Source organism: Streptomyces sp. AK08-02 (genome assembly GCF_033795085.1).
GTDB lineage: Bacteria > Actinomycetota > Actinomycetes > Streptomycetales > Streptomycetaceae > Streptomyces > Streptomyces echiniscabiei.
The window spans coordinates 56,724-140,737 of the sequence record NZ_JARAZV010000027.1 but is presented as its reverse complement, the minus strand read 5'-3'; the positions used below and the strand labels follow the sequence as shown (position 1 = coordinate 140,737).

The 84,014-nt window shown below is 70.0% G+C and carries 68 protein-coding genes (1 of these 68 only partly in view); 43 read left to right on the top strand and 25 right to left on the bottom strand.

Annotation, left to right across the window (positions count from 1 at the left end):
• The 5 genes from sucB to PV734_RS41600 form a co-directional block, all read left to right on the top strand.
• The coding region (gene sucB / locus PV734_RS41620; protein WP_319294607.1) for a 2-oxoglutarate dehydrogenase, E2 component, dihydrolipoamide succinyltransferase at positions 1 to 1,109 on the top strand (1,109 nt) is incomplete at its 5' end.
• Between the two features lie 332 nt (positions 1,110 to 1,441).
• Positions 1,442 to 2,065: a GntR family transcriptional regulator gene (locus tag PV734_RS41615; RefSeq protein ID WP_319294605.1), complete on the top strand. Its 624-nt coding sequence runs from the start codon at positions 1,442 to 1,444 to the stop codon at positions 2,063 to 2,065.
• Between the two features lie 258 nt (positions 2,066 to 2,323).
• On the top strand, positions 2,324 to 5,026 hold the full coding sequence (aceE, locus tag PV734_RS41610) for a pyruvate dehydrogenase (acetyl-transferring), homodimeric type (protein WP_319294603.1): 2,703 nt from the start codon (positions 2,324 to 2,326) through the stop codon (positions 5,024 to 5,026).
• A gap of 118 nt (positions 5,027 to 5,144) precedes the next feature.
• Entirely contained in the window at positions 5,145 to 6,188 is a 1,044-nt protein-coding gene (locus PV734_RS41605) for a helix-turn-helix transcriptional regulator (RefSeq protein ID WP_319294601.1), read from the top strand.
• Positions 6,189 to 6,270: 82 nt separating this feature from the next.
• Complete coding sequence (locus PV734_RS41600; RefSeq protein WP_319096436.1) at positions 6,271 to 6,795, top strand: DUF4240 domain-containing protein; 525 nt, start codon at positions 6,271 to 6,273, stop codon at positions 6,793 to 6,795.
• 83 nt (positions 6,796 to 6,878) lie between these two features.
• Here the strand turns inward: PV734_RS41600 and PV734_RS41595 are convergent, their stop codons facing one another.
• Positions 6,879 to 7,064, bottom strand: coding sequence for a hypothetical protein (locus PV734_RS41595; protein ID WP_319096435.1), 186 nt, complete (start codon positions 7,062 to 7,064; stop codon positions 6,879 to 6,881).
• A 248-nt stretch (positions 7,065 to 7,312) separates the two neighbouring features.
• Positions 7,313 to 8,110 (bottom strand): peptidoglycan recognition protein, encoded by a 798-nt coding sequence (locus PV734_RS41590; RefSeq protein WP_319096434.1) that lies wholly within the window; start codon positions 8,108 to 8,110, stop codon positions 7,313 to 7,315.
• A 241-nt stretch (positions 8,111 to 8,351) separates the two neighbouring features.
• On the opposite strand from PV734_RS41590, the gene PV734_RS41585 reads away from it, so the two are divergent.
• The gene (locus tag PV734_RS41585) at positions 8,352 to 9,536 is read left to right on the top strand and encodes a MarP family serine protease (protein WP_319096415.1); all 1,185 of its coding nucleotides are present in this window, start codon (positions 8,352 to 8,354) and stop codon (positions 9,534 to 9,536) included.
• A gap of 55 nt (positions 9,537 to 9,591) precedes the next feature.
• On the opposite strand, the gene PV734_RS41580 is transcribed toward PV734_RS41585, so the two are convergent.
• A complete protein-coding gene (locus PV734_RS41580; RefSeq protein ID WP_319294599.1) occupies positions 9,592 to 10,176 on the bottom strand; it encodes a GNAT family N-acetyltransferase in 585 nt (194 codons plus the stop codon).
• Positions 10,177 to 10,239: 63 nt separating this feature from the next.
• Here PV734_RS41580 and PV734_RS41575 point away from each other — a divergent pair, with 63 nt between their 5' ends.
• Complete coding sequence (locus PV734_RS41575) at positions 10,240 to 11,139, top strand: TIGR01777 family oxidoreductase (protein WP_319096412.1); 900 nt, start codon at positions 10,240 to 10,242, stop codon at positions 11,137 to 11,139.
• A gap of 226 nt (positions 11,140 to 11,365) precedes the next feature.
• Positions 11,366 to 12,814: an NAD(P)/FAD-dependent oxidoreductase gene (locus PV734_RS41570; protein WP_319096411.1), complete on the top strand. Its 1,449-nt coding sequence runs from the start codon at positions 11,366 to 11,368 to the stop codon at positions 12,812 to 12,814.
• A 1-nt stretch (position 12,815) separates the two neighbouring features.
• Here the strand turns inward: PV734_RS41570 and PV734_RS41565 are convergent, their stop codons facing one another.
• Complete coding sequence (locus PV734_RS41565; RefSeq protein ID WP_319096409.1) at positions 12,816 to 14,255, bottom strand: regulator; 1,440 nt, start codon at positions 14,253 to 14,255, stop codon at positions 12,816 to 12,818.
• A gap of 285 nt (positions 14,256 to 14,540) precedes the next feature.
• On the opposite strand from PV734_RS41565, the gene lipB reads away from it, so the two are divergent.
• The 4 genes from lipB to PV734_RS41545 all read left to right on the top strand — a co-directional run bounded on the left by lipB (position 14,541) and on the right by PV734_RS41545 (position 17,793).
• Complete coding sequence (gene lipB / locus PV734_RS41560; RefSeq protein ID WP_319294611.1) at positions 14,541 to 15,329, top strand: lipoyl(octanoyl) transferase LipB; 789 nt, start codon at positions 14,541 to 14,543, stop codon at positions 15,327 to 15,329.
• Positions 15,330 to 15,547: 218 nt separating this feature from the next.
• A complete protein-coding gene (gene lipA, locus PV734_RS41555) occupies positions 15,548 to 16,513 on the top strand; it encodes a lipoyl synthase (RefSeq protein ID WP_319294597.1) in 966 nt (321 codons plus the stop codon).
• Positions 16,514 to 16,825: 312 nt separating this feature from the next.
• Complete coding sequence (locus PV734_RS41550) at positions 16,826 to 17,026, top strand: hypothetical protein (RefSeq protein ID WP_319096406.1); 201 nt, start codon at positions 16,826 to 16,828, stop codon at positions 17,024 to 17,026.
• 68 nt (positions 17,027 to 17,094) lie between these two features.
• Positions 17,095 to 17,793, top strand: coding sequence for a DUF4191 domain-containing protein (locus PV734_RS41545; RefSeq protein ID WP_319294595.1), 699 nt, complete (start codon positions 17,095 to 17,097; stop codon positions 17,791 to 17,793).
• Positions 17,794 to 17,932: 139 nt separating this feature from the next.
• Here the strand turns inward: PV734_RS41545 and PV734_RS41540 are convergent, their stop codons facing one another.
• Positions 17,933 to 18,400 carry an RDD family protein gene (locus tag PV734_RS41540; RefSeq protein WP_319096404.1) on the bottom strand — a complete coding sequence of 156 codons (468 nt, stop codon included), beginning with the start codon at positions 18,398 to 18,400 and terminating at the stop codon, positions 17,933 to 17,935.
• A gap of 197 nt (positions 18,401 to 18,597) precedes the next feature.
• Between PV734_RS41540 and glnA the strand changes: the two genes are divergently transcribed.
• The 5 genes from glnA to pspAB all read left to right on the top strand — a co-directional run bounded on the left by glnA (position 18,598) and on the right by pspAB (position 23,730).
• The gene (glnA, locus tag PV734_RS41535; RefSeq protein ID WP_319096403.1) at positions 18,598 to 20,007 is read left to right on the top strand and encodes a type I glutamate--ammonia ligase; all 1,410 of its coding nucleotides are present in this window, start codon (positions 18,598 to 18,600) and stop codon (positions 20,005 to 20,007) included.
• A gap of 241 nt (positions 20,008 to 20,248) precedes the next feature.
• A complete protein-coding gene (locus PV734_RS41530) occupies positions 20,249 to 20,515 on the top strand; it encodes a hypothetical protein (protein WP_319096402.1) in 267 nt (88 codons plus the stop codon).
• A 129-nt stretch (positions 20,516 to 20,644) separates the two neighbouring features.
• The gene (locus tag PV734_RS41525) at positions 20,645 to 22,072 is read left to right on the top strand and encodes a hypothetical protein (protein WP_319294592.1); all 1,428 of its coding nucleotides are present in this window, start codon (positions 20,645 to 20,647) and stop codon (positions 22,070 to 22,072) included.
• A 99-nt stretch (positions 22,073 to 22,171) separates the two neighbouring features.
• A complete protein-coding gene (gene htpX / locus PV734_RS41520; RefSeq protein ID WP_319096399.1) occupies positions 22,172 to 23,095 on the top strand; it encodes a zinc metalloprotease HtpX in 924 nt (307 codons plus the stop codon).
• A 14-nt stretch (positions 23,096 to 23,109) separates the two neighbouring features.
• Positions 23,110 to 23,730, top strand: coding sequence for a PspA-associated protein PspAB (gene pspAB, locus PV734_RS41515; RefSeq protein ID WP_319294590.1), 621 nt, complete (start codon positions 23,110 to 23,112; stop codon positions 23,728 to 23,730).
• A gap of 53 nt (positions 23,731 to 23,783) precedes the next feature.
• Here pspAB and PV734_RS41510 read toward each other — a convergent pair whose 3' ends face one another.
• Positions 23,784 to 24,062 carry a hypothetical protein gene (locus PV734_RS41510; protein WP_319096397.1) on the bottom strand — a complete coding sequence of 93 codons (279 nt, stop codon included), beginning with the start codon at positions 24,060 to 24,062 and terminating at the stop codon, positions 23,784 to 23,786.
• Positions 24,063 to 24,291: 229 nt separating this feature from the next.
• Positions 24,292 to 24,600: a hypothetical protein gene (locus PV734_RS41505; RefSeq protein WP_319096396.1), complete on the bottom strand. Its 309-nt coding sequence runs from the start codon at positions 24,598 to 24,600 to the stop codon at positions 24,292 to 24,294.
• A gap of 140 nt (positions 24,601 to 24,740) precedes the next feature.
• Between PV734_RS41505 and PV734_RS41500 the strand changes: the two genes are divergently transcribed.
• The 7 genes from PV734_RS41500 (at position 24,741) to PV734_RS41470 (ending at position 32,009) form a co-directional block, all read left to right on the top strand.
• The gene (locus PV734_RS41500; protein WP_319096394.1) at positions 24,741 to 25,115 is read left to right on the top strand and encodes an arsenate reductase family protein; all 375 of its coding nucleotides are present in this window, start codon (positions 24,741 to 24,743) and stop codon (positions 25,113 to 25,115) included.
• A gap of 97 nt (positions 25,116 to 25,212) precedes the next feature.
• Positions 25,213 to 25,890: a hypothetical protein gene (locus tag PV734_RS41495; RefSeq protein ID WP_319096393.1), complete on the top strand. Its 678-nt coding sequence runs from the start codon at positions 25,213 to 25,215 to the stop codon at positions 25,888 to 25,890.
• A gap of 259 nt (positions 25,891 to 26,149) precedes the next feature.
• Positions 26,150 to 27,178: a glutamine synthetase gene (glnII, locus tag PV734_RS41490; protein WP_319096392.1), complete on the top strand. Its 1,029-nt coding sequence runs from the start codon at positions 26,150 to 26,152 to the stop codon at positions 27,176 to 27,178.
• Positions 27,179 to 27,483: 305 nt separating this feature from the next.
• Positions 27,484 to 28,089, top strand: coding sequence for a winged helix-turn-helix domain-containing protein (locus tag PV734_RS41485; protein WP_319294588.1), 606 nt, complete (start codon positions 27,484 to 27,486; stop codon positions 28,087 to 28,089).
• 48 nt (positions 28,090 to 28,137) lie between these two features.
• A complete protein-coding gene (locus PV734_RS41480; protein ID WP_319294586.1) occupies positions 28,138 to 29,508 on the top strand; it encodes a sensor histidine kinase in 1,371 nt (456 codons plus the stop codon).
• On the top strand, positions 29,493 to 30,146 hold the full coding sequence (locus PV734_RS41475) for a response regulator transcription factor (RefSeq protein ID WP_319096390.1): 654 nt from the start codon (positions 29,493 to 29,495) through the stop codon (positions 30,144 to 30,146). The genes PV734_RS41480 and PV734_RS41475 overlap by 16 nt, the downstream gene beginning before the upstream one ends.
• A gap of 222 nt (positions 30,147 to 30,368) precedes the next feature.
• A complete protein-coding gene (locus PV734_RS41470) occupies positions 30,369 to 32,009 on the top strand; it encodes a DUF1996 domain-containing protein (protein ID WP_319294584.1) in 1,641 nt (546 codons plus the stop codon).
• 160 nt (positions 32,010 to 32,169) lie between these two features.
• On the opposite strand, the gene PV734_RS41465 is transcribed toward PV734_RS41470, so the two are convergent.
• A complete protein-coding gene (locus PV734_RS41465; protein WP_319096388.1) occupies positions 32,170 to 32,628 on the bottom strand; it encodes a hypothetical protein in 459 nt (152 codons plus the stop codon).
• Positions 32,629 to 32,769: 141 nt separating this feature from the next.
• On the opposite strand from PV734_RS41465, the gene PV734_RS41460 reads away from it, so the two are divergent.
• The 5 genes from PV734_RS41460 to PV734_RS41440 all read left to right on the top strand — a co-directional run bounded on the left by PV734_RS41460 (position 32,770) and on the right by PV734_RS41440 (position 38,156).
• Positions 32,770 to 33,279: a tetratricopeptide repeat protein gene (locus PV734_RS41460; protein ID WP_319096387.1), complete on the top strand. Its 510-nt coding sequence runs from the start codon at positions 32,770 to 32,772 to the stop codon at positions 33,277 to 33,279.
• A gap of 49 nt (positions 33,280 to 33,328) precedes the next feature.
• Positions 33,329 to 35,257, top strand: a complete 1,929-nt coding sequence (locus PV734_RS41455) for a hypothetical protein (RefSeq protein ID WP_319096386.1) — start codon at positions 33,329 to 33,331, stop codon at positions 35,255 to 35,257.
• 147 nt (positions 35,258 to 35,404) lie between these two features.
• Positions 35,405 to 36,301, top strand: coding sequence for a metal-dependent hydrolase (locus PV734_RS41450; protein WP_319096385.1), 897 nt, complete (start codon positions 35,405 to 35,407; stop codon positions 36,299 to 36,301).
• Positions 36,301 to 37,380, top strand: a complete 1,080-nt coding sequence (locus tag PV734_RS41445; protein ID WP_319294582.1) for a PDR/VanB family oxidoreductase — start codon at positions 36,301 to 36,303, stop codon at positions 37,378 to 37,380. Before PV734_RS41450 ends, PV734_RS41445 begins: the two co-directional genes overlap by 1 nt.
• Positions 37,381 to 37,436: 56 nt before the next feature.
• Positions 37,437 to 38,156 carry a TetR/AcrR family transcriptional regulator gene (locus PV734_RS41440; protein ID WP_319294580.1) on the top strand — a complete coding sequence of 240 codons (720 nt, stop codon included), beginning with the start codon at positions 37,437 to 37,439 and terminating at the stop codon, positions 38,154 to 38,156.
• A 23-nt stretch (positions 38,157 to 38,179) separates the two neighbouring features.
• Here the strand turns inward: PV734_RS41440 and PV734_RS41435 are convergent, their stop codons facing one another.
• The 4 genes from PV734_RS41435 to PV734_RS41420 all read right to left on the bottom strand — a co-directional run bounded on the left by PV734_RS41435 (position 38,180) and on the right by PV734_RS41420 (position 47,229).
• Positions 38,180 to 38,536, bottom strand: a complete 357-nt coding sequence (locus PV734_RS41435) for an isomerase (protein WP_319096381.1) — start codon at positions 38,534 to 38,536, stop codon at positions 38,180 to 38,182.
• A gap of 50 nt (positions 38,537 to 38,586) precedes the next feature.
• Complete coding sequence (locus PV734_RS41430; RefSeq protein WP_319096380.1) at positions 38,587 to 40,239, bottom strand: fused response regulator/phosphatase; 1,653 nt, start codon at positions 40,237 to 40,239, stop codon at positions 38,587 to 38,589.
• 68 nt (positions 40,240 to 40,307) lie between these two features.
• Positions 40,308 to 45,740 carry a pullulanase-type alpha-1,6-glucosidase gene (gene pulA, locus PV734_RS41425; protein ID WP_319294578.1) on the bottom strand — a complete coding sequence of 1,811 codons (5,433 nt, stop codon included), beginning with the start codon at positions 45,738 to 45,740 and terminating at the stop codon, positions 40,308 to 40,310.
• Between the two features lie 106 nt (positions 45,741 to 45,846).
• On the bottom strand, positions 45,847 to 47,229 hold the full coding sequence (locus PV734_RS41420) for an alpha-amylase family protein (RefSeq protein ID WP_319096377.1): 1,383 nt from the start codon (positions 47,227 to 47,229) through the stop codon (positions 45,847 to 45,849).
• 287 nt (positions 47,230 to 47,516) lie between these two features.
• Here PV734_RS41420 and PV734_RS41415 point away from each other — a divergent pair, with 287 nt between their 5' ends.
• The gene (locus PV734_RS41415) at positions 47,517 to 48,854 is read left to right on the top strand and encodes a ferric reductase-like transmembrane domain-containing protein (RefSeq protein WP_319294576.1); all 1,338 of its coding nucleotides are present in this window, start codon (positions 47,517 to 47,519) and stop codon (positions 48,852 to 48,854) included.
• A gap of 90 nt (positions 48,855 to 48,944) precedes the next feature.
• A complete protein-coding gene (locus tag PV734_RS41410) occupies positions 48,945 to 49,355 on the top strand; it encodes a hypothetical protein (protein WP_319294574.1) in 411 nt (136 codons plus the stop codon).
• A gap of 80 nt (positions 49,356 to 49,435) precedes the next feature.
• Here PV734_RS41410 and PV734_RS41405 read toward each other — a convergent pair whose 3' ends face one another.
• The 4 genes from PV734_RS41405 to PV734_RS41390 form a co-directional block, all read right to left on the bottom strand.
• Positions 49,436 to 51,124: a glycoside hydrolase family 13 protein gene (locus tag PV734_RS41405; RefSeq protein ID WP_319096372.1), complete on the bottom strand. Its 1,689-nt coding sequence runs from the start codon at positions 51,122 to 51,124 to the stop codon at positions 49,436 to 49,438.
• Positions 51,125 to 51,316: 192 nt separating this feature from the next.
• The gene (locus tag PV734_RS41400; RefSeq protein WP_319096370.1) at positions 51,317 to 52,222 is read right to left on the bottom strand and encodes a sugar ABC transporter permease; all 906 of its coding nucleotides are present in this window, start codon (positions 52,220 to 52,222) and stop codon (positions 51,317 to 51,319) included.
• Between the two features lie 19 nt (positions 52,223 to 52,241).
• Positions 52,242 to 53,246, bottom strand: coding sequence for a sugar ABC transporter permease (locus PV734_RS41395; RefSeq protein WP_319096369.1), 1,005 nt, complete (start codon positions 53,244 to 53,246; stop codon positions 52,242 to 52,244).
• A gap of 107 nt (positions 53,247 to 53,353) precedes the next feature.
• Positions 53,354 to 54,628, bottom strand: coding sequence for an extracellular solute-binding protein (locus PV734_RS41390; RefSeq protein WP_319096368.1), 1,275 nt, complete (start codon positions 54,626 to 54,628; stop codon positions 53,354 to 53,356).
• A 440-nt stretch (positions 54,629 to 55,068) separates the two neighbouring features.
• Between PV734_RS41390 and PV734_RS41385 the strand changes: the two genes are divergently transcribed.
• Positions 55,069 to 56,103, top strand: a complete 1,035-nt coding sequence (locus tag PV734_RS41385) for a LacI family DNA-binding transcriptional regulator (RefSeq protein WP_319096367.1) — start codon at positions 55,069 to 55,071, stop codon at positions 56,101 to 56,103.
• Positions 56,104 to 56,299: 196 nt separating this feature from the next.
• The gene (locus tag PV734_RS41380; protein WP_319294572.1) at positions 56,300 to 57,181 is read left to right on the top strand and encodes a phosphatase PAP2 family protein; all 882 of its coding nucleotides are present in this window, start codon (positions 56,300 to 56,302) and stop codon (positions 57,179 to 57,181) included.
• Positions 57,182 to 57,209: 28 nt separating this feature from the next.
• Here PV734_RS41380 and PV734_RS41375 read toward each other — a convergent pair whose 3' ends face one another.
• Positions 57,210 to 60,215, bottom strand: a complete 3,006-nt coding sequence (locus tag PV734_RS41375; RefSeq protein WP_319096365.1) for a bifunctional [glutamine synthetase] adenylyltransferase/[glutamine synthetase]-adenylyl-L-tyrosine phosphorylase — start codon at positions 60,213 to 60,215, stop codon at positions 57,210 to 57,212.
• Between the two features lie 210 nt (positions 60,216 to 60,425).
• Here PV734_RS41375 and PV734_RS41370 point away from each other — a divergent pair, with 210 nt between their 5' ends.
• Positions 60,426 to 60,869, top strand: coding sequence for a VOC family protein (locus tag PV734_RS41370; protein ID WP_319096364.1), 444 nt, complete (start codon positions 60,426 to 60,428; stop codon positions 60,867 to 60,869).
• A 90-nt stretch (positions 60,870 to 60,959) separates the two neighbouring features.
• On the opposite strand, the gene PV734_RS41365 is transcribed toward PV734_RS41370, so the two are convergent.
• A complete protein-coding gene (locus PV734_RS41365; protein ID WP_006382314.1) occupies positions 60,960 to 62,321 on the bottom strand; it encodes a glutamine synthetase family protein in 1,362 nt (453 codons plus the stop codon).
• Positions 62,322 to 62,649: 328 nt separating this feature from the next.
• Between PV734_RS41365 and PV734_RS41360 the strand changes: the two genes are divergently transcribed.
• The 3 genes from PV734_RS41360 to PV734_RS41350 all read left to right on the top strand — a co-directional run bounded on the left by PV734_RS41360 (position 62,650) and on the right by PV734_RS41350 (position 66,070).
• On the top strand, positions 62,650 to 63,327 hold the full coding sequence (locus PV734_RS41360) for a DUF3105 domain-containing protein (protein WP_319294570.1): 678 nt from the start codon (positions 62,650 to 62,652) through the stop codon (positions 63,325 to 63,327).
• Positions 63,324 to 63,944 carry a DUF305 domain-containing protein gene (locus PV734_RS41355; protein WP_319294568.1) on the top strand — a complete coding sequence of 207 codons (621 nt, stop codon included), beginning with the start codon at positions 63,324 to 63,326 and terminating at the stop codon, positions 63,942 to 63,944. Before PV734_RS41360 ends, PV734_RS41355 begins: the two co-directional genes overlap by 4 nt.
• 182 nt (positions 63,945 to 64,126) lie before the next feature.
• A complete protein-coding gene (locus PV734_RS41350; protein ID WP_319096361.1) occupies positions 64,127 to 66,070 on the top strand; it encodes a S53 family peptidase in 1,944 nt (647 codons plus the stop codon).
• Positions 66,071 to 66,113: 43 nt separating this feature from the next.
• On the opposite strand, the gene PV734_RS41345 is transcribed toward PV734_RS41350, so the two are convergent.
• Positions 66,114 to 66,530, bottom strand: coding sequence for a hypothetical protein (locus PV734_RS41345; RefSeq protein WP_319096359.1), 417 nt, complete (start codon positions 66,528 to 66,530; stop codon positions 66,114 to 66,116).
• A gap of 212 nt (positions 66,531 to 66,742) precedes the next feature.
• Between PV734_RS41345 and PV734_RS41340 the strand changes: the two genes are divergently transcribed.
• Together PV734_RS41340 and PV734_RS41335 are read left to right on the top strand one after the other, a co-directional pair.
• Positions 66,743 to 68,497, top strand: coding sequence for an NAD+ synthase (locus PV734_RS41340; RefSeq protein ID WP_319294566.1), 1,755 nt, complete (start codon positions 66,743 to 66,745; stop codon positions 68,495 to 68,497).
• 367 nt (positions 68,498 to 68,864) lie between these two features.
• Entirely contained in the window at positions 68,865 to 70,364 is a 1,500-nt protein-coding gene (locus PV734_RS41335; RefSeq protein WP_319294564.1) for an arabinofuranosidase catalytic domain-containing protein, read from the top strand.
• A 246-nt stretch (positions 70,365 to 70,610) separates the two neighbouring features.
• On the opposite strand, the gene PV734_RS41330 is transcribed toward PV734_RS41335, so the two are convergent.
• On the bottom strand, positions 70,611 to 71,183 hold the full coding sequence (locus tag PV734_RS41330; protein ID WP_319294562.1) for a dihydrofolate reductase family protein: 573 nt from the start codon (positions 71,181 to 71,183) through the stop codon (positions 70,611 to 70,613).
• A 292-nt stretch (positions 71,184 to 71,475) separates the two neighbouring features.
• Here PV734_RS41330 and PV734_RS41325 point away from each other — a divergent pair, with 292 nt between their 5' ends.
• Positions 71,476 to 72,024: a hypothetical protein gene (locus PV734_RS41325; protein WP_319294560.1), complete on the top strand. Its 549-nt coding sequence runs from the start codon at positions 71,476 to 71,478 to the stop codon at positions 72,022 to 72,024.
• A gap of 85 nt (positions 72,025 to 72,109) precedes the next feature.
• On the opposite strand, the gene PV734_RS41320 is transcribed toward PV734_RS41325, so the two are convergent.
• The 4 genes from PV734_RS41320 to PV734_RS41305 all read right to left on the bottom strand — a co-directional run bounded on the left by PV734_RS41320 (position 72,110) and on the right by PV734_RS41305 (position 77,112).
• Complete coding sequence (locus PV734_RS41320; RefSeq protein ID WP_319096354.1) at positions 72,110 to 73,348, bottom strand: MFS transporter; 1,239 nt, start codon at positions 73,346 to 73,348, stop codon at positions 72,110 to 72,112.
• A 108-nt stretch (positions 73,349 to 73,456) separates the two neighbouring features.
• Positions 73,457 to 74,437, bottom strand: a complete 981-nt coding sequence (locus PV734_RS41315) for an endonuclease/exonuclease/phosphatase family protein (protein WP_415924356.1) — start codon at positions 74,435 to 74,437, stop codon at positions 73,457 to 73,459.
• A 298-nt stretch (positions 74,438 to 74,735) separates the two neighbouring features.
• Positions 74,736 to 75,290, bottom strand: coding sequence for a TetR/AcrR family transcriptional regulator (locus PV734_RS41310; protein ID WP_415924355.1), 555 nt, complete (start codon positions 75,288 to 75,290; stop codon positions 74,736 to 74,738).
• Between the two features lie 223 nt (positions 75,291 to 75,513).
• A complete protein-coding gene (locus PV734_RS41305) occupies positions 75,514 to 77,112 on the bottom strand; it encodes an MFS transporter (RefSeq protein WP_319096349.1) in 1,599 nt (532 codons plus the stop codon).
• Positions 77,113 to 77,343: 231 nt separating this feature from the next.
• Here PV734_RS41305 and panB point away from each other — a divergent pair, with 231 nt between their 5' ends.
• Positions 77,344 to 78,240 (top strand): 3-methyl-2-oxobutanoate hydroxymethyltransferase, encoded by an 897-nt coding sequence (gene panB / locus PV734_RS41300; RefSeq protein ID WP_319096348.1) that lies wholly within the window; start codon positions 77,344 to 77,346, stop codon positions 78,238 to 78,240.
• Positions 78,241 to 78,411: 171 nt separating this feature from the next.
• On the opposite strand, the gene PV734_RS41295 is transcribed toward panB, so the two are convergent.
• Entirely contained in the window at positions 78,412 to 82,101 is a 3,690-nt protein-coding gene (locus tag PV734_RS41295; RefSeq protein WP_319294558.1) for a LamG-like jellyroll fold domain-containing protein, read from the bottom strand.
• A gap of 164 nt (positions 82,102 to 82,265) precedes the next feature.
• On the opposite strand from PV734_RS41295, the gene PV734_RS41290 reads away from it, so the two are divergent.
• Both PV734_RS41290 and PV734_RS41285 read left to right on the top strand, forming a co-directional pair.
• The gene (locus PV734_RS41290; protein ID WP_319096345.1) at positions 82,266 to 83,297 is read left to right on the top strand and encodes an ATP-binding cassette domain-containing protein; all 1,032 of its coding nucleotides are present in this window, start codon (positions 82,266 to 82,268) and stop codon (positions 83,295 to 83,297) included.
• Positions 83,294 to 84,014 carry the 5' portion of an ABC transporter permease gene (locus tag PV734_RS41285; RefSeq protein ID WP_319096343.1) on the top strand. Its footprint extends 107 nt past the window's final position, so only the first 721 of its 828 coding nucleotides appear in the window; the start codon lies at positions 83,294 to 83,296; the stop codon falls past the right edge of the window. Before PV734_RS41290 ends, PV734_RS41285 begins: the two co-directional genes overlap by 4 nt.

Genomic DNA, 84,014 nt, shown 5'->3' with positions numbered 1-84,014 from the left:
CCCGACCGGACAGTCGCCGCCTGGACCGGGCAGGCCGCCGCCCCGGGGCTCCGGCCCCCGCGCCGGCTCCGGTCCAGGCCGCGGCTCCGGTCGCTCCCCCGGCGCCCGCGCCGGCCGCGCCCGCCCCGGTGGCCCCGGCCGCTCCTGCGCCCGCCGCCGCATCCTCCGGTGACGAGGGTGCCTACGTCACCCCGCTGGTGCGCAAGCTCGCCGCCGAGAACGGCGTCGACCTGGGCTCCGTCAAGGGCACCGGCGTCGGCGGTCGTATCCGCAAGCAGGACGTTCTCGCCGCCGCCGAGGCCGCGAAGGCAGCGGCGGCCGCTCCGGCGCCCGCCGCGGCCGCCGCTGCCCCTGCGGCCAAGAAGGCGCCGAACCTGGAGGCTTCCCCCCTCCGTGGCCAGACCGTCAAGATGCCCCGCATCCGCAAGGTCATCGGCGACAACATGGTCAAGGCGCTGCACGAGCAGGCGCAGCTGTCCTCGGTCGTCGAGGTCGACATCACGCGCCTGATGAAGCTCCGCGCGCAGGCGAAGGACTCCTTCGCGGCCCGTGAGGGCGTCAAGCTCTCCCCGATGCCGTTCTTCGTGAAGGCGGCGGCCCAGGCGCTGAAGGCCCACCCGGCCGTCAACGCCCGGATCAACGTCGAAGAGGGCACGATCACCTACTTCGACACCGAGAGCGTCGGTATCGCGGTGGACTCCGAGAAGGGCCTGATGACCCCGGTCATCAAGCACGCGGGCGACCTCAACATCGCCGGTATCGCCAAGGCCACGGCCGAGCTCGCCGGCAAGGTCAGGGCCAACAAGATCACCCCGGACGAGCTGTCCGGCGCGACCTTCACCATCTCCAACACCGGCTCGCGCGGTGCGCTCTTCGACACGATCATCGTGCCGCCGAACCAGGTCGCGATCCTGGGCATCGGCGCGACGGTCAAGCGCCCGGCGGTCATCGAGACGGAGGAGGGCACGGTCATCGGCGTACGCGACATGACGTACCTGACCCTGTCCTACGACCACCGTCTGGTCGACGGCGCCGACGCGGCCCGTTACCTGACGGCCGTCAAGGCGATCCTGGAGGCGGGCGAGTTCGAGGTCGAGCTCGGCCTGTAACCAGCGCCTGGGACGTACGTGTACGACGGTGCCCCGTCCGGATTCCTCCGGGCGGGGCACCGTCGTATGTACGCGGTGCACGTCGAGCGTCTCCATGCCGGCCTCGGCCACACCCCGAAGCCCGCCCCGAGGCCCGCCCCGACCGGTGGGGTGCGGCTCCGCGACACCGCCGTCCACGGTCGCGGATGTTGTGGCGTGCGCCCTGTCCGGTCTGTAACCCTCGTCTCACGTAAGGCCGCACTCACGCCGGGAACGTCTCCGGACAGGGACGCGGCCTTATTGTCTACAGGTCACCGCCCCTGGGGCCGAAGCCCCTCCCTCAAGGAGCCCTCATGACCGCGCCCGTCGTCCACTCGCTGCGCGAGCAGATCCGCGAGCACATCGTGGAGGGGATCGTCAGCGGGCGCTGGAAGCCGGGCGAGCGGATCGTGGAGCGCAGGATCGCGACCGAGCTGGAGGTCAGCCAGACCCCCGTACGGGAGGCGCTGCGCGAGCTGGAGTCGCTGCGGCTGATCGAGTCTGCCCCCAACAAGGGCGTGCGCGTACGGAATCTGACCGCCGCCGACCTGGAGGAGAGCTACCCCGTCCGGGCCGGTCTGGAGGCCATCGCGGCGGAGCTCGCGGCGGAGAAGCTGGCGGACGACTGCTCGACCCTCGAACCGCATGTCGCCGCCCTGTACGAGGCCGACCGCGCCTCGGACGGAACCGGCCAGGTCCGGCACACCGTGGGTTTCCACCGCGACATGGTGCGCGCGGCCGGGAACTCGGTGCTGCTGCACACCTGGGAAGGGCTGGGCATCGAGGTGTTCACCGCCCTGTCGATCCGCTGGCTGGGGACGGTGCAGCAGTCGTACGCGGAGGAGCACGAGGAGTTGGTCGCCGCGTTCCGCCGCCGGGATCCACGGATCGCCGAGCTGGTGAAGGCCCATGTGCTGGGGTGCGCGCCACGGGCCTGACGCAGTCGAGCCGAGCGCCGCTCACCTGCGAAAACGGCGAAAAATGCGGCACCCCGTGCCCACCCGAAAGGCACCCCGTGCCTACTTTCTCGTGATCAAGAGGTTTTGCCCTCAACCCTTTGATCGATCATCGATCAGCGAGTTAGAGTCGCCGACGGGCCCCTACCAGGGCCCACAGCCCTGTCCTGCCAAAGACCAAGGGCACCCCCCGAACCCTTACCGACGAGGGAACCCCCTTCGACTGAGGAAGGCGGCGACATGACCGACCCCAAGGCCATCCAGCCGAGCGAGCTCGACCAGCTCCCCGACCGCGACCCCGAGGAGACCGCCGAATGGCAGGCCTCCCTGGACGCGGTCACCAAGGCGGCCGGGCCGCACCGTGCCGCGTATCTGATGCGCCGCACACTGGAGCGCGCCGAGGGCAACGGCATCGCGCTGCCCAAGCTCCTGGAGACGGACTACGTCAACACCATCCCGACCGCCGCCGAGCCCGCTGTGGACGGCGACGAGGCGATGGAGCACCGGATCGCCGCCTGGAACCGCTGGAACGCGGCGGCCATGGTGACCCGGGGCAGCAAGCACGGCGTGGGCGGCCACATCGCCACCTTCGCCTCGGCCGCCTGGCTGTACGAGACCGGCTTCAACCACTTCTTCAGAGGCAAGGAGGGCGACGGTTCCGGTGACCAGCTGTACATCCAGGGCCACGCCTCCCCCGGCATCTACGCCCGCGCCTTCCTCGACGGCCGGCTGAACGAGGGCCACCTCGACAACTTCCGCCGCGAGTCGGGCGGCAACGGCCTCCCGTCCTACCCGCACCCGCGCCGGCTGCCCTGGCTGTGGGAGTTCCCGACGGTGTCCATGGGTCTCGGCCCGCTGTCGGCGATCTACCAGGCACGCTTCAACCGGTACCTCACCAACCGCAGCATCAAGGACGTCTCCGCGTCCCACGTATGGGCGTTCCTCGGCGACGGCGAGATGGACGAGCCGGAGTCGACGGCCGCCCTGGCGCTGGCGTCGCGAGAAGGTCTCGACAACCTCACCTTCGTCATCAACTGCAACCTCCAGCGCCTCGACGGCCCGGTCCGCGCGAACTTCAAGATCGTGCAGGAGCTGGAGGCCCAGTTCCGGGGCGCGGGCTGGAACGTCGTCAAGACCCTCTGGGGCACGGCGTGGGACGAGCTGTTCCAGCTCGACACCACGGGCGCGCTCGTCCGCCGGCTGCGCGAGGTTCCGGACGCCCAGGTGCAGACGTACCAGACGCGTGACGCCGCCTACATCCGCGCCGACTTCTTCGGCAAGGACCCGGCGCTCGTCGAGATGGCGAAGCTGCTGAGCGACGACAAGATCCTCGACTGCTTCCACCGCTCGCGCGGGGGCCACGAGTCGCGCAAGGTGTACGCGGCCTACAAGGCGGCGCTCGCGCACAAGGGCGCGCCGACGGTCATCCTGGCCCAGACGGTCAAGGGCTTCACCCTCGGCGAGGGCTTCGCGTCGAAGAACGCCAACCACCAGATGAAGAAGCTGACGGTGGACGAGTTCAAGCAGATGCGTGACCTGCTCGAACTTCCCATCCCTGACAGCCAGTTCGTGGACGGGGTGGTGCCTTATGGCCACCCCGGAGCCGACTCCCCCGAGGTCCGCTACCTCCAGGAGCGCCGCGCTGCGCTCGGCGGCCCGGCCCCGGCCCGTCGTACCCAGACCCTCGCGCCCCTCCCCGCCCCCGCGGAGAAGACGTTCACGTCGTTCGACAAGGGCTCCGGCTCGCAGAACGTGGCGACGACGATGGCCTTCGTACGCCTGGTCAAGGACCTGGTCCGCGACAAGGAGACGGGCCGCCGCTGGGTGCCGATCGTCCCCGACGAGGCGCGCACCTTCGGCATGGAGTCGCTGTTCCCGTCCCTCGGGATCTACTCCCCCAAGGGCCAGACGTACGAGCCGGTCGACCGCGACCAGCTGATGTACTACAAGGAGGCCAAGGACGGCCAGATCCTCAACGAGGGGATCACCGAGGCCGGTTCCATGGCGGACTTCATCGCCGCGTCGACGTCGTACTCGACGCACGGCGAGCCGATGATCCCCTTCTACATCTTCTACTCCATGTTCGGCTGGCAGCGCACGGCCGACCAGATGTGGCAGCTCGGCGACCAGCTCGGCCGCGGCTTCCTCGTCGGGGCGACGGCCGGCCGTACGACGCTGACCGGCGAGGGGCTGCAGCACGCGGACGGTCACTCCCCGGTGATCGCCGCGACCAACCCGGCCGTGCTGTCGTACGACCCTGCCTTCGCGTACGAGGTGGCGGTGATCGTCCGTGACGGTCTGCGCCGTATGTACGGCGAGTCGGCGCCCGGCGAGGACCCGAACGTCTTCTACTACCTGACCGTCTACAACGAGCCGATCCCGCAGCCGGCGAAGCCGTCGACGCCGGAGCTCGACGACGCGATCGTCAAGGGGCTGTACCGCTTCAACACGGCCGAGTCGGCGGGGCTTTCACCCGTCGCCAACGCGCCGCGCATCCAGCTGCTCGGCTCCGGTACGGCCATCCACTGGACCCTGGAGGCGCAGCGGCTGCTCGCCGAGGAGTGGGGCGTGGCGGCCGACGTCTGGTCGGCGACCTCCTGGACCGAGCTGCGGCGCGATGCCCTGGACGCCGACGCGGCACTGCTTCGGGGCGAGGAGCGGGTGCCGTACGTCCGGCAGGCCCTGCAGGGGGCCGAGGGGCCGGTGCTGGCGGTGTCCGACTACATGCGTCAGGTGCCGGACCAGATCGCCCAGTGGGTCGAGCAGGACTACTCGTCGCTGGGCGCGGACGGATTCGGACTGTCGGACACGAGGGACGCGGCGCGGCGGTACTTCGGGGTCGACGCGGAGTCGATCGTCGTGGCGGCGTTGGCGCAGTTGGCCCGGCGGGGGGAAGTTCGGGCCGCGGCGGTCAAGGAGGCTCGGGAGCGGTACGGGCTGTAAGGGGGTTCGCCCACCCGCCCGTTTCCAGTCCGTTCGCCGGGTGCCCTCGAACCTCTCGACGGTGCCCGGCGATCGGCGGTGGCGGCCCGATCCCGCCCAGGGTGGCCATCATGAACCCATGCGTGCTGCCCGTCTCATCAAAATGGTGCTGCTGCTCCAGTCCAGGCCCTCCATGACCGCCGCCGAGCTGGCCCGGGAACTGGAGGTCTCCGAGCGCACCGTCACCCGCGACGCCCAGGCACTGTCCGAGGCCGGCGTCCCCGTGTACGCCGACCGGGGGCGGGCCGGCGGATACCGGCTGATCGGCGGGTACCGCACCCGGCTCACCGGACTGGCCCGCGGCGAGGCGGAGGCGCTGTTCCTGAGCGGAGTGCCGGGCGCCCTGCGCGAGATGGGACTGGAGGACACCGCCTCCGCCGCCCGCCTCAAGGTGTCCGCCGCTCTGCTGCCCTCCCTCCGCGACGCCCCCCGGACCGCCGCCCAGCGGTTCCACCTGGACGCGCCCGCCTGGTTCAGCGAGCCCACCGTCCCCGAGTCGCTGCCCGCCGTCGCGGACGCGGTGTGGGACGACCGTCCGATCCTGGCCCGCTACCGGCGCGGTGGCCCCGGCGGCGACGGGGACACCGACGTGGAGCGCACGCTGGAGCCGTACGGGCTCGTCCTGAAGGCGGGCGTCTGGTACCTGTGCGCCCGGGTGCCGGACCAGGTCGACCATGGTTCCGGGCCCTTTCGGGTGTACCGCGTCGACCGGTTCACCTCGGTCCAGGTTTCCGGCCAGGTTTCCGTCCAAGGGCATCGCCCCCGCTTCACTCGCGACGACGACTTCGATCTCCCGGCCTTCTGGGAGGAGCGGGCGGAGCAGTTCGCGCGGTCGATCCTGCGCGCCGAGGTCGTCGTACGGCTCTCGGCGGAGGGGGTACGCAGACTGGGGTACGTCGTCGACCCCGTGTCCGCCCGGGACGCGTTGTCGGCCGGCGGCGAGCCCGACGAGCGGGGCCGGGTCACCGTGACGCTCGCCGTGGAGTCGTCGGAGGTGGCGCATACGCAGCTGGCGACGCTCGGTCCGGAGGCGGAGGTACTGGCGCCGGCCGAACTGCGGGCACGGTTCGCGCGGGACGCGCGGCGGCTCGGGGCGCTGTACTCCGATCCCGGAGAGGCTTGAGACCCGTGGGCCTGTACACCCCGTCACATTCCGTGCGGCTCCACGTGCGTCCCTCCCCCTCAGGCCCGATGCTGGACCCGTGATGGACGAGACGGAGTTCTGGAAGCTGGTGGACACGACCCGCGAGGCCGCCGAGGGCGACCCCGAGGATCAGGCCGATCTGCTGGTGGAGCGGTTGCTCCAGCTCGACCCGGACTCGGTGCTCGACTTCGCCCGGCATTTCGAGGTCCGTTACAACCGCGCCTACCGTTGGGACCTGTGGGGCGCCGCCCGGGTGCTGCTCGACGGGGCCGACGACGAAGCCTTCGACTTCTTCCGGTGCTGGCTGATCGGCCAGGGCCGTGAGGTCTTCGAGGGTGCCCTGCACGGCGACCCGGACTCGCTCGCCGATCTCCTGGACGACTTCGACGCGGAGATCGACGGGGACGGAGAGGAGTTGGGCTACGCGGCCGACGAGGCGTACGAGCAGCTCACCGGCGCCGTCGCCCCGGATCTGGGCATTCCGCCCGCACCCGCCGAACCCGAGGGCACGCCCCTCCCCCTGGAGAACGAGGGGGCGCTCGCCGACCGGTATCCCAAGCTGTGGCAGCGGTTCAAGGGCGCCTGAGGGCCTGTGGACCGGTCGCGGCCGGCACTTGTCGTCAGCTCCCGCACCTTCGCGCCACCAACGCTTCCAACACCTCCCGCGCCTCAGGCCGCCGTGCCGCGGCGGCGGGTCAGGTCCGAGGGGATGTACGCCTGCTGCGTGGGGTCCGCCCGTACCGTGTGGTGGTGCAGGGGAGCCCGGTTGGCCTGGTCGAGGGCGGATGCCGTGACCGCCGCCGGGCCCAGGACGACCGTCGCCACCGCGCAGAGCACGGCCCACGGATTCCGCACGGCCCCGGTCCAGCCGCCGGAAGCCCTCTCGCCGCGGACCGATTCGGTCCGTCCGGCCCCCTCGGCCCGTCCGGTCCCCTCGATCGGCCCCAGCGGGTTCGTACGACTGCTGCTGCTCATGGTCCCCACCTCCGGTCAGTGCGTACGACGAAGGTAGGACGGGGAGTTGGGGCGCATCCCTGAGCGCGCTGTGTCGTACCTGTGAGCCCGTCGGAACCCGCGCCGGCCCGTGTGCGTACCTCCTCGGCTCAGCGGCGGCCCTGCAGACGTGCCGCCGCCTTCCTGATCGCCGGGAGGCGGGCCGTGAGGGCGGCGCCGGGACAGCTCGTCATGTAGCCGGCGTTGTGGCCGGCCAGGGCGGGCAGGGTGACAGTGGTACCGGAGGCGAAGCGGCTGAGGGAGTTGCTGGAGACCAGGCGGGCGGTGCCGCGCGGGTCGGTGTCCGAGAGGCCGAGTTTCCAGGCGGTGAGGGCGGCGATCGCGTCGGTCATGGCCTGCGGCACGGGCACTCCCGCCGTGAAGGTGCCGAGGGCGGCGACGCCGGCGGTGCGATGGTTGAAGCCCTGGGTGTGGGCGCCGGTGACGGGGCGGTCGACACCGCCCGCGCGGCCCTCGTAGATGGTTCCGCAGCGGTCGACGACGAAGTTGTAGCCGATGTCGTCCCAGTCGCGGGAGCCGGTCTGGCCCGCGTACACGTAGCGGATGAGGCGGGGCGCGTCGGCGCAGTCGTAGCCGTTGGGCGAGTCGGTGTGGTGGACGAAGACGGCCACGACCCGGTCGTCGTAGCGCGGCGGTGGCTGATCGCCCTCGGCGTCCCCGATCCAGGCGGTTCGGGGGACGATGCGCGGCTTGGCGGCCAGGTGGGTGAGGGCCGGGCGGACCGGGGCGGGGCGGGTCGCGGCGGGGCGCGCCCGGAGCGGGGCCGTGCGGTGGTCGCCGGCCGCGCACAGGACCAGTCCGACACCGGCGGCCATGCCGGGCAGCCAGACGAGCACCACGCGGACGGCGCGCGGCACGCGCACACGGCGGACACGCGAGCCACCCATGGACCGCAGGGACCCCATGGGCCCCACTGTGGCCGCGTTCCGTTCCGCCCGCGATGTGTGGTGTGCCACTTGGTGGAACCAACGTCCCGGTCCGGGACGTTTTTACAGGTCCAGGCTCCCGATGGGCGCATGTGACTGATCGGCGACTGATCACCGGGCCCGTCCCGCGCGTACTACCGCATGTGAACAGCGTGTACCGCGCGTACGGGGGACCGAAGGGTCCAGAAGGAAGGCGGCCGGAGTGGACCTGCTCGACATCCTGCTGTTGCTGGTGATCCTCGGCTATGCCGCGTCCGGGTACCGGCGCGGCCTGGTGGCGGGCTGTGTCTCCCTGGCAGGGTTCGTGGGCGGCGCCGTCATCGGCGTGTGGGTGCTGCCGTGGATCATGGAGCTGGTGACGGCGGGGACGCCCGCGGCGACGGTGACGGCCGTGCTGACGGTGCTGGTGCCGGCCGTGGTGGGCCATGAGCTGATGGGCAGGTTCGCGCTGAAACTGCGCCACGAGCTGGACCGGGGGCCGCTGCGGATCGCCGACGGGGTGGGCGGGGCCGTGGCCAACGCGGTCGCCGTGCTGCTGGTGTCCTGGGTGGCCGCCAGCGTCCTGGGCGCGTCCTCCTCACCGCTGGTCACGACGGCGATCCGGGACTCGGCGCTGCTGGGCACGGTGCAGGACGCGATGCCGGACACCACCCCGACCTGGTTCTCGCGGGCCACGTCCGCGCTCACCCAGGCGGGCTTCCCCCAGGTCTTCAACCCCTTCGAGAACGAACCGGCGACGAGTGTCGCCAAGCCCACCGGTGACAGTGTCACGGCGAGCGCGACGAACGCGGCCAAGCTGAGCACGGTCAAGATCGAGGGCGTCGCGGGCACCCAGGGCCGTGAGGGCAGCGGTTTCGTGTTCTCGTCCCGGCATGTGATGACCAACGCCCACGTGGTGGCGGGCATCGACGATCCGACCGTCCGGGTCGGCGGTGTCGGGACGGCGCACAAGGCGACGGTGGTGCTCTTCGACCCCGAGAAGGACGTGGCCGTGCTGTACGTCCCGGATCTGCGCGCGCCCGTCCTGCGCTTCGACGACAGCGCGAAGCGGGGCGACTCGGCGGTGGTCGCGGGCTACCCGCAGGACGGCGACCTGAATCTGCAGGCCGCCACGGTCGCCGACAAGGTCCGGGCGCGCGGCCAGAACATCTACAACAGCGAGACGGTGACCCGCGAGATCTACTCGATCCGCTCGACCGTCCGCCCCGGCAACTCCGGCGGCCCGCTCCTCACCACCGACGGCAAGGTGTTCGGCGTGGTCTTCGCCCGCTCCACGTCCGACGCCGAGACGGGCTACGTCCTGACGGTGGACGAGGTCCGCGGCGACGCCGAACGGGCGACCGCATCGACGAGGCCGGTGGACACGGGCGACCTGGTCACGTCCTAGAGCACTCCCAAACCGCCCCTGCACCACTCCGGACGCCTGGGTGTCCGCGGCGGAACTACAGCGACCGGCCCATGAGTACGTCGTCCACGAACTCCCCGTCCAGCAGGAACTCCCGGGGCTGTACGCCCTCGACGGCGAAGCCCTCCGACTCGTACAGCTTGCGCGCCGTGGCGTTGTGCCCGAGGACGCGCAGCGAGAGGCGCAGGGCGCCCCGGCGGCGGGCCTCGGTCACGGCGGCCCGGACCAGCAGCCGGCCGACGCCCGTGCCGCGCGCCTCGTCGGAGACGGCGAGGCCCTGGATCTGCAGGACGTGCGCGTTCGACGCGAGCGGAGTGGGCCGGGCGAGCCTGACATAGCCCAGGACCCGGCCGTCCCCGGTCACGGCGACCAGGTGGTCGCCCGGTTCGGCGCTCTCGCGGAAGAACGGCGTGTACGGCGGTGTGGGCCGGGGCGTGACCGCGTGCAGGGTGGACCAGGTGGCGCGGTCGAGCCTGCCCAGTGCCTCGTCGTCCTCGGTCCGGGCGGGGCGCACGAACGGCCCGGGGCCCGCGGGACGCTCCTGACCCTCCTGCCCGTGCTGTCCCTCGTGACCTTCGTACGGCTGATGCGGTTGCCGCGGTTGCTGTGACTCGGGTGGCATGCGGGTCACTCTAGGACGGGGGTACGACAACGGGCCCGGGGACGGTGGCGCAGGATGGGGGGTATGGAACGCTCGCGAATCGCGGTGGCCGGTGCGTCCGGTCTCATCGGTACGGCCCTGGTACGGTCCCTGACCGCCGACGGGCACGAAGTCACCCGCCTGGTACGGCACGCGCCCCGGACGAAGGACGAGGTCCGCTGGGACCCCGAACGGCGGACGATCGACGCGGCCGGGCTCGCGGGCTGCACCGCGGTGGTGAATCTGGCCGGGGCGGGGGTCGGCAGCCGGCGCTGGACGGACTCGTACAAGCGGACGATCCGCGACAGCCGTGTCCTGGGCACGGCGACACTCGCCGAGGCCGTCGCCTCGATGGACGAGCCGCCGCGGGTCTTCGTGAACGGCAGCGCGATGGGCTACTACGGGGAGACCGGCGACCGGACCGTGGACGAGGACTCCCCCGCGGGGGACGGTTTCCTGCCGTCGGTGTGCGTGGAGTGGGAGGAGGCCGCGGGCGCCGCCCGGGAAGCGGGCGTACGGACGGTCTTCGTGCGGACCGGGCTGGTGGTGGCGAGCGGCGGCGGCGCCTGGGGCAAGCTGTTCCCCCTGTTCAAGGCGGGCCTGGGCGGGCGGATGGGCGACGGTTCCCAGTACTGGTCGTTCATCGCGCTGCGGGACGAGGTGGCGGCGATCCGGCATCTCGTCGACACCGACGGACTGTCCGGACCGTTCAACCTGACGGCTCCGCAGCCGCTCACCAACCGGGAGATCACGGCGGCGATGGGGCGTGTGCTGCACCGGCCGACGCTCTTCACGGTGCCCGCGCCCGCTTTGAAACTGGCGCTGGGCGAGATGTCCGGGGACGTGCTCGGCAGCGCCCGGGTGCTGCCGAAGCGGCTGCTGGAGTCGGGGTTCACGTTCGCGTTCCCGGAGATCGACGACGCGATCCGGGCGGCGCAGGCCTGACCCCTTCTCCGCGCCCCTGACACACCTCCCGGATGACCGAGTGCGACCGTATGCGACCGCTGTGCGACCGTGCCCTGTTCATGCGCGACTTCCGCCTGCCCTGAGCCGCCCTACTCTCGATCCGAGCGATCCGAGAGGTCCGAAGTATCCGAACTCGCTTATCCCGTACGCCTGTTGGGGCAACGGTGCCCCGGCCGGCCGCGTCACCGCGATCAAGGGAGGGCACGTGCTTGAGCCCGCGTACCAGGCGGACGTCGTCATCGTGGGAGCCGGGGTCGCCGGACTCGCGGCGGCTCATCGGCTGACCAGCGCAGGAGTAACGACCGCGGTCCTGGAGGCCGCCCCTTACGTCGGCGGCCGGATGGCGACCGAGAAGGTCGACGGTTTCCGCCTCGACCGGATCGGGCAGCTGCTGTCCACGTCGTATCCCGAACTGCGGCTGACCGCCGGCCTCGACACTCTTGTCCTGCGCACCTTCGCACCCGGTGTCCTGGTGCACAGCGACGGACGACGGCATCGCGCGGGCGCTCCGCTGGGCGGAGGGGGCGCACGGGGCGCGCTCGGCACTGTGCGCGCCCTGGCGAGCGCCCCGAGGCCGGCGCGGACGGGCGGTTCCCCCCGGCTGACGGCATCGGCGGGGGCGCGCACCGGCGCACAGTTCGGCGGGGCGGTGGGTGGCGCGGTCGGCGGAGCGGTCGATCAGGCCCGGTTGGGTGCCGCGCTGAGCCGGCTCGCCGGGGTCCCCCTGCACCGGCTGCTGGCCCGCCCCGAGTTCCCGGCGGCCCAGGCCCTGGCCAACCGCGGCCTGCCCGCCCGTACGGTCGAGGGCTTTCTGCGTCCGCTGCTCGCCGCGCTGCTCTGCGACCCCGAGCTGTCCACGTCGAGCCGGTGCGCGGATCTGGCGCTGCGGGCGTTCGCGAGCGGCCGACTGTGTGTGCCGGAGGGCGGCGCGGAGACCCTGCCGGAGCTGCTGTCGCGGGCGCTGCCGCCCGGCACCGTGCACACCGGGGTGCGGGTCACGTCCATCGCCACGAACCTCGTGACCACCGCCGACCACGGCGAACTGCGCTGCCGGGCCGTCCTGGTGGCGACCGACGCGCGCACCGCCGCCGGTCTGCTGCCCGGTCTGCGCGTACCCGACTTCCACCCGGTGACCGTCGTCCACCACACGGCCGACGAGGCGCCCGCGACCGGCGCGTTCCTGCTGCTGGACGCGGACCGCGCGGGCCCGGTCGCGCACACGGCGGTGGTCAGCCGCGTGGACCCGTCCCGCTCCCCCGCCGGCCGCCCGTTGATCTCGTCGACGGTGCTGGGCGCTCCGCCGCAGGACGTGGACTCGGCGGTGCGCGCCCATCTGTCCCGCCTCTACGGCATGTCGACCACGCGCTGGGAGACGCTGGCCGTGCACCACACCGCCGAGGCGGTGCCCGCGATGCGCCCGCCGCACGACCTGCGCCGCCCGGTACGGCTGCTGGCGGGCCTGTACGTGTGCGGAGACCACCGGGACACGAGCACCGTCCAGGGCGCCCTGCACTCCGGGCACCGGGCCGCGGCCGCGGTCCTGACGGACCTGGGCGCGGGCCCGATGCACGTGGCGGAGCCACTGCGAACGTCAGCGGCAACCGCAGGGACAGCGGCAGCGGAGACCGCGGACGAAGAGGCGGCGGCCGCGTGAGTCAGCCGAGCGCGGCGACCTTGTCGCGGTACCCCCTGACCGGCGCCGCGTCCTTGTAGGGCTCCAGGCGCCGCTCGAAGTCCCGTACGTACTCGGTCGCCCGCACCGAGCGCATCTCCGCCGCCGCGCCGGCCGCCTCGGCACCCAGCAGGCAGGCCTGGTCGAGCTCGCCGAGGCCCAGCCGGGCCGAGGCGAGCACGACGCGGCAGAAGAGGCGGCTGCGGGCGAAGGCGGGAGCGCGCAGCTGGAGCGAGCGCTCCGCGTGCTGGACGGCGGCGCGGAACTGCTGGAGATCTCGGTGGCAGTGCCCGAACTCGTCGGCGAGCTGGGCCTCGTCGAAGAACCTCGCCCAGTGCGGGACCTCGTCGCCGGGCCGGGCCGCTTCGAGCGCCCGTTCGGCCCGGACCAGGGAGGCGGTGCAGGCCCTGACCTCGCCCAGCACCCCGTGGGCGCGCGCCTCGCACGCGTGCAGCAGCGACTGCACGACGGGCGGCGCGGTGGTACCGACACCCTGCTGGGCCACCCGCGCGAGCTGCACGGCCTCCCGCCCGTGCCCGAGGTAGACGGCCTGGCGGCTCATGGTGGCCAGTACGTACGAGCCGTACGCCCGGTCCCCGGCCGCCTGCGCGAGCCTGAGCGCCTGGACGAAGTAGCGCTGCGCGAGGCCGTGCGCGGCGATGTCGTACGACGTCCAGCCCGCGAGCCGGGTGAGGTCGGAGGCGGCGGCGAACAGGCGGCGGCCGGTCTGCTCGCCGTAGGTGCCGCGCAGCATGGGCTCGGTCTCGTGTTCCAGGTAGCGGACGAGTGCCTGGCGGGCGTGGCCTCCCCCGTAGGCGTCGTCGAGGGTGCGGAACAGCTCGCCGACCGAGCGGAGCGCGGAGATGTCGCCTCCGGTGACCTTCTGCCCGGGGCCGCGCTCGGCCTGCCCGCGCTGCCGGGGTACGCCGGACCGCCCCTGCACGGGCACCCGTACGACGGGCTGGTCGCCGCGCCCGACCCGGTCGTCGGGCCGCCCGATCAGCCAGTCCCGGCTGGGCACGACGAGCCCGGCCGGGGTGAAGGCGATCTTGCGCAGCTCGGCGTGGCTGCCGGAGTCCTTGCGCCACAGTCCGCTGACGATGTCGACGGCCTCCTCGGGGCTGGACGCGAACTCCAGCCCCGCGTAGACGGGCGCGCAGGCGTCGAGCCCGAGGTCCTGGGCGGTGAGGCGTCGCCCGAGGCGCCGGGTGAACACCTCGGCGATGAGGGCGGGGGTGGTGCCGCGGGGCTGCTGTCCGCGCAGCCAGCGGGTCACCGATGTCTTGTCGTATCTGAGATCAAGGCCGTGTTCGAGACCGAGCTGATCCACTCGGCGGGCCAGACCCGCGTTGGAGAATCCCGCTTCTGCGATGAGCGCGGCGAGCTGTCGATTGGGAGTGCGCTGCGCGGGTCGTTCCGTCATCTGCGGTGCGGTCTCCTGCCTTCGGGCCCTCTGATGTGCCCGGATTCCTGGTGAGCAGCCCTTTTTGGCCTCGTGAACGGCGCGAATGTAGCGGAGCGTAAGCGGCCGATAGCACATTCCGCCGTTCATTCATCCGATCGTGTGAGAATCGGGCGTCGGACTGACGGGGAACGGCCGGACGTACAGTGGTTCGGGCGCGTTACGCGCCTGACGCGCGGCTGCCGAGCAAGCCGCTGAAGGAGCCAGGGAGGCGCCACCGTGAGTGGTGAGTTGCGGTTCGTCCGGATGGGATTCGGCGCCGACGGCGTCGAGTACGTCGACTACCAGGCGGCCTGGGACGAGCAGCGCCGGGTGCACGCGGCCCGTTTCGCGGACGAGATCCCCGACACGTGCCTCCTCCTCGAACACCACCCGGTCTACACGGCCGGCCGGCGCACCGACCCGAGCGAGCGCCCCCTCGACGGCACACCGGTCATCGACGTGGACCGCGGCGGCAAGATCACCTGGCACGGCCCGGGCCAGCTGGTGGGCTACCCCATCCAGAAGCTGCCGCGTCCGGTGGATGTCGTGGCGCACGTACGGCGGCTGGAGGACGCGCTGATCCGCGCCTGTGCGGAGTTCGGGGTGGAGACGTCCCGGGTGGAGGGGCGCAGCGGGGTGTGGGTGCTGGGCGACCCGGTCGAGCAGCGGCCGGCGTCCGCGCTCGGCGGCCTCTCGCTGGATCTGGATCCCCGGCTGCACGACGACGAGTTCGACCCCCGGATGAACGGGCCCGAGTACGCGCCGTCCAACGCCGGGCAGCGGCGGGAGGACCGGAAGGTCGCGGCGATCGGGATCCGGGTGGCGAAGGGCGTCACCATGCACGGCTTCTCGCTGAACGTGAACCCGGACAACGTCTGGTTCGACCGGATCATCCCGTGCGGGATCCGGGACGCGGGGGTCACGTCGCTCGCGAACGAGCTGGGGCGGGATGTGACGGTGGGGGAGGTTCTGCCGGTGGTGGAGCGGCATCTCCGGGAGGTCATGGAGGGGGCGGAGCCGCGGGCTCGGGAGATCGAGCGGGCGTCGGCGTAGGGGTTTTCTTCGCCCCCGCCGCCCCTACCCGTCCCATCCGTTCCTGGGGGCTGCGCCCCCAGACCCCCCATCGGCCCTGAAGGGGCCTCGTCCTCAAACGCCGGACGGGCTGAATACGGGAATGGCATGCCGTTCCGCAGGGTTGGCCCCCATCAAGGGCCGCAACGTACGGGCGTACCCTTGTGTACGCCGAAGAATCGAAGCTAAAGGGAGCCATCGTGTCCGCAGTCGCACCCGACGGACGCAAGATGCTGCGCCTGGAGGTCCGGAACGCCCAGACCCCCATCGAGCGCAAGCCCGAGTGGATCAAGACCCGGGCGAAAATGGGTCCCGAGTACACGAAGATGCAGAACCTCGTGAAGAGCGAGGGCCTGCACACCGTCTGCCAGGAAGCCGGCTGTCCCAACATCTACGAGTGCTGGGAGGACCGCGAGGCCACCTTCCTCATCGGCGGTGACCAGTGCACCCGGCGCTGCGACTTCTGCCAGATCGACACCGGCAAGCCCGAGGCCCTCGACCGCGACGAGCCCCGTCGCGTCGGTGAGTCCGTGGTCACGATGGACCTCAACTACGCCACCATCACCGGCGTCGCCCGCGACGACCTGGAGGACGGCGGCGCCTGGCTGTACGCCGAGACCGTGCGCCAGATCCACCAGCAGACCGAGGCTCGGGCGGAGGGGCGTACCAAGGTCGAGCTGCTCGCGCCCGACTTCAACGCCGTACCGGAGCTGCTGGCCGAGGTCTTCTCCTCCCGGCCCGAGGTCTTCGCGCACAACGTCGAGACGGTCCCCCGCATCTTCAAGCGCATCCGCCCCGGCTTCCGCTACGACCGCTCGCTCAAGGTCATCACCGACGCCCGCGACTACGGTCTGGTCACGAAGTCGAACCTGATCCTCGGCATGGGCGAGACCCGCGAGGAGGTCAGTGAGGCGCTGCGCCAGCTGCACGAGGCCGGGTGCGAGCTGATCACCATCACGCAGTACCTGCGTCCGACCGTCCGGCACCACCCCGTCGAGCGCTGGGTCAAGCCGCACGAGTTCGTCGAGCTGAAGGAGGAGGCCGAGCAGATCGGCTTCTCCGGGGTCATGTCCGGCCCGCTGGTGCGTTCCTCGTACCGCGCCGGCCGCCTGTACCAGATGGCCGTCGAGAAGCGCGGCTCGTACATCGCCTCGCAGGCGGTCTGAGCCGCCCCGAGACCGGGTACGGCCGCTGACGTACCGTCACTCTCCCTGCCCAGCGGGGGTGTGACGGGGGTGCGGCAGACGTGTGAATTCGCGCACAAGCGACTACCCGCCAGTAACAGCTGATTCCGTGCGGTCCTGACCGTCCTCGCAGATGAGGGCACACGTCAGGGCCGCATCGGCGTTTTCACCTTCCGTATCAAGGCTTCACCGGTGTTTGACCGGCAAGTCACGCCCTGGTAACACCAATCAGTGACCCTGGTTTTACACGATGTGCACCCTTACCCAGAGCCGTCCCGAGGGGGGACCTCCATCATGCAGGCCGCGCCCGTTAGCGCCACGCCCATCCCGTCCTTCACCGACGCGCTGCGCGCCGTCGAGTCGTTGCTCATGGGCAACGGCCAGCGCATCGCCCGCCAGAACGCCTGGACCTCCGTCCTGGAGGACCGTCGCCGCGCCAAGGACCGGGTCGAGGCGCAGCGCGTCCTCGAACAGTCCGTGGCCGCCCACCTCTGACACCACTTCCCGGTTCCCCGGCGACACCGCCGTCGTCGGCGCTTCCGAGGCCACGTAGACTTCACGGCATGGCGAGGAAGGAACCCGCGGCGGACGCCGCGAACCCCGGGCGACTCAAGCAGATCGCTCTGACGTACAAAATGACCCGCAAGGCCGACAAGAAGATCGGTCTTGTACTCGCGGCTGTCGGAATCAGCACCCTCGGTGTCTTCCTCGCGATCGGCTTCCTGATCGGTCACCCGATCTATCTCGGCATTCTCGGCCTCCTGCTCGCCTTCCTCGCGACGGCGATCGTGTTCGGGCGCCGGGCCGAGCGGGCCGCCTTCGGGCAGATGGAGGGCCAGCCGGGTGCCGCTGCGGCCGTGCTGGACAACATCGGCCGAGGCTGGACGACGACTCCGGCGGTGGCGATGAACCGCAGCCAGGACGTGGTGCACCGCGCGGTCGGCAAGGCCGGCATCGTTCTGGTCGCCGAGGGCAACCCGAACCGGGTGAAGAGCCTGCTGGCCGCCGAGAAGCGGAAGATGTCCCGCATCGTCGCGGACGTGCCGGTGCACGACCTGCTGGTCGGCACGGGTGAGGGCCAGATCGAGCTGAAGAAGCTCCGCACGACCATGCTGAAGCTGCCGCGCGTGCTCGCCGGCCCCCAGGTGACCGCCACCAACGACCGGCTGCGGGCGATGGGCGACCTGATGAGCAACATGCCTCTGCCGAAGGGCCCGATGCCCAAGGGGATGCGCATGCCGCGCGGCGGCAAGACCCGCTGACGCGGACAGGCGAGCGACACCGCGCACCACGCCCGTACGACGGCTCGTACGACGATGGGGGCGCCCGGATCCACTCCGGGCGCCCCCATCGTCGTACGTCGTGACGGGCCGTACGAGGTGGTGCGAGGTGGCGCCGAGGTCAGATCCGTACTTCCACGGTGCGGGCCAGCCGGTCGTGCAGCCCTCGGCCGTCGCGGTCCCAGACCATGGCCGGAACGGCGACGCACAGCAGGGCCGTGCGGAGCAGCGCGCGCAGGGGGTTCACGCGGCCGGTGTCCAGGGCGACCACACGCAGGCCGAAGAGTCGCTTGCCCGGCGTGAAACCGACGGTTCCGACCGTCACGGCACCCATGACGAAGAAGATCAGCAGGGCCCAGTTGCCGGTCGCCTGGTTGTAGCCGTCGGTGAGCAGGCCGTATGCGATCAGGAGGCACATGCCCCAGTCGACGGCCAGGGCGCCGAGGCGGCGGCCCGGGCGGGCGATCGAGCCCGGCCCCTCCTCCGGCAGACCGAGTTGTTCGCCCCGGTAGCCGAAGTCGACACCGGCTTCCTCCGCGGCTGCGCGCGGTCCGGAGAGCCACGAGCCGATTGCGTCCCTGTTGTCCACCCGACCACCGTACTGCTCGCGTTTTTCGATACCTACAGGTGGGTCGCCCCGCCGGAGTCCGGTTAACTTGGTCGAAACAAATGGGTCATGCCTGAGAAATCACCTGTCCCTAAGGTCGGATCCAACGTGTGCCACCGCACTGGCCGCACGAACGAACTACCACCCCGGCACGGACGGCCGGGAGTAGGAGGAGCTGGATGTTCCAGAATGCCGACGACGCCAAGAAGTACATCGCGGACGAGGACGTCAAGTTCGTCGACGTCCGCTTCTGCGACCTGCCGGGTGTGATGCAGCACTTCACACTGCCGGCGTCGGCCTTCGACCCGGACGAGGAACTGGCCTTCGACGGCTCCTCGATCCGAGGCTTCCAGGCCATCCACGAGTCCGACATGGCGCTCCGCGCCGACCTGTCCACGGCACGGGTCGACCCGTTCCGCCGTGACAAGACGGTCAACATCAACTTCTTCATCCACGACCCGATCACGGGCGAGCAGTACTCCCGTGACCCGCGCAACGTGGCCAAGAAGGCCGAGGCCTACCTCGCGTCGACCGGTATCGCGGACACCGCGTACTTCGGTCCCGAGGCCGAGTTCTACGTCTTCGACAGCGTGCGCTTCGCCACCGGCGCGAACGAGTCCTTCTACCACATCGACTCCGAGGCCGGCGCCTGGAACACCGGTGCGGTCGAGAACAACCGTGGTTACAAGGTCCGCTACAAGGGCGGTTACTTCCCGACCCCGCCGGTCGACCACTTCGCCGACCTGCGTGCCGAGATCTCCCTGGAACTGGCCAACTCCGGCCTTCAGGTCGAGCGCCAGCACCACGAGGTGGGCACCGCCGGCCAGGCCGAGATCAACTACAAGTTCAACACGCTGCTCGCCGCGGCCGACGACCTCCAGCTCTTCAAGTACATCGTGAAGAACGTGGCCTGGCGCAACGGCAAGACCGCGACCTTCATGCCGAAGCCGATCTTCGGTGACAACGGCTCGGGCATGCACGTCCACCAGTCGCTGTGGACCGGCGGCCAGCCGCTCTTCTACGACGAGGCCGGTTACGCGGGCCTGTCGGACACCGCCCGCTACTACATCGGCGGCATCCTCAAGCACGCCCCGTCGCTGCTCGCCTTCACCAACCCGACGGTGAACTCGTACCACCGCCTGGTCCCGGGCTTCGAGGCGCCGATCAACATGGTGTACTCGCAGCGCAACCGCTCCGCGGCCATGCGTATCCCGATCACGGGCTCCAACCCGAAGGCCAAGCGCGTCGAGTTCCGTGCGCCCGACTCCTCCGGCAACCCGTACCTCGCCTTCTCCGCCCTGCTGCTGGCGGGCCTGGACGGCATCAAGAACAAGATCGAGCCGGCCGAGCCGATCGACAAGGACCTGTACGAGCTGGCTCCCGAGGAGCACGCGAGCGTGGCGCAGGTCCCGACCTCCCTCCCGGCGGTCCTCGACTCCCTCGAGCGCGACCACGAGTTCCTCCTCCAGGGCAACGTGTTCACGCCGGACCTGATCGAGACGTGGATCGACTTCAAGCGCACGAACGAGATCGCGCCGCTGCAGCTGCGTCCGCACCCGCACGAGTTCGAGCTGTATTTCGACGTGTGAGTCGGCCGGCGCCGCCAGGCGCCCGGTAGCCGTGCATGTACGTCAGCGCCCTCGCCCCGGTTTCTCCGGTGGCGGGGGCGCTGTCGTGTTCGGGCTCTGAGATTCGGGGTTCGGGGCGGGGTTCGGCCAGGGGGCCTGACAGGGCCGACGGGTGTTGTCAGAGGGGCCCGCTAGTCTGAAACAGACCTCGCAGGGGCATGCGGTCAGACCGGACACGAAGGGCGACGGGGGCATGACGGGTATGACGGGGAAGTCCGAACACGGCGACAGGGAGCGGGAGTTCGACCACCGCTGGGCAAGAGACGCCCCGCACAAGGAGCCTTCCGCCCGGGCCCGAATGCTCGCGGCCCGCTGGAAGGAGAACCCTCCGGAGCCGGTGCCGTTCCGGGCCGAACCCGTGGGGTCGGGGCCGCGCCGGTCGTCCTGGATATCGACGGCCGTGGTCCTCGGCTGCGTCGCCGCGGTCATCCTGCTGCTGGGGTACGCGCAGTTCCAGGCGCCGTACTAGTCACTGGTCGCTGGTCCTACTGGCTGTGCCGACGTGAGTTCCTGGCAGGCCGTAAATCGTGCGACCGATGGTCGGGCACCGGCCTACGATCACGCGATACGGCAGGCGGAACCAGGGGCGGGCGCGGGCATGGACGACGACAACAGAAGTGGCGGAGTGGCGGCGCAGCGGCTGGCCAGGGGGGCCGCACTGCCGGAGGTGCTCGACATCGGTGACCCGATGGCCTGGCTCTCGCTGGACGAGGGCACTCGGTACTGGTCCCACTGGCTCCGGCCGGGGCTGCTGCCTCCCCTCGGCGACGTCGACGGCCGTCGCGGTTGGCCCACCGCCCTCCCCGAGTCCCTGCTCGCGCTCGCGCTGTGCCACCGCGACGGGCGGGTGCGGGAGGCGGCTCTCGGTCAGGCGGCCGGGTGTCCGGCGGTGTGGCCGCTGGTCGTCGTCCGCACCGCCGACTGGGTGTCTGCCGTGCGGGAGCGCGCCCGGGAGGTGCTGCGGGCGGTTCTCCACGACGCGGACACGGCCGTCCGGCTCGCCCCGATGATCCTGCTCGGCGCCCGCCGAGGCCGAGGGGTCTTCGCCGTCGACCTGCTCGACGAGGTGCTGCGCCGGTCACCCCGCGAGCTCCTCGTACCGCTGTTCACCGATCCCGGCCGGAACGTACGCCGGTTCGCGTATCGCCTGGCCGTCGAGGAAAGGCGCCTGTCGCCGGCCGAACTCGCCCGCACCGCCGCCCGCGACCCCGATCCCGTCGTCCAGAACTTCTGCGCCGAGGCCGCCCTGGCCGTCGTACCGGAGGGCGAAGTCGACGGTGGTGTGCTCGACGCGCTGCTCGGTGCGCGCGGGCCGCAGGTGCGGTCCGCCGGGGTGACCGCGCTGCGGCGGGCGGGGCAGGCGGAGCGGGCCGAGGAGTTTCTCGCGGACCGGTCCGGGCTGGTGCGGGCCTGTGCGCGGTATGTCGTACGACAGTCGGGCGGCGATCCGACGGCCTGGTACCGGGACCGGTGTGCCCGCCCGGACGACCCGGCACTGCCTCCCGGGGCGGTCGCCGGGCTGGCGGAGTGCGGGGAACGGGCGGACGCGGAGCTGCTGTGGCCGCTGGTCGGTCATCCCGCCCCCGGGGTGCGGGCGCGGGCGGTGGCGGGGCTGCGGACGCTGGACGTGACGGACGTACGACGGCTGCGGGCGCTGCTCGACGACCCGGCGCCCGGTGTGACGCGGGAGGTGACATCGGCGTTGTTGCCGTTCGCCAGGTCGCTGGACACCGACGGGCTGGCGGAGCGCCTGGGAGACGGGTCGCCGCGGCACGTTCGGCTGGCCGCGTTCCGGCTGCTGGACGCGCATGGCGGGCTGGTGCGGCTGCGGGCGGCGGTCGCGCTGCTCGACGATCCTGACGTCCGGCTGCGGGGCCGGGCGGCGCACTCGGTGCGGGGCTGGTATCCGACGGCGGAGGTGCCGTGGGGATCGGCGGAGGTGCGTGAGCTGCTCGACCGGGGGCGGCACGAAATCGGCGAGTCCCACTGGCAGGGGCTGAGGTGGAAGGCCGGCATCACAGGCTGAGCTTTGCTGGGCCCAGGGCAGATCGCGACCGCTTCATGGGAAAGGCCGGGTGCACACTGGCAGTGGGGCGAGTGCCTGACTGGCGGGGTGGTGGTACGGATGCCGAACCGAATGCGGAGCGATCGACGACTGACCGTGCGGATGACGGTCACGCTGTTTCTGCTCGGACTGCTGTACGTGGCCTTTGTCGCCGCGTTGATCGTGTTGCTGAAGTCCTGGGTGCTGGTCGTGGTGGTCGCGGCGGGGTTCCTCGGCGCGCAGTACTGGTTCTCCGACCGGGTCGCCCTGTTCGCGATGCGCGGGCGGGTGGTGGAGCGGGAGGAGTATCCGCAGCTGCACGGGGTGATCGACCGGCTGTGCGCGGTGGCTGATCTGCCCAAGCCCGTGGTCGCCGTCTCCGACATGGATATGCCGAACGCGTTCGCGACCGGGCGGAACGCCGATCACGCCGTGGTGTGCGTGACCACCGGGTTGCTTCGGCGGCTGGAGCCCGAGGAACTGGAGGGCGTGCTCGCGCACGAGCTGTCCCATGTCGCGCACAAGGACGTCGCCGTGATCACCGTCGCGTCCTTTCTCGGCGTCATCGCCGGGCTCATCGTGCGGTTCGCGTTCTACTCGCAGCTGTTCGGCGGCGGCCGGCGGGACCAGAACACCGCCGTCGTCTTCGCTGCGGTGATGGGCGTCTCCGCGGCCGTGTACACGATCAGCTTCCTGCTGATCCGCGCCCTCTCCCGGTACCGGGAACTGGCCGCCGACCGCTCGGCGGCGCTGCTAACCGGGAAGCCCTCGGCACTTGCTTCCGCGCTCACCAAGGTCTCCGGCGACATCGCGCGGATCCCGTCGAAGGATCTGCGGACCGCGCAGGCCTTCAACGCCTTCTACTTCACGCCCGCCCTCGGCAAGGAGCCGGGCCTGGCACGGTTCTTCTCCACCCATCCCAGTCTGGAGCAGCGGCTCGACCAACTGGGGCGGATCTCCGGCGAGTTGGGCGAGGTGGCGACTCCCGGCGCGGGGAACTCGTGAGCTGAGGAGCACGTATGGGGTTGCTGGACATCCTGCTGGGGCGCACCAAGCCCGTCGCACCCGATCTCGACCGGCTCTTCGGGCTGCCGTCGGCCGCCGTCACCCTCCAGGCCGCGGTGGGCTTCACGCCCACGGGCCGGGGGTCGGTGTGCTTCGCCACGGTGGAGGGCGCCGCCTTCGACGACGTACGCAAGGAGGTGCAGGCCCTTCTCGACGCGGACGCCGAGCGGACCGGGCCGCCGGTCGAACTGGTCCGGGACGAGTACGGGTACTCGTGGCTGGTGTCGCGGCGCGGGCCGGAGGATCTCCCGGCGCTCGTCGGGGACCTGCACGCGGTCAACAGCGCGCTGGAGGCCAGTGGGTTCGGGCCGCAGTTGTTGTGTTCGGTGGTGGGGTTCGAGGATGTGGAGGGTGGAGGTGAAGGTCGGGGTCGAGGGGGCGGTGGTCGGCGGCTCGGGCTTGTCTATCTCTACAAGCGCGGCACCTTCTTTCCCTTCTCACCGCTGACCGGCGGGGACGGGCAACGGCGGGACAGCGCGCTGGAGTTGCAGGTGCGGGCCGCGCTCTCCGGTGATCTGCGGATCGAGCAGGACCTGAGTCGCTGGTTCCCGGTGTGGGGTGCCCCCGGTCTGTGAGACGGACCGACCGGAGACACGCCCCCTTCCCGACTGCTTACCGCCGGCCCCGGCTACCGGCCCTGGCGGCGGTTCCGCAGCGGGCGCTCGCGGCTGTAGCGGCGCTCCCACCTGGCCTGCTGGTCCCGGCGCTGACGGTAGGCGCGGTAGCTCGCGGGCGAGGAACCCGCGGCCGGGCCGCCGCCCCCGGACGAGGAGGCCGCCGTACCGCTCCCCGTGCGGCCGTAGCGGAAGTAGACGTAGACCAGGCCCGCGGCGGCGAGCCACAGGACGCTGTTCTTGAAGCCCATGATGATCAGGACGAAGATCGCGGAAATGATCAAGGTGCCCATGACGGGACTCCTTGTGAGTGGCGTGGGTGACTGAGCGGAGTTGTGCGTGCGTGACGGTGTGCACTGACCGGACGCTTGGGGTGGGCGTCCGTCCGCCGGTGCGTGCTTTGCGTGTCCAGCGTAGGGATGGCGGGGGAGCCCGCGCATCCGTATTTCGCCCGCCGGACGGGCTGAAAGTGCGCGCTGGTACGCCGGGTGCCCTGACACGAGTCGGGCACCCGGCGGTCGCTCAGCGGGAGTAGCGCATCAGCGCTCGCACCATGTGGCACGTCGTTTCCGACGGCGGGTGGACACCGATCAGATCCGCCGTGCTGCGGATCGTCTCGTTCCGGGCCTGGTTCGGCATGTGGACGCCGGAGTCGAGCAGGGCGATCGCGAGCCGCATCGCCTTGAGCCGGCGGTTGTGCGTGATGTACCACTCGCGGGGGCGGCCCGGCGGCAGCGGGCGCTTCTCCACGGGGGCGTACGGCAGGTCGAGCGGGACCCCCCTTTTGACGGTGGACCGGGTGGGCGACGGCTTGAGAGCGGCAGTGGGCACAGGCATCCTCCTGTCGCGGTCGGGGTGGCACCGGACCCCCCGGCGACACCCTCGAACACTGCTTCTATTCTACCGTGCGGCACTGACAAAAGGCCCTGGCCACAAGGCCTTTGGAAGGTCTCTGGCGTACCGTGAGCCCCATGGAAATCTGGATCAACCCGGCCTGCTCCAAGTGCCGCGGAGCGCTGTCGCTGCTCGATGCCGAGGGCGCCGAATACACCGTCCGCCGCTACCTGGAGGAGGTTCCCACCGAGGACGAGATCCGGGTCGTACTCGATCGGCTCGGCCTCGAACCCTGGGACATCACCCGGACCCAGGAAGCCGTCGCCAAGGAGTTGGGCGTGCGGGAGTGGGGCCGGGCGGAGGAGGACCGGGAGCGATGGGTCGCCGCTCTCGCCGCGCACCCGGGGCTCATCCAGCGGCCCATCATCACCGCCGACGACGGCAGCGCGGTCGTGGCCCGTACGGACGAGGCCGTAAGGGACGCGCTCTCCCGACGCCCGACATCGAAGTGACGTAGGTCACTTCAGCGGTTCCCGTGACCCCTGAGTGGCCTCGTTCGATATCTCGTACATAGCGACGTACGCTCCCCTATCCCTTCAGGAGGCGCGCATGTCGCGCAGGAGAACTGTCAGTACGAGGAAGAAGCTGGCGCTGTTCGTGAGTGCGGCCGCGGTGGCGGGTGGTGGTGCCTTCGCCATGGCGGCCACCTCCAACGCGGCGCAGACCGCCGCCGACTCGACCGTGTGCCAGGGGCTCGCCACCGCCCTCGGCAACAACCAGAAGTTCATCGCGGACCAACGGGCCAACCCCGACGCCCAGTCGACGGCCCGGATCGCGAACCGGGACGCGGTCGTCGCTCAGATCAAGGTGCAGCAGGAGGCGTCCGGGTGCGTGGTTGGGGAGTCGGCTCAGGACTCCCAGGCCGCGCAGCCCGTCACCCCGCCTGCCGACCAGCCCGCCCAGCCGGCCGACCAGCCCTCGTCGCCCGGCCAGAGCGCGTCGCCCGCGGCTCCGGACGTCCCCGGCACGCCCGCCGACGGGGAGCAGGTGTGTGCCGGGTCGACCGTCACCCTCTCCGGTGAGGGTGGCGAACCCGCCGCGTCCAGCAACCAGTTCCCCGCCGGGACCACGTTGCGTGTCACCAACCTGGACAACGACAGGTCCACGACGGTCAAGGTGACCTCGGTGTCGGGCAGTTGCGCTCTGCTCAACAACGCCGCCTTCGAGCAGGTCCGCGAGCCCGGCAAGTTCCTGATCCGCCGGGCGCTGATCGAGAAGGTGGGGTGACGTTCCAGCGCTGACACCTGCTCGGACAAGGGTCCTGTCGCTCCCGGCCAGGGGCGGCAGGACCCGCCGCGTTCCCTCCACGACGCCCTCCACACGTGAGACGCGACACAAGAACACCAGGTAACACGGGGTTCACATTCGAGCAATGATCGGGAAATCCCCTATTGACAGGCTCGCGGGCGACAAGAGCGGCGCCCCAGTGCCGCAGCGCCGCAGCACCCGCAAGTGCGCCTGTAGACCCACCCCGAAGGATGGTCCCGTGACCTTCAAGGCTGAGTACATCTGGATCGACGGCACCGAGCCGACGGCCAAGCTCCGCTCCAAGACCAAGATTCTGGCCGACGACGCCAAGGGCGCCGAGCTGCCGATCTGGGGCTTCGACGGGTCTTCCACGAACCAGGCCGAGGGGCACTCCTCGGACCGCGTGCTCAAGCCGGTCTCCTCCTACCCGGACCCGATCCGCGGCGGCGACGACATCCTCGTCATGTGCGAGGTCCTTGAGATCGACATGACGCCGCACGCGTCCAACACGCGTGCCCCGCTGGTCGAGGTCGCCACGAAGTTCGCCGCTCAGGAGCCGATCTTCGGCATCGAGCAGGAGTACACCTTCTTCGACGGTTCCCGTCCGCTCGGCTTCCCCGAGGGCGGCTACCCGGCCCCCCAGGGCGGCTACTACTGCGGTGTCGGCGCCGACGAGATCTTCGGTCGCGAGATCGTCGAGGCCCACCTGGAGAACTGTCTCAAGGCCGGTCTCGCCATCTCCGGCATCAACGCCGAGGTCATGCCGGGTCAGTGGGAGTTCCAGGTCGGCCCGGTCTCCCCGCTGGAGGTCTCCGACCAGCTGTGGATCGCCCGTTGGCTGCTCTACCGCACCGCCGAGGACTTCGGCATCTCCGCGACGCTGGACCCGAAGCCGGTGAAGGGCGACTGGAACGGCGCCGGTGCGCACACCAACTTCTCCACGAAGGCGATGCGCGAGGGCTACGACGCGATCATCACCGCGTGCGAGTCCCTCGGTGAGGGCTCCAAGCCGCTCGACCACGTCAAGCACTACGGCGCCGGCATCGACGACCGTCTCACCGGTCTGCACGAGACCGCCCCGTGGAACGAGTACTCGTACGGCGTCTCCAACCGTGGCGCCTCGGTCCGTATCCCGTGGCAGGTCGAGAAGGACGGCAAGGGTTACATCGAGGACCGCCGGCCGAACGCCAACGTCGACCCGTACCTCGTGACGCGGCTGATCGTCGACACCTGCTGCTCCGCCCTGGAGAAGGCCGGACAGGTCTGATCCCAGATAGTGAGAAGGGGTGTCCATCGTCAGGTGGACACCCCTTCTCTGCTCACCCCCTTCTCTGCTTCAATGGACCCATGGCCAGCTTCCAGAAGTGCATCGCGACAGGTCGCCACGACCTTGAGCCCTTCTGGCCTTCCCGCCAGCACCACGACTTCGACCGGGTGTGTTGTCGCGCGATGAACGCGTCGGCCCTCTAACACCAGCCGTACGGCCCCTCTGCAGCCGTACCTCTCGGTCTTCCGCCGACGCGCACGACGTACGTCCCCGACGAACTCCTCGCGCGAAAGAGCTGACCTCTCATGGCGACCACTCGTACTCTCTCCCCCCTGGCTCCCCTGTCCCCCCTCTCCCCCGGCGCCTCCGCACGGCACCGGCTGCGCGCCGTCGACCCGGACGAGGTGGTCGACGTCAGGGACTTCCTGCCGCCGGGTGCCACCTGGCTGCCCGCTCCCCCGCACACCCTTCCCACCCTGCCGGGCCAGCCGCCGATGATCGGCTACCTGGTGCTCGTACCTGCCGACCAGCAGCCGCCCGTACTGCCGTTCGCGCTCCCGGAACCGGAACTGCCGACCCCGGCCGGGTCCCCGGAGCGGGTCCAGGCCGACGGGGCCCGTCACCTCGTACGCGTGGACGACGTGCAGCGCACCGCCGAGGTCGACGGGCGCCCGCTGGATCTCACGTACCTGGAGTTCGAGCTGCTCGCCCATCTCGTCGCCCACCCGGGCCGGGTGCACACCCGTGACCAGCTGGTCACCACGGTGTGGGGCTACGGGCACGTGGGCGACGGCAGGACCGTCGACGTCCACATCGCCCGGCTGCGCCGCAAGCTCGGCGCGGAGCACCGGCAGGCGATCCAGACGGTACGGCGGGTCGGGTACAAGTACACGCCCCCGACCGCGCGCTGATCCGGATTTCCTCTTCGGGGGTGTCACTGGCACCACCCCCCGGTACGGGTGTTCGAGCCCGTGACCTGGTGGGGCGTCCTCGGCGAGACTGACCGTATGGACGACGTCATCAGCGCGCGGGTACGAGGTCGGGCACAGGTTCGGGCACAGGTTCGGGCACGTGTTCGTGTTCGGGTTCGTGCCGTCGTGGTCGCCGGGTTGCGGTCGCTGTGGCTCGCCGTCGCCTCGCTCGCGGGGTCGACGCTGCTGTTCGTGCTCTCCCTCGTCTCCCTCCTGCTCGTGCCCGCCCTGGGGATCGGCCTCCTCACCACTCCCCGGGTGGTCACCTGGGTGCGGGCGTGGGCCGACTGGCGGCGGCGCACGGCCGCGCACTGGGGCGGGGTGCGGATCCCGCCCCGGTACCGGGTGCCGCCGGTGGACGCGGGACGGTGGGCGCGGGCCCTCTGGGTGCTGCGGGACCCGGCGACCTGGCGGGAGTTCGCGTGGCTGCCCCTCGACGCGGTGCTCGGGTTCGTCACGGCGCTGGTGCCGGCCGCACTGCTCCTGTACCCCTTCGAGGGGTTCGCGCTGGCTTTCGGACTGTGGCGGGTGTTCACGGACGGGACGTACGTCGGCTGGTGGTACGGCTTCGTGCCGGTCGGCGGGCAGGGCAGCGCGCTCGCCGCCGGCGCCCTCGGGGCCGTACTCCTCGTCGCCTCCTACTTTCTGACGCCCGCCCTCCTGCGGCTCCACTTCCTGCTCACCGGGGCCCTGCTCGGCGTCGGGCGCCGCGAACTCGCCGAGCGGGTAAGGGTGTTGACCGAGACCCGACGGGACGCCGTCGACACCTCGGCCGCCGAGCTGCGGCGGATCGAGCGGGACCTGCACGACGGTGCGCAGGCGCGCCTGGTCGCCGTGGGGATGGATCTGGGGACCGCCGAGGCACTCATGGAGAAGAACCCGGAGAAGGCGCGGGAGCTGCTCGCGCGGGCCCGGCGGTCCTCCGCCGACGCGCTCGCCGAGCTGCGCGACCTGGTGCACGGCATCCATCCGCCGGTGCTGGCCGAGCGTGGACTGGGCGACGCGGTACGGGCGTTGGCGTTGCGGCTGCCCGTCGACACCGAGGTGACGGTCGACGTGGCCGGTGGCCGGGCGCAGGCGCCGGTGGAGTCGGCGGCGTACTTCGCGGTGAGCGAGGTGCTGACCAACGCCGTCAAGCACTCCGGCGCCGATCACGTGCGGGTCGAGGTGCGGTACGCGGACGGCTCGTTGCGGATCGCCGTCACCGACGACGGGCGGGGCGGGGCGCGGGCCGGGGGCGGGTCGGGGCTGGCCGGGGTGGAGCGGCGGCTCGGTACATTCGACGGCGTCCTGGCCGTCAGCAGTCCCGTTGGCGGTCCCACCGTGGTGACCATGGAGCTTCCTTGCGAGTTGTCCTAGCCGAAGACCTGTTCCTGCTGCGTGACGGGCTGGTCCGGCTGCTGGAGGCGTACGACTTCGAGATCGCCGCGGCGGTGGAGAGCGGCCCCGAGCTGGACCGCGCGCTCGCCGAGCTGGCACCGGACGTCGCCGTGGTCGACGTACGGCTGCCGCCGACGCACACCGACGAGGGGCTGCAGTGCGCGCTGCGGGCCCGCCGGGCGCGGCCGGGGCTGCCGGTGCTGGTGCTGTCGCAGCACGTGGAGCGGCTGTACGCGCGGGAGTTGCTGGCCGACGGGGACGGCGGGGTCGGCTATCTGCTCAAGGACCGGGTGTTCGACGCGGAGCAGTTCGTGGACGCCGTACGACGGGTCGCGGCGGGCGGTACCGCCATGGACCCGCAGGTGATCCAGCAGCTGCTGCTGGCGCGTGCCGGGGACGGCCGGCCGCTGGGGCGGCTGACGCCCCGGGAGCTGGAGGTGCTGGATCTCATGGCTCAGGGACGTTCGAACGCGGCGATCGCCGGGCATCTGGTTGTCACGGAGCGGGCGATCGCCAAACACACGTCCAACATCTTCGCCAAACTCGGACTCGAGGTGTCGGACGATGACAACCGCCGTGTTCTGGCGGTACTCACCTATCTCGACCAGGGGCGCTGAAAGTACGCCAAAGTCGACGATATCCGGTGCCCGGCCGAACACTTGCCGTAAGAGATCCGCAACTCCCGGTATACCCGGTGGAGTTGGGGTCGAATTGTCCTACGAATCTCTCATCAATTTCTGAGGCGGCTGAACACTCCTGAGGTCCTCCTCGTAATGGATGGCGCCGCTTCACTCCTGTCGGGCGCCTCGATAGCCCCGCAAGGAAGTCAGAGGAGTTCCATGGGACGCAATGCACGTAAACGACGCTCACCACTGGCCGTTCGCGCCGTGGCCGCATCCGCGGCCCTCGCGATCGGCGGTGGTGGACTTGTCTGGGCGAATTTCTACGCCTCCGCACATGAGGAGAACGGCGCCCAGAACCAGACCAAGGCCGCTGCCGTACAGATCGCCACGATCGACTGCCCCGACGTCGGTCAGAAGCTCGCCAACGTCCCGAGCGGCGCTCGCGCCGGCGTGGACAAGGAGCTCGCGAATCTGGACAACCAGATCACCGAGGCCTACGCACGCCTCGCCTCCACTCGGCAGGCGCAGGCCGGCGACGCCAGCTTCGTACAGAACGCGATCATCGGTCCGCTGAAGGACAAGCGGTTCGCGGCGATCGACCGGATCCGCATCAACATCAAGCGGGCCGGTGGTTCCGGAGCCGACAACCTGGGGCAGTTCGCCCAGTGCACCGGTGTCGCGGCCGCCCAGCAGACCAACGCCGGGCAGGCCAACAACGGCAACCAGGGCAACGGCCAGAACAACAACGGTCAGGGCCAGAACAACGGCCAGGGCAACGCCGGTCAGGGCCAGAACAACAATGGCCAGGGCCAGAACAACGGCCAGGGCCAGAACAACAACGGCCAGGGCAACGCCGGTCAGGGCCAGGGTCAGGGTCAGGGTCAGGGCAACGCCGGGAACGCGGCCGGCGGCGGCCAGGGCGGCAACGGTCCGGTGGCCGCGGACTTCGTGGACATCACCAAGGTGCAGGGCAACGCCCAGCTGGGTGTGGGCGCCAACGGGCTCCCCGCCAACGGCAACAGCGGCTCGCGCGGCTCCTTCACCACCAAGTGCGGCACCAACGGGAACGACAACCACAACACGGACAACGTGATCGTGGCCCCGGGCGTCAGCAACGGTGCGCACCACCTGCACGACTACGTCGGCAACCAGAGCAACGACGCGTTCGCGAGTGACCAGGAACTGGCGGCGGCACAGACCAGCTGCCAGAACCAGGGTGACAAGTCGTCGTACTTCTGGCCGGTGCTGCGCCTGCAGAACGGTACGCAGGACTTCGACCAGAACAACGACGGTGGTGGCAAGGAAGGCAACGTCGGCCAGATCCTGCAGGCCTCCCAGGCGCAGATCAAGTTCGTCGGCAACAAGAAGGGCAACGTCGTCGCGATGCCGACCGCCCTGCGCATCATCACCGGTGACGCCAAGGCCTTCGTCAACGGCAACGCGAACGCCAACGTCAACTGGAGCTGCACCGGCTTCGAGAACAAGGTGCAGCTGAAGGACAAGTACCCGATCTGCCCGCAGGGCAGCGCCGTGGTCCGTACGACCGACTTCCAGAGCTGCTGGGACGGCCAGAACATCGACAGTGCGAACCACCGCACTCACGTGTCCTTCGTCCAGGCCGACGGCACCTGCGCCAACGGCTTCAAGGCGATCCCCCAGCTCCAGGTCCGTCTGGTCTACAACGTCCCGGCGCCGAAGCTGCAGAACGGCACTGTGGTGAACCCTTACGCGGTGGACTCCTTCCCGGAGAACCTGCACAAGCCGATCACCGACCACAACGACTTCATCAACTTCTTCTCCGTGAACACGATGAACAAGATGGTCAACTGCATCAACACCGGCAAGAAGTGCCAGTAGATCCACCAGTGGTCCACCGACGGTGGACCACCTGAGAAGGCCGGTGGCGGGTTCTCCCGCCACCGGCCTTCTTGTCGTTCGGATCGTTCGGATCGTTCGGAGACATAAACGCGGCGGCCCGAGTGTTTCCACTCGGGCCGCCGCGTTCGTGCTTCCGGTCTCAGCCTTCGTGGCCGGCCGAGTGGGTCGCGTCGGCGCCGGTGTGCGCGGTGTGGTCGGCGCCCACCTCGGTGGTCCCGCCGAGCTTGCCCTGCAGCTTCGCGATCACCTTCTTGTCGCCGACCGCGGTCCACTTGCGGCCCAGGAGGTAGAAGCCGCCGTAGTCCTTGGCCCCGTTGATCCACTCGCGCTGGCCGCGGTCGGTGGCGTAGGTCAGGAGGAGGAACTTGCCATAGGTGGTGGTCTTGCAGGCGGCCTGGCGGAGCTCGTCCGCGTCGATCTGCATGATCGGCTTGCAGCCCGCCTCGCTCGCGATGTGCTCCAGGCTGCCGGTCGCGGCCACCGGAGTTGCGTCGATCGTGGCCGCCCGGTCGCCCGCGCCGCCCGAGCAGCCGGCCAGGGCCAGCGCCGCCACGGCTGTGACCGCGGCGGTCGCGAGCTTCGGTCGCGTCACCATCATCTGTTCTTCCTCCGGTCCGTTCGGCGCCGACAATACTCTCGGCCCATGCCGCGGGGAGGCCCCGTCGAAGAGCCCTCACCCTCGATACGGCTACGGGGCACCAACCACTCAATCAGGGAACGTGTGTGCGAGAGTGGGCAAGTGAACGCAGACTGGGAAGAGCGTGTGGTCGCCGCCTGGGCGACCTTCGACGACTACGACGAGGACCACGGGGCCGACTTCCGCGCGGTGATCGACGCCCTCGTGGCGGAACTGCCCGCCGGCAGCCCCCTGGGCCCGTTCGAACAGGCCAGCGCCTGGGACTCCACGGGCCACTCCGACCGGGCGGAGCCGCTCTACCTGGAGGCGCTCGCCCTCGGGCTCAGTGAACAGAGCGGATACAAGGGCCGGCGTGCCAAGATCCAGCTGTCGAGTTCGCTGCGCAACCTCGGCCGGGCCGAGGAGGGCGTCAAGCTCCTCACCCCCGAACTGGACGCCCCCTCGGACGAGTTGGACGACGCCGTACGAGCGTGTCTGGCGCTGTGCCTGTCCAGCCTCGGCCGTGACCGTGAGGGCCTCTCGCTGGCCCTCGGCGCCCTCGCTCCTCATCTGCCGCGCTATCAGCGGTCGATGGCGAACTACGCCCGCCTGCTGACCGAGCCCGCCGGGTAACTCCCGGAGGGCCAGGTGACCATCCCGCGATTCGCTCGTTCTGCTGAACGTGCAGTCACAGGATGTCGCCTTCAGCCCCGCCACCGGTAACAGCGCCAAGGGCCGCCCCGTCGTCGACGTGGAGCAGGCCGAGGCCGCGCTCGTCGAGCACTATCCCCGGCTCGTCCGGCTCGCCTACCTGGTGCTGCCGCCGAGCCTCGGGCGGAGTCGGCGTGTCCTGACGGCGCACGCTCTCACCCAGCGTGCGCTGCCCAGGGGACGCACGGCCACCGCCACCGTCCCGGCCCAGCCGAAGGGCCGCTCGGGCGACCCCGGTTACGCGCTCGTCCGCCTCCAGGTGCTGCGTACGGCGCTCGCGGCGGGGCAGCCGTGGCGCGGGCGTTCACTGCCGAAGCGGTCGCAGTTGCCGCCGCTGCTCCCCCAGGTCTGGGGCCTGCGGCTCTTCCCGCGTTCCGGCGGCGCCGACGAACTCGCCCTGGACCAGCGGCTGTCGGCGCTCTCCGGTCCGGCCCGGGCCGCGTACGTCCTGCGCGGTCTGGAGAAGCTCCCGGACGCCGACGTACGCACCGCCCTGGAGGCCGCCGGGGTCGACCGGCCGATCGACGCACTCCGCGAGGCGGACGAGGTTCCGGCGCGGTACGCGCTTCTCGACTCCGCCGAGTTCGACCCGTGTTCGCTGCAGGCGCGTCCGACCGACCTGATGCGGCGCAGGCAGCACCTGAAAGCCGCGCTCGCCGCCGCCGCGGCCGTCGCGGTGTGCGGCGCGCTGCTCGGACTGCCCGGTGACGGCTGGGCCCCGAACGGTGCGGCCGCCCCCGCCTACGCGCAGAACCCGGCCGCCGAAGCCGCCCTGGACCCGGCCCGGTTGACGCTGGTGGCCCCGGCCGTCTGGAAGTCCTCCGCGCGCACCGACTTCTCCGTCTGGCCCGCGCGCGGCGACCTCGTCGACGACAGCGCCCTGCTGCGGCGCGCCCTCGCCGTCTGGGCCCGTCCCGGCGAGAAGGTCCATGTCTCGGCCACCCCGGGCACTCCCTCCGGCGGCCCGGCCGGCCCGCCCCAGCTCCTGTACGCGGGCACTGTCGACGCGGCCCACGTGGTGATCCTGTACGACGGTCTGCGCATCGCCCGGTACGCCGAACCGAAGGACGGCACGAGCGGCGCCGCCCTGGACTTCGCCCGCGTCGACGGCGCGACCGGCGCCGAGGCCGACGCGGTGGTGCTCGACCGGGCCGACGGCAACGTCCGCTATCTGACGGCTCCCTGGGTGCTCAGGGCTCAGATGCGGGACCTGCGCGAACCGGCGGCGACACCGATCGACCTGGGGCTGACCGACGGGGTGAGCGGGCCGCTGGCCAGCCCGGTCGCGCAGCGCGGCGCCTGCCAGTCCTGGAACACGCTGGAGGTGACCGACGCCGGTGGGGCCCGACTGCTGAGCGACCTCGGCGAACTCGTGCCGGCCCACCTCACCACGGGCCCCCCGGCGACGCCCCGCGAGGCGTCGGCCCCGGCGGCGCTGGCGACGTGGTCGCCCTTCGCCTGTTCCCTCGCCGCGATGCACTCCCAGGGCGTGCGCTCCGTGAACGCCTGGCAGTACGCGAAGCAGCCGCTGCCCGACGCGAGCGGCGCCGCCGACTGGGTCTGCACCCGCGCCGAGACCTGGCGGGGTGACGGCGCCCAGGTCATGGCCCAGTTCCACACGCCGGGCGGGCAGTTCGGGGCGATCGCGGCGAAGTCCGGGAGCAGCCCGGCGTGCGGTCCCCGCGACCCGAACGTGCTCGCCGGTGTGCTGTGGAAGTCGGGGGCGGGCGAGTGGTACATGCTTGCCGCCGGCTCGCGGAACACGGCGTCGATCACGGCGACGGGCGGGGTGAACTCGTCGGTGCGGGGTGCCATGCTGGCGGCCAGGACCGAGCAGGGGGCTCAGGCGGGGCTGAAGGGCACGCTGAAGGACGGCCGACAGATCGGCGGCCTGCGGTAGCGCCCATAGGGGCGCGGGGAACCGCGCGACAAGCCCCCACCCGCCCGCAGACAACCGCATACCCTGCGGAGCACCTAGCTGACATTCGCGTCAACAAGTCGGTGCCCGAGGCTTTCCTCGGCCTCTACCCATCAGTACATTGACGCCATGTCCAACAAGCCCGGGCCCACCCCCGCCGAACACATACCGCTCAAGGCGCGCAAGGTGTCCTTCTCCTGGGAGGGCACCCCGCTCCACTGGGTGCCGGGGGATCCGTTCACCTCGCACACCATCAACGTGCTGCATCTGCTGCTGCCCGCCGGTGAGCGGTGGTTCGTGCACGTGTACAAGCAGGTGCTGCCGTACATCCGGGACGAGCGGCTGCGTGCGGACGTCATCGGGTTCGTCGGGCAGGAGGCCATGCACTCCCAGGCCCACGACGAGGTCCTCCCGCATCTGCGGGAGTCGGGACTCGACCCGACGCCCTACACCGCCCAGGTCGACTGGCTCTTCGAGAAGGTGCTCGGCGACCGGTTCCTCCTGCCGGGCCGCCGGGCGCGCAGATGGTGGCTCATGGAACGGGTCGCCGTCATCGCCGCCATCGAGCACTACACGGCGTTCCTCGGCGACTGGATACTCAACGCGTCGGAGCTGGACCGGCGCGGTGCCGATCCGACCATGCTGGACCTGCTGCGCTGGCACGGCGCCGAGGAGGTCGAGCACCGGTCGGTCGCCTTCGACCTGTTCACACACGTGGACGGGGGCTACCGGAGGCGGGTGCGGACCTGGCTGACCGGGCTGCTGGTGATGTTCTTCCTGTGGCAGCGCGGGGTGCGCTTCTTCATGGCGAACGACCCGGCCCCAGGCCTTCGCAAGCCGACCTTCCGGGGCTTCTACGTACGCGGGAAGCGGGGTCTGCTGCCGTCGACGCGGGCCATGGCGAGATCGGTGCCGCGCTATCTCGCCCGCGACTACCACCCCTCCCAAGAGGGCTCCACCGAGCAGGCCGTCGCCTATCTGGCCTCCTCCCCCGCCGCCGTCGCCGCCGACAGAGGTGCCGCCTGATGCCCCGGCCGCTGACTCTCGCGCTCACCGCCGGGGTCGCGCTGCTCGCCCGGCGGGCCGTCCGGCGCCGGGTCGAGGCCGCGCCGCTGTGGCCGTTGCCCGCGCTGGCGGAGCCGGTCTCCGGGCGGCCCCGCTCACGGGCCCTGCGGCTGACGGTCGCCGCGCACGAGACGGTCGCCGACGGCGTCGTACAACTACGCCTGGAGGGAAGGGAGTTGCCAGCGTGGGCGCCGGGGGCGCATCTCGATCTGGCGCTGCCGTCGGGGCTCGTTCGGCAGTACTCGCTGTGCGGGGACCCGGCGGACACCTCGGCGTACACCGTCGCCACGCGGCTGGTGCCGGACGGGCGCGGAGGCTCGCGCGAGGTGCACGAGGGGTTGCGCGCGGGCATGACGGTCGAGGTGCGCGGCCCGCGCAACCGCTTCCCGCTCACCCCCGCACCGGCGTACGTCTTCGTGGCCGGCGGTATCGGGATCACCCCGATCCTGCCGATGCTGCGTGCGGTGCATGCCCGACCCGGCCTGGAATGGCGGCTGCTGTACGGGGGTCGCAGCCGCGCCTCGATGCCGTACCTCGCCGAGATCGAGAAGCTGGCCGCGGACTCCGGGGCGGGACGTGTCACCGTCGTCGCCGAGGACGAGGACGGGCTGCCCGACCTCGACGCGCTGTTCGCGGGCGTGGCGGCGGAACTGCCCGAGGGAACCGCCGTCTACTGCTGTGGTCCCGAGGCGTTGAGCGCGGCGGTCGAGTCCCGGATTCCCGAGGGCACCGTGCTGCGTCTGGAGCGCTTCGGCCCGCGTACGCCGACCGGGGGCGACCAGTCCTTCGAGGTCGAACTGCGGCGCAGCGGGCGGACGTTGACGGTGACAGCCGACTCGACCGTGCTGGCCGCCGTACGGGAGGAACTGCCGGACACCGCGTACTCGTGCGAGCAGGGGTTCTGCGGGACCTGCCAACAGCGCGTGCTGGGAGGGGAAGTGGACCATCGTGACGAGCTGCTGACCGATGCCGAGCGGGCGGACTCGATGCTGATCTGTGTGTCGCGGGCACGACGGGGTCCACTTGTGCTGGATTTGTGAACATCCTCGGTCGGACCCGTCCGTTGCGGCCCGTATCCGATCGGTAAGGTGTTCGCATGACAACCGGGGTTCGCCGCAGAATGGGAGTCGAGGAACGCCGGCAGCAGTTGATCGGCGTCGCCCTCGAACTGTTCAGCCGCCGCTCGCCCGACGAGGTCTCCATCGATGAGATCGCGTCGGCCGCGGGTATCTCGCGCCCACTGGTCTACCACTACTTCCCGGGCAAACTCAGCCTGTACGAGGCCGCGTTGAAGCGGGCGTCGGACGATCTGGCGGGCCGGTTCGTGGAGCCGCACGAGGGTCCGCTGGGGGCGCGGCTGCTGCGGGTGATGCGCCGCTTCTTCGACTTCGTCGACGAACACGGGCCCGGTTTCGCGGCGTTGATGCGCGGTGGCCCGGCGGTGTCCGCGGACGAGGTGCGTTCGGGCAGCTCGTCGGCGACGAACGCGCTCATCGACGCCGTACGGCAGGCCGCGTACGTCCAGATACTGTCGCATCTGGACCTGACCCTCGAAGAGGCGCCCGCCCGGCTGGAGTTGGTCATCCGGACGTGGATATCGCTCGTCGAGTCGACCGCGCTGATCTGGCTGGACGGACGGCGGGTGCCACGAGCCGAGCTGGAGGCGCAGCTCGTGCACGACTTCGCGGCGCTGGCCGCCGTGAGCGCCGCCTACGACGAGGAGATGGCCGCGCTGCTGCGCCGGATGCTCAAACAGGAGCCCACCGACGGGCCGTTCAGCGACCTGGTCGCACGGCTCATCTCACTCGCGTCCTAGGCGGAGCCGTCGGGCACTCGGGCTCAGTTGTCGAACTTCCGGTAGGAGTCGTCGAGTTCGCGGACCTCGACCGAGGCGTGCAGGGCGAGTCCCTCGACGGGCTTCACATGGGTGCGCACCAACTCCAGTACGGCTTCCGTCAGTTGGTTCTTCGTCTCCACCGAGCGGCCGGTGAGCATGCCGATCCAGACGTGCACGATCGCGTGACCGTCACTGTCCGCGCCGACCGTGGCGTCCTCGGTGCGGCGGAACTGCGTCTTGCACGCCTCGGGCTTCGCCTTCGCCGTGGCGACGACCTCCTCGTGCAGCGCGAGAGCGAACGCGCGCCGGTCGAAGGCCTCGGTCAGCGGACTCGAGTAGTCGACGGTGATCTGCGGCATGGATCAAACCCCTGTTCTGGTGACGCGGTGACGGCACGGCCTGCCTCACCCTAACCGGCGGCCGGTCGTCCCTGGTCAGCGAGGCGCAGCGCCAGCATCGCGATGTCGTCCTCCCGGTCGTGGCCGAAGGAGACCAGCAGCGTGTCGCACAGGGCGTCCAGGCCCGGCAGCGCGCCGGAGGCTGCCGCGCGCAGGTGTTCCAGGGAGTCCGCGAGGTCGATGCCCCGGGTCTCGATCAGACCGTCGGTGATCATGAGGAGCCGGTCGGTGGGTTCGAGGAACAGCTCGGTGGGCGGCGGATGGGCGAGGCCCACTCCGAGCAGCGGGCCCGCGGCCTTGGCGTAGTCGGCGTTGTTGGTGTCGCGGATGATCAGCGGCGGGATGTGACCCGCGTTGGCGATCAGTGTGCGCCCGTTGCCCGGGTCGACGTGGACCAGGCACACGGTGGCCGTGACCTCGGGGTGGTAGCGCTGCAGCATCCGGTCGAGGCGCTCGGCGAGCACGGACGGGTCGCTCTCCTCGACGCAGTAGGCACGCAGCGCGTGCCGGATCTCGACCATGACGGTGGCCGCTTCGAGCGAGTGCCCGACGACGTCGCCGACCGCGGTGAGCACGCCGTCGCCGGTGCGCAGGGCGGCGTAGAAGTCGCCGCCGATCTCGGCGTCCCGGGACGCGGGCACGTACCGGACCACGACGTCGATGCCGGGCAGTTCGGGCAGCCGGTCGGGGCGGGGCAGGAAGCTGTGCTGGAGGGTGAGGGCGACATGCCGCTCGACCTGGTACATGAGGAGCGGCTCGGCGGCGAGCACGGTGGCCTGCGCGAGCCGGGCCACCAGGGACTCGTTCTCGGGGCTCACCCTGCGCAGGCCACGGGTGGGCGCGGCCAGGCACACCGAGGCCCTGCCGTCCTGGGTGGGGATCAGCACGAGGCGGGCGTCGTGCTCCACGCCCGGCCGGAAGAACCCGGCGGGCCACAGCGGCGACGGCACCGTGGTGATCCGCACTCCGCTGTGCCCCCGGGTGAGTCTTCGGAGCAGTGCCGCCACGACGCGGTGGGCGCTCTCGTCGGGCATGGCGAGCGAGGTGCGGTCGCGGGAGGTGGCGCGGTACAGCTCGTCGTCGGGGCCCAGGAAGAACACGGCGGCGGGCGAGCCGGTGAGCCGCGCGGCGCCCTCGGCGGCGGCGTCGGCGAGTTCCTGCAGGGAGCGCGCGGCCTGGATGGTGAAGATCGTCTCCGACAGCCGGGTCAGCCGCCGCGCCAGCGCCTGGTCGTCGGCCCGCAGCCGGGCGGCGCGCACCGCGGCCCGTAGTACCGCGTCGATCTCCCCGGGCCCGGCGGGCAGCGTCAGAAACGCCTCCCCGCCCGCGTCCAGCCCGTCTCGGCGGTCGCCCGGGGACCCGGAGGAGGCCGAGAAGTGCACGACGGGCAGACCGGCCATGTGCGGCCGGGTCTTGAGCCGGCGGCACAGGTCGACACCGCTCATGTCGGGCAGGTTCACGTCGATGAGGGCCACGTCGGGAAGTGTCCCCTTGCGGAGCCGTACATCGAGTTCGTCGAGCGCCTCCCTGCCACTGGCGACCGCCACGACCTGGTAACCGGCGCGGCGGAGCAGCGCGCTCAGCGTGTACCGGCCGGACGCGGTGTCGTCCACGATCAGCACGGTGGTGTCCGCTGTGTCGGTCCACTTGCCGTTGCCGTCCATCTGGCCGCCCTTGGACACACCGGTGGGGCAGACCGGGTCCGGGTCTGCCCCATCACGATATGCCCTTCTCAGGAGGTACGGGAGAATACGGCGACGGTTCTCCCAGGAACGGCGAACGTGCCCGATTCCCGTTCGTACGCGGCCGACTTGACGACGGTGTCCGCTCCCGCCCGCAGCACGGGGTGCAGCACGTACGAGGTCCCGGCCAACGAGCCGATCCGCTGCTCACGACGCTCGGGCGTCGCGTTGAACACGACGACGAGGTCGCCGAGTTCCATGGTGATCACGCCGGGTGTCTCGTCCTTGCCGGACAGCGGGAAGAAGAGCTTCGACCGCACCTGTCCGGCCGTGTCGAGGGAGAAGTCGGGCTCCGTCGTACGGATTCTCAGCAGGTCGCGGTACGCGGCGGACGCGCCCTGGATCCGCCGGCAGTCGGCCTTGACGTTCCCGGCGCCCAACAGAGGCTTGGCATAGGGCCACTTGGCGGCGTTGTCGGCCGCCATGGGCAGTCCGCGTCCGAAGCCGTTGCCGTCCGCGCAGTTCCAGTGGATGGCGTTGAACCAATCGCCGCTGTCATAGGAGTTGCGGTCGAGCGACTTGGAGCGAAGCAGGTCGCTGCCCGCCTGGGAGAGGGCCGGGCCCTGCGAGAGGGTGGCCGTCGCCATGGCGAGGACCTGCATCCGGGCCCGGTCGGCGGCGCTCGTCGTGGCGGGCAGCTTGAAGGCGAGCGCGTCGAACAGTGACTCGTTGTCGTGCGCGTCGGTGTAGGCGAGGGCGTCGCCGGGTGCGTCGGCGTAACCGGCGGGTTGGCCGTTGTAGTCGATCTGGGCGCCGGAGACCTCCTCGCCGTCGGTGTCGGTGAAGCGGTAGGCGGCGAGGTTGCCGGTCAGGCCCACCTTGATCAGGTCCTGGTAGTGCAGGAGGCGGGCCTTCTGCTGCGCCGAGGTTCCGTTGCCGGTCGAGGAGTTGGGGTCGGTGTACAGCCCGGACGCGAAGCCCTGGACTCCCGGGTCCTCGTCGAAGGGGCCGCCGCCACGCACGGCGTCGCGGGCCCGGTCGGAGAAGGTCGCGATGCCCGTCCCCGCCATGTTCTTCTGTGTGGCCTGCACGAACCGGGCGTCGTCGGCGACCTCACCGAAGTTCCAGCCCTCGCCGTACAGGATGATCTTCCTGCCGTCGACGCCGTCCTTCTTGGGGGTGAGCGCGTCGAGTGCCTTCCTGACCGCCAGGATGTTGGCCTTCGGGTGGTGGCCCATCAGGTCGAAGCGGAAGCCGTCGACCTTGTACTCCCGGGCCCAGGTGACGATCGAGTCGACGACGAGCCTGCCCATCATGGTGTTCTCGGGCGCGGTGTTGGCGCAACAGGTGGAGTTGGCGACCGAGCCGTCCGCGAGGAGGCGCTGATAGTAGCCCGGGACCACCTTGTCGAGGACGCTCGTCTTCGCCTGGCCGGCGGCGGGGGTGTGGTTGTAGACGACGTCCATCACGACCCGCAGCCCGTCGCTGTTGAGCGACTTCACCATCTGCCGGAACTCGACCGTACGCCGCGTGCCGTCCGGGTCGCTCGCGTAGGAGCCCTCCGGAACGGTGTAGTGGTACGGGTCGTAACCCCAGTTGTACGCGTCCTTCGCGGCGATCCTCGCGACGCACGCCTGCTGCTGGTCGGAGTCGGCGGCGTAGGAGGACAGGTCGCAGTCGACCACCGCCTGGTCCGCCTTCTTCTCGGGGATGGTCGCGATGTCGAAGACGGGCAGGAGGTGGACGTAGGAGGTGCCGGCCTTCGCCAGCTCACGGAGGTGCTTGGAGCCGTCGCTGTCCTTGTCGGTGAAGGCGAGGTAGGTGCCCTTGTCCTTGACGGGCACGGTGTCGTCGGCGACCGAGAAGTCCCGGACGTGCAGTTCCTGGATCTGGGCGTCGTGGAGGGGTACGGCTCTGGGCTTGCGGTACGAGGTCCAGCCGCTCGGCGCCAGGGACTTGTCGTCCAGGTCGACGACGAGGCTGCGCTCGGAGTCGGTGGTCAGGGCGACGGAGTACGGGTCGGTGACGTGGTTGGTGACGACCTTGGCGACGCTCGGCGCCCAGACCTTCACGACGTACCGATAGGGCTTGTTCTTCCAGGACTTGGAGCCGGTGACGGACCAGACACCGGTGGTGTCGTCGCGCTTCATGGCGACCGTGGAGCCGTCGAGGTCGAGCTTCACCGACTGCGCGGTGGGCGCCCAGACGGCGAGTGTCGGACGGCCCTTACTGAACGTCGGCCCGAGGTCGGCATGCGCTGCGGCGGTGCCGTACACGTCGTCGAGTACGCCGGCGAGCTGGACGCCCGTCGCCGTCAGCACCGCTCCGTTCGCGGCCCGTTGGGAGGCGACGAGCTGGCCTCGCAGGGCCTCGTGGACCCGGTCGCGGTCACGGGGGTCGACCGTCCAGGCGGTGTACGCGGCCAGGTGCGGGAACCTGGCCTTCTGGGCGTCGGTGAGGGCGGACCTGGAGAGGCGGAGCCAGCGTTCGTCGGTGCTGGTGAGGGTGCCGTCGGTCGCGGTGATCGAGCCGGTGCTGGAGTAGAGCAACTGGGTGGAGGCGGCGGTGTCGTTGCCGTTCCAGGCGACGGTGTTCCGGTCGATCCAGATCGCCTTGGAGGTGGTCAGGTCGAGGGCGGCCGAGCTTCCTGCGGGCTGTGGGAGGAGGTACTTCTCCTGGCCGTTCAGGAGCCAGACCTCGTGGCCGTTGGCCTTGAGGTCGAGGGCCTGGTCGGTGGAGAGGTCCTTCTCGTCGCCCTTGTGGATGATGTAACTGAGGCTGGTGGCACCGGCGTTGAGCGGGACCTCGTAGACAGCGCCGTACGTGTCGGTGCGGACCGGCTCCAGGGGCTTCGCCCAGTCGGTGGGGTCGGCGGCGCCGGACCAGACGTGGAGGCCCCAGCCGTCATAGTCGCCGTCGGCGCGGTGGTAGTGGAGGACGGCCTTGGTGGTGTCCTGCGCCGGGTAGTCGGGCTTTTCGGTGAGTACGGCTTCCTTGCCCTGCTCGACCCAGATCTCGCCGGTCTTCGTGACGTCGATCGTGCGGTCGGCGGCGACGTCCTTGTTGCCGTCCTTGTCGATGACGAGGTAACTGACGCTGGACGCACCGGGCTTGAGCTTGACGTAGGCGAAGGCGCCGTACGCGTCACGGCCGATGAAGTCGTGGCCGGCCGGCCAGGTGGTGCCCTCGCCGTCGGCGATGTCGCCCCAGGCGTAGAGGCGCCAGTCGGTGTAGTCGCCGTCCGCGCGCTTGTAGTGGACGATCGCGTAGTCGCGCGAGGAGGCGGTGGGGACCTCGGGGGCGGGTGGGGTGCCTGTGGTGGAGGTCGCCGTGGTGCTTGTCGTGCGCCCGGTGCTGTCGACCACAACTGCCTTGTAGCGCAGGGTGGTTCCGGGGGCAATGTCCTCGGCGAGGGTCTGGGTCACGCGGTAGGGGGCGTGGTCGGCGGAGCCGAGGGTCTGCCACTTGCCGGTGCCGACCCGGGCGGCGAAGACGACGCGGTTGAGCTGGTTGCCGCCGTTGACGTCGGCGGTGATGTTCACCGTGCCGGTGGCGCCGGGGGTCGGGGCGGTGAGGGTGAGGGTGGGCCTGGTGGTGGGGGCGGGGAGCTTGGTGGCGGCCTTGAGGACGATGGCGGTGCCGGGCGGGACTGTGAGGGTGAGCCTGCGGTCGGTGGCGCTGGTCGCCTTGGCGTTGGTGCCGTAGATGCCCTTGAAGGCCGTGTTGGCGGAGCCGGTCGGGAAGGTGGCCGACCTGGGCCCGGTCGCGTTGTTGAAGGCGACGACGTACTCGGTGCCGGTCCTGGCGTCGGTGCGGGAGAAGGCGTAGACGCCGGGGCCGTCGGCCGCGTAACGCGCGGTCTGGACGCCGTCGGCGAGGGCGGGGTTGGCCTTGCGCAGGGCTGCGAGAGCGCTGATCTGCCGGTAGAGCGGTGCTCTCGTGTCGTAGGCGTCGCTGGCGTGGGTGCGGTCGGTGCCGAGTTCGTCGTCGTCGAGGTAGTCGATGACCTTCGAGGCGAACATGGTCTGGCGGGCGTCCTTGTCGCCGCCCGCGCCGGTGAAGCCCTGCTCGTCGCCGTAGTAGACGACCGGGTTGCCCCGGCTGAGGAACATCAGCTCGTTGGCGAGCTTGTCCTTGGCGAGGAGTTCGGCGTCGGTGGCGGTCGGGTCGTCCTGCTTGAGGAAGTAGCCGATCCGGCCCATGTCGTGGTTGCCGAGGAAGGTGACCTGCTCGTAGGCGTTGGCCTTGTCGGTCGTGTACTTGTAGTCGTCGCCGAAGACCGAGGAGAGCCGCTGGGCGCTGCCGCCCTGGGAGGTGTAGGCGCGGGCCGCGTCCTGGAAGGGGAAGTCGAGCGTCGAGTCGAGGCGGCCCTGGGTGACGTACGGGGAGGTCACGGAGGTGTCGGCGGAGTAGACCTCGCCGAACATGAAGAAGTCGTCGCGGCCGTGGCGGGCCGCGTACCTGTCCAGTGCCGTGGCCCACTGGGTCCAGAACTCCATGTCGACGTGCTTCACGGTGTCGATCCGGAAGCCGTCGATGTCGAAGTCCCGCACCCACTTCTCGTAGATCTTCTCCATGCCGGAGACGACCTCGGGGCGCTCGGTCCACAGGTCGTCGAGGCCGACGAAGTCGCCGTAGGTGGCGGACTCGCCGGCCCAGGTGGAGTCGCCCCGGTTGTGGTACATCGTCGGGTCGTTGAGCCAGGACGGGACCTTGGTGGTCTTCTTCGCGGAGGGGATGGTGGGGGTGTACGGGAAGGAGTCCCGGTCGACCTTCGGAAAGTTCTTGGTGCCGTCCGCGTAGTCGGCGTCGTCGAAGGGCTTGCCGTCCTTGGTCAGGTACGGGAAGGCACCCTTGGAGAGGTAGCCGTAGGACTTCTGCTCGTAGTCGACGACGTCGGCGGTGTGGTTGGTGATGACGTCGAAGAACACCTTCATGCCCTTGGTGTGGGCCTTGGAGATGAGGGTTTCGAGGTCCTTGTTCGTGCCGAAGTGCGGGTCGACCTGGGTGAAGTCGGTAATCCAGTAGCCGTGGTAACCGGCGGAGGCGTCCGGCCCGGTCCCCTGCACAGGGGCGTTCTTGAAGATCGGGGCGAGCCAGATGGCGGTGGTGCCGAGGCCCTTGATGTAGTCGAGCCTGTTGGTCAGGCCCTTGAGGTCGCCGCCCTGGTAGAAGCCCTTGTCGGTGGGGTCGTAGCCGGTGGCGAGGCGTGAACCGGTGAGTCCGCCGCGGTCGTTGGCGTGGCTGCCGTTGGCGAAACGGTCCGGGAGGACGAAGTAGAACTGCTCGCGGGTGGCGTCGTGCCGGGCCGGTTCGGCGGCGAGCCTGCTGTCGGACGGCGGCGGGGCCGGGGCCGGGGTGTTCGCCCCGGCGGCGGCCGGCGGCTGGACGAGCGCTGCGGCCAACGCGGTCACCACGGTGACCACAGCGACCCGGCCTGCACGGGTAGTTCGGCGCCTCGGCGCCGACCATCTCGGTATCACGGACGTGGACTCCTTGCGATCGCGGCTCTTGCGGGTCCGACCCCGCGCGACCGTATCGCCGAGGAAACACTTACAGCAAGAGTCCTGAAACCACTGGCAAGAACTTTCAGCAGCTCGTCTTGCCCGTGTAGATCGCCAGGGCCGTGTTCGCGCCCAGCGTCGCGGTGAACTGACCGCTCGAGTTCACGGTCACCGACGTGTTGTTCTGCACGTTGCAGTACGTCCCTGCCGCGAGGGAGGTCTGGTAGGTCCGGCTCAGACTGCTCGACTCGTGGTTGATGGCGACGAAGCCCTTGGCTCCCCGGCCGAAGGCGATGGCGTCGCCCCCGTTGTCCCACCAGTTGGTGACGGACTCACCGCGGGTCGCGTTGCGGAAGGCGACCATGCGCAGGATCTCCGGCCAGGCGTGCTGGCACTTCCAGCCGTCCTGCCAACAGGCGTTGACCGCACCCCCGTTGGGCGGCCCGGCGTCCGTGTCGGAGAACTCGTAGCCGGAGTTGATGTCCGGAGCGCCGTACGGGTAGGCCAGCATGAAGACGTTGGCGAGGGTGTAGTTGGCGTTGTCCTTGTAGCTGAGCGTGGATCCGTTGCGCTCGGTGTCGTGGTTGTCGACGAAGACACCGGCGACCGAGCTGCTCATGTACCCCCAGCCCTCGCCGTAGTTCTTCAGGTAGGCGAGGTTCTCGTTGTTGAAGACCCGCTTGAGGTCGTAGGCGTAACGGAACTCCTGGACATCCCCGTTGCCCGTGTACTCGGTGGGCTGGACGGCTTCCCCGGCACCGTAGATGGCCTCCTGCTTCCAGTACACGGAGGTGTTGGAGAGCCGTGACTTGATGTTGGCCAGGTCGGTGGCCGGGATGTGCTTGGCCGCGTCGATCCGGAAGCCGTCGACGCCGTAGCCGAGCAGGGAGTTCATGTACCCGGCGATGGTGGCGCGGACGTACTCCTCGCCGGTGTCCAGGTCGGCGAGCTGTACGAGCTCGCAGTTCTGGACGTTGGCGCGGTTGGTGTAGTCGCTGATGGTGGCCGTGCAGTCGTCGAAGTCGTAGGAGGAGTACAGGCCGGGGTAGTTGTACTTCGTGTACGACGAACCGCCGGTGCCGGTGCCCGAGCCTGCCGACATGTGGTTGATGACGGTGTCGACGACGACCTTTACGCCGGCCGCGTGACACGTGTCGATCATGCCCTTGAAGGCGGTGGCGTCGCCGAGGCGACCGGCGATCCGGTAACTGACGGGCTGGTACGAGGTCCACCACTGCGAGCCCTGTATGTGCTCGGCGGGCGGGGAGACCTGAACGAAGCCGTAGCCGGCGGGGCCGAGGGTGTTGGTGCACTCCCTGGCCACCGAGGCGAAGTTCCACTCGAAGAGGACGGCGGTGACGTCCTTGGTGCCGGGCGGGGAGGCGTAGGCGGCGCCGGTCGGAACGGCGAGCGCGATGGACGCGCCGGCGGCGAGTGCGAGCGCGCCGGAGAGGGTTCTGCTGGCCATGTGTCGGGTCCTTCTCCGTTGAAGGTCCTGGCAAGATCCCTTGCTGGTTCTTGCTGCAAGATGGCTGAAATATTTCAGTCGAGCAGAAGGTACGAGCGCGCTTGACGGACGGTCAACCCTTTGGACACTCCCTCTTCACGTACGCGAAATCTCTTCACAGGGAGGGCTGACGGAGTCGGGTGGGATTCGGTCGTTCTGGCATGAACGCATCGGGCCCGTCGCCCGTACTCTGTACCCCGATCGGGGGCGAGCCGCGAGCACCGCGGCCAGGGGGACGAGAGGCGACCATGACAGCGACGGGCAGCTCGGTGCGCAGAGGCACCATGCATCCGGTGGACGCGGCGCGTTGGGTGATGTGGACGTTCGTCCTCGTCAATGTGGTGATCATCGAGGCGTTGTTCGTCAGCGCCGGGTCGGGCAAGAACAGTGTGCTGACGGTCGCCAAGTTCTTCGGACTGCACGCGGCCCTGCTGATGCTGTTCCAACTGCTGCTGGTGGCAAGGCTGCCGTGGCTGGACCGCCGTTTCGGGATGGACCGGCTCACGGTGTGGCACCGCTGGGTCGGCTTCTCCCTGCTGTGGACCGTCCTCACCCACGCCACGCTGGTGGTGCTCGGCTACGCGACGCTCAGCGACACGTCCATGGGCAGCACGTTCGTCGCCCTCAGCGGGGTGCCGGCCTCCCTGCTGGGCATGCTCGCCGCGGCCGTCGTCCTCGTCATCGGCGTGATATCCACCCGGTCCGTCCGGCGGCGACTGCGGTACGAGGTCTGGCACGGGCTGCATCTGCTGCTGTACGTGGCCCTCGGCCTCGCGTTCGTCCACCAGCTGCGGGAGACCACGACCTTCACGTCCTCCGCGTTCGCCGAGGCCTACTGGTGGATCCTGTGGCTGTTCTCCTTCGGTGCCCTGGTGACCGGGCGGATCGCCCTGCCGCTGTGGCGCAACGCCCGCCACCGGTTCCGGGTCACGGCGGTGGTTCCGGAGTCGGACAACGTGGTCTCCGTGTACGTCACCGGCCGGAACCTCGACAAACTCCCCGCCCGTGCGGGCCAGTTCTGCATCTGGCGGTTCCCCGGGCACAACAACTGGTGGCTGGCCAACCCCTTCTCCCTGTCGGCTGCGCCCGACGGCCAGGGACTGCGCCTCACCGCGAAGGCGGTCGGCACCACCAGCGCCGGCCTGCGCGACGTCCCGGTGGGCAGCCGCGCCTTCGTCGAGGGGCCGTACGGGGCGTTCACCTCACTGCACCGGACCCGGCCGGGCGCCCTGCTGATCGCCGGGGGCGTCGGCATCACGCCCGTGCGGGCGATGCTGGAGGAGCAGGGCAACGGTGACGTCGTCGTCCTGTACCGCGTCCGCAGCGAGGCCGACGCCGTCCTGCTGAACGAGATTCGCCGACTGATCGCGCTCCGGGGCGGCCGGCTCCACCTGCTCACCGGCAGGACCACCGAGGGCGCCCCGCCGTTCGGCGCGGAGAGCCTGCGCCGGCTGGTCCCCGACGTCACCGAACGCGACGTGTACGTCTGCGGGCCGGCCGCCATGACCGCCGCCGTGCTGTCCGGCCTACGAGAACTCCGGGTGCCCGCGCGTCAGGTGCACTCGGAACGGTTCGGGCTGGCCTGACCGGCGGTCCGGGGCGGCGAAGTAAGTACTCGGACGGAACTGAGTACTTGCGCTCTGTTCGGCCAGGAGGCGAACGGAGACGCTTCGGGCATGGGAAGACAACTACCGAAGACCGTCCGCCACTTGCTGCCGATCCTCGCGCTTGCCGGGGTGGCCCTGGCGGCGTGGGCCGCCTGGCTGGGCTGGGATCAACAGCGTGACGTGCATTCCGACGGCTCGACGACCGGTCCGTACGAGGCATGGCAGGTGATCGGGCTGGTGCTGACCCTGCTGGGGCCGGTGTACTGGGCCGCGTCCCGGCGCCACACCCGCGGCGCCGTTCTCGGCACCTCGGCCGGTCTGACCGTGGCCGCCTACGTCGACTGGTCGGACGACGCCAGCGGCCTCTTCGTGATCGGCGTGGGGATGGTCATGATGGGGAGCCTCGCCGTGACCACCGCCGTGAGCGCTGTGATCGCCTCCTTGAAGCAGGCGGGTCCCACGACTCTCGCCACCGAGTAGCGCCCGCCTCCCCGAACTGGGCGACGGGCACTACGAGTTCGGCCCTCCCCACCCGCGCGAGGGCGACCTTGCGGGACTTGTCAGCCGGTCGTCCACCACACCGTCGTGTCCGCCGGCAGCTTCGCCTCGTCGTCCGCCACCGTCACCTCGGCGCTGGCCACCAGGATCTCGCCGTACGCGCGGATCGTGACCGCCTCGCCGCTCGTGTTCGCCACACACACGAACTCGCCGCGCCTGAAGGCGAGTACGCCCTGCGGAGCCCTCAGCCACTCGACGGAGTCGCCCGCGCCGAGGTCGGGGTGCGTGCGGCGGGCGGCCAGCGCGGCGCGGTACAGCTCCAGGGTCGAGCCGGGTGTGCCGGTCTGCGCCTCGACGCTCAGCTCGGCCCACTCGGCGGGCTGCGGGAGCCAGGAGCCACCGTCGCCGAAGCCGTACGAGGTGCCCTCGCGGGTCCACGGGATGGGGACCCGGCAGCCGTCGCGGAAGCCGTCCTGGCCCGCGCCCCGGAAGTACGCGGGGTCCTGGCGGACCTCGTCGGAGAGGTCGACGACGTCCGGGAGGCCCAGCTCCTCACCCTGGTAGACGTACGCCGAGCCGGGCAGCGCCAGCATGAGCAGGGTGGCAGCTCGGGCCCTGCGCAGGCCCAGGGCGCGGTCTCCGGCGAGGCGGATCTGGGTGCCGAGGCCGGGCTCGTTGGCGAAGCGGGTGGCATGGCGCGTGACGTCGTGGTTGGACAGCACCCAGGTCGCGGGGGCGCCGACCGGGCGCATGGCGTCCAGGGTGCGGTCGATGACCGTCTTCAGCTCCGCCGCGTCCCAATAGGTGGCCAGGTACTGGAAGTTGAAGGCCTGGTGGAGTTCGTCCGGGCGGACGTAGTTCGCGGTCCGCTCGATCGTCGGGGTCCACGCCTCCGCCACGAAGATGCGCTCGCCCGCGTACTCGTCGAGGATCGTGCGCCACTGCCGGTAGATCGCGTGTACGCCGTCCTGGTCGAAGAACGGCATGACATCGTTGCCCAGCAGCTTGACCTGGTCGTGGGTTCCCAGGTCCGGGAGACCCTCCGCCTTCACCAGGCCGTGTGCCACGTCGACGCGGAACCCGTCGACTCCCATGTCGAGCCAGAACCGCAGGACCGAGCGGAACTCGTCCCCGACGGCCGGGTGTTCCCAGTTGAAGTCGGGCTGCTCGGGCGCGAAGAGGTGCAGGTACCAGGCGCCGGGCGTGCCGTCGGGCTCCGTGACCCGGGTCCACGCCGGTCCGCCGAAGACGGACTCCCAGTCGTTGGGCGGGAGTTCACCGCTCTCGCCCTTGCCGGGGCGGAAGTGGTAGCGGTCCCGGAGCGATGAGCCGGGGCCCTCGCGCAGCGCCCGCTTGAACCACTCGTGCTGGTCGGAGGAGTGGTTGGGGACCAGGTCGACAATGATCCTGAGGTCCAGTTCGTGGGCCTCGCGGATCAGCGCGTCGGCGTCCAGGAGGTTGCCGAACATGGGGTCCACGGCCCGGTAGTCGGCGACGTCGTAGCCGGCGTCGGCCTGCGGGGAGGCGTAGAACGGGCTGAGCCACACGGCGTCGACGCCCAGGTCACGCAGATACGGCAGCCGGGTTCGTACGCCCTCCAGGTCGCCCATGCCGTCGCCGTTGCTGTCGGCGAAGCTGCGGGGGTAGACCTGGTAGATGACCGCGTCGCGCCACCAGTCCCTGCTGGCGGCGACGGCGGTCGTCGTCGTGACGGTGGAGGTTTCGGCCGGGGCTGCGGAGTGCTGGCTCATAACGTCCTTGATACGTAACGGAGTTCGGGTCATGGGCTGTCTGGGAGTGTGAATGGCTGCGGGTTCGTTGTGGCTGGTCGCGCAGTTCCCCGCGCCCCTGAAGGGCGGCCCGCGGTGTCAGCGGGGTCGGATGGACACCGCGGGCCGTCGACCCGCGCGGCGGATGACGCGCGGGAGTTCACCGGACCTGGGTCAGCCCTTCGTGCCGCCGGCCGTCAGGCCCGCCACCAGGTTCTTCTGGACCAGGTAGAAGAAGGCCGAGACGGGTATCGCGACCAGTACCGCGGTGGCGGCCATCAGGTTGCGCTGCGCGTCGTGCTCGCTGACGAAGCTCTGCAGACCGACCGCGAAGGTGTACTTCGTGTCCGACAGCATGAACGTCGAGGCGAACGCGACCTCGCCGAACGCGGTGATGAAGCTGTAGAACGCGGCGACCGCCAGGCCCGGTTTGGCCAGCGGCAGGATGAGCCGCGCGAAGGTGCCGAAGGGGGTCAGCCCGTCGACGCGTCCCGCCTCGTCGATCTCGAAGGGGATCGTGTCGAAGTATCCCTTGAGCAGCCAGGCGCAGTAGGGCACGGCCGTCGAGCAGTAGACGAGGACCAGTCCGAAATAGTTGTCGATGAGCTGGAGGTCCGACAGGATCTGGTACATCGGCACGATGAGTACGGCGATCGGGAACATCTGGGTGACCAGCAGCACCCACATGAACTTGCGGTAGCCGGGGAAGCGCATCCGCGACACCGCGTACCCGGTGGTCGCCGCGACCATCACCCCGATGACCGTCGTCCCGAGCGAGACGATCAGCGAACTCCTCATCCAGTCGAAGAAGTTGGTGTGCTGGAGGACGAACGAGTAGTTGTCGAACGTCATCTTGTCCCAGATGCCCCCGGGGTGGAGGTAGTCGTCCTTGTCGGGGCCGAGGGACAGATAGAGCAGCCAGGCGATCGGGAAGAGCGCGATCAGGCTCGCGACGGTCAGGATGCCGTGGGAGGCGAGGGCGGCGGTGAGGCCGCGCCTGCCGCGTCGAGGGAGCTTCGGGGCGGCGGCGGGGTCGGCCGGGTCCGGCTTCGCGGACTTCTGGACTGTCATGGCACTCATGGGGGTTGGGACTCCTGCCTCAGATCGCGAGCTGCTGGTCATTGCGGTTCAGCCAGCGGCGGTAGAAGGAGGTGAAGACGACGAGGATGGCCAGCAGCAGCATGCCGTAGGCCGCCGACTGCGCGAAGTCGCGCGGCTGTTGGCCGAAGCCGAGGTAGTAGGCCCAGGTGACGAGGATCTGCGCGTCCGGGGCGGTGTTGCCGAACAGCAGGAAGATGACGGCGAACTGGTTGAACGTCCAGATGACGCCGAGGAGTACGACGGTGGAGCTGACGGAGCGCAGGCCGGGGAGGGTGACGTACCAGAACCTCTGCCAGGCGTTCGCGCCGTCCATGTCCGCCGCCTCGTACAGCGTGGAGTCGATGGACTGGAGGCCGCCGAGCAGCGAGACCATCATGAACGGCACACCGCACCAGGTGTTGACCATGATCGCGGCGAACCGCTGCCAGAAGGTGTCCTCCAGCCACAGCGGTGACGGCAGGTGCACGGCGTCGAGCATCGTGTTGATGATGCCGCCGTCGGCGAGCATGAACCGCCAGCCGAAGACGGTGACGAAGGTGGGCACGGCCCACGGCAGGACCAGGATCAGCCGGTAGAAGGTGCGCCCGCGCAGTTTCTGGTTCAGCAGGAGAGCCAGGCCGAGACCGATGCTGTAGTGCAGGGCCACGCACAGCACGGTCCAGACGATCGTCCAGATGAAGTGCGACCAGAAGCGGTCGTAGGCGGTGTCGCCCCACAGGATGTCGGCGTAGTTGTCGAAGCCGATGAACTTGTAGGTGGCGTCGATGTGGTTGACGCCGATCGTGCGGGCGGAGTTGAGGCTGTTGGCGTCCGTGAGCGTCAGGTAGAGGCCGCGCACGAGCGGGTAGAGCACGAGTCCGCCGAGCACGACGACCACGGGCGCGATCATCGCGTACGCGTACCAGTACTTCTGGTAGGCGTGCTTGAGACGATCGAGCCGTCCGGGGCGCTGCCCGGGCTCGCCCCGGCGTTTGCCGGTCGCGCGGTCGATGGCGACTGTCATGGTTCGACACCTTCTGGAGGATCAGGACCGAGGGGTACGGCACAGTCCGATGACCGCCGGAACCGTCCCCCCGTGTCCTGCTGGGCGGTTCCGACGGCCATACGGGGTCACTTGCTGAAGTCCGGGACCAGCTTGGCGATCGCGGTCTCCGCGTTGCCCAGGCCCTTGTCGAGGGACTCCTTGCCGCCCGCGATCTGCGGCAGCTCGGTGTCGAGCGGCCCCCACAGGGAGCTGTACTCGGGCAGCGCCGGGCGGGGCTGGGCGGCGGGGAGGACACTCTGGTAGCCGGCGAGGCCCGGGTCGGCCTTGACCTCGGCGGTGTAGGCGTCGTCGCGGGTGGGCAGCGTGGAGTTCTTCAGGGCGATCTGCGACTGGGACTTCGCGGAGGTCATGAAGTTGACGAACTTCAGCGCGGCCTTCTGGTGCGCGGCGTCCGAGCCCGCGTACACGGAGAGGTTGTGGCCGCCGGTCGGGGCGCCCGCCTTGCCGCTGGAGCCGGCCGGGACGGTGGCGATGCCGAGGTTGGCCTTGTCCTTGAACGCGGTGCCCTTGTAGAAGTTGGTGATCTCCCACGGGCCCTGGACGATCGCGGCGACCTTGCCGGTCACGAACGCGTCCTGGATGTGGGCGTAGGCGTCGGCGGTGGTGTCCGCCTTGTGCAGGCCCTTGCCGTCGAAGAGGCCGAGCCAGGTGCCGTATGCCTTCTTGGCGGCGGGCGAGTCGACGGTGATCTTCTTGGCGGCGGCGTCGACGGTGTCGGTGCCCTCGCCGTAGAGGAAGCTCTGCGCGTAGTAGGCCTGGGTGGAGCCCCAGTAGCCGTCGACGCCGGTCTTGGTCTTGACGGCGGCGGCGGCCGTCTTCAGGTCGGCCCAGGTCTTCGGGGCCTCGGTGAGGCCGGCCTTCGCGAAGAGCGCCTTGTTGTAGACCAGCGCGAGGGTGTCGGTGACGATCGGGACGCCGTACGTCTTGCCCTCGTACTTGGCCTGTTCGATCAGGCTGGGCTGGAACTTGGCCTCGTCGGTGAGGGCCTCGGTGCCGTCGAGCGGCAGCAGGAAGCCCTTCTTGGCGAAGGCGGGGGTCCAGCCGACCTCGGAGCGCAGCACGTCCGGGGCGCCGGAGGCACCGGCGGCGGTGTCGAACTTGTTCTGCGCCTGGTCGAAGGGGACGTTGACGTACTTGACCTTGACGTCCTTGTTGGCGGCCTCGAACTCCTTGACGAGGGCCTGGTACGTCGGCGCCTCGTTGGTGGCGTTGGAGGTGTCCCACCAGGTGATGGTGACCGGACCGTCGGCCTTGCCACCGCCGCTGTCGTCTCCGCCGCAGGCCGTCGCCGCGAGGGCGAGGGACGCCACCAGCGCGGTGGCCGCTATGCCACGCCGCATGAGTTCTCCTTGAGGGTTAAAGCCCGTGTACTGGCGGTAACGGGCCCGTCCGCCGTTTCCGCCGACCTGTCCGGCAGCACCGTTGCCGCCGCCGAGCGACGTGAACGTAACAGCCATGTAAGCGCGACGAAAGACCTTGCAGCAAAAAAGTGCAAGAACCGGCGACAGTTACCCCGTCGTGACCCGTCCGGCAGTGGTCCGCTGCCGCTCTCCGCCTCCCCCTGCCGCCGATCAGCGGGATCTGGGACACTTGTGCAAGACTCTGCAAGCTTTTGCCACGAACCCCGATCAGACGTACGCCAGACCCACGAGGGAGCGCGATGACGCAGCAACCCGCAGCGGCAGGCGGCCGATCCGGCCGTCCGGCGGGCCGTTCGACGGCCCGTGCCCGGCGTCCGTTCGGTGGGCAAGGCGAGGGCCGGCCGGTACAGTCCAGCCCTGTGACCACACGGCTTGCCGACATCGCCGCCCAGGCGGGGGTGAGCGAAGCGACTGTCAGCCGGGTCCTGAACGGGAAGCCGGGCGTCGCCGCCACCACCCGCCAGACCGTGCTCGCCGCCCTCGACGTACTGGGCTACGAGCGCCCCGTCCGGCTGCGCCAGCGCAGCGAGGGCCTGGTGGGCCTCATCACCCCGGAACTGGAGAACCCGATCTTCCCGGCCCTGGCGCAGGTCATAGGCCAGGCGCTGACCCGGCAGGGATACACCCCGGTCCTGGCCACCCAGACCCCCGGCGGTTCTACGGAGGACGAGCTGACGGAGATGCTCGTCGACCGGGGCGTGGCGGGCATCATCTTCGTCTCCGGGCTGCACGCGGACACCTCCGCCGACATGCAGCGCTACGAGCAACTGCGCGCCCAGGGCGTGCCGTTCGTCCTGGTGGACGGTTTCTCCCCCAAGGTGCAGGCGCCGTTCATCTCCCCCGACGACCGCGCGGCGATGCATCTCGCGGTCACCCATCTCGTCTCGCTCGGCCACACCCGTATCGGCCTGGCCCTGGGGCCGAAGCGTTTCGTGCCGGTCCAGCGCAAGATCGAGGGCTTCGTACGGACGATGCAGGATCTGCTGGGCCTGACGGCGCAGGACGTCGAGACGCGGTTCGTCCAGCACTCGCTGTACACCCTGGAGGGCGGCCAGGCGGCTGCCATGGCGCTCATCGACCGTGACTGCACGGCGGTGGTGTGCGCGAGCGACATGATGGCGCTGGGCGCGATACGGGCGGCCAGGCAGCGCGGTCTGGAGGTCCCCCGGGACGTCTCGGTCGTGGGGTTCGACGACTCCCCCCTGATCGCCTTCACCGACCCGCCCCTCACCACGATCCGCAAGCCGGTCCCGGCGATGGGCCAGGCCGCCGTACGTACCCTGCTGGAGGAGATCGGCGGTACGCCGGCCCCGCACAGCGAGTTCGTGTTCATGCCGGAACTGGTGGTCCGGGGTTCCACGGCTTCGGCCCCCGGGGACCGCACCCGCCCCTGAGACCTGCCCGACCGGGCCGCCTGCCCACCCGCCTGCCCTCACCCGTCCTCAGGATCGTCCTCAGGGTGGAGAATGTCCCGCTTCGGGCAGTCCCCCGGTAGTAGTTCGGACCCCGTCGGCACGCCGTAGAACGTGCGGGCCGGACAGGACCAGGGGATGATCTGGGAGGGGACCGTATCTGGCAGACTCTGTGTCCATGGGCGAATCGACCGTGACAACCAGGGAAGGCCACGACCGGGCCGCTCCACATTCCGTCACGGACGACACGGCGGAGGGGAACGGCCACGTGGTCAGGGGACTCCTGCGCCGAGCACGGACTCCGCGCCGGCCACGGCTCTGGTTCGAGATCCTTCTGATCGCGGTCAGTTACTGGACGTACTCGATGATCCGTAACGCCGTGCCGGAGCAGAAGGCCGAGGCACTGCGCAACGCGGACTGGCTCTGGAAGACCGAGCACACCCTGGGTATCGCCGTCGAGGAGTCGGTCAACCACGCGATCAACTCGGTGACTTGGCTGATCGTGGGCATGAACTACTACTACGCGACGCTGCACTTCGTCGTCACTCTCGGTGTTCTGGTGTGGCTGTACCGCAGTCACCCCGGCCGGTACGCGGCGACGCGGCTGACCCTCTTCGCGACCACGGTGGTGGCCCTGGTCGGTTACTATCTGTATCCGCTGGCTCCGCCCCGGCTGATGAACGGCGGCGGTTTCGTCGACACGGTGATGGTCCACCACACCTGGGGTTCGATGGCCTCCGGCGACCTCAAGCACATGTCGAACCAGTACGCGGCGATGCCGTCGATGCACATCGGCTGGTCCACCTGGTGCGGTCTGACGATCTTCGCCCTGGCCAAGGTCCCGTGGGTACGCGTTCTCGGGCTTCTCTACCCGGTCGCCACCCTGGTGGTGATCGTCGCGACGGCCAACCACTTCTGGCTGGACGCGGTGGGCGGCCTCATGTGCCTGGCCTTCGGCTTCACGGTGGCCCGCCTCTGGTACGGGAAGCTCCCGTACGCCCTTCCGAAGCTGGTCCCGGTGCGGGGGCGGGGCGGCCCGCTGCTCCCGGTCAAGCCGTGACCGCGCCGGGAGCGCCGGGCCCGGTCCGCTACGCCGACGCCCCGTAGAACAGCGTCTCGACGACACCGCGTGCCCGCCGGGTGGTCCGCCGGTAGGCGTCGATCAGGTCACCGACATGACCCGGCCCGTACCCCAGATACCGGCCCACCGCGCCCAGTTCCCGCCCGTCGGAGGGGAAGGTGTCCCCGGCCCTGCCGCGCACCAGCATCACGGCGTTGCGCACCCGGGTGGCCAGGACCCACGCCTCGTCCAGTATGGCCGCGTCCTCCCCGGAGATCAGTTCGGCGGCGCAGGCGGCGGCGAGTGCCTCCCGGGTACGGGTCGTCCGCAGCCCCGGTTCGGCCCACCCGTGCTGGAGCTGCAGCAACTGGACGGTCCACTCCACGTCCGAGAGGCCGCCCCGCCCGAGCTTGGTGTGCAGGGTGGGATCGGCGCCGCGAGGCATCCGCTCCGACTCCATACGCGCCTTCAGGCGCCTGATCTCGCGTACCGCGTCGTCGCCGAGGCCCTCCGCCGGGTAGCGCAGCGGATCGATCAGCTCGATGAAGCGGCGCCCCAACTCCAGGTCCCCGGCCACGACTTCGGCCCGCAGTAGCGCCTGGGACTCCCAACCGAGGGACCAGCGACGGTAGTACGCCTCGTACGACGTCAGGGTCCGGACCAGCGGCCCCGACTTGCCCTCGGGGCGCAGATCCGCGTCGATGAGCAACGGCGGGTCGGCGCTGGGCGCTTGGAGGAGGCGCCGCATCTCGGCGACGACGGTGTTCGCGGCCTTGGCGGCCTCGTGCTCGTCGACGCCCTCCCGGGGTTCGTGCACGAACAGGACGTCGGCGTCGGAGCCGTAGCCCATCTCGTGCCCGCCGAAGCGTCCCATGCCGATGATGGCGAACCGGGTGGGCAGGGTGTCCCCCCAGCCGTCCCGCACGACCGCCCGCAGGGTCCCGGCCAGGGTCGCCGCCGTGAGGTCGGAGATCGCGCCGCCGACCTGCTCCACCAGGGCGCCCTGGTCGGCCTCGGCGGGCGACTGCTCGGTGCCGTAGGAGCCGACGATGTCGGCGGCGGCCGTACGGAACAGTTCGCGGCGCCGGACACCGCGCGCGGCGTACACGCCCTGTTCGCCGCTCTCGGAGCGCCCGACGGCGGCCAGTATCTCCTGCTCCAGCTGGTCCCGCTCGCGCGGCTCAAGGCCGCCCGCCCCGTCGCCGTCACCGAGCAGTGCGACGGCCTCCGGGGCCCGCATCAGCAGGTCGGGGGCGAGGCGTCCGGCGGACAGGACACGCGCCAGGTTCTCGGCGGCGGCGCCCTCGTCCCTCAACAGCCGTAGATACCAGGGGGTTCGGCCCAGCGCGTCCGACACCTTGCGGAAGTTGAGCAGTCCGGCGTCCGGGTCGGCGGAGTCGGCGAACCAGCCCAACAGGACGGGCAGCAGGGTCCGTTGGATGGCCGCCTTGCGGCTCACCCCGCTGGCCAGAGCCTCCAGGTGCCTGAGGGCGGCGGCCGGATCGGCGTACCCGAGCGCGACCAGTCGCTCCCGGGCCGCGACGGTGCTCAACCTGGTCTCACCGGGGGCAAGTTGGGCGACCGCGTCGAGCAGGGGCCGGTAGAAGAGCTTCTCGTGCAGCCGTCGTACGACGGACGCGTGCCGCTTCCACTCCCGGTTCAGCTCGGCCACCGGGTCGGTGCGCAGCCCCAGCGAGCGCCCGATGCGCCGCAGATCGGCCTCGTCCTCGGGCACGAGGTGGGTGCGGCGCAGCCGGAACAGCTGGATCCGGTGCTCCATGGACCGCAGGAAGCGGTAGGCGTCGTCGAGCTGCACGGCGTCCGCGCGTCCGACGTACCCGCCGGCGGCGAGGGCGGCGAGAGCGTCCAGGGTGGTCCCGCTGCGTAGGGAGGTGTCGGCACGCCCGTGCACCAACTGGAGCAGCTGGACGGCGAATTCGACGTCCCGCAGCCCGCCGGGCCCGAGCTTCAGCTCCCTCTCCACCTCGGCGACGGGAATGTTCTCGATGACGCGGCGGCGCATCTTCTGCACGTCGACGACGAAGTTGTCGCGCTCGGCGGCGTGCCAGACGAGGGGGGCGAGCGCGGCGACGTACGCCTCCCCCAGTTCGATGTCACCGGCGACCGGGCGGGCCTTCAACAGGGCCTGGAACTCCCAGGTCTTGGCCCAGCGCTGGTAGTAGGCGAGATGGCTGCCGAGGGGACGCACCAGCGGGCCGTTGCGGCCCTCGGGGCGCAGGTTGGCGTCGACGGGCCAGATGCTCCCCTCGATGGTGGTCTCGGAGCAGATCCGCATGAGATGTGAGGCGAGCCGGGTGGCGGCCTGCAGCGCCTTCCCCTCGTCGGCGCCGTCGACAGCCTCACCGACGAAGATGACGTCGACGTCGGACACGTAGTTGAGCTCGTGGCCACCGCACTTGCCCATGGCGACGACGGCGAGCCGGCACAGTGCTGCGTCGCCGGGCGCGGCGGCCTTGGCGATGCTGAGGGCGGCGCGCAGGGTAGCGGTGGCGAGGTCGGCAAGCTCCGCGGCGGTCTCGGCGACGTCGGTGGTGCCACAGACGTCACGGGCGGCGATGGACAGCAGGCAGCGCCGGTAGGCGACGCGCAGCGACACGGGGTCGGTGGCCTCGGCGAGCCCCCGCTCGAACTCCTCCACCCCCGGATGGAGATCCCGGGGCTCGTACATCACGAGGGCGTGCCAGTCGCGAGGGTGCCGGATCAGATGGTCGGCGAGGGCGGCGGAGGCACCGAGCACCCCGAGCAGCCGGTCCCGCAGCGGCTTGGCCGCTATCACCGTGTCCAGCAGCTCGTGCCGGGCGGTCCGGCCGTCCTGCGCCTCGGCGAGCCGGACGAGCCCGAGCAGCGCGAGATCCGGGTCGGCGGTCGCGCCCAGCGCGTCGAGCAGCACCGGGTCGTCCCGCATCGGCGCGAGTTCGACGCTGTCGAGGAGCCGCTCGGCGGCGGAGGGATCGGTGAAACCGTGCCGCAGCAGTCGCGTGAAGGTACTGCTCCTGCGCCCCGGCGCCATCATCCTGGGCCTTCCCGTCGGACCATCGGATCAAGGTCGTACGCCCACGAGCGTAACCGGAGAGGCGCCGGGAAGCGCCGGACGGACCGGAGCGAAGTCCCCGCTGGTCGGAACGGTGCCCTCCGCCACCGACGTGGTCGTTTCGGTGGCGCCCCGCCCGGTTTTCGGCTTCGGTGAGGGGAGCCAACGTGAACGCGATCTGGAGGACCAGCGATGCAGTACACGCTCGAAGTCGTCCCGCTGCCCGTGAGTGACATCGACCGGGCCCGGGACTTCTACCGTGACAAGGTCGGCTTCCATGTGGACATCGACCAGGAGGTCATGCCGGGGATGCGCATCGTCCAGCTCACGCCGCCGGGCTCCGGCTGTTCGATCGCCCTGGGCGACACCATCTGGGAGACGATGGCCGGCCCGACCCCCGCACCGGGCTCGTACCAGGGCCTCCAGCTGTGCGTCGCCGACATCAAGGCGGCCCACTCCGAGCTGGTCGAACGGGGCCTGGAGGTGTCGGAGCCGATGCGGTTCTCACCGGACGACGGCGCGACGTTCATGTACTTCAAGGACCCGGACGGCAACGGCTGGGCGATCCAGGAGTACCGCCAACGAGCGGCGAAGCCCCTGCACGCCCTGCTGACGGAGACGGCGGAGCGCCCCTGAGGAGGGGCGCAGCCCCCTCCTCAGGGGCGCGGGGAACTGCGCGACCAGCCCCCGCGGGCCGCGACTGTGGTCACGGCCCGCGGCGGAGCCTCAGAGCACCGGCAGATTCTTCCGCAGCTCGAACGCGGTGACCTCGCTGCGGTACTCCTCCCACTCCTGGCGCTTGTTGCGGAGGAAGAACTCGAAGACGTGCTCGCCGAGCGTCTCGGCGACCAGTTCGCTGCGTTCCATGAGGGAGAGCGCCTCGCCCAGGTTCTGGGGAAGCGGCTCGATGCCCATCGCGCGGCGCTCCGCGTCGGAGAGGGCCCAGACGTCGTCGTCGGCGCCCGGCGGGAGCTCGTAGCCCTCCTCGATGCCCTTGAGGCCGGCGGCCAGCAGGACGGCGTAGGCCAGGTACGGGTTCGCACCCGTGTCCAGGGAGCGGACCTCCACGCGCGCGGAGCCCGTCTTGCCGGGCTTGTACATCGGGACGCGGACCAGGGCCGAGCGGTTGTTGTGGCCCCAGCAGATGTACGAGGGGGCCTCGCCGCCGGCGCCCGCGGTGCGCTCCGAGCCGCCCCAGATGCGCTTGTACGAGTTCACCCACTGGTTGGTGACCGCCGCGATCTCCGCCGCGTGCTTCAGCAGGCCCGCGATGAAGGACCGGCCCACCTTGGAGAGCTGGTACTCCGAACCGGACTCGTAGAACGCGTTGCGGTCGCCTTCGAAGAGCGAGAGGTGTGTGTGCATGCCGCTGCCGGGGTGCTCGGAGAACGGCTTCGGCATGAACGTCGCGTTGACGCCCTGCTCCAGTGCCACCTGCTTCATGACCAGGCGGAACGTCATGATGTTGTCCGCCGTGGAGAGCGCGTCCGCGTACCGCAGGTCGATCTCCTGCTGGCCGGGGGCGCCCTCGTGGTGGGAGAACTCGACCGAGATGCCCATGGACTCCAGCATCGTGATCGCCTGGCGGCGGAAGTCCTGGCCGACGTGGGTCGGGGTGTGGTCGAAGTAGCCGGAGTTGTCGGCCGGTGTCGGGCGGCTGCCGTCCAGCGGCTTGTCCTTCAGCAGGAAGAACTCGATCTCCGGGTGGGTGTAGAACGTGAAGCCCAGGTCGGAGCCGCGGGTGAGGGCGCGCTTGAGGACGTAGCGCGGGTCCGCGAAGGACGGCGAGCCGTCCGGCATGAGGATGTCGCAGAACATCCGGGCGGTGCCGGGGGCCTCCGCGCGCCACGGGAGGATCTGGAACGTCGACGGGTCGGGCTTGGCGATCATGTCGGACTCGTATACGCGAGCGAATCCCTCGATCGCGGAGCCGTCGAACCCGATGCCCTCGTCGAAGGCCTGCTCCAGCTCGGCCGGGGCCACGGCCACTGACTTGAGGAAGCCCAGCACGTCCGTGAACCACAGCCGGACGAACCGGATGTCACGCTCCTCCAACGTCCGGAGCACGAACTCCTGCTGCTTGTCCATCTTCCGCTTCCCCATCCTTGCTGGTCAGGCCGCCTGTCTCCCGTACCACGGAAGGCGGTCGGGCACCTGAGCATGACACCACAACAGCATTTCATGCGCGTTGCGCACCTTGATCGTCCAGCCGACGCCGGAGTGAACGCCTCGCGTACGGCAGGTGTCGTGCTCTGCCCCTCATCTTGCCTGTTCACGACGACATGCGTAATGGGTGACCGCGGACCGGAACCGTTGCGGGCGGTAGCGGATTACGATCAGTGGCCAACGATTACGATCAGAGACCGATCAGCCGACCGGCCAACCGACCGCCCCTTTCCCCAGAAGGATCGATCCCATGGGTTCCGCCAAGAAGAGCGCCAAAGACAGTGGTAGCGCGGCGCGCAAGGCGCGCATAGAGGAGATGCGGCGCGCCGAGCGCTCGCGTGAGCGCCGGAACCGCGTCCTCACGATCGGTGTGAGCGTCGTCATAGTGGCCGGCCTGGTCGTCGGCGCGACGGTCCTTGTGAGGTCGCAGTCCGACGACAGTGACACCACGGCGAGCGACTCCAAGGGCACGGGCAAGTTCGTCACCGGCGCGGACGGTGTGAAGACCTGGGACAAGAAGCTCACCCAGAACCACGTCACCAAGACCGTGAACTACCCGATGGAGCCCCCGGTCGGCGGTGACCACAACCAGGTCTGGATGAACTGCAACGGCGACGTCTACGCCAAGGCGCTCAACAACATGAACGCCGTGCACTCGCTGGAGCACGGGGCCGTCTGGGTGACGTACAACAGCAAGGCGGCGAAGGCCGACATCGACGCGCTCGCGGCCAAGGTGAAGAAGACGCCGTACACGCTGATGAGCCCGGACGACAAGCAGGCGGATCCGATCATGCTCTCCGCCTGGGGCAAGCAGCGCACGGTGACCAGTGCCAAGGACCCGAACGTGGACAAGTTCTTCGAGGAGTTCGTCCAGGGCAAGCAGACGCCCGAGCCGGGTGCCGCCTGCACGAACGGGCTGTCCCAGTGAAGCGGGCTCCCTGGATCGCCGGTGCCGCCGTGACGGCGCTCGTCGCGGCGGGCGCGATCACCTACGCGGTCGCCGACGGCGAGGACTCCGGGATGAAGGCGCCCGCCGCGGGCTCGGCGGACGCGGGCTTCGCCCGTGACATGGCGGTGCACCATCAGCAGGCCGTCGAGATGTCGTACATCGTGCGCGACCGGACGACGAACGAGGAGATCCGGCGGCTCGCGTACGACATCTCGCAGACGCAGGCCAACCAGCGCGGCATGCTGCTGGGCTGGCTCGACCTGTGGGAGCTGCCGAAGGTGTCCTCGAAGGCTCCGATGGCCTGGATGGACATGGCGGGCATGGCCAGCGGCAAGGACGGCGCGCTGATGCCGGGCATGGCGACCAACACCGAGATGACGAAGCTGGGCAAGCTCAGCGGCAAGCAGGCCGAGGTCTTCTATCTCCAGCTGATGACCAAGCACCACCAGGGCGGTATCCACATGGCGCAGGGGTGTGTGGAGCGGTGCGAGGTGGGGGTGGAGAAGCGGCTCGCGCAGGGCATGGTCAACGCGCAGGAGTCGGAGATCTCCCTGATGGCGGGGATGCTGAAGGAGCGCGGCGCGACGGCGAGTTGATAGATTTGTCGATGTTTCGCCGTCGGACGTAAGCCTCAAATCGCTTGCGTATACGTTCCCTTGGGTGCTTCTTGGTACACCCATTCCCCCTGGATTTCCCTGGCATGAACAGTTCATCGCGAGAGTGGCCAGCGGCGAGTGATCACTCGTCTTGCTCGCGTTGAACCGCATCAGGGGGTTCCATGAGATCCAATCGCGCCATCAAGCGCGCCGGTGTGAGCCTGGCAGCGACACTGCCTCTGCTCGCCGGCGCGCTGGCGCTCGGCATTCCCGCGGCCCATGCCGCGGACGCCCCGGGCCGGGACACGCTCGCCGGTACCAGGCCCGCGTGGGCCACCGCCAAGGCGGACAAGGGCGCCACGTCCGACAGCTCCAAGGTCACCGCCCGGGTGTATCTCGCCGGCCGGGACGCCAACGGGCTGACCGCGTACGCGAAGGCCGTCTCCGACCCGAGGTCCGCCTCGTACGGCAAGTACCTCACCGCGGCGCAGGCCCAGCAGCGCTTCGGAGCCTCCCCGGCCCAGGTCGCCGCCGTCAAGGCGTGGCTGACGGCGTCGGGCCTCAAGGTCACCGGCGTCACGGCTCACTACGTCACGGTGACCGGTGACGTGGCGGCCGCGGAGAAGGCATTCAGCACGCAGCTGCACAACTACGCCAAGGGCAAGAAGACCTACCGTGCCCCGGCGAAGGCCGCATCCGCGCCGGAGAGCCTGAAGGGCGCCGTCCTGACCGTCACGGGTCTGGACAACGCCCCGCACACGGCGACCCACGACGACACGCTGCCGGCGCCGGAAACGGTGTTCCGCAACTCGGGTCCGTTCTCCACGTACTACGGCTCGAACACCGCTTCGACGCTGCCGACGGCGTACGGCGCGCAGATCCCGTACGCCGTCCAGGGATACACGGGCAAGCAGCTGCGAGCCGCGTACGGCGCGGGCAGCTGGACCGGCAAGAAGGTGCGCGTCGCCATCACCGACGCCTACGCCTCGCCGTACATCGCCGGTGACGCCGCCACCTACGCGGACGCCCACGGCGACGCCACCTACCGGAAGGGCCAGCTCAAGCAGGTCCTGCCGGCGAACTACACGAACACCGAGGACTGCTCCGCGGCCGGCTGGTACGGCGAGGAGACCCTCGACGTCGAGGCCGTGCACGCGGTCGCACCGGCCGCCGACATCACGTACGTCGGCTCCGCGTCCTGCATGGACGACGACCTGATCGACGCGCTCAGCAAGGTCGTCGACAAGCATCTCGCCGACATCGTCTCCAACTCGTGGGGCGGCGCCGAGGCCGACGAGACACCGGACCTGGCCGCAGCCTACGACCAGGTGTTCAAGCTCGGCGCGGTCCAGGGCATCGGCTTCTACTTCTCCTCCGGCGACAACGGCGACGAGGTCGTCAACACCGGCCAGAAGCAGGTCGACACCCCGGCCAACTCGGCGTGGGTGACGGCGGTCGGCGGAACCTCGCTGGCGGTCGGCCGGGGCGACAAGTACCAGTGGGAGACCGGCTGGGGCACCGAGAAGGCCTCGCTGTCGGCCGACGGCAAGAGCTGGACGAACTTCCCGGGCGCCTACACCTCGGGCGCGGGCGGCGGCACCAGCGCGACCGTCGCGGAGCCCTTCTACCAGAAGGGCCTCGTCCCGGACTACCTGGCCAAGGCCAACAGCTCGAAGGGCAACCGGGTCGTCCCGGACATCGCGGCGATAGCCGACCCGAACACCGGCTTCAAGGTCGGCCAGACCCAGACCCTGCCGGCGGGCGGCACCGCCTACGACGAGTACCGCATCGGCGGTACGTCACTGGCGGCGCCGGTGATCGCGGCCGTCCAGGCCCTGGCCCAGGAGGCGCGCGGCGGCAAGGCGATCGGCTTCGCCAACCCGGCGATCTACGCGACGTACGCCTCGCACGCGAAGGTCTACCACGACGTGACCGACAACCCCACGGGGTACGGACTCGCCGTGGCACGCATCGACTTCGCCAACGGCTACGACGCCACGGACGGGATCCTCACCTCCGTCCGCAGCCTCGGCAAGGACAGCTCGCTCCAGGCCGTACGCGGCTACGACGACGTGACCGGCGTGGGCTCGCCCTCGACGGGTTACGTGGAGTCGTACCGCCGCTGACGCGACGACACGGCGACATGCCCGAAGCCCGCCCCCGGAGCGTTCACCGTCCGGGGGCGGGTGCTTTTCCGCTCCGTCGCTCGATCATGAGGAAGATCACGAAACCCGCGACGAACAGGAGCACTCCGCCGACCAGGAACGGTACGGGGGTGTACTCCTCGGTGCAGGTCTGCCCGCCCGACGACGAGACGCAGACATCACCCGGGCCGCCCCTGTTCAGGTACGCGAGGTAGAAGAGCGGCAGCGCCAGCCCCGCGAGACCTCCGGCGACGGCGTTCCGGGGGCCCTTCCGCAGCAGGAGCCCCGCGGCCACCGCGGCCAGGACCAGCAGGACCACCCCCACCGTCAGGATGGCGGCGAGCCCGGCGGCCGCACCCGCTCCCACCGCGATCCAGCCCAGGAACCAGCCCCAGCCCGTTCTGCGGCCTTCACTGTCCACATGTACCCCGTTGCCTGTCATGTCTCCTACTGAAGACGCGGCCACGACATCCGGCAAGGCCCTTCAAGATCCCATTGCCCTACCGTCGGGGAGAGATGACCGCAAGCGCCTCACCATGAGCCCGACTTGCACCGAAAGGGCGCTTGGTCGGGATCGCGCCCTCGGCCCTGGCGTGGGGCGACCCACACTCCCCCACCCCCCATCGCGTCGCATTGACGATTACACTTGGCGGCGTGCCTCAACTACGCCTCGCCCTGAACCAGATCGACTCGCGCGTCGGCGACATCGCCGGGAACGCCGACTCGGTCCTCCGCTGGACCCGGCACTCCGCCGAGCAGGGAGCGCACCTCGTGGCGTTTCCGGAGATGGTGCTGACCGGGTACCCCGTCGAGGATCTCGCCCTGCGCTCCTCCTTCGTGGAGGCGTCCCGCGCGGCCCTGCGCTCCCTCGCCGCGCGCCTCGCCGACGAGGGCCTCGGTGAGCTGCCGGTCGTCCTCGGCTACCTCGACCGGTCCGAGAGCGACCTGCCGAAGTTCGGCCGCCCGGCCGGCTCCCCGCGCAACGCGGGCGCGGTGCTGCACAGGGGCGAGGTGCTCCTGACCTACGCCAAGCACCACCTCCCGAACTACGGCGTCTTCGACGAGTTCCGCTACTTCGTGCCGGGCGACACCATGCCCGTCCTGCGGGTGCACGGCGTCGATGTGGCCCTGGCGATCTGCGAGGACCTCTGGCAGGACGGCGGCCGTGTCCCGGCGGCGCGCTCCGCGAGGGCGGGCCTGCTCCTCTCGATCAACGCCTCCCCGTTCGAGCGCGACAAGGACGACACCCGCCTGGAACTGGTGCGCAAGCGCGCCCAGGAGGCCGGCTGCACGACCGCGTACCTCGCGATGGTCGGCGGTCAGGACGAGCTGGTCTTCGACGGGGACTCGATCGTCGTCGACAAGGACGGCGAGGTGATCGCACGGGCCCCGCAGTTCACGGAGGGCTGCGTGGTCCTGGACCTGGAGCTGCCGGCCGCCCTGGCCGACGCCCCGACCGGCGTGGTGGACGACGGTCTGCGCATCGACCGCGTGGTCCTCTCCGAGGACCCGCTGCCGGCGTACGAGGCCGAGCTGACAGGCGCGTACGCGGAGCGCCTGGACGACGCCGAGGAGATGTACTCGGCGCTGGTGGTGGGCCTGCGGGCGTACGTGACGAAGAACGGCTTCCGGTCGGTGCTGATCGGCCTGTCCGGCGGTATCGACTCGGCGCTGGTCGCGGCGCTCGCGTGCGACGCGGTGGGCGCGGAGAACGTGTACGGCGTGGCGATGCCGTCGAAGTACTCGTCCGACCACTCGATCGGCGACGCGGCGGAACTGGCGCGGCGCACGGGCCTCAACTTCCGTACGGTGTCGATCGAGCCGATGTTCGACGCGTACATGGGCTCGCTGGGTCTGACGGGACTGGCGGAGGAGAACCTCCAGTCCCGGCTGCGCGGCACGATGCTGATGGCGATCTCCAACCAGGAGGGGCACATCGTGCTGGCGCCGGGCAACAAGAGCGAACTGGCCGTGGGGTACTCGACGTTGTACGGCGACTCGGTGGGCGCGTACGGCCCGATCAAGGACGTGTACAAGACGTCGGTCTTCCGCCTGGCCGAGTGGCGCAACCGGGCGGCCGCGGAACGGGGAGAGACTCCGCCGATCCCGGAGAACTCGATCACGAAGCCGCCGAGTGCGGAGTTGCGTCCGGACCAGGTCGACACGGATTCGCTGCCCGACTACCCGGTGCTCGACGCGATTCTCGAGCTGTACGTGGACCGGGACACGGGCGCCGACGCGATCGTGGCGGCCGGATACGACGCGGAACTGGTGACCCGGGTGCTGCGGATGGTCGACACGGCGGAGTACAAGCGGCGGCAGTATCCGCCGGGCACGAAGATCTCGGCGAAGGGGTTCGGCAAGGACCGGCGGCTGCCCATCACGAACGGGTGGCGGGAGTCCGCGTGAACTGAGGGCTGTGGGAAGGGGCGGGGCGAGTACCGGCGGGGAACCGTCGGTACTCGCCCCGCCCCTTTGTTACCGGTTCGGAATTTCGAGCAATTCATTTCGGTTCGACATTTCGAGCACACAGCGTTCGGCATTTCGACCGAATCCCTACCCGGCCTTGCATTGCACAGGAATTTGACGACTTATTGGCCGGCGCTTGACGACTTGTTAGCGCTCTCAGACGACTCATGTCTGAAATATTGACGCAACTTCACGCCGAAGCTCATACTGACGCCCACTCAAATTGTTAGCGCTCACATACCGGCCGCGCCGAAATTCGCCCTGCCGTACACACATATGCCCATGCACAAGGGAACGGAGATCAACGATGATTTCTCTTTCACCTCGTCAACGCCTCAGAGGAATACTCCTCTCGGTCGGCGCGATCATCGCGGTGGTCGCCGGCCTCCTGGTCGGCGCCGCCGGCCCCTCACAGGCCGCCACCTCACTCCCCTGCGACATCTACGCAGCCGCCGGCACGCCCTGCGTCGCCGCGCACAGCACCACACGCGCCCTCTACGCCTCGTACAGCGGCGCCCTCTACCAGGTGAAGCGGGCCTCGGACTCGGCGACGACCGACATCAGCACCCTCAGCGCGGGCGGCTACGCCAACGCCGCCGCGCAGGACTCCTTCTGTTCCGGCACGACGTGCGTCATCACGCAGCTCTACGACCAGAGCCCCCAGCACAACAACCTCACCGTGGAAGGACCCGGCGGCAACGGCGGCCAGGACGTGGGCGCCATCGCCAACGCGCTGCCGGTGACGGTCGGCGGGCACGCCGCCTACGGCATCTTCGTGTCGGCCGGCGTCGGCTACCGCGACAACAGCACGTCGGGCATCGCCACCGGCAGCAAGCCCGAGGGCATGTACATGGTGACCAGCGGCCACCATGTGAACAACCGCTGCTGCTTCGACTACGGCAACGCCGAGACGTCCGGCAACGACACCGGCAACGGCCACATGGACGCGCTCAACTTCGGTACGGAGTGCTGGTTCTCGTGCTCCGGTGCCGGATCCGGCCCCTGGGTCGAGGCGGACCTGGAGAACGGGCTCTTCTTCGGCGGAAACGGATCGCACCCGAGCAACACCGGCAGCAGCAGTGAGTTCGTCACGGCGCTGCTCAAGAACAACGGCACAACGACCTACGCCCTCAAGGGCGGCAACGCACAATCAGGGTCGTTGACCACCTGGTACGACGGGGCTCTGCCCAACCTGGGCGGATACACCCCGATGCAGAAGGAGGGCGCCATCGTCCTCGGCACCGGCGGTGACAACAGCAACGGCTCCGACGGCTCCTTCTTCGAGGGCGTCATGACCGCCGGCTACCCGACCGACGCCGCCGACAACGCCGTACAGGCCAACATCACCTCCGTCGGCTACACCACCCCGGCCGTCTCCTTCCCCGTCGCCGGCACCGCCTACCGGCTGACCAACACCAACTCGGGCAAGGTCCTGGACGCGGTGAACTGCGGTACCGCCAACGGGACTTCGATCGACCTCTGGGCCTCGCTCGGCAACACCTGCCAGCAGTGGAAGTTCGCCAGTGCGGGCAACGGCCACTACACCATCACCAACGTCAACAGCGGCACCGTCCTGGACGACAAGAACTGCACCCAGTCCAACGGCACGGCCGTCCAGCTGTGGGCGTCGCTCGGCAACCGCTGCCAGCAGTGGGACGTCACCCACGTAGGCAGCCACTACACCATCAGCAACGTCAACACAGGCATGACGCTGGACGTCACGAACTGCGCGACTGCCAACGGCACCGCGGTCCGCCAGTGGCAGCAGCTCGACAACACCTGCCAGCAGTGGGACATCGCTCCCTAGGGCCTGTCCGGCGGATCAGGCCGGAGGACAGCTGCAGTGCCGAATAAGCGCAGGTGAGCGGGGTTTGGCACGTCTGGCTGCAAGGCGGAGGAGGGCGTCGACGCGATGGGGGTCCCCCGCGCGAGCGAAGCCGAGCGTGGGGGAGTCGGCAACCGGCGACAACGCCGCAGACAGGCGTGCCAAACCGCGTCTCCGGCAGGCCATCGGCCTGCCGGAGACGCGGTGCGAGCGGTCGCGAACGGGCTCTCAGCGGACCACGTCGAACACGTTCTTCTGCAGGCCGTTTGCGTACACCTCCGACTCGACCAGCCTCAACTTCTGGGTGTCCTTGTCCGTCTCGCTGAACAGGCGCTTGCCCGCGCCGAGCACCAGCGGGAAGACCAGGAGGTGGTAGCGGTCGATGAGGCCGGCGTCGGAGAGGTCGCGGGTGAGGGTGGCGCTGCCGTGGATGATGATCGGGCCGCCGTCCGTTTCCTTCAGGGCAGCTACGTCGTCCAGGGAGCGCAGGATCTTCGTCTCGCCCCAGTTCGGGGCCAAGGCGTCCTCGGTGAGGGTCGTCGAGACGACGTACTTCGGCATCACCTTGTAGTCGGCGAAGTCCTCCATCGCCGGCCACACCGGGCTGAACGCCTCGTAGCTGACGCGGCCCAGCAGCATCGCGGCGGCCTCCTTCTGCTCCCGGCCCTTGAGTTCGTACGCCTCCGGGAGGAACTCGACGTCCTTGAAGGTCCACCCGGAGTTCCGGTAGCCGGGCTCGCCGCCCGGGGCCTCCACGACGCCGTCGAGCGAGACGAAGGCGGTGCTGATCAGGGTGCGCATCTCGGGTCTCCTGGTGGATCTCGGGGCCGGAGCTCGGGGCTGGGTCTCAGCCGGTTCCACCCTGACCGACTCCGGGGCGCAACCGCGGGACAACCCGCTACTGGCTGAACAGAGGGCGGCTGCTCCAGTATCTGTACGCGGTGGGCGACTACTTGTTCCGATACGGCTACCTCTGGGGCTAGCCGCCCCCGGCACCACGCAGTGATCTGACCGATCGACAGTGCCGGGCGCGGTCCTCCCCGCGAGGGGACCGCGCCCGGCCATCAGTTTCCGCACCTCTAGGAGCACCCTCTTGTCCCCCACACCCTCGTCCGCCGCCACCCGCGTCGGACTGGCGGTCGCCCTCCTCGTGCCGGCCGCCCTCCTCACCGCGTGTTCCACGCTCGGCGGCGACGACGGCTGCCACGACACAGCGGCCGAACTCAAGCAGTTGGCAGCCCAGCCGCTGCTCGGCACGGCGCCCACAGGCGCGGCGGAACCCGCCAACTACCGCGGTACGGGGGTGACCACCGGGTGCGACGACGACAGCAGCGGAGCGCCCTGGCTGCATGCGGACCGCCTTTACGCATTCCCCGGCAGCCGGGACGAGGTCATCGCCTACTACACGAAGACCGCCGCCGCCGGAGGCTGGCAGCCCGAGGCGGACCCGGCCCCGGGAGCGCCGCCCGCCACCGTGGAAGGCGCCTGCTGGACCAGGACCGACAAGAGCCGACACCTGCTGCTCAGCGTCGACTTCCGCACCGACGCCTTCTCACCCGTACCCGAGGTCGGCACGGGCCTCGCCTACGCGGTGACGGTCGGCACCGAGGGAGAGAGCGGCAAGGCCACCTGCTGGCACTAGGACGGACAAATGCCGGGCGCCGTCGAGGAATTCGACGGCGCCCGGCAAACGGACTGGAAACGGGTGGGTGGGTGGGAAATCACCCTCAGTGGTGCACCCGCTCAGGGCGCGAAGGCACATGCGACGCCACCAATCGCTCCCGCCCGGCCGACGGAGTCACCCCGCGTCGGTCCACCACATACGCCACCCCCGCCACACCCAGCCCCAGCAGCGCCAGCCCCGCTCCCACCGTCGCCGGAGACGTCGCCCCGAAGCCCGCCGCGATCGCCAGGCCTCCGACCCACGCGCCGCCCGCGTTCGCGAGGTTGAAGGCCGCCTGGTTGGCCGAGGAGGCCAGGGACGGGGCCGTCGAGGCCCGCTCCATCACCATCAGGTTGAGCGGGGTGCCCGTGACGAACGCCGCCACGCCGAGCAGGACGACCGCCAGGGCCGCGGTCCACTCCGTGCTCATCAGGAGGGGGAACGCGGCCAGGACCGCGATCAGGGAGACCAGGCCGCCGAACAGGGTGCGCCGCATCGAGTGGTCCGCCAGGCGTCCGCCCAGCAGGTTGCCTATCGTCGCGCCCACCCCGAACAGGGCCAGCAGAAGGGTCACGCTGGAGTCCGCGTAGCCCGCGGAGTCGGTGAGCATCGGGGTGATGTAGCTGTACGCCGAGAACAGCGCGCCGAAGCCCGCCACCGTCGTGCCGAGGGCCAGCCATACCGGGAGCGACTTCAGCGCGGCCAGCTCGCCGCGCAGGCCCGCCACCGGGGCCGCCGTCCGGTCGTGCGGGATCAGCAACGCCAGGGCCGCTATCGCCGCCACGCCGATCCCGCTCACACCGAGGAAGGTCGCCCGCCAGCCGAGGTTCTGGCCCATCAGGGTCGCCACCGGGACACCCGCCACGTTCGCGACCGTCAGGCCCAGGAACATCAGGGAGACCGAGCGGGCCTTGCGCTCCGGGGCCGACATCGTCGTGGCCACCACCGCGCCCACTCCGAAGAACGCGCCGTGCGGCAGCCCGCTCAGGAAGCGGGCGGCCAAGAGGTAGTCGTAGGTCGGGGCGAAGGCCGAGAGCGCGTTGCCCGCCACGAACAGGACCATCAGGCCCATCAGGACCTTGCGGCGGGACATCCGGGCCGTCAGCGCCGCCAGCAGCGGGGCGCCGATGACGACCCCCAGCGCGTACGCCGAGACCAGGTGTCCGGCGGACGGGATCGAGATCCCCAGGTCGTCGGCGACGTCGGGCAGGAGGCCCATCATCACGAACTCGGTCGTACCGATGCCGAAGGCACCTACGGCGAGGGCTAGCAGGGCCAGGGGCGTCGGCGTGGGCCGGGACATGGGGAGGCGGGCCTTTCGGGGGGAGCGGCGAGCGTACGTCCGTACAGTTTATGTTCACGTACGGAACAAAACCTGCCAGGTCTCGTATTCCCCTGGGGTTCGCCGCGGTTACGAGCCCGTTGCCGATGACGGAATCTTCACCCTCGCCGCGATCGGCAGATGGTCGCTCGCCGTGCGCGGCAGCGACCAGGAGCTGACCGGTTCCACTCCCTGGACCATGATCTGGTCGATCCGTGCCAGCGGGAACGACGCGGGCCAGCTGAACCCGAACCCGCTGCCCGACGCGCCCTGCGTGGAGCGCATCTGGGCGGTGACCGCGTTCAGCGCGCGGTCGTTCATCGTGCCGTTGAGGTCGCCGAGCAGGATCTTGCGCGTCAGCCTCTCGTCGGAGAGCGCCTCGCCCAGCGCGTTCGCGCTCTTGTCGCGCTGGCGGGCGGTGAACCCGGCCTTCATCTTCACGCGTACCGACGGGAGGTGGGCGACGTACACGGCGACCGGCCCCTCGGGGGTCGCGACGGTGGCGCGCATCGCGCGGGTCCAGCCCAGCTTGATGTCCACCGGCCGGGAGGCGCTGATCGGATACTTGCTCCACAGGCCGACGGTGCCCTGCACCGAGTGGTACTTGTACGTCGACGTGAGGGCCTTCTCGTACGTCGGGACCGCCGTGTCCGTCAGTTCCTCCAGGGCGAGGAGGTCGGCGCCGGAGCCCGCCACCTCGCGGGCCGTGCCGGCCGGGTCCGGGTTCTCCGCGTTGACGTTGTGGGTGGCCACCGTCAGGTTGCCGCCGGTGCCGGCGTTGCTGCCGAGCAGCCCGCCGAAGAGGTTGAACCAGACCGCCGTGGGCACGACGATCGCGATCAGCGCGGTCGCGGAGCGCCGGACCAGCGCGACGACGAGCAGCACCGGTACGGAGACGATGCCGAACCAGGGCAGGAACGTCTCACTGAGGCTGCCGAGGTTGCCGATCCGGTTGGGGATCTGCGCGTGCGTGACCATGACCAGGGCGAGCAGCAGTGCCAGCGCCGCCGTGATCAGGCCCCGGCGCCAGATTCTCGGATCGCCCCGCCAGCCGGCCGTCAGACGGGTCATCAGGCGCCGAAACCGGGGTCCCCGACGCTCGGGTCCCGAGCCTCCGTTGTCCGTCTCCGTCATGTACGCCTGCTGGGCCATACCGTCGCCTCACAACCTGCCGTGCATACCGTCCGTCCCCCGCGTCTAAGACCCTAGGGGATGATCGGTTCCGATCTCGCCGTCTCATGACGGCCGTACGGGGACGATGACGAACAAGTCGGCGCGAGCAGTTCCGGTTACGGTCCGGTCAAGGGCCGTTTGTGACGAAACACGCACATCGAGCGTCGACCGGCCCGTGGGGCGTACGAATTGCTGGTTACGGAGCCACCGGCCGCAGACCTTCCAGCAGCGTGTCGACGATCTGCTCCGCGAGACCCTCCGGCAGGTCCACGTCGGTGCGCAGTACGGCGCGCAGGAGCATGGGGCCGAGGAAGAGGTCGTACATCATCGTGGCGTCGACGTCTGGGCGCACCTCGCCGTTCCGCTGGCCGCGGCGCAGGAGTTCGGCGCCGCGCAGACGGCGCGGCTCGATGACGGTGGCCTGGTAGGCGGCCCAGAGTTTGGGGCTGCTCTTCACCTGGGCCTGGACGTTGTGCAGGAACGCCGAGGATTCGTGGGCCAGTCCTCGGAGGCGCAGCGTCTCCAGCAGGACGACCAGGTCGTCGCGCGTCGAGGTGCCGGGCAGCTCCGGGTCGGCGGGTTCCATGACCCGCACCACGTCGACGAACAGTTCCTCCTTGCCGGGCCAGCGCCGGTAGATGGTGGCCTTGCCGACACCGGCGGTGCGTGCCACCCGCTCGATGGAGATGTCCGCGAGCGGCACGCCTTCCTCCAGGAGCCGCAGCACGCCCTCGATGATGGAGCGCTCCACGGCTTCGCTCCGGGGGCGGCCACGGGTGCCGCTCCGATCAGCCCTGGTCCGATCAGCCGTGGTCCGAGCGGTGGTGGCTGCGTCGGTCGGGCCGTCCGCGAGGTTCACGCGACCTGCTCCTTTCCTTCTCCGGCGCGGGTGCGCCGGTGCGCCGATTCTCCCCGTTGCCCCCGCCCCCCGTAGGGGCACCCCTTGGGCGACCGTCATCCCGTACGTCCGTCGCTCAGTGGTCCGCGGACGCCAACTGCGGCTTTTCCTCGCCCTCTTGGGGCGTCGGCGGCCGGCCCGGCAGACACAGGGCGACGACCAGGGCGCCCACGAGGGCGACGCCCGCGCCGCACAGCGCGGTGATGTGCATCGCGTGCAGGAACGCGTCGTTGGCCGGGCCGACCAGGGCATCGCCGCGGGGGCCGAGCCTGGCGGCGACTCCGAGGGTGGCCTCGATGGACTCGCCCGCGGTGTGCCGTACGTCGGCGGGCAGCGCGCCGAGCTTGCCCTCGATGTCGCTGCGGTAGGCCGCCGAGAGGACGGAGCCCAGTACGGCGATGCCGAGCGCGCCGCCGACCTGGCGGAAGGTGTTGCTGAGCGCGGAGGCGGAACCGGCCTTCTCGCGGGGCAGGGCCTGCATGATGACGACGCTGGTCGGCGTCATGATGTGCGCCATGCCGGTGCCCATGAGGAAGAAGACGACTTCCAGCACCCAGATCGGGGTGTCCCGCTCGAACGAGGCGAACGCGGCCAGGGTCGCGGCGATCAACAGCATGGCCGCGGTGGTCGTGGCCCGGTTGCCGAAGCGGTCGACGGCCAGCCGGGCGCGCGGCGCGAAGATCAGCTGGGCGGCGGCCAGCGGCAGCATCAGCAGGCCGGTCTGCAGGGGTGAGTAGCCGCGCACGCTCTGCGTGTAGAAGACCGAGAAGAAGGTCACGCCCATCAGCGCGAAGAAGACGAGCGCGATGACGGACATCGCCGCCGAGAAGGTCCTGTTGCGGAAGTACGTCACGTCGATGGACGGATGGTCGCTGCGCTTCTCGAACAGTACGAAGCCGACGAGTACGGCGAGACCGGCGCCGATGGTCGCCAGCACCTGCGGGTCGGTGAAGTCGGCGAGCTGGCCGCCCTTGATGATGCCGTAGACGAGCAGCACGAGCCCGATGACGGACAGCAGGACGCCCACGGGGTCGATACGGCCGGGTTTCGGGTCGCGGGAGTCGGGCACCAGGACCGTCATCAGGACGAGCGCGATGATCACGATCGGCACGTTGATGAGGAAGACGGAACCCCACCAGAAGTGGTCGAGGAGGACGCCTCCGGTGATCGGCCCGATGGCGATGGCGAGCCCCACACCGCCGGCCCAGATGCCGATGGCCTTGGGCTGCTCCTCGCGCTCGAACACGTTCATGAGGACGGCGAGGGTCGCGGGCATCACGAAGGCGGAGCCCAGGCCCATCACGGCCCGGAAGACGATCAGCTCGGTGGGCGAGCCCGCGAAGGCGGCGAAGGCGGAGCCGATGCCGAACACGGCGAGGCCGCCGAGCAGCACCTTCTTGCGGCCGAGCCGGTCGCCGAGGATCCCGGCGGTGAACAGCAGCCCGGCGAAGACGAGGGTGTAGGCGTTGATCGCCCACTCCAGCTCGCTCTGGGTGGCACCGAGGCCGGTCGGGGCGGGGGTGGAGATGGTCTTGATGGCGACGTTGAGGATGGAGTTGTCGAGCACCACGATCAGCAGGCTGAGCATGAGCACGCCGAGGATCGCCCAGCGTCGCCGGTGCACGGCCTCCGGGATCCGGGGGCCGGTGGCGGGTGGGCCGGCAGTAGTAGTCATGGCGGCAAGCCTAGGCCTATTCCGATACGAGACCGTCTCGTATCGGAATTCTTTTACCCAGCCCTTACACATGACCGGGCGCCGGCGAAACATTCTGCGGGGCGAGACGTTCAGCACGCGGGCGGCCCTCCCGGGGCGACCACTAGCCGTCGCCGGACGCGAGGTGCCACCATGGGAGGGATCCGGGGACGCCGTCAGGGCGCCTCGAGATGAATTGAAGGAGCCGTTGCCATGACGCAGCTTCAGTCTGCCCACCAGGCCTCCGCCGGCAGCACCACCGCGACGACGAACTCGGCGAACGCGACGAACGCGCTGTACGGAGGCAAGGGCACCCGCCGCATCACGGTCCGGGACATCACCGCGGCCAAGGAGCGCGGCGAGAAGTGGCCCATGCTCACCGCCTACGACGCGATGACCGCGTCCGTCTTCGACGAGGCCGGTATCCCCGTCATGCTGGTCGGCGACTCGGCGGGCAACTGTCACCTGGGGTACGAGTCGACGGTGCCCGTCACCCTCGACGAGATGACGATGCTGTCGGCGGCGGTCGTCCGGGGCACGAGCCGGGCACTGATCGTGGGCGACCTGCCCTTCGGTTCCTACCAGGAGGGCCCGGTGCAGGCGCTGCGCTCGGCGACCCGGCTGGTCAAGGAGGCCGGGGTCGGGGCGGTCAAGCTGGAGGGCGGCGAGCGCTCGCACCGTCAGATCGAACTTCTGGTCGAGTCCGGTATCCCGGTGATGGCCCACATCGGCCTCACCCCCCAGTCCGTGAACTCCATGGGCTACCGCGTCCAGGGGCGTGGCGAGGAGGCCGCGCAGCAGCTGCTGCGGGACGCGAAGGCCGTACAGGACGCGGGGGCGTTCGCGGTGGTCCTGGAGCTGGTGCCGGCCGAGCTGGCGGCGGAGGTCACGCGGACGCTGCACATCCCCACGGTGGGGATCGGAGCGGGGGCGGAGACCGACGCGCAGGTGCTGGTGTGGACGGACATGCTCGGACTGACCGGAGGGCGGATGCCGAAGTTCGTCAAGCAGTACGCGAATCTGCGTGAGGTCATGGGGAACGCGGCGAAGGCGTTCGCGGAGGACGTGACGGGCGGGACGTTCCCGTCGGAGGAGCACTCCGTGCACTGACCCGTCCACCGTGTTCGGGTCCGGGTTCACGGATCCAACAGAGCCACTGCGGTACGAGAGCAGCCCGCCGACTCCCCCATCGGCGGGCTGCGGCTTTCGCTCCCTTCCTCCGCCCCCATCCGGCCGAAGCCTGGACGGGCCGCTGACGACCTGGTCGTGGGTGGGGTGGGATCACATCCGGGAATAGCTCCTGGCGGTGATCGTGTCGAAGGGAAGCCAGAGCACGGGGGTCGGGGCCGGCGGGCCGGCAGGTGAGTCCTGGAGGATGCCCAGGTCCGTGGCGCTGAGGGCCTGCCGGTAGATACGGACCTCGTCGAGAGAACCGGTCAGGGGCTGGCTGCCGTCGGGCTTGCTGCCCAGGCGGAAACCGTCGACCGCGAAGGTGTCGGTGGCGGTCAGGGCGCCGTCGCCGAGGTCGGCTGTGGCCTGGGAGACCGAATTGTCCACGGCGAGTGTCAGCGAGTCACCGGAGCGGACGAGGGTCACGTGGTGCCAGTTGTCGTCCCAGAAGGCGACCCGGTTCGGATCGGGGTCCTTGGCCAGGAGGCGGGCTCCGGAGGCACCGGTTTCGACGTCGGCGCTGATGCCGTCCGCGCCGGCGCGGAGCCAGACCTGGCGCTCCGCGCTGCCGGCGCCGTAGGCCCACAGGAGTACCTGGTCCTTACGAAGGACCGTCGTGTCGTACCTGAACCACAGCGAGAGGGTGAAGTCGGAGGTCTCGCCCTGCCTGCTCGGCTGTGTCGAGGGAGCCACCGCCTCGGGTGCCAGCGCCAGGCTGGGACTGTACGGCACCAGCGCGGCGGCGCCGGTCGAACCGTCCAGACGCAGCCCGGTGCCGAGCTTGCCGACGGTGTCGATGCTCCCGCCGTTCAGCACATAGGCGTTGTTGCACCAGCCGGAGTGATCGGGGGTCGCGGGAGTGGTCTCGGGGGCGGCCCGGTTTGCCGGGATCGAGTACATGTACTTGTTGTCGAAGCTCCAGCGCACCGACAGACCGGAGGTCGGGTACAGCCCTCCGCCTCCGGCGACAGCCTTGCTTTCGCCGGCGTTGAGGGCGTGGTCGTAGAGGCGGAAGTCGTCGAGGTCCCCGTCGAGGATCTTGGTTCCGTCGGGCTTGGATCCCACCCTGACGCCGGTGATACCGCTTGCCCTGGCGGCGGTGAGGGAACCGCTCAGGGCGGCGGAGGCGGTCGCCGACTCCTGGAGGACGGGCGCGTCATCCGTCGCCACACCCCAGACGTCGAGCTGAACGGCACTGCCGTGACGTTGCAGCGTGAACATGTGCCAGTTTCCGTCGCCGAAGTTCTGCCCGTTGGCATTGGTCCGCACTGTCACGGCGGGGCCCGTGTCCGACTGGACCGCGGCCAGCAGCGACGTTTTCTCGTTGTCCTTGTCGTATATCGCCTGGACCCAGAGTTGTGCCGAGGTCGCCTTGTTGGGCCCGTAAGCCCACAGAAGGGCGCGCTGGCCGGTGCCCGAGGCGGAGCCGAAGAACCTGAACCACATCGCGTAGGTGAAATCGCGATCGGCGACGTCCAGCGCCGGTGTCAGCTCCGAGGTGACGCCGGGAAGTGCGGAACGCACCGGCAGCGCATCGCTGAACCTGCCACCCGTTACGGCTTTGGCGCCCAGGAGGGTGCCGTCGGTGCAGTTGCCGGACTCGTCGTCGGTACCCCCGATGTTCGTGGTGCTCACCGCGGTGGTCTGGTCCATGGCCTGGAAGGGCAGGCGCACCGCGAGGCCGGCGTTGGCGGCGGTGTCCGCCGCCGGGTCGGTGGACCCGCTCACCTTGTCGCGGCTGGTGTCGGCGGTGGCCAGCGAGGCCCGCTGGGCGGAGGTCAGCGCACTGCGATACAGGCGGAACTCGTCGATCTTTCCGGTGAAGGGGCTGGAGGCGTCGACGGGCCTGGCGCCGATCCGGATGCCGAGGGGGCTGCCGGTGGGGTCGCTGGAGACGTCACCGGTGATGGCACCGGTCGGCACCCCGACGGGACCGCTGTCGACCTGGACACTGAGCCGGCTTCCGGCCCGGGTGACCGTGACGAAGTGCCATGCGTTGTCTCCGAAGGCGCAGGCGCAGTCCGAAGTGTCCTTGAGAGTCGCGCGGGCCTGATCGGTACCGCTGCTCTGTGCCCAGGCGTACAACTGGTTCAGGTTGTTCTTCCGCTGGGTTCTGAGCCAGACCTGCGGTTCTGCGGTTCCGGTGGCGCCGGACCAGAACAGGATGTGGTCGGGCTCGGTGGCGGGGTCCGTCTGCGCCTGGTACTTGAACCACATCGAGTAGGTGAAGTCGCCTGTCCCCGTGCGCAGCGACCGGGCGTACGGAACCTCGGCGTACCCACCCGCGGTGAGGGCCAGGTTGCTGTTGTTCCGGGTGGTGTCGCCCGCGTTGCGGAGCGGGTCGGTGCCGCTCAGGGTCGCCCCGGTGGAGCTGAGGTAGCCGTCGTTCGCCTGCGGGGAGGCGTCCGGAGTGGTGGGGGCGAGTGCGGGGGACGCCTGATTCGACGTACTCGCGGGCGGTGACGCGTTGCAACCGGTGTCGAGTTGCCCCTGGGAGAAGCGGGTGAAGCGGATCTCGTTGGCGGAGTAGTTCACCCCGGCCTCGTAGAGGAGGCCGATCTCGTTGTCCGCCATCAGGGTCAGGTCGGAGTAGCCCGCCTTGTCGGGGGCGGCGCTGACCACCTTCCCCGTGGAGTTCCAGACGCCTGCGCAGCGCGACCAGATGGTCATCTCGGTCTTCGCGGGCACGTTGGCCGGGGCGGACAGCAGGACTTCCTCGTTCAGGTTTTTGGAGGCGTCCGCCTGCTGCACCGTCAGGACTGAGCCCTGGATATCGGCGGGCGCCGGTATGGACTCCTCCTTGAATTCTCCGACTGCCGGGACCGTGTCGTCCGTCGGGGTGTCGCTGGTGTTGGTGAGCCTGTGGTTACCGGCGACGTCTTCATTGCGGGCCGCCAGAAGGACCTTGCCGCCTGCCACCTCGGTCGCGCTCACCTCGGCGGGCTTCACACTGGCCAAGGTCGAGCCCACGGTCGACGAGGCTTTCCACTGCGCGGTGTTGTTGGCATTCGGATCGAGGTAGAGGTAGCCGGCGTGGACGCTGCTCCCGGAATGCTGGTGGGCACCCACCACGAGTCGGTTCTTGTGCGTCCCCTGAGTGAGCTGCACACCGTGACCGGGGCCGGTCGCGAACCAGCCCCCTCCGACGGGAGAGGTGGTGAGGCTGACGTTCAGCGCGGTGGGAGCGCTCCAGGTGAGCCCGTCGTCCGCGCTCTGCTGCACCCAGGGGATCCGGGGAATGCTGTTGTTGACCGGGTTGGAGGTGGAGAGCAGGTAGACGCGGTGGTTGACCGCGTCGACCACCGGCGCGGGATTGGTGCGGGTGACCGGCGATCCGGCCTCGGTGCCGGCCGGGACCGTGCCGGTTCCGTAGGCCCCGGGCGCGGTGTTGCCGGCCGCGACGACCTTGATCGGCCCCCAGGTGCGGCCGTCGTTGGTGGACCGCCGCACGACGATGTCGTTGTCGCCGCGGTCACCGCAGGACTGCGTCTTGCGGCCCTCGGCGAAGGCGAGGAGCGAGCCGTCTCCCGTACGGACCAGCGCGGGTATTCGGTAGCAGCCGTAGCCGCCCGTTCCGGCCTGGAAGAGGATCTGCTGCGGGGTGTTGCCGATGGACTGGGCTTTCGAGGAGTTGGCGACGCCGGCTGCCACGGCCTGGGGTGCCACACCGAGACCTCCCGCCAGGCCGAGAGCGAGGCCGAAGGAGAGAAGCGTGGACCGCCACCGTGGCCGGCCCCGGCGAGGGGCGGCGGGGGCCGGGCGGGCGGCCGGTTCCGTTGTGCTTCCTGAGGTCGTTTTCACCGCACAAGCGTACGGATCAACCGGCCTTTGTCGCTTGTGAGTTCTTGTCCGTCTGTCGACGGGAACGCACCGGTTCAGCGGTGGGATCCCACCCGACAGCGGCTGTCGGGGGTCTGTAGGCGGTCTGTAGGTGGTTTGTCGGTGGGGGGTGACAGGTTCGGTTCATGACGCGAATCGACAACCACCCCGCAGGCGGGGCCAAGAGTGCCGTTTCCGTGCGGGGGCTGGTCAAGCACTACGGCGAGACCAAGGCGCTGGACGGCGTCGACCTGGACGTCCGGGAAGGCACCGTACTCGGTGTGCTCGGGCCCAACGGCGCCGGCAAGACCACCCTCGTACGCATCCTCTCCACCCTGCTGCGGCCCGACTCGGGGCACGCCACCGTCGCCGGGTACGACGTGCTGCGGCAGCCCCGGCAGCTGCGGCGCGTGATCGGGCTCACCGGTCAGTACGCCTCCGTGGACGAGAAGCTGCCGGGCTGGGAGAACCTGTACATGATCGGGCGGCTCCTCGACCTGCCCCGCAAGGACGCCCGCGCCCGCGCCGACGAGCTGCTGGAACGCTTCTCCCTCACCGACGCGGCCAAGCGGCCGGCGAGCACGTACTCCGGCGGTATGCGGCGGCGGCTGGACCTGGCCGCCTCGATGATCGGCCGGCCCGTCGTCCTCTACCTCGACGAACCCACCACCGGACTCGACCCCCGCACCCGCAAAGAGGTCTGGAGCGAGGTCAGGCGGATGGTCGGCGACGGGGTGACGGTGCTGCTCACCACCCAGTACATGGAGGAGGCCGAACAGCTCGCCTCCGAGCTGGTCGTCATCGACCGGGGGAAGGTCGTCGCCGGTGGCGGGATCGACGACCTGAAGGCGAAGGTCGGCGGCCGTACCCTGCGGATCCGGCCCGCCGATCCGCTGCAACTGCGCCCGCTCGCCCGCGACCTGGACGACCTCGGCATCACCGGCCTCGCCAGCACGGCCGTGGACACCGCGGGCGGCAGTGTCCTGGTGCCGATCCTGAGCGACGAGCAGCTCACCGCCGTGACCGGCGCGGTCATCGCGCGCGGCATCACGATCGCCTCGATCTCCACCGAACTGCCCAGCCTGGACGAGGTGTTCCTGTCCCTCACCGGCCATCGCGCCGGCACCCCGCAGGACGACAGCACGCCCGCCGACACCCGAGAGGAGGTCGCCGTATGAGCACCGCGACCGTGACCGCACCCGTGCAGGGCATCAAGAGCGACGGCCGTATCCCGCTGCGCGGCCATCTGCGCCACACCGGCGCCCTCGTCCGGCGCAATCTCCTGTGGATCCGACAGGACCCGGAGTCGATGGCCGACGCACTGCTGATGCCGATCATCTTCACCCTGCTGTTCGTGTTCGTCTTCGGCGGCTCGATCGGCCAGGCCACGGGCGGCGGGCAGGACGGGTATGTGCAGTACGTGATCCCCGGCATGATCGCGATGATGAGCATGACGCTGTCCCAGGGCGTCGGCACCGGCTTCTGCCAGGACTTCAACTCCGGTGTCATGGACCGTTTCCGGTCGCTGCCGATCGGGCGCGGTTCGGTGCTCTTCGCGAAGATCTCGGTCGAGCTGGTCCGGATGCTGTTCGCGACCACCGTGCTGATGATCGTCGCCGTCCTGGTCGGCTTCGACATCGGCAACTGGCCCGGACTGTTCGCGGCCGTGGGTCTGGCCACTCTGTTCGCCTCGTCGATCATGTGGGTGTTCCTCACCCTGGGCGTCATGATGAAGAGCGCGCAGTCCGTGCAGGCGATGGGCTTCCTGGTGCTGTTCCCGCTCCAGTTCGGTTCGTCGATCTTCGCCCCGACCCGGTCGATGCCGGGCTGGCTCCAGGCGTTCACCGACTACAACCCGCTGTCCACGCTCGCGGACGCGGCCCGTGGACTGATGG

Excerpts from the sequence above, each read along its gene's own strand:
- PV734_RS41615 (WP_319294605.1), top strand. The coding sequence starts at position 1,442 with ATGACCGCGCCCGTCGTCCACTCGCTGCGCGAGCAGATCCGCGAGCAC.
- aceE (WP_319294603.1), top strand. The coding sequence starts at position 2,324 with ATGACCGACCCCAAGGCCATCCAGCCGAGCGAGCTCGACCAGCTCCCC.
- PV734_RS41605 (WP_319294601.1), top strand. The coding sequence starts at position 5,145 with ATGCGTGCTGCCCGTCTCATCAAAATGGTGCTGCTGCTCCAGTCCAGG.
- PV734_RS41600 (WP_319096436.1), top strand. The coding sequence starts at position 6,271 with ATGGACGAGACGGAGTTCTGGAAGCTGGTGGACACGACCCGCGAGGCC.
- PV734_RS41590 (WP_319096434.1), bottom strand. The coding sequence starts at position 8,110 with ATGGGTGGCTCGCGTGTCCGCCGTGTGCGCGTGCCGCGCGCCGTCCGC.
- PV734_RS41580 (WP_319294599.1), bottom strand. The coding sequence starts at position 10,176 with ATGCCACCCGAGTCACAGCAACCGCGGCAACCGCATCAGCCGTACGAA.
- PV734_RS41575 (WP_319096412.1), top strand. The coding sequence starts at position 10,240 with ATGGAACGCTCGCGAATCGCGGTGGCCGGTGCGTCCGGTCTCATCGGT.
- PV734_RS41565 (WP_319096409.1), bottom strand. The coding sequence starts at position 14,255 with ATGACGGAACGACCCGCGCAGCGCACTCCCAATCGACAGCTCGCCGCG.
- lipB (WP_319294611.1), top strand. The coding sequence starts at position 14,541 with ATGGGATTCGGCGCCGACGGCGTCGAGTACGTCGACTACCAGGCGGCC.
- PV734_RS41550 (WP_319096406.1), top strand. The coding sequence starts at position 16,826 with ATGCAGGCCGCGCCCGTTAGCGCCACGCCCATCCCGTCCTTCACCGAC.
- PV734_RS41545 (WP_319294595.1), top strand. The coding sequence starts at position 17,095 with ATGGCGAGGAAGGAACCCGCGGCGGACGCCGCGAACCCCGGGCGACTC.
- glnA (WP_319096403.1), top strand. The coding sequence starts at position 18,598 with ATGTTCCAGAATGCCGACGACGCCAAGAAGTACATCGCGGACGAGGAC.
- PV734_RS41530 (WP_319096402.1), top strand. The coding sequence starts at position 20,249 with ATGACGGGGAAGTCCGAACACGGCGACAGGGAGCGGGAGTTCGACCAC.
- PV734_RS41525 (WP_319294592.1), top strand. The coding sequence starts at position 20,645 with ATGGACGACGACAACAGAAGTGGCGGAGTGGCGGCGCAGCGGCTGGCC.
- htpX (WP_319096399.1), top strand. The coding sequence starts at position 22,172 with ATGCCGAACCGAATGCGGAGCGATCGACGACTGACCGTGCGGATGACG.
- pspAB (WP_319294590.1), top strand. The coding sequence starts at position 23,110 with ATGGGGTTGCTGGACATCCTGCTGGGGCGCACCAAGCCCGTCGCACCC.
- PV734_RS41510 (WP_319096397.1), bottom strand. The coding sequence starts at position 24,062 with ATGGGCACCTTGATCATTTCCGCGATCTTCGTCCTGATCATCATGGGC.
- PV734_RS41500 (WP_319096394.1), top strand. The coding sequence starts at position 24,741 with ATGGAAATCTGGATCAACCCGGCCTGCTCCAAGTGCCGCGGAGCGCTG.
- PV734_RS41495 (WP_319096393.1), top strand. The coding sequence starts at position 25,213 with ATGTCGCGCAGGAGAACTGTCAGTACGAGGAAGAAGCTGGCGCTGTTC.
- PV734_RS41485 (WP_319294588.1), top strand. The coding sequence starts at position 27,484 with ATGGCGACCACTCGTACTCTCTCCCCCCTGGCTCCCCTGTCCCCCCTC.
- PV734_RS41470 (WP_319294584.1), top strand. The coding sequence starts at position 30,369 with ATGGGACGCAATGCACGTAAACGACGCTCACCACTGGCCGTTCGCGCC.
- PV734_RS41465 (WP_319096388.1), bottom strand. The coding sequence starts at position 32,628 with ATGATGGTGACGCGACCGAAGCTCGCGACCGCCGCGGTCACAGCCGTG.
- PV734_RS41450 (WP_319096385.1), top strand. The coding sequence starts at position 35,405 with ATGTCCAACAAGCCCGGGCCCACCCCCGCCGAACACATACCGCTCAAG.
- PV734_RS41445 (WP_319294582.1), top strand. The coding sequence starts at position 36,301 with ATGCCCCGGCCGCTGACTCTCGCGCTCACCGCCGGGGTCGCGCTGCTC.
- PV734_RS41440 (WP_319294580.1), top strand. The coding sequence starts at position 37,437 with ATGACAACCGGGGTTCGCCGCAGAATGGGAGTCGAGGAACGCCGGCAG.
- PV734_RS41435 (WP_319096381.1), bottom strand. The coding sequence starts at position 38,536 with ATGCCGCAGATCACCGTCGACTACTCGAGTCCGCTGACCGAGGCCTTC.
- PV734_RS41430 (WP_319096380.1), bottom strand. The coding sequence starts at position 40,239 with ATGGACGGCAACGGCAAGTGGACCGACACAGCGGACACCACCGTGCTG.
- PV734_RS41420 (WP_319096377.1), bottom strand. The coding sequence starts at position 47,229 with ATGGCCAGCAGAACCCTCTCCGGCGCGCTCGCACTCGCCGCCGGCGCG.
- PV734_RS41415 (WP_319294576.1), top strand. The coding sequence starts at position 47,517 with ATGACAGCGACGGGCAGCTCGGTGCGCAGAGGCACCATGCATCCGGTG.
- PV734_RS41410 (WP_319294574.1), top strand. The coding sequence starts at position 48,945 with ATGGGAAGACAACTACCGAAGACCGTCCGCCACTTGCTGCCGATCCTC.
- PV734_RS41405 (WP_319096372.1), bottom strand. The coding sequence starts at position 51,124 with ATGAGCCAGCACTCCGCAGCCCCGGCCGAAACCTCCACCGTCACGACG.
- PV734_RS41400 (WP_319096370.1), bottom strand. The coding sequence starts at position 52,222 with ATGAGTGCCATGACAGTCCAGAAGTCCGCGAAGCCGGACCCGGCCGAC.
- PV734_RS41395 (WP_319096369.1), bottom strand. The coding sequence starts at position 53,246 with ATGACAGTCGCCATCGACCGCGCGACCGGCAAACGCCGGGGCGAGCCC.
- PV734_RS41390 (WP_319096368.1), bottom strand. The coding sequence starts at position 54,628 with ATGCGGCGTGGCATAGCGGCCACCGCGCTGGTGGCGTCCCTCGCCCTC.
- PV734_RS41380 (WP_319294572.1), top strand. The coding sequence starts at position 56,300 with ATGGGCGAATCGACCGTGACAACCAGGGAAGGCCACGACCGGGCCGCT.
- PV734_RS41375 (WP_319096365.1), bottom strand. The coding sequence starts at position 60,215 with ATGATGGCGCCGGGGCGCAGGAGCAGTACCTTCACGCGACTGCTGCGG.
- PV734_RS41370 (WP_319096364.1), top strand. The coding sequence starts at position 60,426 with ATGCAGTACACGCTCGAAGTCGTCCCGCTGCCCGTGAGTGACATCGAC.
- PV734_RS41365 (WP_006382314.1), bottom strand. The coding sequence starts at position 62,321 with ATGGACAAGCAGCAGGAGTTCGTGCTCCGGACGTTGGAGGAGCGTGAC.
- PV734_RS41360 (WP_319294570.1), top strand. The coding sequence starts at position 62,650 with ATGGGTTCCGCCAAGAAGAGCGCCAAAGACAGTGGTAGCGCGGCGCGC.
- PV734_RS41350 (WP_319096361.1), top strand. The coding sequence starts at position 64,127 with ATGAGATCCAATCGCGCCATCAAGCGCGCCGGTGTGAGCCTGGCAGCG.
- PV734_RS41345 (WP_319096359.1), bottom strand. The coding sequence starts at position 66,530 with ATGACAGGCAACGGGGTACATGTGGACAGTGAAGGCCGCAGAACGGGC.
- PV734_RS41335 (WP_319294564.1), top strand. The coding sequence starts at position 68,865 with ATGATTTCTCTTTCACCTCGTCAACGCCTCAGAGGAATACTCCTCTCG.
- PV734_RS41330 (WP_319294562.1), bottom strand. The coding sequence starts at position 71,183 with ATGCGCACCCTGATCAGCACCGCCTTCGTCTCGCTCGACGGCGTCGTG.
- PV734_RS41320 (WP_319096354.1), bottom strand. The coding sequence starts at position 73,348 with ATGTCCCGGCCCACGCCGACGCCCCTGGCCCTGCTAGCCCTCGCCGTA.
- PV734_RS41315 (WP_415924356.1), bottom strand. The coding sequence starts at position 74,437 with ATGACCCGTCTGACGGCCGGCTGGCGGGGCGATCCGAGAATCTGGCGC.
- PV734_RS41305 (WP_319096349.1), bottom strand. The coding sequence starts at position 77,112 with ATGACTACTACTGCCGGCCCACCCGCCACCGGCCCCCGGATCCCGGAG.
- panB (WP_319096348.1), top strand. The coding sequence starts at position 77,344 with ATGACGCAGCTTCAGTCTGCCCACCAGGCCTCCGCCGGCAGCACCACC.
- PV734_RS41290 (WP_319096345.1), top strand. The coding sequence starts at position 82,266 with ATGACGCGAATCGACAACCACCCCGCAGGCGGGGCCAAGAGTGCCGTT.